We start from the raw sequence: 112,203 nt of genomic DNA on the forward strand, positions 1-112,203 counted from the left end.
CCCGGAAGTTAAGCTTCCCAGCGCCGATGGTACTGCACTCGGGAGGGTGTGGGAGAGTAGGTCACCGCCGGACAATCTTTGATTGCGGAAAAGGGCTCCACGCACACGCGTGGGGCCCTTTTCTGCGTTCCGGGTCGTTCACACCGATACTGGCCCGGCGGACCCGCATGTGCGCCCACGCTGGCAGCGGACCGGCGGACCTGCACGTGCGCTCACGCCGGTACCGGATCGACGGAGTCGTGTGCGCTTACATCGCGACCGCTCTGCGGAGCCGTGCGTACACCTCGATCTCGAAGCGCATGCGGGGATCGGAGAGGCCGCACACGAGCATCGTCGCCGCTGGGCGGATCTCGCCGAAGCAGCGGCGGAGGGTTGGCCAGCACGGCTCGAAGTCCGCCCGATCGGGTAGCAGGTAGCGGACCCGGACGACGTCGGCGAACGTGCAGCCTGCTTCGGTCAGCGCCGTCCCGACGTTGCGCAGGCTCTGCTCGGCCTGTTCGACGACGTCGTCGGAGATCGTCATGGTCGCGTAGTCGAACCCGGTGGTCCCTGAGACGTGGACCCAGTCGCCGTCCACCACGGCCCGGGCATATCCGATCTGCTCCTCGAAGGTGGAGCCGCTGAAGATCGCGCGTCGTGCTTCTGTCAGTTCTTCTGTCACACCCGGAAGGCTAGGCGAGCTGCCGCGATACGTCTAAGACGTTTCACCGGATGATGTGATATCTCTGCGCGTATGGAACGTCCTCAGCTCGCGCTGCATCAGCTCTACGCGTTCGCCGTTCTGGCCGAGGAACTGCACTTCGGGCGGGCCGCCATCCGGCTGGGTGTCGCGCAGCCGCCGCTGAGTCAGCAGATCAGGCGGCTGGAGGAGAGGGTGGGGCATCCGCTGTTCGAGCGAGGGCCCGGTGGGGTCGCCCTGACGTTGGCGGGTCATGAACTGCTGCCTGCCGCTCGGCGTGCGCTCGGCGAGATCGCGGATGGGCTGGAGGCGGCGCGGCGCGTCGGTGAGGGAGAGGCCGGGCGGATCCGGGTCGGGTTCGCGGCGTCGCTGGCGTTGACGATTCTGCCGGGGATGTTGCGGGCCTATCGGGACCGCTATCCAGGGGTCGAGATGGAGATCAGGGAGATGACGACGGCGCCGCAGGTGGCCGCGCTCCTGGAGCGGTCGATCGACGTCGGGCTCCTGCGGGAGCCGCCTGACGATCCGGGGCTGGCCGCCGAGACTGTGTTTTCGGAGGAGTTCGTGGTGGTTCTGCCGGTTGGTCATGTTCTGGCCGGGCAGCGGGTGGTTCCTGTCGCGGCGCTGGCGGAGGAGCCGTTCGTGCTGCTGAACCGGGACGCGGGGCCGACGGTTCACGATCGGATCGTGGGTCTGTGCCGGTCGGTGGGGTTCGAGCCGCGCATCGGTCAGTACGCGGTGGAGTGGGCGACGGTCTCCGCGCTGGTCGAGGCGGGGCTCGGGGTGTCCCTCGCCCCGGCGAGCGTGCGCCGGATCCGGCTCAAGGGGGTGGCCTATCGCCGCATCGAGCCGGACAGCGTGCGCACCACGGTGGCGATGTGCTGGCGGCGAGATGATGCGGATCCGCTGGTCGCTCGTTTTCTGGAGGTGGGTAGGAAGAGCCTCTTTCCGAGAACAAGGGCCAGATCGTGACGTACGGGCAGCTCAGCACTTCCGAGAACAGGGCGTGTATATGGGTGACGTTTCCTTCACGACCGGCTGTTTCGGGAGTGCTCGGTCGTGGACGATGACCGGCTGGCCGGTCGTCGATGTCGCCCATGTCGGGCCTCAGGCGGAGGGAGCGCGCGAGGGTGCTGGAACGTCTGCTCGCGTGCAGCGACCTGGCACTTGAGGCGTACGCCAGCCGGTGGCCGGCGTACGCCTCTGTCAGGGTTGGGCGTCGAGCCACTCCTGGAAGGTGAGGCCGGCGAGCTTGGCATGCGGGCTGGGCAGGAACCCGCCGCGGGCGGCAGTCTCGGCGTCGGGCAGGCCGGAGCCGTCGACGCCGACGACCTTGATGCCCCGACGGGCGCCGAGGAGTGTGGCCGCCTCGGCCATGGTCTCCTTGCGGGGTCCGGCGACCGCCTGATGTGGCCGAGGACGTCGAGCTCGCCGAGAGTGTCTCGATGGCGATGCTAATGGTGCTGGAGACGCTTCAGCCGACCGAGCGGGCGGTGTTCGTGCTGCGCGAGGTGTTCGATCTGGAGTACGACGAGATCGCCGAAGCCGTCGACAAGAGCCCGGCGGCGGTCCGCCAGCTCGCCTACCGGGCGCGGGCACACGTCGCCGCGCGCCGACCACGCGGCATCGCCTCCCCGGCCGAGACCCGAGCCGCGCTTCAGGCCTTCCAACGCGCGATCGAAACCGGCGACCTGCAGAGCCTGCTCGACATCCTCGCGCCGGACATCGTCGCCCTGAGCGATGGCGGCGGGGTCAAACATGCCCTGCTTCGGCCCGTCGTGGGGGTCGGCCAGGTGGCTCGCCTGCTGGCCGTCGGCTGGTGGAAGCGCGACGCCGAAAGGTCGGTCGAGCTGGTACAGATCAATGGTGGCCCGGGGCTGCTCGTCCGAGTCAATGGAGAGATCGACGGCGTGGTGGCGGTGCGGCTCGAGAACGGTTACATCACTGGCGCCTACCATGTGCGCAATCCCGAGAAGCTGTCGCGTGTGGAGCGTGAGACCGCCGTGAGCCGCTGAGGCGCAACGACCCGGCACATCCTCGGCCGACAGCGGCGGGATCACCACCGCGTCGACCTGGTCGAGCCGCGGCCCACTGAGGTCAAGAAGCGGCGACGTTCGGCCGCTGAGGCCTTCATGCCTTGATGCGTACATACGCCATGAGGTATGTTGGCTGGTATGAGCGATGTGATCTGGGCGGCTCTCGTGGATCCCCACCGGCGAGCTGTGCTCGATCTGCTGCGGGAGCGGGATCGGTCGGTCACGGAGCTGGTCGACGAGCTCGGTGTCACCCAGCCCACCGCGTCCAAGCATCTCCGGGTGCTCCGGGCGGCGGGGCTGGTCCGGGTGCGCAAGGACGCCCAGCGTCGCATCTACGCGATCGATCTGGAGACGCTCGTCGAGCTCGATCGGTGGCTGGCTCCGTATCGGCGACTCTGGAACGACCGGCTCGACACCCTCGGACGCCACCTCGACGAGACGGACACCGGCGCACACATCGGTAAGCAGACATAGGCAAGGAGTCATGATGGACCGCGGCACATACGTCGAGATCGACGGCCGTCCGGCCGTACGCTTCCAGCGGACCTACCCCCACCCGATCGAGCGGGTCTGGCGGGCGGTGACCGAGCCGGGTGAGCTGGCTCACTGGTTCCCGCAGGCCGTGACGATGGACGCGCGGGAAGGCGGGAAGATCGAGTTCTCCGACGATCCGCATATGGACGGCATCACCGGCACCATCCTGGTCTGGGATCCGCCGCGGCGCTTCGCCTTCACGTGGGGCGGTGACGAGCTGCGGCTGGAGCTGGCGCCTGACGGTGCTGGTGGGTGTACGTTCACGCTGGTCAACGTGATCCAGGCGCGGGACGCGGCGGCGCGCAACGCGGCAGGATGGGCGGTGTGCCTGGCCGAGCTGGACAAGGTCGTGGCCGGGCAGCCGGCCGGCGGGCCGCACAGCGAGAGCGCCGAGTCGTGGCGTGAGCACTACGACGCCTATGTCGCGGACGGCCTGCCGTCGGGCGCCGAGATTCCCCAGTAGCGTCCTAGCTGGGCCCTTCGTCCGCAGGGAGAGCTTCCCTGTTGCACGAGTGGTCGGCCGTGCCCTCGTCGATGAGGTCCTCGTACACCCCGACCTTGTAGTTGATCAGGTCCATGCACTCGCTGAGGTTCGCCATCTGGGCGATCAGATACTCGCGGTGCCGTCTCAGCACGGCGAGCCGTTCCGCCTCGTTCCCCGCGCCCTCTCTGACCAGCTCGGTGTAGCGGCGGATCGCCGCCAGCGGCATGTCGGAGGCGCGCAGGACCATGCACAAAGTCAGCCACTCGATGTCCTGCTCGCTGTAGACGCGGTTCCCGCCGGCCCCGCGGCGCACCGGACTGTGCAGGATGCCCTCGCGCTCGTAGAAGCGCAGCGTGTGAATGCTCAACCCGGTCCGCTCCGCGACCTGTCCAATGCTCAAAATATCCGGCATGCCGTACAGGTTAGGGCTTGATCTAGAGGCGGCTCTAGATCCTAGGATGCCGCGCATGACCATGCGTTACCGCACTCTCGGCGGCACCGGCATAGACGTAAGCGTCCACTGTCTCGGCGCGATGATGTTCGGTGCTGTCGGCAACAAGGACCACGATGACTGCGTGCGCATCATTCACGCCGCGCTCGACCGGGGGATCAACTTCATCGACACCGCGGACATGTACTCCGCGGGTGAGTCCGAGGAGATCGTCGGCAAGGCGCTCGAGGGACGCCGCGACGATGTCGTACTCGCCACCAAGGTGCACTTTCCCATGGGGGAGGGTCGCAACCGGGGCGGCAATTCGCGGCGCTGGATCGTCAAGGAGGTCGAGGAGAGCCTGCGGCGCCTGCGGACCGACTGGATCGACCTCTACCAGGTACATCGCCCCGACCACACGACCGACATCGAGGAGACGCTCTCCGCGCTGACCGACCTGGTACGCGCGGGCAAGATCCGGGCCTTCGGCTGCTCGACCTTTCCGGCCGACGAGATCGTCGAGGCGTATCACGTCGCCGAGCGGCGGGGCCTCCAGAGGTTCAGGACCGAGCAGCCGCCCTACTCGCTGCTCGCCCGGGGGATCGAAGCCTCGGTGCTGCCGGTCTGCCGGCGCCTCGGGATGGGGGTGCTGACCTGGAGCCCGCTCGCGTCCGGCTTCCTGAGCGGCAGGTACAGGAAGGGGCAGGCCATCGATCTCACCACCGGCCGCGCCTCGCTCACGCCGGCCCGGTTCGATCCCTCGATCCCTGGGAACGCGGCCAAGTTCGACGCGGTGGAGGAGCTGGCGGAGGTCGCGGACGGCCTCGGGTGCTCGTTGCCCGAGCTGGCTGTGGCCTTCTGCGCGGCACATCCGGGCGTCACGTCGGTGATCACTGGGCCCAGGACCATGGAACAGCTGGAGTCGCTGTTGAAGGGGGCTTCACTGACGCTTGACGACGCGGTCCTCGACCGCATCGACGAGATCGTGCCGCCGGGGGCCAACCTCTACCACCCGGACGGTGCCTGGACGCCGCCAGCGCTGTCGGATCCTGCCCGGCGTCGCCGGCCGCTGGTGGAGCGCGCCGCGGGCTGATCGGCCGCATGACGCCCGTCGTGGGTGGGGTTTTGGGGAGTGATGCCCCTTCCGGGGGAGCGGAAGGGGACGGCCCGTCGTGGTTGGGGTCCCTCCGGGGCCCCAACCGGCTACTTCGGCAGGACCAGCAGGGCGTCGCCGACGCCGCGCTCCACCCCGTCGGACGGACGGTTGACCAGCTTGTTGCCCACCACCATCGCGGTGGAGCCGCCGCCGTCCAGGTTGACCGCCTGCTTGGCGCCCAGCCAGCGCATGAACTGTGCCGCCTCGATGAAGTTGGCGCCCACCGACACGCCGGGCTGCCGGCCGTCGATGGTCGCCAGGATCAGGCTGCCGTTGCGGGTGGTGCCCAGCAGCGTGCGGGGGTGGCGGCGGAGGATCATGTTCACGGAGTCGTGGCCGTCGCGCTTGGCGGTGATCTTGACGTGGCCGTTCCTGACCAGGCCGACGTTGCCGCCGATGACGCTCAGGTCGGGGGTCAGCTTGAGGGCCTTGCCCGCCCGTACGTCCACGACCTTGGTGTCGACCTTGACGGTTCCGCCTTCCGCCGCGTGCGCGTTCAGCCATTCGGCGGCGATTCCGGCGGAGCCGTGCAGGACCCGGGAGCCGGCCGGTACCTCGGCGCCCGGTGCGCGTAGTGCCACGACCTTGTCGTTGGCGTCGAGCACGGCGTCGGCGCCGTTGTCCGTGGGCGTCTTGGCGCCGTACTCCGCGGTGTAGAGGATCAGCTCGTCGGCCGCCGCGGCGCGGTTGACGCCGTTGACCACCAGCTTCTGGCCGTCCTGCGCGATCGCGGTCACGGTCGACTTGAGCTCGGTGATGCGGGCCGTACGACCCTTGAGTACGACGGCGGAGCGGCCGGGCACGGCCTCGCTGAGCAGTCTGCCGCCGACCACCGAGATGCCGACCGGCTCTCCGCGCAGGTTCTTGGCGGTGTGGATGTTGAAGAAGCCGCCGTTCACGGCCGCGAGTGCCTTGCCGGCCTTGGCCATCGAGGAGACGGTCTCGCGGGCGGCGACGCTGGTGCCGAGCGTGGAGCTGTACGAGCCGCGGAACTTCCTGGCGTCGATCATGACGACCTTGACGTCCCAGGGCCCGGTGGTCTTCATGCCGTCGTCGCCGACGTAGTCGACCCTGACCTTCAGCCCGGCGTCCTTGAGCTTCTTGGCCGTCTCGGCGGCCTTGTCCTTCTCCTCGAACTTCCAGAGCCCGACCCGCACCATGTAGACGGTCTGGGCGTCGGCGTCGGCGACCTTCGGCCGGACGACCTTCTGCAGGCTGGCGGTCTCGCCTGTGGCCTCGACCTCGGCGACCTTGGCCTCGGCCGTCTGCTGCATGCCGTAGTCGCGGCCGCTCGGCATCAGCACCGTGACGGTGAAGCCGTCGGTCGCCTTGCCCGCCTTCACGTTCCACAGGTCGATGCCCGGCGCCACGCTGGTCATCGTCTTGGCCGGTACGGCCGGGACACCCAGCGGGAACTTGGCCGAGGGGAACGAGACCGAAACCTGCTCGGCGGCCGCGCTGGGTACGGCCGTCGCCGTAAGGACCGTGGCTATCGAAAGGCCGACGGCGAAGGTGCGTCGAGACATGAAAACTCCAGAGGGCGGGCAAAGGAACCGACCCATCCTGGCGAGATCATGGTGGCGGAGGCAGGGAAACACGCTAAACGGTCTGAGAGGTTACAAGATTGACATCCCTCGACGGATTTTCCTGCGCGCACTGTGGGCGCGGCGTTACCGTGCGGTAGGCCGCGACCGAGCGGCGCACCAGTCCGAGAGGCAGCCGTGATGGGGCTGAGCATCCTCCTTGTGATCATCGCGAGCGTGGTTCTGGGGTTCATCCTGGGCGCGTTCGTCACCCGTCCGCGCGGATGGGTGATGTACCCCGACGACCGGACCCGCCCCGACGTGACGCGCGATCCTCACGAGTGACCACGAGCCGGCGCAAGCCGCACAGCTTCTGGGTTCTGTGCGGCTTGCGCCTATCCCTACAAGGCCTATCCCTACAAGTACGCCGACCCATACAATGGGGCGCATGACACGCATCAGCATGTGGTGGCGGCCGACAGACGGCCGCTGATCTCCGCATGCTCGGGCCGTCCTCAGGACGGGCCCGGTGCGTGGGTTCTTCTTCAGGACGGCATGACCTGAAGAAAGGAACCTGTCATGGACCACGTCGTGCTCACCGGAGACCGCCCGACAGGGCCGCTCCACCTGGGCCACTACTTCGGCACGCTGGCCAACCGCGTCGCCTTGCAGGACGTCCACCCGATGTACGTGCTGGTCGCCGACTATCAGGTGATCACCGATCGGGATCTTCCCGGCGCGATCCAGCAGAACATCACCGCCTTGATCCTCGACTACCTGGCCATCGGGCTCGACCCCGCGAAGGTGACGATCTTCCAGCACAGCGCGATCCCCGAGCTCAACCAGCTGCTGCTGCCCTTCCTCAGCCTGGTGTCCGTGGCCGAGCTGAGCCGCAACCCGACCGTCAAGGACGAGATCGCGCACAGTACGCAGCAGGCGGTCAACGGCCTGATGTTCACCTATCCGGTGCATCAGGCGGCCGACATCCTGTTCTGCAAGGGCACGCTGGTGCCGGTCGGCAAGGACCAGTTGCCGCATGTGGAGGTGACCCGGCTGGTGGCGCGGCGCTTCAATGAGCGCTACGGTCCCGTCTTCCCGGTGCCGGAGGCCATGATGGGCGTGCGGCCGCTGCTCAAGGGCCTGGACGGCGGCAAGATGAGCAAGAGCCGGGGCAACGCGATAGCCCTGTCCGCCACCGAGGACGAGACGGCGGCGCTGATCCGGGCGGCCCGTACCGACTCCGAGCGGCTCATCACCTTCGACGAGGCGAACCGGCCGGAGGTGGCGAACCTGCTCACCCTGGCCGGCCTCTGCCTCGGCCGCGCGCCGGAGTCCATCGCCGACGAGATCGGGAACGGCGGGGCCGCCGCGCTGAAACGGCTGGTCACCGAGGCGGTCAACGAGTTCCTGCGCCCGATGAGGAAGCGCCGCCTTGAGCACTCGGCGGCCGATGCCAGGCAGGTGCTGACGGACGGCAACGAGCGCGCCCGTGAGCGGGCGATCGTCACGCTCGGGGAGGTACGAGCGGCGATGGGCTTCTAGCGGGCAAGTACGAAGCGATGGCCAGCTCGGTGGCCGGGGATCTCAGGGGGCGGCGGTGCCGCGGTCTGGTGAAGCCGGCCTCCCTGAGCAGGCGGGCCACTTCCTTGTAGGTACGTATCCGGCCGCCGCCCGCCACCAGGTAGTTGAGGTGGAGCAGGTCGAGCAGGGTACGGCTGGCCCGGCCCGGCATGAGGCTGTCACCGAACTGGTCACCGATCGCGATCGTGCCGCCGGGGTTGAGCGCCTTGGACAGCCGCCCCAGCAGGGTGACCAGCTCCTGGTCGTCGAGACAGTGCATGATGTTGAACAGCAGGATCACGTCGTACCCGCCGCCCAGGTCCGCGTCGAGGAACGAGCCGGCCCGCAGCGTCAGCCGGGGGTGGGCCGCCGCCGATGCGAGGGCCTCGGGCAGGTCGATCACGGTGCCCCGCAGGCCCGGGTGCCGTCGCAGCAGCTCCACGCTGTAGCGGGCATGGCCGCCGCCCACGTCCAGCATGCGCGTGGCGCCCGCGGGGACCGGGATGGCGGCCGCGGTGGCGGGTGCCTGGCGGCCGGCCACGGCGGCGGTCCACGCCTGGAACGAGCGCGACAGTTCGGGGTCGCTCTCCGTCAGCGCGTACAGCGAGGTGATGGGCGACCCGTCACGCACGGTCCGTTCGAGCTGGGGCCAGATCACGCAGGCGGTGCGCTCCCAGAAGTACAGGCCCTCGGCCAGGCAGGCGGGGGAGTCGGCGGTGAGCCAGACCCGCGCCGTGCGGGTCAGCCGGTAGCGGTCACGTCGCGCGCGCAGGTAGCCGAGCCCGGTCAGCCCGCGCAGCAGCACGTCCGTCGCGTGCGGGTCCAAGCCGAGCGATTCCGCGAGGTCGGCGGCGGTCGCGGGGCCGCCGCGCAGGGCGTCGAAGAGGCCGAGCCGCATCCCCGCGATCAGCGCGTGCAGGCCCATGACGCCGAAGTAGTCGAGCATCGGGGGCAGGATCGACAGGCGGTGCGCCGCCGCTTCCAGGGGATTGACGAATAAGGGCACATCGCGACGGTAAGCCGTGAGGCAGAGAAATGTTATCTGCTGTCCCGGCGGAACGACTCCAGCGCCAGCAGCGCCACGTGCAGCGACAGGCACGACTCGACGTCGTCCAGGTCGGTGTCGAGGATGCGTTCGAGGCGGCGCAGCCGGTCGTAGAAGGCGGGCCTGGACAGGTGGGCCTTCTGGGCGGCCACCGCCTTGTTGCGCCCCGCGTCCAGGTAGATGCGCAGGATGCGGGCCAGGTCGCCGCCCCGCTGCGCGTCGTGCGCCAGCAGCGGTCCGAGCTCGCGCTCGGCGAACGTCTGCAGCCTGGCGTCGTCGCGCAGCAGGTGGAGCAGCCCGCGCAGGCGCAGGTCGGGCAGCCGGTAGAAGGCCCGGCCGTCGGGCTGCCGGACGGCCACGTCGGCGACCTGCTCGGCTTCGAGGAAGCTGCGGCGTACGTCCCTGATCGACTCCACCACCGAGCCCGAGGCCAGCACGAACGCGGCGCCGGGCTTCCACAGGACGCGCAGCCGGTCGGCGAGCGCGGTCAGCGCGGGCTCGGCGCCTGAGCGCGGGGGCAGGGGGAGCAGGACGCCGACCCGGTCCTGGTCGAGCGCGCCCACGAGGGCGGGCAGCCGGGCGTCGCGGCAGGCGGCGGCGGTGGCCTCGGCCAGCTCGCCGAGCTGCGCCTGCCCGTCGAGCGCCTGCTCGACGGGGTCGGTCGGCCGGATGACGACGCTGACCAGCTTGCGCCCGGTGAGCGGCACGCCCACGGCGCGGGCACGGGCGGCGGCCTCGTCCGGATCGGCGTAGGCGTGGGTGAGGATGCCGGTGATGATCGTGCCGTGCGCCTGGCGTTCGAGGGACTCCTGGTGGCGTTCGAGCAGGCGGCCCAGGGCGAGCGTGGTGGCGGCGCGCTCGGCGAGCACCAGGTCGCGGGGCGACGGCGGGCTCTCGCAGATCAGGATCAGCCGCCCCCAGTCCTGTCCGCGCGCGCCGACCGTGGTGACCAGCCAGCCGGAGGCGGCGTCGTAGGCGGTCCGCTCGGCCGGTGCGACCGCGCGTGACCTGCTCTCCCAGCCGGCCAGCAGCGCGCCGGCGTCGCGGCCCGCTGACTCGCAGGCCAGCACCTGGTGGGCGAGGTTCTCCAGCAGGACCGGGCGGCTGGACAGCCGGGCCACCTGGACGAGCACCTCGGCGGGTGAGGCGCCCTCCACGGACAGCTCGGTGAAGACCTCGTGCAGTTGCTCGGAGGCGCGCAGCTCCTCCAGCTGGATGTCGATGATCCGCTCGTGCACGGACTCGGTGATCTGCACGAACGGCGTCTCGCGGGTCAGCACGATCAGCGGTAGCCCGTGCTCCTCCGCCGTCTTGACCACCGCGCGGGGCAGCTCGCGGACGAATCGGCGGCCCAGCTCGACGATCAGCCCGGAGGCGCCGACGGCGGACAGCTCACCGATGTAGTCGGCGAGCTTCTCCGGGTCCTCGGGCAGCGCCACTCCGGTGGTGAGCACCAGCTCCCCGCCGCGGAGCAGGTGGGCGATGTCGGCGATCTCGCCGACGTGCACCCACCGCACCTTGGTGTCCAGCCGGTCGCCGCCCGCGACCACGCGCGGGTTACCGCGGCGGACGGTGTCCAGGGCGAGGACGTCGGCGATGGTGGGCAGCACGCGCCCGAGCCTAGCCGATCAGCCTGTAAGATCGGATAGGCACCGATTTACAGAGTGCCGGTCACGAGCCCAGTTCGTCCTCCCTGAACTCCCGGGCGGCCTTCCGCTCCCGCAACTCCACTCGCCGGATCTTGCCGGAGATGGTCTTGGGCAACTCGCCGAACTCCAGCCTGCGCACGCGCTTGTACGGCGCCAGCTCGCGCCGCGCGTGCTCGAAGATGGAGCGGGCCGTCGCCTCGTCCGCCTCGAACCCGGGCGCCAGCGTCACGTAAGCCTTGGGTACGGCCAGGCGCACCGGATCGGGCGCGGGCACCACGGCCGCCTCCGCGACGGCCTCATGCTCCAGGAGTACGCTCTCCAGCTCGAAGGGTGAAATGCGGTAGTCGGAGGCTTTGAAGACGTCGTCGGTCCTGCCGACGTAGGTGATGTAGCCGTCGCCGTCACGGGTCGCGACGTCGCCCGTGTGGTAGTAGCCGCCCCGCATCGCCTCACTAGATCCACCGACATATCCGGACATGAGGCCGAGGGGGCGGTCGGTCAGCGGCAGGCAGATCTCGCCGTCGTCGCCCTCCTCCCCGGTGATCGGGTCGAGCAGCACGACGTCGTAGCCGGGCAGCGGCCGGCCCATCGACCCCGGCTTGACCGGCTCACCGGGTACGTTGCCCACCTGGGCGGTGGTCTCGGTCTGGCCGTAGCCGTCCCTGATCGTCAGCCCCCACGCCTTGGCGACCTGGTCGATGATCTCCGGGTTGAGCGGTTCGCCCGCCGCGACGGCCGTACGCAATGGCAGCCGCCACGCCGCCAGGTCCTCCTGGATGAGCATCCGCCACACGGTCGGCGGCGCGCAGAACGTGGTGACCCGCTCGTCGCGCAGCACCTCCAGCAGGGCGATGGCGGAGAAGCGCTGGTAGTCGTGGATCAGTACGGTGGCGCCCGCGTTCCACGGCGCGAACACGTTGCTCCACGCGTGCTTGGCCCAGCCGGGCGAGGACACGTTGAGGTGCACGTCGCCGGGCCTGAGCCCGATCCAGAACATGGTCGACAGGTGCCCCGCCGGATAGGAGGCGTGCGTGTGCTCGACCAGCTTGGGCTGCGAGGTCGTGCCCGAGGTGAAGTAGAGCAGCAGGGTGTCGCCGGCCCGGGTCGGCCCGTCGGGGGTGAAGTCCGCGGCCGCCTCGCGGGTCTCGGCGTAGGGCAGCCAGCCGTACGCGTCGCCGACCGCGATCCTGGTGTAGCCGCCGTCGCCGAACTTGCCCGCGTCGGAGGCGTTCGCGATCACGTGGGAGACGCCGCCGCGTTCGACGCGCTCGACGATGTCCTTGGCGGTCAGCAGCGTCGTGGCGGGGATGATCACCGCGCCCAGCTTCATGGCCGCCAGCAGCGACTCCCACAGCTCGGCCTGGTTGCCCAGCATGAGCAGGATCCGGTCGCCCCGTCGTACGCCCTGCTCGCGCAGCCAGTTGGCCACCTGGTTGGAGCGGGCGGACAGCTCGGCGAAGGTGTAGGTGACCTTGCCGACGATCTTCAGCGCGACCGCGTCGGGGGTCTCGGCGGCCAGGACGCCGTCGAACCAGTCGAGCGCCCAGTTGAAGTCCGTCAGCTCCGGCCAGCGGAACTCGCGGCGAGCCGTCGGATAGTCGGCTTCGAGGAGGAGGTCACGTGCGGCACGGAAATCGCTCATGTTCGGGATCCTGCTACGTCACCAGCCGCCTCTCAAGGCCGTCGAGCACCGACACGAGACCGAAGTCGAAGCACAGCTCGCGCATCGCGCGTGGATCCTCGTAGTCGGTGGCGATGATCGCCTCCGAGAGGTCGGGGTAATCGGCCGCGGCCTTGGCGACGGTCTGGCGGAGCTCGTCCCCGTCGTAGTCGTAGCCCGCCATCGCGGTGTCCCAGGCGACCTCGGGGATCGTCATGCCGAACACGAAGGCGGTGAGCGCCGCGTTGGCGTAGTCGATGTCCGCCCCCGCGAACCCGGCCAGCTTGAACGTCCTGCGCGTCTGGTCGGAGATCATGAGCGCGTTGGGCCCCAGCGCCGGCAGGCGGCCGATGAGGTCGGCCGACCACCGATGCCGCAGGATCACCTGGCGCATGCTGTGGGCCATGACCGAGGCGGCGTCGCGCCAGCCCACCTCCTCGGGGTCGGGGGCCGTCATCTCGCCCCAGATCTCGTCGTAGACCAGCTCCAGCAGCTCGTCCTTGTTGGCCACGTACCAGTAGAGGCTGGTCGCCCCCGCGCTGAGCTTCGCCCCGAGCTTGCGCATGCTCAGCCCGGCCAGGCCCTCGTCGTCGAGCAGCTCGATGGCGGCCGTGACGATCTCCGCGCGGCTGCGGCCGGGGCCGGGGCTGGCCGGCTTGCGCTGCTCGCGGAACCACACGGAGTTGTACTGCTTGCTGGTCACACCTCCAGGATAATTCCACTCGCACACTGTACGAGGTTTGTCGTACGGTGTGCGAGTGGAATCGAACACTGTGCGAGATCCCCGTCGTTGGTGGATTCTCGGTGTCCTCTGTCTGTCCCTGTTGGTCCTGGTCGTCGACAACACTGTCCTCAACCTGGCCATCCCCAAACTGATCAAGGATCTGGGCGCGAGCCCCGGCGACATCCAGTGGATCATTGACGCCTACGTGCTGGCCTACGCCGGTCTGCTGCTCACCGCGGGCAGCCTGTCCGACCGGTTCGGGCGCCGGCGGTTCCTGATCATCGGCCTGCTGTTCTTCGGCGGCGCGTCGCTGCTGGCGGTGCTGTCGTCCGAGCCGTGGCAGGTGATCGGCTCGCGGGCTCTCATGGGCATCGGCGGGTCGCTCCTGATGCCCTCGACGCTGTCCATCCTGATGACCGTCTTCGACGAGGAGGAGCGGCGCAAGGCCATGGCCGCGTGGAGCGCCGTCGCCATGGTGGGGGTGATCGCCGGCCCCACGCTGGGCGGCTTCCTGCTCGACCACTACTGGTGGGGCTCGGTCTTCCTGCTGAACATCCCCATCGCCCTGGTCGCGGTCGTGGCCGCCGTGACGCTGATGCCGGAGACCCGCAGCGCGGGCCGGAAGATCGACCCGGTGGGCGTGGTGCTGTCGATCATCGGTCTGACCTCGGCCGTCTACGTCATCATCGAGCGCGAGTGGAACCCGGTCGGCATCGCCATCGCCGTGGTCGCGCTCGGCGCGTTCGTGATCTGGGAGCGGCGCTCGGAGCACCCGATGCTGCCGCTCGAACTGTTCAGGAACCGCAACTTCAGCGGGGCGTCGTTCTCGATCCTGCTGATGTCGTTCGGGGCCGGGGCCGTGATGCTGATGCTCACGCAGTATCTGCAGTTCGTGCTCGGCTACGGGCCCATGCAGGCCGGTCTCGCGCTGCTGCCCTACGCCATCGCCGCGACCGTCTTCAACGTGGTCGGCGCCGGACTGGGCCAGAAGGCCAGCAACCGGGTGCTGATCTCCACGGGGCTGGTGGTCATGTGCGGCGGTTTCGTGGTGCTCGCGACGACCACCGGCTACGTCGCGGTGCTCACCGCGCTGCTGATCATGGGCGTCGGTGGCGGCCTGGCCGGGCCCGCGGCCTACGCGTCGCTGATGGGGGCCATCCCCATGGAGCACGCGGGTGTCGGCTCCGCGCTGAACGACACCGTGCAGCAGGTCGGCATGGCCATGAGCATCGCCATCCTGGGCAGCGTGCTGGCCGGGGTGTTCACCTCGGCGATGCCCGCCGACGCGCCCGAGGCGGCCAGGGAGTCGATCGGCGGCGCCTTCAACCTGGGCATCGTGGAGCCCGCCCGCGCGGCCTTCACCGACGCCATGCACTTCGGCTCCTGGGTCGGGGCCGGGTTCTGCGTGGCGGCCGCGCTGCTCGCTCTCGCGGTGCTGCGGCCGGCCGCTCCCGCCGTCACCGCCGACACCACCGAGTCCGCCCCGGTCTAGCGGATGCGGGGCTCGCGCATGGCCTCCAGGCTGTCCAGTTTGTGCGTCCGCTCGTCGTGGCCGACCTGCCGCAGCAGGTCGGCCACCGAGCGGTAGCGGCCGTACTCGGCGGCGTAGGTGCCCGGGTCGGGGACGAAGTCCAGGCCGGGGTTGTCCGCCACGAACGTCATGTACTCGTGCTCCGCGTGGTCCTCGAACTCCGCGTTCAGCCGGTAACTCCAGTCGGGCCGGACCAGGAACAGCACCCACGACACGTGGTAGTAGAAGAACGAGATCAGCCACGGCGCCGCCCGGTGCAGCAGCCAGGTCTGCTTGAACCCGTGCCGCTGGACGAGGTCCTGCATGATCAGCAGGTGCCACTGCTCGTTGTCCTGATCGGTGCGGGCCTCCACGATGCGCTCGAAGACCCGCCTGGCCAGGCCCGAGCGGCCCGCGTGGCGGTGTACGGCCCAGTAGCCCATGCGCTCCCACGCCTGGTACGGCACGCGGGCGATGATCTCCAGCATGGCGAACTTGGTGAACGAGCCCTGCTTGCCGTACATGAGGTCGACGGGCTTGAACATCATCTTGGCCAGCGGGCTGTACTTCATGCGCGGGGTGTCGAGCGTGTCCCGCTGGGCTTGGCGCAGCTGGTCGCGGTCGAGCTTCGGCGGGCCGGGGTGCACGCCGGGCCGGTGGTCCACGGTGATGGTCATGTCCGCTCTCCCTGAGTCTTCTTCGGTGATGACTCGATGGTGGGGGAGCGGGGGGTGGCCGGTCGTCCGCCCCCGGTGGGCAATCGTGGTGCCCCCGCGGGCGTAGCGATCAAGGCGGTCGTACGCCCGCGGGCGGACGGGAGATCCCCTAGGGGATCTGCCCGGGCTTGTCGACGATGCCGGACCTCAGCTCGGCGGACGCCCAGAAACTGCCCGCCTCGAAGGCCGGCTCCGGTGCCTTGCCCGGCAGGGTGATCCACTCGTCGCGGTTCCAGATCGTGCGACGGCCGAGCAGGTGGTAGGTCGCCGGGTCGAGGACGAGGTACTCCGTGGTGACCTGCTGCCCCTTCGGCTCGTAGTAGACGCCGATGCCCAGCCGGTCCTCCGCGTCGGGGACGTCCACGACGATCTTGACGCCGGGGATCCTCGCCATGGCCCGGAAGATCGCGGCCTCCAGCTTCGGCGGCATGACGGCCTGCTGCTCCAGGTAGACCGACAGGACCCGATACGCCCGGTCGTCGGCCGGCTCGCCGGCGCCTGGGTCCTCTTTCGGCAGGTCGCTCCAATGCCTGTCGCGCGAGACCTTCGCGAGCAGCTTGTCGGGCTCGGTCGGCAGGGCCGTCAGCCTGTCGTGGTACTTCTGCGGCGAAAGGTCGTCGTCGTCCGGGTCCGGCGGGACATCGGAGACCTTCAGCTCGCCGTCCAAGAAGTCGGCGCGCTGCTTTCCGTCGTATCTGAACCAGCTCTCTTGGGTGGTCACGCGGCCGTCGCCGGGCTGCACGACCTTGGACTTGGTGTAAACCCACTGGTCGGGGCGCGGAGTCGAGGAGGTCTTGTCCTCGACCGCCGTGGCCGCCTGCTCCAGCAGCAGGAGGCTGCCCGGGCGCATGCTGGGCGCCGGAGGCGTGGGACGGCTCTCGTGGGCGGGCCCGGCGAATGTCAGCGCGACCGCCAGTCCGGCCGCCAGGGTCCCGGCGAGCAGCGCGCGCCTGGCGAGGGGCCGCCACAGCCGGCGCCGCTCAGGAGGCGAGACCGTCGCGGTCGTGGCCGAGGTGAGGCGGTCGCGCAGGGCCGTGAGCCGGGCCGCGTCGGGCTCCGGCGCGTCCGCGCGCAGCCCCTGGAGCAGGTTCAGGTCATCCACGGTCGGCCTCCTCGTCGGTGATCGCAGTGGGGTCGACGCCGCCCAGCGCGGCGCGGGTGCGTTTCCTGGCCCGGTGGAGCCGGGAGCGGACGGTTCCGAGGGGGATGTCGAGCGCCGTGGCGACCTCCTCGTAGCTGAGCTGCGCCCAGGCGATCAGCAGGAGCACCTCCCTGTCGTCGGCGGAGAGCGCGGCCAGTGCCTCGGCCAGCTCCCGGTGTACGGCCGAGGCCGACACGCGGGCCTCCACCCGGTCCGTGTAGCCCTCCGCCACCTCGTCGATCCCGGTTCTGGCCAGCGCCAGGTAGGACCTGACCTCCCGGCGGCGATGGTGGCCGATGAGGTTGGCGGCCATGCCGTACAGCCAGGGGCGGGCGTCGGCGCGCCCGGGGTCGTAGTGTTCGCGCCGCCTGAACGCGGCCAGGAACGTCTCCGCGACGATGTCGTCGGCCAGCGAGTCCCCCAGACGGCGGGTGACGTAGCGATGTAAGGCAGGCGCGTGCCGGTCGAACAGCGCGGCGAAAGCGCCCGGGTCGCTGCGGGAGCGCCGGATCACCTCGGCGTCGTCCATGCCGCTCAACGCTCCGCCGGCGCCCTCGGCCGACTCTGTTTCCACAACCACCCGGTACTCCTGTCGCCGATACTGTCAGCCCCTTTCACCCGATGCCGGGATTTGAGTTCTCGGGAGTTGTAAGTCCTTATGTCCTGACATATGGTCGAAGTTCGTGCAGAAGTATACGTGACATCATGTAAGGGGATTTGGTGTCGTGTGGACATGTTGGAGGTGGGTGTGGCGATGCCGAGCCGGGATACTCGAAGCATGTCGGAGCTTCTCGCCCGCCACCGGGCAGTGATCCCCAACTGGGTGGCACTCAACTACAACGAGCCGATCGAGATCGTCAGTGGCAAGGGCAATCGCGTCGTCGACGCCGATGGCAAGAGCTACCTCGACTTCTTCGCCGGCATCCTCACCAACATGATCGGGTACGACGTGCCCGAGGTGCGCGAGGCCGTCGAGCGTCAGCTCGCCACGGGAGTCGTCCACACCAGTACGGTCTACCTGCTGCGCGGCCAGGTCGAACTGGCGGAGAAGATCGCCAGGCTCTCCGGCATCCCCGATGCCAAGGTCTTCTTCACCAATTCCGGCACCGAGGCGAACGAGACCGCGCTGCTGCTGGCCACCTACGCGCGCAAGAGCGACCAAGTGCTCGCCATGCGGCAGAGCTACCACGGCCGCAGCTTCGGCGCGATCAGCGTCACCTCCAACCGGACGTGGAAGAACAACTCGCTCTCCCCGCTGAACGTGCACTTCCTGCACGGCGCCGACCGGCACCTGACCCAGTTCAAGGGGTTGTCGGACGCCGACTACATCGCGGCCTGCGTCGACGACCTGCGCCACGTGCTGGCCACGGCCGTCTCCAACGACGTGGCCGCGCTGATCGCCGAGCCCATCCAGGGCGTGGGCGGGTTCACGATGGCCCCCGACGGGCTGTTCGCCGCCTACAAGGAGGTTCTGGACGAGCAGGGCATCCTGTTCATCTCCGACGAGGTGCAGACGGGCTGGGGGCGTACCGGCAGCGCGTTCTTCGGCATCCAGAACCACGGCGTGACGCCCGACATGATGACCTTCGCCAAGGGCCTGGGCAACGGGTTCGCGGTCGGCGGCGTCGTGGCTCGCGGTGACCTGATGGACAGCCTGCCCGCCGTGGGCCTGGCCACCTTCGGCGGCAACCCGATCTCCATGGCCGCCGCCAACGCCACGCTCGACTATGTGCTCGACCACGATCTCCAGGCCAACGCCGCCAGGACCGGCAAGATCATCACCGATGGCCTGCGCGCGGCGGCCGAGCGGCTGCCGATCATGAAGGCCGTGCGCGGCAAGGGCCTGATGTTCGCCGTCGAGCTGGAGAATCCCGCGCAGGCCGCGCGGTTCATGGAGGAGACCAAGAAGGCGGGCCTGCTCGCGGGCAAGGGCGGCCTGTACGGCACCGCCATCCGCATGGCCCCGCCGCTCACCCTCACGGTCGACGAGGCCATGGAGGGCTTGAGCATCATCGTGCACGCACTGGAAGTCATCAACGCAGAGGCAGCGACGCAGTGAAGTTCGTCAAGCACTGGATCAACGGAGCTCTGGCCGACGGCGACAGCCGTACCCAGGAGATCTTCGACCCGTCGACCGGCGAGGTCAGCGGGCACGTCGCGCTGGCCTCGGCCGCCGACGTCGACGCGGCCGTGGCCGCCGGCGTGGCGGCCTTCCCCGCCTGGCGGGACGCCTCGCTGACCAAGCGGGCGCAGGTGCTGTTCCGCTTCCGCGAGCTGATGTACGCCCACCGCGACGAACTGGCCGCGCTCATCTCGGCCGAGCACGGGAAGGTGCACTCCGACGCGCTCGGCGAGGTCGCCCGCGGCCTGGAGGTCGTGGAGTTCGCCTGCGGGATCCCGCACCTGCTCAAGGGCGGCTTCTCCGAGGGCGTCTCGACCCGGGTCGACTCCTACTCGCTGCGCCAGCCGCTCGGGGTGGTGGCCGGCATCACGCCGTTCAACTTCCCGGCCATGGTGCCGATGTGGATGTACCCGATCGCGATCGCCTGCGGCAACGCGTTCGTGCTCAAGCCGTCGGAGAAGGACCCGTCCGCGTCGCTGCTCATGGCGCGGCTCTGGCAGGAGGCCGGGCTGCCCGACGGCGTCTTCAACGTCGTCCAGGGGGACAAGGTCGCCGTCGACCGGCTGCTGGAGCACCCCGACGTGCGCGGCGTCTCCTTCGTCGGCTCGACGCCCATCGCCAAGTACGTCTACGAGAGCGGCACCAGCCACGGCAAGCGGGTGCAGGCGCTCGGCGGCGCCAAGAACCACATGCTCGTCCTGCCCGACGCCGACCTCGACCTGGTCGCCGACTCGGCCGTGTCGGCGGGCTTCGGCTCGGCCGGCGAGCGGTGCATGGCGATCTCCGTCGTGCTGGCCGTCGACCCGGTGGGCGACGAGCTCGTCCAGAAGATCGTCGAGCGGGTCGACAAGCTGGTGATCGGCCCGGGCTCCGACCCCAGGTCCGAGATGGGGCCGCTGGTCACCGAGGCGCACCGCGACAAGGTCGCCTCCTACCTCGACCTGGGCGTCGAGGAGGGCGCCAAGCTGGTCGTGGACGGCCGGGACACGCGTGTCGAAGGCGGCGGCAAGGCGTCGGAGACGCCCGGCTTCTGGCTCGGCCCGACCGTGCTCGACCACGTGCCGGCCGGCTCGCGAGTGCACACCGAGGAGATCTTCGGCCCGGTTCTGACGATCGTCCGCGTCGGCTCGTACGAGGAGGGCCTGCAGCTCATCAACGGCGGCGCGTACGGCAACGGCACCGCGATCTTCACCAACGACGGCGGCGCGGCCCGGCGCTTCCAGAACGAGGTCGAGGTCGGCATGATCGGCATCAACGTGCCGATCCCGGTGCCGATGGCGTTCTACAGCTTCGGCGGCTGGAAGGCGTCGCTGTTCGGTGACACGCACGTGCACGGCACCGAGGGCGTGCACTTCTACACCCGCGGCAAGGTCGTCACCTCGCGCTGGCTCGACCCGTCGCACGGCGGCGTGAACCTGGGCTTCCCCACCAACGGGTGATCGATCTCCACCGGGGAGGGACGCGCCAGGCGTCCCTCCCCGTCGTGTGCCCGATAAACTCCAGCACACGGACGAGGGAGGAACGTGGATCGCCGCATACCTGCCATGGCGCTGGCCATGACGGCTCTGATCGCCAGCATGGGGGCGGCGGCCCCGTCGCCGAAGAAGACCCCGACCCCCACGCCGTCGGCCAGTCCGACGCAGGGCGACGGCACGCTGCAGATCCTCACCTACCGCGGCTACGCCGAATACGGCGGCACCAGCCCCAGGGTCAACTGGGTGGGCGACTTCGAGAAGACGACCGGCTGCCGCATCGCCCGCCTCGACACCGTGCAGACCGCCGACGACATGAAGAGGGCCGTCGACCAGCGCTCATACGACGTGATCTCGGCGGGCCCGGTGCTGGCCGCCTCGATGATCGAGGCCAAGCAGGTACAGCCCATCGATCCGGCCAAGGTCACCGGTTACGACGACCTGACCAAGCGCTTTCGCGACATGACCAAGGTGTCGGGCAAGGTCTACGGCGTGCCGTACCTGTGGGGGTACCACGAGTTCCTCTACGACTCGACCAGGGTCAAGGGCGGCGGCCTCAAGCAGGTCTTCCAGTCGGACCGGGTCTCGCTCAAGGAGGGCCCGCTGACCATCGCCGACGCGGCGCTCACCGACAGCAGTGTGGACGACCCCTTCGAGCTGACCAAGAGCCAGCTGGACCGGGCGATGGCGCTGCTGGGCGAGCACAAGGGCCGCACCTACTGGAAGAACCCGCTCGACCTGGTCAAAGGCTTCGCCACGGGCTCGCTCGACTACGCCCAGGCCACGCCGTACTATCGCCTGCTCCTGCAGAAGGCCGGCAAGCCGATCAAGGCGGTCAGCGAGCGCAAGACGACCGGCTGGCTCGACTCCTGGATGCTCGGCGCCAACATCCCCAACCCCGACTGCGCCTACCGCTGGCTGAGCTGGATGGCGGCGGCGTCGGCGCAGCGTGACGCGGCCGCCTGGGTCGGGCTGGCGCCGGCCAACCCCAAGGCGTGCAAAGGGCGGGCCAAGCAGATGTGCGACGCGTACGGGGCCGACAAGCCGAAGTGGCTCGACCGGGTCGCCTTCGCCGCCCGGCCGCCGGGGGGTTGCCGGGGATCTGAGGGGGAATGCACTGATTACGCCACATGGACCGAACAGTGGGGCACACTGGTGAATTGAGCGGGGGCTGCTTTACCCACACATGACTTTTGCCGCAGGCTCGCCCCGTCCCCCCGCTGGGCCGTGCCTGCAGAGACGCCCCGGGCCTCCCCCCGCTCCGGGGCGTCTCGCTTTTCCGGACGGCTGGCCAGAAATTCGACTGAATGACCAGTCAGTGAGTATGTTCTGGTCATGAGAATCCTTCTGGTCGGCGCCGGCGGCGTCGGCTCCGCTGTCGTGCCCATCGCCGCGCGCCGAGATTTCTTCGAACACATCGTGGTCGCCGACTCCCAACAGAGCCGGGCGGCGCGAGCCGTCGCCGGCGTGGACGATCCGCGCTTCAGCGCGATCAGCCTCGACGCCGCCGACCGGGTGGCGGTGGCGGCCGCGCTCCGGGAACATCGGTGCGACGTGCTGTTCAACGCTGTCGATCCGCGGTTCACGATGCCGCTGTTCGAGGCGGCGCTGGCGGCCGGGGCGGACTACCTGGACATGGCGATGTCGCTGTCCAGGCCGCACTCCAGCCGGCCGTACGAGATGCCGGGGGTGAAGCTGGGCGACGAGCAGTTCGCGCGCGACGACGAGTGGCGGGCGCGGGACCGGCTCGCGCTCGTCGGGATGGGCGTGGAGCCGGGGCTGGCCGACGTGTTCGCCCGCTACGCCGCCGACCACCTGTTCGACGGCATCGACGAGATCGGCGTCAGGGACGGCTCGAACCTGGTCGTGGACGGCTACGACTTCGCGCCGACGTTCTCCATCTGGACGACGATCGAGGAGTGCCTCAACCCGCCCGTCGTCTGGGAGGACGGGCGCTGGCACACGACCGAGCCGTTCAGCGAGCCCGAGGTGTTCGACTTCCCCGAGGGCATCGGTCCGGTGGAGTGCGTGAACGTGGAGCACGAGGAGGTGCTGCTCGTGCCCCGCTGGATCTCGGCCAGGCGGGTGACGTTCAAGTACGGGCTGGGCGAGGAGTTCATCGGCGTGCTCAAGACCCTCCACAAGCTCGGGCTGGACAGCGCCGACAAGATCAGGGTGGGCGGTGCCGACGTGGCGCCGCGTGACCTGGTGGCGGCGAGCCTGCCCGACCCGGCCACCCTCGGCGACCGGATGCACGGCAAGACGTGCGCGGGCACCTGGGTGAAGGGCACCGGCAAGGACGGCGGGCCCCGCGAGGTCTACCTCTATCACGTGGTCGACAACGCCTGGTCGATGCGCGAGTACGGCTCGCAGGCCGTCGTCTGGCAGACCGCGGTCCACCCCGTGGTCGCGCTGGAACTGCTGGCTCGCGGCGCCTGGAAGGGCGCGGGCGTGCTGGGGCCGGAGGCGTTCGACGCGGTGCCGTTCCTCGACCTGCTGACCGAGTACGGCTCGCCCTGGCGGATCCGCGAGGCGGCAAGGGCCGGAGCTCGCGAGGGGTGATCCCACGCACCCCATGCGTTCGGCATGCGGCCCGTGGCGAGACTGGAGCCGTTCACTGTTCCTCCTACATCCAGCGGATGCCGAACCATGGAGATGCCATGACAGCGATCATGCCCGAGCACAATCTCGACGAGATCGTCGAGCAGATTCGCGCCGAAGAGGCGGACGCGGACTTCGACACGTCCGAAACCGCGTTCAGCGAGCTGGCCGGGGTCTCCCCGGAGGACCTGCAGCAGTTCCTGGAAGAGAAGGTCGGTCTGTCACCCGACGAGGGCATCCAGGGCAGCTTCACCAGCATTGTCGTCACCGTCGGGGTGCACTGCTAGATGGTCCCGAATCCAGGGGCTGACGAGCTCCTGCGCGCCCGGACGCTGGGTTTCCACACCCCGCGTCCGGGCCGGCGGATCGCACCCCGCCGGACGCAGCAGTTCGATCACCGCAGCGCGGAGCTCGCCCCGGTATTCACGGCGCTGCGCATAGATCCGGATTCCGTGGTTCGGGTCAGTCCGCGCGTCTCACGGCGGCTCGTGCTGATGGTCGAACTCGCCGACGGGAGCGCCCGGCTCTTGAAGTGGCCGGACACCGACACCGAGCACGACAACGACTACGAGTACGTGATGCTGAGCCTGTTCGACCGGCTCGATCTTCCAGCGCGGACCCGGGCCGCGCTGCCGCGCCTGCTCGCCGCGGACCGCCAGACCGGGACCATCGCATTGGACGTGATGCAGGACTGCGTACGCCTCAGCGACGTGATCCGGGACACGCGCGTCGTGGACACCGCGTACCTGGTCCATCTCGCCGCGGCGATGGCAGGACTGCACCGCGCGTCGATCGAAGAAGCGTACGCCGAGTATCCCGACTGGCTACTGCGGCCGCCGGTGCCGAAGTCGACGATCCCCACGCCGCACGAATACGCCCACGGCTGCGGCATCGACTTCGACGTATACCTGCGGACGATGCAGGAGCTCAAGCACGACTTCCTGGAGATTCACGCGGAGTGGAGGCCGGACAGCCTGATCCACTGCGACCTGCGTGATGACAACGTCCTCCTGGCCCGGGACCCGCAGGCGCCCACACCCGTCCGCGTCATCGACTGGGAGGCCGCCGGGTTCGGCGACCCGTATTTCGACCTCGGCACCCTGGTGGGCCAGTTCCTCGCTGCCGCCCTGCGCCGCCACGGTGATCCGGACGGACCTCGCGCGGCGCGGCACAACATCCGCACTTTCCTCATCGCCTACCGCCGGTTGGCCGAGCTCGAGCACTCCCACGAGGAGCAGATCTTCCGCTACGCGGGCGTCCTCCTGCTGGTCCAGGCGGCGAGCCGACTGCAACTCCTGGGCGCTCTCGGCCGGATCGGCCACCTCTGCCTGCTGTACGGAAAGCAGCTGATCCAGAATCCCACCCCGGAGGCGATCCTGCGATGACGGGCGAGACGGACAACCCCTATCTCCGCTTCTTCCGTGAGATCGCGGAAGAGGTGGTGATCGAGGACGCCTTCACCTTCACTCATGCACGATTCGGGACCCTCGAGCCGCCGCGCGACATGGCGGCCAGCGCCGACCACCCGGTCGTCACCTATCTTGCGAAGCTCATCTATCTGTCCTATTACGCGGGGGACGACGCGGCCGCACAGATCCTCATGGACGGCGGCAAGGCCGTAGCCACCATCCCTGACTACGAGGACTACACGTTCAGCGAGCAGCTTCACGGGCACAACACCGGACGCGGCCATCTCACCCCTGGCTGGCGGATCACCGGGCACGACGGGCAGCGCTTCCTGGTGCACGGGGAGGGCATCACGCTCAGCGCCGCCCCGCGGGAGCTGGTCGCGGCCGAACCGGACGGCGAGGTGAAGGTAGGCGCACTGGTGTCGGTGCGTTTCCCGCCGAGCATGCGGTACGCCCTGCTCGGCTGGTACATGGCCATCGGCGACCAGGGTGTAGCCGAACGCGAGGACGGCCTGGTCCGCGTCTATTTCAGCCTGGACGGACACCTCGGGGCCCCGGTCCTGATGAAGGCGGTCACCTCGACGCTCAACGCGCTGGAGGTCCCCTTCCAGTTCAAGATGGCCAACCACCCGGCCGCCTACCACCGGCGCGACGCTGGAGTGCTCTTCCTGAGCGCGGAGGCATGGTCGGACCATCGGACGGCCCTGCTGGAGATGTGCGCGAAGGTACGCGCCGTCCTGCGTGACGACTACCCGCGGCTGGCGCTGCCGCTCGCGTTCGGGGTTTCCTTCGCCGTTGAGCCCCAGGTGCCCGGACGCCTCCTGAGCTTCGGCGAACACCGGTGCCTGCTCGTCGCCGAAGCGCTGGTCCAGGCGCACGAGCAGGGGGTGAGCGACGCCGCCGGCCGCTTGGCCGTCATCCGCGACCGCTACGCGCGGGAGGGACTGAGCATGGAGGCGCCGTACGACGAGCCGGTACTGGTGCCGTGAGCAGGACAACCGACGCCGTCGGCCGGCCGGGCGAACCTGCGGGGAGTGCCACCGGCGTCACGCCCCCGGCCGTCAAAGGTCTCGTACGAAGCATGGACGGGCCGTTTCTGCTCCGGGCTTGCGTGCGCACCCCGGCCGGTTACCGCTGGGCGGAACGGGACAAGCGGCGGAACGCGGGATACCTGGACGCGCGGCAGCTCGAAGCGCTGCGCACCGTGTTGCCCCAGGACGCCGCCGTGCTCGCCGCCGTCCCCACGCTCTCCACCCCCAGCCTGGCCATATGGCCCACGCTGCCCACCCCCGCGCTGCTCTGCGACCGGGCGTACGTCACCGAGCGCGGTAACGTGGAACACGTCTGCCGGGCACTGGGCGGTTTCCTCTCCCGGCTGCACGCCGCGCCGCCGGCCGACCTGCCCCGCCGGGACGGCCCAGCCTGGCTGCCTGAAGGATCGGGGGCGGCCCGGGCGGTCGAGGCCGCACGGCGTCGGCTGAAGGGCGGAGAGCTCGCGCGCGGCGCGGCGGCCGTCGACCCGTTCACTGGTGACCCGGTAGTCGTGCACGGCCGGTTCTCGACGGGCGTGTGCGCCGACACCGACCGGCCGGTGGTGCTTGGCTGGCGGGAAGCGGGGCTCGGCGACTCACAGCGTGACCTGGCCTTCTTCCTGGCTGAGCTGGTCGAAGCGGCTGCGCTCATCGAGCTGGCGGATGACCCGGCGGCAATGGCGTTCCTCGACGGCTATGGCGCGGTGGCCGATGCCGGCCGACTGGTGGGCCTCGTCGCCGACCGTCTGCTGGAGCACTGCGCCCAGAGCACGTTGTGGCGGCCCGCGGGGGGCGACCCGGACGTGGCGCTTCCGCGTCTGGAGGCGCAGTGGCGGCGGTTCGCGGCGGCGGTGACGGCGTGACACGGCCTCGGATCGGGCCCGCTGTCGGCGCCGGCGCCCACGTCGATCTGAGTGAGGTGCGGCTGCTGGTCTGCGTCTCCGGCTCGGTCGCGGCGCTCGCGGTGCCGCACATCCTGCTCTGGCTGACAGGTCGGCTCGGGCTGAAACAGATCAGGGTGTTGCTGACGCCGATGGCGCTGCGGCTGGTCACCAAGGACTCGTTCCGACGCGTTGTCGGCTGCGAGGTGATGTGCGACTGGGACGACCTTCCCCTTGAGGACCGCTCCCACGTGTCCGTCGCCCGGTGGGCGCAGGTGGGTCTGGTGATGCCGGCCACCGCGGACCTGGTCGGCAAGCTCGCCCATGGCATCGCGGACGACCTCGTCAGCTCCACGCTCATGGCCGTGTCATGCCCGACCGTCGTCGTGCCCTCCACCAGCGAGACGACCTGGAACAAGCCCGTCATGCGGCGCAACGTCGCGCAGCTCAGAGCCGACGGTTTCGACGTGGTGGAGCCGCGGACGGGTCACTCGCTCGCCACCGGTGCGGACGAGCAGGGTTCGATGGGCGACTACCGGCCCCCGCTGATCGCCGCTCTGGCCCGCGCCGCGGGACACCTCGAGCCTGTCCCGTCCGCGGAAGACGCATCCACATCCGCCCCCGTCGCGGATGCCGCAAGCAGTGAGATCAGGAGGAAGCTTTGACCCTGACACCCGACGTGACGCTCCGTCGCGTCCCCGAACTGCTGGTCGAGGTGGAGAGCTCCCATCGGGTCCGGGTGCACCACGACCGGCGGATCTGGGAGCTCGGCCCCCACGCGCTGTCTCTCCTGGACGTGTTCTACGAGCCCGTGACCGTCGCCGAGGCCCTCCAGCGTCTTCGCCCGCGGCTCAAGGGCAGGCGAGCCGTCGACGAGCTGCTCACGACGCTCACCACCATGACCGGAGCCGGGCTGCTCACCCCCGACCCGGCTGAGGGCCACTCGGAGCTGATGTTCCCCATCGGCGGGTACGGACAGGCGTATCCGGATATCACGATGCTCGAGGACCCGGTGCGCAAGCCGCTGTTCCTCAAGGCCATCGACGAGGTGGTCGGCCCGGACGACGTGGTCCTGGACCTCGGCACCGGCTGCGGCGTCCTGGCCGTCGCGGCGGCCCGCGCCGGTGCCCGGCACGTGTACGCCGTCGAGCCCGCACGCACCGGCGACATCGCCGCCCGCGTGGTGGAGCGCAACGGCTTCGCCGACCGGGTCACGCTCATACGCGGCTGGTCCAGCGCCACCGAACTGCCCGAGAAGGCGACCGTCCTCACCACCGACATCATCGGTAACGACGGCCTGGACATGGTCATCTGGGAGAACCTGCAGGACGCCCGGCGGCGCCTGCTCACCGACGACGCGCGCCTGATCCCCGGCTCGCTGCGCGGCAAGGTCTACCTCGCCCACATGCCGGACGACTTCCGCTCCCGGCACCGGATCCTGCCCTCGCACATCGCGCGCTGGCAGAGCCGGTACGGGATCGACTTCTCACCGATGCTGGAGGGCAACCTCTCCCGCTCCGCGGGCTTCTACGAACGGCCCGAGCACGTGCGTACCTGGGAGCGGCTCTCGGAGCCGGTACCCCTGTTCACGGTCGACCTGCACCAGGACGTACGGCACTTCGAGAACCGGGTGACCGTGCCCGTCACCCGACCGGGCCTGCTCAACACCGCCCTCGTCTACTTCGAGGCACAGCTCGGTCCTACCACCGTGCTCTCCACCGCTCCCTGGGACGGCGGTGAGAAGAGCCACTGGTACTGCGCCGGCTGGGCCTTCCCCGAGGAGCTCAAGATCGCACCCGGAGACATGATCACGCTGAGCTACCGATACGAGGGCGACGGCCGGGCTCGTGTCGAACTCGTTCAGGAACGGGGGGAATCATGAAGTTGCGCACTCAGGTGCCCAAAGTCAACGGCCGTGGTGCGCACCGAGAGGTCAAGGCTGAGGAGACCTGGTCGCGCGTGGAGCCGCATCTCTTGCGTGCGGGCATCACCCGGGTCGCCGACATCACGTGGCTGGACCGTATCGGCATCCCTGTCTACAACGCGATCTCCCCGCGCTCCAACGACATCATCTCTGTCTACAACGGCAAGGGCATGACCCCGCTGCAGGCCAAGACCTCGGCCGTGATGGAGGCCATGGAGCGCTTCTCCGCGTGGCTGCCACGCATGCCCGCCGCCATCGCCTCCTACGCGGAGTTGCGCGCCGAGGGGCGGAGCGTGATGCACCCCACCGAGTACTTGTTGGAGCTGGCCCCGCACTATTCCGACAACCGGCCCATCTCCTGGGCGCAGGGCCACGACCTGCTCTCGGACGAACCGGTGCTGGTTCCCCAGGACGCGGCCGGCTACGTGGCCAATTACCACGAGGCGCCCTGCTACCGCATCACCACCACCAATGGGCTCGCCTCCGGCAACAGCCTCGAGGAAGCGGTGTGCCACGCGCTGTGCGAGGTGATCGAGCGCGACGCCATTACCATCTCCGAACTGCTGAGCACGAAGCTCGGCCAGGCGCTGCAGCGGGATGACCGCGCGGGGCACGCTGCCGCGATCACCGGCTGGCTCAAGGAGCAGCACCCGCACCTGGACGTCGACACGCTGCCGCCGCGAGCCCAGGACCTGGTCGCCCGTGTCCACGACGCGCGGCTGGAGATGCGGGTGGTCCAGCTGACCAATGACATCGGCGTGCCGACTTTTGTGGCGGCGACCACCGAGGAGATGACGGCCACCTCATCACACAACCACGCCGGCTTCGGCACCCACCCGGACGCCGAGGTCGCGATCGCGCGGGCGATCAGCGAGTGTGCTCAGGGACGTGCGGTGGACATCCAGGCGATGCGCGAGGACATCTCCTTGCCGGGCACGCAGGTGCCCAAGCACATGCTGCACGTGCACCGGTCCGCGACCGTGGACAAGGGCGGCTGGCTCTGGAAGCCGGTGAACAAGGTCCTCGACGCCCGAAAGATCACCTCCTATCAGCACGGCGACGTCATGGACGACGTGCGCTTCATGCTCGACCGCCTTCGGGCGATCGGGATGACCCGGGCCATCGTGGTCGACCTGTCCCCACCGCAGCTCCCGGTCTCCGTGGTCCGGCTGCTGGTGCCCGGGCTGGAGTCCTGGGGCGTCGATCACAGCAGGCTCGGCCACCGGGCCGCCGCCGCGTGGAACCGTGCCGTCCGCACGGCCGCCGAGCTCGACCGCCGTCTGTCCCTCGCCGAGGCGGGCTGACCACCGTGAACGCAGAAAGGAACGCCATGCGCGCAGCGGTCTTTCTCGGACCGAGCCTGTCCCCGGCCCTGGCGCTGAGGGAACTGGAGGCGGAGTACCTGCCGCCGATCCAGCGCGGCGACATCGACGCGCTGCTACGTCGGTCTGAGCCGCCCGAGGTGATCGGTATCGTGGACGGCCGGTTCCTGTCGTCGCTGTCGATCTCGCCGAAGGAGGTCCTCGCCGCCGTCGACCAGGGCGTACGCGTCTATGGGTCCTCCAGCATGGGCGCCCTGCGCGCCGCGGAGTGCGCTCCCTGGGGAATGATCGGCATCGGGAGGATCTACGAGGCGTACGCGTCCGGGGCCGTCGACGCCGACGACGAAGTGGCGATCATCTACGACGAGGAGACCGGGGCTGCCGCGTCCGATCCCATGATCAACCTTCGGTTCGCCGTCGACGCGGCGGTGGAACGCGGGCTGGTCACGGCCGAGACCGGAGCGACCTTCGTCGACGCGGCAAAGAAGTTGTACTTCCCCGAGCGCACCGCGCGCAACACTTTGCGGGTCGTCGAACCCGAGCTGCCCACCGACGAACATGAGGCACTCGCCAGGTTCTTCGCCTTCGAGGCGCCCGACACCAAGGCCGAGGACGCCCTGCTGCTGCTCGCCGCGATCAGGGAGTATCTGGGATGAGGAACCACACCGCGACGCGAGAGGAGCGACGCACCCGCTTCCATGCCGACGGGTTCCTCTTCCCGGTCGAACTGCTGGATCGGGAGCAGGCGCAAGAGTACGCCACCGCGCTCAGGACCTACCGCGAGATCGCCCGGCGGGCCGGTGGGCTGCTGAGGGCACGCTGGAACTACCCCAAGATCCACCTGCTGACGCGATGGGCCGATGCGCTGGTCCACCACGAGGCGGCGTTGGACCTCGCCGAAAGCCTGATCGGCCCCGACCTCCTGGTGTGGTCCACCAACATCTTCGAGCGGTCCGAGCACAGCCCGGACCGCCTCGCCTGGCACCAGGACGCCCCCTATTACGGATGGGAGGGCTTCGAGGGGCGCGCGATACGGATCTGGATCGCTCTCACCCCCACGAGCAGAGCGAACGGAACGATGCTGTACTGCCGCGGTTCGCACGCCGGCGGGCTGGTGCCGCATGGCTTCACCGGCACCTCCATGAGCGATCTCCTGCAAGGCGAGCGTGCCGAATACGAGATCGCGCAAGAGGACATTCTCAGCGTGGACCTCGAACCCGGGCAGTGTGCCGTGCACACCCCCGCCACCATCCACAGCTCAGGACCCAGCAAGGGCGAAGCGGAGCGGCTCTGCTTCGCCGTCGACTACATCACCCCCGCCGTGCGGCCCACCCATGGAGCCGACAGCGCACTGCTGGTGCGCGGCGAGGACCGTCACGGGTACTACGCCTCCGAGCAGCGCCCTATCTCGGACTTCACCCCCGAAGCGCTGCGTGCCTTTCGCGCCGCGGTGACGATGCGGGAGGCCCGGCTGGTCGCGGTCATGCGCGAGGCGCACGCCAGGCGGGCCGGGTGACCGGCTGGCAGATCGCGGTCAAGGACGGCTTCCTCACCACGGGAAGCGTCCTCGCGCCTCCGTGGTCGGCGGGCGGCCCGACGGGAACGGGGCTCCCGCCGGCGACGGATTCCATCGAGCGATGGTTTCCCGCCGTCATCGACCAAGGGGAACAGCCGCTGTGCACCTCAGCGGTGATCACCGCTATGGCCTCCTATTACGCGAGGCGGGCCGAGGGGCGGGAGCTGGAGCCCTCTCTGCTCTTCAACTACCGCCTCTCCCGCAGGCTCGGCGGGGATCCCGACCGCAACGGCTCGCACATCCTCTTCAGCCTTGCCGCATGGACGCGCTACGGCCTGGCCGACGAGGCGAGCTGGCCGCTGGATCTGAACCGCGTCAACGACGACCCACCCGAGGAGGCGTACCCGGCGAGCGCGCCGCGGCTGCAGTTCCGGCGGCTCCCGGGCGACGCGATGCAGCCGGATAGACTCCTCACGCCCCTGAAGACGCCGCTCGCGGTGGGCGTTCCGGTCGTCTTCGAGGTCACGCTGCACCTCTCGACGGCCAGGTCGTTCGCCGACGGGATCTTTCCGGTTCCGCATCTCGGGGAAGCGCTCCTCGGTACACATGTGGTGCTGCTCGTCGGCTACGACGACAACCAGCCATGCGGTCCCGGGCTCACTGGTGCGTTCCGGGTGCGCAACAGTTGGGGGACGAGGTGGGGTGATGCCGGCTACGGGTGGCTGCCGTTCGCGTTCCTCCGTCAAGGGCCGGTCCGCGACAGCTGGCTGGCGATCGAGCCTGGCTGGGTGGCCCCGCGGGGCCGCGGCCCGGCCGATGATCGCGTTCCGGCACCGAGCCGGATCGACTCCCCGGTCGCCGGCGGGTCACGGTCCGTCATCGCACAGCGAGGCGGTCCGACTCCGGCCAGATGACGCCGCGTGCCCTGGCGTCGTCGCGGTCGAGGAGGGCGCGATGCAGCCGGTTCAGCTCGTCCCCCGGCTCCACCCCTAGCTCCTTGTCCAGGATGTCCCGAATCTCATGGTAGGTGCGCAGGGCCTTCCCGACATCCCCGGAGCAGTGGTAGGCGTAGATCAACTGCGCCCAGGCGCCCTCACGGTAGGGGTGGTCGGCCAGCAGCGTCCTCAGCTCGGGAATGACGAGCCGGTGCTCCCCACGCTGAAGCCGGACCGCGATCAGATCCTCCTGCGTGATCAACCGCAGGTCGTTGAACGCGTCAAGCTGGGCGAGCAGCCGGCTGGACCCGGCGATGTCACCACCGCCGGCCGGCCCATGCCAAAGCTCTAAGGCCAGCTTCAGCAGTTGGATGGCCGACTCGTAGTCGTCGTTGCGCCTCAGGGTCTGCGCACGGGCGATCAGCCGAAGGAATACGTCGGCGTCCAGTTCCATCTTCTCGACACGCAGGAGGTACGCGCCGCCCCCGCCGCTCCCTCTCAGCGACTCCAGCCGTACCTTCGAGGGGTCCACGGCGTTGAGACAACGACGCAGACCGGAAGCGTACGTGCGCAGGTTGGAACGGTATCCGGCCGGCGGATCGTCCCAGAGCAGGCCGGCCAGCGTGGTGTGGGCCACGAACCTGTTGGGCCGCAGCAGCAGGGCGGCCAGCAAGCCTCGTACCCGATGTTCAGAAAGCTGCTTGTCGGCCGCCTTCCGCGCGGCGTCCTGCTGTGCCAGCAAACCGACAGGACCCAGTATCGTGAAGATCACGGTGTGACACGCGTAGGCGTCGCCGACTGCCGCGGAAACCCATTGCTCGGCCACGCTGATATTACCGTGCCATGATCAGCTGTCTGGGCATCGCCGATCGATAACGTCTTCGCCGTTACAAGCGTCATCGATGCCGGGAGACGCCTCTCCCTTGTTCTTGGCATGCTGATTTCTCCAGTTCGATGCCCACCGGATCCTCGAAGTGACCCCATTGAGCGTGCGAGTTCACCGTCTCGCAGCGACTGGTCGCGTATCCGTTGATGCGAATATCGTCTACCATCGCGGCCACCAACAGGAAACGGAAGCCGACTTCCTCATTCGGACCTCCGGACTCGGTGTCGAAAGACCCCGCTGGGGTTGCTGGCCGCACGGGACGATAGACGAACTTTTCGTATCGTGACGGATCCTCGGTGCGACCCGGACTCTTATCGACATGAGCCTATCGTCGTTGTACGGGGCGAACTATCCGAATAATGCTCATGCGCATGCGCTCGCTGGACATCTCGCCCGGTTTCCTGCCAAGAACAGTCTTTGGCCGGCGGCACCCTGGTGATGACGCTCGGACTCTCCCGGTTCATGTCCGCCGTGATGATTCCGAGCCGCCAAGGCGGCGACATCTACTCGGGCATGTGGTCGTTGATCCGCGGGATCGGCCGCGTGCCCAAGACCCTCGTCTGGCATCAAGATGCGTCCTGCGCCCCACATGTGGGGTGCGGGACGCAGCCGTTCACCTGGGCGGTACCAGCTAGCAAAGCCACTTTCGCGCGGATTCTCTGTCGCCGACCGGTGTCCTGGCCAGCGTGTAGTAGTTTCCGGAGCCGGTCCTGCTGCAGTAGGCGTATGCGGTGACCGGGCTGACGGATCGAGTGCAGCAGCCTGCTCTTACGTCGGGCCCAGGCACGTCGATCCAGATCTCCACCGTGACGGCTTGGTTGCCGCATCCGCCGATTCCGGAGATCACATCTCCGTTCTGGCCCGGAGGATAGGAGTACGGCTCGTACCCGTTGCAGTCAGCTGCAGCCGAGGCGGTCGATGTATCCGGTGCTGCCGACGCCGCCGAGGCCCATGGTATGAGGAGCCCTAGTGCCACTGCGAGAATCATAATAGTTCGCCGGAACCGCATCCTTTTCTCCCATCTATGGTCTCCTCGTACGATTCTGGTGAGCTGCCGGATCGGCGGCTATCCCGTATCCGCCGATGTTCAGAGGTTCAATGGATCGACGGAATCACCGCAGGCTGCTTACCCAATGCCGTTTAGCTGGCCGCACACAGCGGCCGGCAATATCCGCTGATCCTCTGCGCTTTTTGGATAGCGGGGGCATCACCGGCGACGCTTTAGGGTGCAGCTCCTTCTGAGAGAGTGGCTGAGCTGGGGGTTCGTGATTCGGGCCTGGGTTGTGTGAGGGATCACGTCCTACCGTCCGAGGCAGGGCGGTGGTGGCGGTGGGCTCGTTGCTGGAGGAGCTGGCGTGGTGCCCCGAGCGGCCCGCTCATGACCGGGATCGGGCGTGGTGGTGCGGATCGGCTCGACGCCGAACGCGTCGGCGTGCTGGTCGATGTGCGAGAGGGCGTCTCTAGCGCGATGGGAAGGCGACCACCGTGGCCATCGGCGCCGGGGTGAGTGCTTCGGCGCAGTCGGCGCAGGCCAGCACGGGAGAGTCGTCGGGGAAGCGCCCGACGCGGACGCGCGGCCTGGGCCATCTCTTGTGGCAGACCACGCAGGCTTCGCCCTCGAGCTGTGCCCGGCTCAAACCATCAGGGTCGAACGTCAACATTCTCTGTGCCGTTCCTGTCGGACCCCAGTTCATCATGCTCCCAGCAGCGGTAGGCCACTCGTATACCGGATCCGTTATAAGCCCGGGCGTGCTCCTGATCGTCTAGGGCAGCGTCAAGCCCGGGTGAATTCTCTACCCGGCTCGCACGCCTTACACCTACAAAAACGGGCATCCAGCCACAAGCTGGATGCCCGTTTCGCGCGTTTCCTACAGTTCAGCGAAAGCTTTCTCCAGGATGCCGAGACCCTCCTCAAGGAGGTGCTCGGGCATGACCAGTGGCGGCAGGAAGCGCAGCACGTTGCCGTACGTGCCCGCGGTGAGCACCAGCAGGCCCTCCGCGTGGCAGCGCCGGACGACCTCGGCGAGTGCGGCCGGGTTCGGCTCCTTCGTGCCCGGCTGGACCAGCTCGACGGCGATCATCGCGCCACGGCCGCGCACGTCGCCGATCACGTCGAAGCGCTCACGCAGCGCGTGCAGCCGGGGGAGCATGATCTCGCCGATGCGGCGGGCCTTGGCGACCAGGTCCTCCTCGGCGATGGTCTCCAGCACGCCCAGCGCGGCCGCGCAGGCGACCGGGTTGCCGCCGTACGTGCCACCGAGACCGCCGGAGTGCACCTTGTCCATGATCTCCGCGCGGCCGGTGACGGCGGCGAGCGGGAGGCCGCCCGCGATGCCCTTGGCGGTGGTGATGAGGTCGGGCACGATGCCCTCGTCCTCGCAGGCGAACATCTGCCCGGTACGGGCGAAGCCGGTCTGCACCTCGTCGGCGACGAACACGATGCCGTTGTCCCGGCAGAACTCGGCGATCCTCGGCAGGAAGCCCTTGGCCGGCTCGATGAACCCGCCTTCGCCGGCGATCGGCTCGATCACCACGGCGGCGACGTTCTCCGCGCCGATCTGCTTGACGATCATGTCGATGGCCTGCGCGGCGGCCTCCTCCGCGCAGTTCTCCGGACCCGTCGGCCAGCGGAACGGGTAGGCCAGCGGCACCCGGTACACCTCTGGCGCGAACGGGCCGAAGCCCTGCTTGTAGGGCATGTTCTTGGCCGTCAGCGTCATGGTCAGCAGCGTGCGGCCGTGGTAGCCGTGGTCGAACACGACGACCGCCGGGCGGCCCGTGGCGTGCCTGGCGATCTTGACGGCGTTCTCGACGGCCTCGGCTCCGGTGTTCAGCAGGACCGTGCGCTTGTCGTGGTCGCCGGGGGTCAGCTCGTTGAGCTTCTCGCAGACCTCCACGTACGACTCGTACGGGGTGACCATGAAACAGGTGTGGGTGAAGTCGGCGACCTGCTCCTGGACCCGCTCGACCACCTTGGGCGCGGCATTGCCGACGCTGGTCACGGCGATGCCGGAGCCGAAGTCGATCAGCGAGTTGCCGTCGGCGTCCTGGACGACGCCGCCGCCGGCGCGCGTCACGAAGACCGGCAGCGCGGTGCCGATGCCCGGGGGCACGGCGGCCTGCTTGCGGGCCAGCAACTCCTGCGATTTCGGGCCTGGGATCGCGGTGACGAGACGACGCTCCTGCGGAATGCTCATAGGCCCGACGGTACGCCGGGCGCTCACCTGGCCCGATGCGTCGATATGTCACACTGGGGTGCCCGTCTTTGCCGGAATGGACAACTCGTATGGCGCCTTCGCTGCGGACCGTGGTGCGACGGACCGGGCTGCGGCCGCTGGTCGGCACCTTGGACTCGGTCGTGCGCTGGGTGGCCGTCAGCGAGCTGGAGGATCCCACACCCTACCTGGAGGGCGACGAGCTCCTCCTGACCACGGGTATGCGCCTGGAAGGCGACTTTTCGCCATATGTCGCCCGCCTCGTGGCACGGGGCGTGGCCGGGCTCGCCCTCGGCGTCGGGCTCTCGCACCAAGAGGTGCCGCCCGCCCTCCTGGAGGCGGCCACCGCGGCCGGGCTGCCGCTGCTGGAGGTGCCACGCGAGACGCCGTTCATCGCGATCGGCAAGGCGGTCAGCGACCTGCTCGCCGCCGAGCAGTACGACGAGATCACCCGCGCCTTCGCCGCCCAGGGCCGCCTCACGCGGGCCGCCCTGCGGACCGAGGGCCCGTACGCGGTCATCGACCGGCTGGCCAAGGAGGTCGGCGGCTGGGCCGCGCTGCTGGACGAGCACGGCGAGGTACGCCACGCCACCCGCGCCGCCAAGGCCGAGGCGGCGGCCCGCGAACTGGCCCGGCTGCGCGGCGAGCACGGTGTCTGGCGGGGCGGTGGCGCGAACGGGCGGCCACCCGCGAGCCTGGCGCTCTCCGGGCCGGACGAGCACGTCGTCCTGCAGCCGCTGGGCGGTGGGCCGAGGCCGCGCGGGTTCTTCGTGGTCGGGGCGTCCCGGGCGTTCTCGCCCGTCACGCAGACGGTCATCAACGCGGCCGGATCGCTGCTCACCCTGGCCGTCGAACAGGGCGGCGCGCAGCGGGAGGCCGAGCGGCGGGTGCGCGCGGCCGTACTGGGGCTCCTGCTGGACGGGGGGAAGGGGCAGGGGCGCGCGGAGCGGGCAGGTATGGAGCCGGCATTTGTGGAGCGGGCGCGCGCGGTGCTGGCGCCGCTCGGTGGGCGGCTGCCGGAGGAGCCGGTGGTGGTGCTGGCGGTGGCGGGCGACGCGCTCGACGCGGTGGAGCCGCACGCCTTCACCGCCTGCCTGCCCGAAGCGGCCCCGCTCACCGCTCGCCTGCCCGAAGCGGCCCCGCTCGCTGGCCGCGGCCCTTACGCCGCTCCGCCCGGATCGCCGGTCGTGGTGCTCGTGGCCGCGGCGGAGGCCGAGAAAGTGGCCGCGCTCGCCGAGGGGACCGTCGGGATGAGCGGGCCCAGCGCGTACGCTGAGCTGCCCGGCGCGCTCGACCAGGCCAGGCGGGCCTTCGAGAGCGGCCGTGACGGCCTCGTCAGGTTCGCCGACCTCGCCGGCCAGGGGCTGCTGACCCTGCTCGACCCCGCCGCCGCCCAGGCGTTCGCGTCGGCGCTGCTCGCGCCCCTCAGCAGGTACGGTTCGCGGGCCGACCTGATCGAGTCGCTGCGCGCCTACATCGGCAGCAACGGCCACTGGGACGCGGCGGCCCAGCGGCTCGGCATCCACCGCCACACGCTCCGCTACCGCATGAAGCGGGTCACCGAACTGCTGGGCCGGGACCTGGACGATCCCGGCGTGCGTGCCGAGCTCTGGATCGCGCTGGCGGCTATTTCTTCGGCTTGTCCACCAGATAGCAGCAGATCGTCGCCGTCGTGACCGCCTCGTAGGTGCGGCCGTCACGCAGGTGACCGGCCCGCTCCAGGCTGATCGCGCCCTGGGCGGCGGCCCACAGCGCGTCGGCGATCTTACGTGGCTGGGTCGGGACGAGGTATCCGGCGGAGATGCAGTCGGCGATCACCCGGTCGAGGATGTTGAGCGCCGCGCGGGCCAATGTCCTGGCCCGCTCGCTGGGTTCGAAACCGGGGATCGCCCGCTCGAACATCAAGCTGTAGTAACCGGGCTCGGCCAGACACGCCTGACGGTAGGCGGGGCCGAGCGCGGTGAGGTTCTCGAGGGCGTCCCGCCGCTGCGGGACCGCGTCCAGAAAGCGCCGGAAGCGCTCGAATCCCTCCAGGTAGAGGGCCTCCGCCAGCCCTTCCCTGTTGCCGAACATCGTGTAGATGACGGTCGTCGTGCAACCGGCCTCCGTGGCGATCCTGCGCATGGTCAAGCTCTCGGGGCCGTCGCTGAGCAGCAGATTGACCGCGACGTCGAGAAGCCGGGAACGCAGTTCGTCATGGGTGGCCCGCTCACCGAGCAAGTAGGCGCCTTGGAGCCCGAGAGGCGCCGAGGAGGTCATGGGGCCACGCCTTTCTGCGTCGGGGGCCCGCCGCGCTGAGGACCCGCACACGGTGACTTAGCCAGCCGGGAGAAAGTTCAAACCGCCCTGCATGGTAAACATCCCGAATTAGGTCTACTTCTGTTACATCCTGGGTAGGCAAGGGAGGTTGTACGTAACGGTGAGGTCTGGTGGGGGTCTTGTGCACGGTGGTGTACGTCCCCGATCGTGGGCTTGGCATAACGTCGGGAACATGGACGTGCGTACCTTCTGGCTCGCGGGCCGGCCAGCCACCGGCGACTCCCAGCTCACCGTGACCAACCCCCATGACGGTCGCGACGTCGGCCGCTATTCCGTGCCGACAGAAGCGCAGGTCGAGGAGGCCATCGCGGCCGCCCACGCGGTCGCCGGGCAGGCCGCCGCGCTCCCCGCGCACGTACGCGCCGAAGCGCTGGCCCACGTCTCGCGCCGCATCGCGGAGCGGGCCGACGAGATCGCCCACCTGATCACCGCCGAGAACGGCAAGCCGATCTTCTGGGCCCGGGGCGAGGTCACCCGCGCGATCGCCACCTTCCGCTTCGCCGCCGAGGAGACCCGCCGCTGGTCGGGGGGCGTGCAGCGGCTCGACACCGAGCCCGCCGCCGCCGGGCGCCTGGCGTACGTGTCCCGTCTGCCGTACGGGCCGGTGCTCGCGATCACGCCGTTCAACTTCCCGCTGAACCTGGTCGCCCACAAGGTCGCGCCCGCCATCGCCGTCGGCGCGCCCATCATCGTCAAGCCGGCGCCCGCCACGCCGCTCACCTCGCTGCTGCTCGGCGAGATTCTGGCCGAGACCGACCTGCCCGCCGGGATGTTCTCCGTGCTGCCGGTCGAGAACGAGCGCGCCTCCGTCCTGGTGGACGATCCCCGGCTGCCGGTGGTGTCGTTCACCGGCTCGGCACCGGTCGGCTACGCGATCGCCGACCAGATCCCGCGCAAGCACGTGACGCTCGAACTCGGCGGCAACGCCGCGGCCGTCGTGCTGACCGACGCCGACCTCGACTGGGCGGCCCAGCGCGTCGCCCTGTTCTCCAACTACCAGGCCGGTCAGAGCTGCATCGCCGTGCAGCGGGTGATCGTCGAGCAGCCGGTCTACGACGCGTTCGTCGAGCGCCTGCTCCCGGCCGTCGCCGGGCTCGTCACCGGCGATCCGGCCGACGAGAAGACGCAGGTCGGACCGCTGGTCTCGGTCCACGCCGCCGAACGCGTCGAGCAGTGGGTCCAGGAGGCCGTCGACGGGGGCGCCCGCGTGCTCGCGGGCGGCACCCGTGAGGGGGCCACGTACGCGCCCACCGTCCTGGCCGACGTGCCGGCCGACGCCAAAGTGCTGCGCGAGGAAGTGTTCGGGCCGGTCATGGTCCTGCAGCCCGCCGCGGACATCGACGAGGCGTACGCGATGGTCAACGCCTCCCGGTACGGCCTGCAGGCCGGGGTGTTCACGCGGTCGCTGGACGCGGCCTTCCGGGCCAACCGGGAGCTGGAGGTGGGCGGCGTGATCATCGGCGACGTGCCGTCGTACCGGGCCGACCAGATGCCGTACGGCGGCGTGAAGGACTCCGGCATCGGCCGCGAGGGTCTGCACTCGGCGATGACGGACTACACCTACGAGAAGGTCATGGTGCTGACCGGCCTGTCGCTCTGACTACGCCCGCTGGGCCGTGTCGAACAGGGCCTTGGCGGCGTCGCCGAAGTAGGGGCCGTACATGGTGCGCTGGTCGTCGCTGTACTTGAAGCTGCTCAGCGACGTGATCTCGCCGGTGCCCGTGGCGGGGTCGAAGCCGGACAGCCACGGGCCGCCGCTGGAGCCCGCTGTCATGTCGCAGCCCAGGCCCTGGTCGCGGGTCTGCTTGTAGGGGTCGCCGTGCAGGCGGCCCGCGCAGTAGACCAGGTGCTCGCCGTCGTAGGGCGGGTCGGCCGGGAAGCCGAAGCCGAACGTCTGGCCGCCGCGCGCGGCGTTGAAGGCGATCTGCTGGGCGCCGACCACGTCGGTGACATGCCGGCTCTCCGCGGTCGTCAAAGCCACCATGCCCACGTCGTAGCTGTCGTCGGCGGAGTGCGCCCACGGGCCGGTGACGAACATGCGGCGGGCGGCGTACTGGCCGTAGGGGTGGCCGCCGCCGTCGCGGTAGCCGGGCACGAACTGCCAGTTGGCCGCCCACTCGCCGGTGCCGTCCTTGACGCAGTGGCCGGCCGTGACCACGAGGTCCCTGCTCGCGCTCTTGACCGTGCTGGCGGAGCACACGAAGTCGATCCCGCTGACGGTCAGGAAGACGCGGCCGGTGGTGCGGGTCACCGCGCCGCCGGTCAGCCAGCGGGAGCCGGACGTGGTGGTCAGGGGCCGGGCCGACTGGAGGCGGGGGACGGGGATCCTGGCCTTCTCGCTCTCGCGGGTCACCTTCTCGCCGGTCACTTTCTCGCCGGTCAAGCCGGGTGCGGCGGCGATCCCCGTCTTCTTGGCGAGGCCGCCCAGCAGGCCGTCACGCTTGGTCACGATGCCGAGCATGTCGATCGGCAGGGCGTCGGCCATCCGGGCCGGGGTCCAGTAGTCGAGCACGCGCCGCTGCTCGGCGGGGCTGCGGGCGGCCACGTGCTCGACCACCTCCGTCCGCTTGGCCGGGTGCACGACCCGCTTGGCGATGGTATGGGCGGAGTCGTGGTGCTGGACGGGCATGGCGCCGATGAGCGCGGGGCCCATCAGCCCCGTGACGAGCGGCACGGCTGTCAGCAAGGGGGTGCTCAGGCTCATGACCCCCGAGTGTGCACCACAAGATGTGTTCTTGTGACTACTTTCGGTGAATGGCTTCAGAGGGCGTTGGTGCTCTGGGCGGCTTGGTAGACGGCTTGGGCCTCTGACCCGAAATAAGGGCCGAACATCCATTTAGCGGCGAAGTTGTATTTGAAGCTGTTGACGGAGTTTTGCGTGCCGAGGCCGGTCGTTTCATTGAAATTCTGGAACCATGGACCACCGCTCGAACCACCGGTCATGTCGCAGGTCAGACCCTGATCCTTGGACATCAGGAAATCGTCGAACGCGCGTCCGCCGCAGTAGGTCAGCTTCGAGCCGTCGTACGGGGCCGCCGCCGGGTAGCCGAAGGCGTACATCTGCTGGCGCCGCGCCTGGTTGAACGCCACACCCTGGCCGCCCACGACGTCGGTCAGCGACTTGCCCTGCAGCGGCGCCACCACGGCGGCGGCGACGTCGAAGTCCATGTCCTCGCCGGCGTTCCACTGCGGGGTGGTCAGGAGCTTGGTGGCCGCCCAGGTGCCGTACGGGCGGCTGCCGCTGTCGTAGCCGGGGACGAACACCCAGTTGGTGTGGAAGGCGCCGCCCATCTTGACGCAGTGGCCCGCGGTGAGCACCACGCTCTTGTTGGCGCTGGTGACGGCCGAGCCGGAGCAGGAGGCGTTGCGTCCCTGATAGGTGAAGAAGACGCGGCCGGTCGTCTTCGTGATCGCGCCGCCGCGGGTCCAGGCGGAGCCGCCGCTGTTGGCGGCCTGCGCCGTGTTGCCCGGCGCGCTGGTGGGCGGGACCGCGGTGGGCTCGCCGGGGGCGCCCATGGCCGGTTTGGCCTGCTTCTTGGGCGCGGGGGCGTCGAGTGGCTGGGCCGCCTCCATCTTCTGCGGGGTCCAGTACCGGAGCACGGCCTTCTGTTCGGAGGTGGAGTCGGCGGCCGCCTTCTGGGCGGGCTTGGGCCCCGGTTGGGCCTGCGCGAGCCCGGCCGGGAGCAGGGTGCCCCCGGCGGCGAGGGTGAGGATGGAAAGCAGAGCGACTCTGCGGTGCATTACGTACCTCCCGAAATCCCGGATCTGAGGTCGGAAGGTAGTGGCCCCAATCTCCGGATTTCTCGGGATTTGCTCATACGGATATGGGGAAATTTGGGCATTGATGTAGATGAATATCTGGTGTCACAGGCGTTGCCATATTCAGGGACGGGGGAGCCGCGTGCCGGGTCGCTTCCGGCAGCGGGGACAATGGACGGGTGCACGCAGACACCCTCCGCTCCGTCGTCGTCCTCGGCTCCACCGGCTCGATCGGCACCCAGGCACTCGATGTCATCGGCGCCGACCCGGGCAGGTTCAGGGTCGCCGGGCTCGCGGCCGGTGGCGGGAAGGTCGAGCTGCTGGCCGAGCAGGCGGCCGAGCACGGCGCCGAGGTGGTGGCCGTGGCCGACGCCGACGCCGTGCCGGCGCTGAAGGAGGCGCTCGCGGCGCGCGGCGCGAGCCCGGTGGTGCTCGCGGGCCCAGAAGGGGTCGCGGAGGCGGCGGCCTGGCCGTGCGACACGGTGCTCAACGGCATCACCGGCGCGCTCGGCCTGACCTCCACGCTGGTCGCGCTGGAGGCGGGGCGGACACTCGCCCTGGCCAACAAGGAGTCGCTGATCATCGGCGGGCCGCTGGTCAAGCGGCTGGCCGCGCCGGGGCAGATCCTGCCGGTCGACTCCGAGCACTCGGCCGTCCAGCAGTGCCTGTGGGCCGGCGGCCCCGACGGTCACCGGCCCGAGGCGGTCAAGCGGCTGGTCATCACCGCGAGCGGCGGGCCGTTCAGGGGGCGCAAGCGCGCCGACCTGTTCGACGTCACGCCCGAGATGGCCCTGGCGCACCCCACCTGGTCCATGGGTCCCATGATCACCATCAACTCGGCCACCCTGGTCAACAAGGGGCTGGAGGTGATCGAGGCGCATCTGCTGTTCGACATCGGCTTCGATCGGATCGAGGTCGTGGTGCATCCTCAGTCGATCATCCACTCCATGGTCGAGTACATCGACGGCTCCACCATCGCCCAGGCCAGCCCGCCCGACATGCGGCTGCCCATCGCGCTCGCGCTCGGCCACCCCGAGCGGATCGCGGGCGCCGCGGCCCCCATCGACTGGACCCGGGCCCAGCAGTGGACCTTCGAGCCGCTCGACAACGAGGCTTTCCCCGCCGTCGCGCTGGCCAGGCACGTCGGCACCGAGGGCGGCACCGCGCCCGCCGTCTACAACGCGGCCAACGAGGCGTGCCTGGAGGCGTTCATCGGCGGCGGGCTGCCGTTCCCGGCGATCGTCGACACGGTCGCCAAGGTCGTCGAAGAGCACCGGGTGACCCCCGCGGACTCGGTCGAGGAGGTGCTCGCCGCCGACGCCTGGGCCCGTGCCCGGGCGAGCGAGCTCGTACGGAGCGTGGCCGGCGGATGAGACCTGGGACGGAGCTCACAGCCCGGCAGTCCCACGGGCTACCTACACTGGATACCGTTACCGAAACTCAAGGGTTGAAATGTCTTCTGTAGCACTCGGCATCCCCACGGTCCGTCCCAAGCCGCTCGCCCAACGCCGGCACTCCCGCCAGATCATGGTCGGCGGCGTCCCGGTCGGTGGCGACGCGCCGGTCTCCGTGCAGTCGATGACCACCACGGTGACCGCCGACATCAACGCCACCTTGCAGCAGATCGCCGAGCTGACCGCCTCGGGCTGCCAGATCGTGCGGGTGGCCGTGCCGTCGCAGGACGACGCCGACGCGCTGCCCGTCATCGCCCGCAAGTCGCAGATCCCGGTCATCGCCGACATTCACTTCCAGCCGAAGTACGTGTTCGCGGCCATCGAGGCGGGCTGCGCGGCAGTGCGCGTCAACCCCGGCAACATCAAGAAATTTGACGACAAGGTGGGCGAGATCGCGCGGGCCGCGGCCGATCACGGCGTGCCGATCCGCATCGGCGTCAACGCCGGCTCGCTCGACCCCCGGTTGCTGCAGAAGTACGGCAAGGCGACGCCCGAGGCGCTGACCGAGTCGGCGCTGTGGGAGTGCTCCCTGTTCGAGGAGCACGGGTTCCGCGACATCAAGATCTCGGTCAAGCACAACGACCCCGTCGTCATGATCAACGCGTACCGGCTGCTGGCCGCCCAGTGCGACTACCCGCTGCACCTGGGCGTGACCGAGGCCGGTCCGGCCTTCCAGGGCACGATCAAGTCGGCGGTCGCGTTCGGCGCGCTGCTGGCGGAGGGCATCGGCGACACCATCCGCGTCTCGCTGTCGGCGCCACCGGTCGAGGAGGTCAAGGTCGGCACGCAGATCCTGGAGTCGCTCGGGCTGCGCGAGCGCGGGCTGGAGATCGTCTCGTGCCCGTCGTGCGGGCGGGCGCAGGTCGACGTCTACACGCTGGCGGAGCAGGTGCAGGCGGGGCTCGAGGGCCTGAAGGTGCCCCTGCGGGTGGCCGTGATGGGCTGCGTCGTCAACGGGCCGGGCGAGGCTCGCGAGGCCGACCTGGGCGTGGCGTCGGGCAACGGCAAGGGCCAGATCTTCGTCAAGGGCGAGGTCGTGAAGACGGTCCCCGAGTCGCAGATCGTGGAGACGCTGATCGACGAGGCCCTGCGCATCGCCGACTCGATGGGCATCGAGCTCGACGGCGAGCCTGAGGTTGTCGTCGGCTGATTTAAGACTCATATTTTTTTACGGCTCAGCCCGGTCGGCCCCAGACGCCGACCGGGCTGAGCCCTGTCCAGGGACACGCTCCTCCGGTGGAGGTGGTGCGGCGCCGTGACGTGCGCACTCTTGGCCAGTCGCGGGGCAAACCGGGCACCCTGGCCGCCCGCGACAGCGTTACGGCGGGCAATTGGGCGATTACAGAATGGTAAGCGTTCTTCCATACCCAGCGTCATGACTCGGCTACTCAGAGACCATCGGTCTGCCAATCGAATGGGAGGCCGTGTGAAGCGGGTCGTAAGAGTGATCGTCGGGATGGCGATGCTGGTGCCGGTGCTCGGCGGAGCGAGTAGCGCCGTGGCCGCCGGGAGCGCCGTGGGTTCGGAACTGGACTGGGGGGCCTGCCCGGCGGCGACGCCATCATCATCGAAGACGGAGACGGCCGATTCCGGGACGGTCATCAGTCGGTCCGCGGCCCCGGTGAGCGGTGTGGAGTGCGCTTCCGTGCGAGTGCCGCTCGACTACAACGCGCCGACGGGGCAGTCGATCACGCTGGCGCTCAACCGGATCAAGGCCAAGGTGCCGCGCGACGGCGACTACCTGGGCCCGCTGCTGGTCAACCCCGGCGGGCCGGGCGCCTCGGGCCGGTCGCTGGCCGAGTACGTGTCGGCGACGCTCTCGCAGAAGGCCGCCGACCGTTACGACATCATCGGCTTCGACCCGCGCGGCGTGGGCAACAGCGAGCCCGCCATGCACTGCGTCGATCCCGCCGTCTACTACGCCGCGCCCAGGGCCGACGCGGTGCCGCGCGATGAGGAAGACGAGAAGGTCCTGCTCGGCCGGGCCAGCGAATACGCCAGCCGGTGCGGCGACCAGTACGCGTGGCTGCTGCCCCACCTGACCACCGAGAACACCGCCCGCGACATGGACAGCATCCGCGCCGCCCTCGGCGAGCCGCAGATCAGCTTCCTCGGCTACTCCTACGGCACCTACATCGGCGCCGTCTACGCCACGCTGTTCCCCGACCGGGTCAAGCACCTCGTCCTGGACAGCACGGTCGACCCGGACGGCGTCTGGTACAAGGCCAACCTGGCCCAGGACCGCGCCTTCGAGCGCAGGCACCGCGCCTTCCTGGCCTGGACCGCCAAGAACAACGCCGTCTACAAGCTCGGCGGCTCGCTCACCCAGACCTCGTTCGCCTGGTACGCGATGCGCTCCAGGCTGCACGACCGCCCGGCCGCCGGGGTGGTCGGCCCGAGCGAACTCGATGACACGTTCACCGTGGCCGGCTACACCGACAGGATCTGGCCCGACCTGGCCGCCGCCTGGTCCAGGTACGTGCGGCAGGGCGACGGGAAGGCACTGGTCGACGTCTACAACAAGTACGGCAAGCCGGACGCCGACGAGGAGAACGGCTACGCCATCTACCTGAGCGTGCAGTGCCGCGACGTCCAGTGGCCCAAGTCCTGGGACAAGTGGCGGACGGACATGACCCGGGTGTACCGGCAGGCGCCGTTCCTCACCTGGTCCAACGCCTGGTACAACGCGCCGTGCGCGTTCTGGTCCGTGCCGGGCGGCACTCCGGTCAAGATCAACGCGTCCAAGCGGCTGCCCCCGATCCTGATGATCCAGTCGAAGGACGACGCGGCGACGCCGTACCAAGGTGCCCTGAACATGCGCAAACTGTTCCCGAGCGCCCGCATGGTCGTCGACGCGGGCGGCAACCACGGCTCCTCGCTGTCGGGGAACCAGTGCGTGGACCGCCACCTGGTCGCGTACCTGGTCGACGGCACGGTGCCGCGGCACACCGCCAACTGCGACAAACTGCCGGCGCCCAAGCCAACGGCCCATATGGCGGCCCTTAGCCCTCTAGGTCACGAAAGGCGCACCGAGCTCCTCGCCAGATGAGCTATTCGGTGGTCGTTCGCGTAGTCTGACCATGTGATGCTGCGTACATCGGCGTCGCGTGTGCTCGATGACAGCGACCGGGACGAAGCTCTTGCCTTGCTCGACTTCGATCCGGTCGCGAACGTCTTCGTCTCCTCCCGGGTGCGGACCGTCGGACTCAATCCGGCGCGGCTGGGCGGGCAGATGTGGGGGTTCGGGCCGCGCGGCGGGCTCGTCTCGCTCTGCTACGCGGGGGCGAACATGGTGCCGGTCAACGCCGGCCCCGAAGCCGTGCACGCGTTCGCCGACCGCGCCCGCAAGCAGGGCCGCCGCTGCTCGTCCATCGTGGGTCCCGCCGACGCGGTGTCACTGCTGTGGGAGCGCCTGGAGCCGTACTGGGGCCGGGCCCGCACCATCCGCTGGGCGCAGCCGGTCATGGCCACCTCGCGCAGGTCGCCCGTGCCCGCCGACCCGCTGGTCCGGCGGGTCCGCCCGGACCAGTTCGAGACGCTGTTGCCCGCCTGCGTCTCGATGTTCACCGAGGAGGTGGGGGTCTCACCCAACCTCGGCGATGGTGGCGCCCTCTACCGGACCAGGGTGGCCGAGCTGATCCGCATCGGCAGGTCGTACGCGCGCATCGACGACGGGCGCGTGGTGTTCAAGGCCGAGGTCGGCGCGGTCACTCCCCATGCCTGCCAGATCCAGGGGGTGTGGGTCGACCCCGCGCTGCGCGGCCAGGGACACGCGGTGGCCGGGATGGCCGCGGTGGTGGACGCCGCCCTGGATTGCTTCGCTCCGGTGGTCTCGCTGTACGTCAACGACTTCAACCACTCGGCCCGGGCGGTCTACCGGAAGGTGGGCTTCCACGAGGTCGACACGTTCATGTCCGTGCTGTTCTAGCCATGATCTTGGTGATGGGGATCTGGGAGTCGCTGGTCAAGGTGTGACCGCGGGTGACGGTGACTCGGTCAGTGCAATGGCGCCTTCGCCCTTGCCGCCGCGGGGCTCGGCGGCGGGCTCGACCTGTGACCGCACCTGGTCCGCCGTGACCGCGGCGCGCATGTGGCCAACCAGCTCGCCCGCCGTCTGGTAGTCCCCGCCCGCCCGGCCGGGCGGGGAGCACGTTCGAGTGGTGCGGGTTGGGGCTGCTATCCGCCGATGTGCGGTGCGCGCGCGGCGGCGGAGCCGTCCCGGATCACCTCGCCGGTGAGGTTGCCGTTGGCTCCCGAGCCCAGGAAGACGATGAGGTTGGCCACGTCGTCGGAGTGAGAGAGCCTGCGGGTGGGGGTGGCGGCGGCGAGGGCGTCGGTGACGAAAGCCGGGATGTCGGGGCGGCTGTCGGTCAGGGTGAAGCCCGGTGCCACGACGTTGACCAGGATCCCGTCCGGGCCGCCGTTCCAGGCCAGGCTACGGGCGAGCCCGTACAGGCCCGATTTGGCGGTGCCGTAGGGGCCCGGGCCGGGCAGGCCCTCCTCGGCGACGCTCGAGGAGATCAGCACGATACGGCCCCAGCCCTTGGCGCGCATGCTGGACAGGACCGCGCGGACCGTGGCCGCGGTTCCGATCAGATTGGCGCCGATCATCGCGTCCCACTCCTGCAGCGGGACGTCCTCGAAGCGGAGGCTGGGGTCGGGCGGGCCGTCGCCGCCCCAGCGCACGGCATTGGCGATGAGGACGTCGATGCCTCCCCAGCGCTCTATGACGCTAGCGACGGCTTGGTCGATGGTGGGCAGGTCTTCGAGGTCGAGTCGGACGACGTGCGCCTGCCCGCCGGAGGACTCCACGTCAGCGGCCACCTTCTCGGCGCTGTCGGGGTTGTTGCGGTAGGTGATCGCCACCCGGGCGCCTTCGCGCCCGAAGGCGCGGGCGGTCGCGGCTCCGATGCCGGTCGACGCGCCGGTGATCAGGACCACGCGGCCGTTGAGATCTGTGTTCATGATGCGATTTCCTCTCGAGTCAGGTTGCGGACGGGATCTCGGCGCGGGCTCGGGTCGCCAGGGCGTGCACCGCGTCGAGCGCCGCGGTATGGGAGGCCTCGTGCTGGTCGCGGAACTGGGCGAGGAAGGGCATGACCGTGGCATGCGTGAGCTCGGCATGGACGAACTCCACGTCGTCCAGCCCGAGCACGGAGAAGTAGGCGCGCAGGTAGGGCTCCTGGAAGTCGAACTGCTCGCGGGGCGTGCCCGGGCCGTAGCCCCCGCCGCGCGCGCTCAGCACCACGGCCGACTTGCCCTTGAGCGGCAGCCAGGGCAGGGTCACGCGGTCGATCCACGCCTTGAGCGCGGCGGGCACCGTGAAGTTGTACATCGGCACGCCCAGCAGCAGGACGTCGGCCGCGAGGAGCTGTTCCACCAGCGGACGGGTGGCCGCCCAGCTCCTGGCCAGTTCGGGGGCGGTCGCGGCCACCTTGTCCATGGCCTCGATGTCGCGCACCCCGTTCACGGATGACTGGGTGGCGAGGTGGACCCGGTTCTCGTCGATGGGTGGCACCGGGTCCGCCACGAGGTCGCGGTAGGTGTAGATGCCGTCGGGATGGGTGGCCCGCCAGCCGGTCACGAAGGTCCTGCCGAGCCTGCGCGAGAACGAGTCGCCGCGTCCGCTGGCGTCCAGATGCAGGAGATGCGTCACAAGACTGCCTCACATTCAAGATGGTCTGTAATCGCAATCAATATAAAGCAAGATAGTTGTAAGTCAAGAACATATGGGTTTGGTATCATGCTGGACATGGCCAACGCTCCCGCCCCGGAAGGCTCGCCCGGCAGCTGGTTGCACCAGGACCTGCACTGGCTGTTCGCGCGGCTGAAGCAGGGCCTGGCCACAGCCGAGAGCGCGGCCGTACGTGAGCACGGCATGACCCTGTGGGGCTACACGGTCTTGATGGCCATCGTTGAAGCCCCTGCCAGCTCCCAGCTCGCTCTCGCCCAGGCCGTATCGGTCGACAAGAGCAAGCTGGTCCTTATCCTCGACGAACTGGAAAGCGCTGGCCTGGTGCGCCGCCGGCCGGACCCCGCCGACCGCAGGGCCCGCATCATCGAGGTCACCACCGAAGGCAGCCACGCCCTCAAAGCCGCCCGCGCCGACATAGAGGCGATCGAGGACCGGCTCTTGGCCGACCTCGCCCCCTCGGCGCGGAACTCTCTGCAGAGCGCGCTACAACATCTCGTCGGCGAGCCCATCGCGAGGGTCGAGGACGGACGGCCACACGAAACCGCCTGCGCCCCCGACCCAGCCTGACCGCGGCCGGAGCCCATTCTCGGCGTCCTCGACGCCGCACTCCCGAAATCCGGTGAGGCGCGGATATCGGTCCGGTGTACCTTGCTGGTGCGGCCGTCTGGGGTCAGGGCCGTCTGGGGTCAGGGCCGGACCAGTTTGTCGAAGAGTCTGGCCAGCTCGGTGTCGGGGTCGGCGGTGAGGCCGGCGTGGACCGGGCCGGTCTGCACGATCGTGCTGCGCGGTGCCGTCAGCCAGCGGAACCTTCCGCCGAGCGACTCCTTGCCCAGCGGTCCGGCCTCCTCGCCGCAGGCCAGTTCATAGGCGCTGAGCGCCTGCCGCACACCGTCGATGTCCACCGCCGGGTCGAGGGCGCGCAGCCGGGTCGCGTCGAGATCGACCCGCGCGCAGAGGTAGTCGCGCGGCTGGCAGTAGAGCAGCACGCCCGCGTTGATCAGCTCGCCGCGCTCGACGCGCGGCATCACGCGGATCACCGCGTACTCGTAGACGTCCCTGCTCATCGGTCGCCTCCCCGCCAGAACTCGCCGACGGAGGCCGGCCCCGTGGGTTCGCCGACCGTGGGCTCGGGCGGTCTCAGCCACTCGTACGGTGCCTGCGCGCGCTGGAGCAGGTGGTCGGCATAGGCGTCGCGGACGGCCTGCGCCGAGTCGAAGCCGGGTTCGTCGTCGAGCCATTCGTCGGGTACCAGCGCGGTGACGGTCTCCAGGAGCTCGGGAGTGATCTTCGCGGCCAGCTCGGCCCCCGCGCTCTCGAGGTGGGCGGCGAACGGCGCCAGCACATGGTCTCCCACGTCGAACGGCCGTCGCGGGTCGGCGGTCCGCCAGTTGTGGTGGAACCAGAGCGCCGCGCCATGATCGATCAGCCAGATGTCGCGGTGCCAGACGAGCAGGTTGGGGTTGCGCCAGCTGCGGTCGACGTTGTGGATCAGGCCGTCGAACCAGACCACCCGTGAGGCGAACATCCGGTCGGGCGTCCACGTCAGCGGCTCGAACCCGAGGGAGCCGGGCAGGAAGTCGATCGCCAGGTTGAGGCCGGTGCTCGCCTTGAGCAGGTCCTGCACCTCCTCGTCGGGCTCCCGGATGGCGATCTGCGGGTCGAGGTCGATCAGCTTGATCTCGGGAGTACGGAATCCGAGCCGCCTGGCCAGCTCGCCCGAGATGATCTCCGCCACGAGCACCCGACGGCCCTGGCCCGCTCCCCGGAACTTCACCACGTAGGTGCCGAGATCATCCGCCTCGACAACGCCCGGCAGCGACCCGCCCTCGCGCAACGGCGTCACATAACGGGTCGCCGCGATCTTATCCAGCACGACACGAGGCTATCGCCCTGTGTGAGCGCTTCCGCCCCGCCCACCTCACCGACCGGCGCGCCCGGCCATGGTCGTGCGCGTGTCCTCGCACGGGCGGTCAGGCGCGGGCTCGGTTGGCGGACAGTATGGCGTGGAGTGTCGGGTGCGGGCCCGGATGGCGGAGAGCATGACGTGGTGGGTCAGACGCGGGCCCGGATGGCGGAGAGCATGACGCGGCGGATCAGGCCGCTGCCGAGGCGGATGACGATCCAGTAGCGGCGGAAGGCGCGGCGGGCGTCCGGGCTGGTGGCCAGGACCCTGGTCTCGGTGACCAGGCGGATGCGTCCCGGGCCCGCGTCGTCCAGCAGGAAGCTGAACGTCGCCTTCGCGTACCCGGGCCGGTCGAAGGCGCGGAACGCGGCCACGTCGCCGATCGCCGGGGTGCGCTCGGCGCGGCCCAGGCGCCACCACTGGCCGACCGTCCCGACGACGAGCTCCCGCATCGGGTCCTCGGCCAGCGGGGTGAAGTTGGGCAGGTTCCGCTTCGGCTGGTCAGTGGGGGAGCGGTCGATCAGCCGCCGGAGGGCGATCAGCGGCTTGGCCAGGCGGACGTCCTGCGGGTCCGGGTGCGTGATCGCCTGCCAGACGCGGTCGCGGGAGGCGTTGATCACGATCGAGTGCCGCTCCGCCGCGTCCGGGCGGGGGATGAAGTCGTCTACCAGCGTCGGCATGGGGGCTCCTCGTGTCCGGGGCCTGCTCGCGGCCTCCATACGGTTGCGTATGGAGGCGACTATACGCCGCCGTATGGCAGGCTGTCGGAGCGGAGTGGGGCGGTCCGTGCGGGGCGGTCCGTGCGGCAGGGCAGGTGGTTCCGCGCGCCGGGTGACAGTTCCGTGCGGAGCGGGGGGCGGCGTCCGTCCGACGAGGACGGTTCAGGGCGGCACCGGGACGGCGTCCGTCAGCGGGGCGCGGTTCGAGCGAAGGAGGCGCGGGTGGTTGAGCGAGGAAAGCGCGGAGTGGCGGAGCGGTTGGGGCCGGACGACTGGGCGAGAGCCGCGCTGGCGGCGCTCGCGGAGGGTGGCCTGGGCGCGGTGGCGGTGGAGCCCGTCGCGGTACGGCTCGGGGTCTCGAAGGGCAGCTTCTACTGGCACTTCGCCAACCGCCGAGCCCTGGTCGAGGCGGCCCTGGCGCAGTGGGAGGCCGGGACCGAGCGGGTCATCGCCCGGCTGGAGTCGCTCGACGGGCCGGTGGCGCGTATGCGGACCCTGCTGGACCTGGCCTTCGGTGACGCGGAGAACGCGGCGATCTCGTTCCGGCTGATCAGCGAGGTGGACGATCCGCTGGTCGGCGAGGTGGTGCGGCGGGTGAGCCGGCGTCGCCTGGAATTCATGCAGGAGGTACTGCGGGAGCTCGGCCAGTCGGAGGAGGAGGCGCGCAGGCGGGTGCTGGCGGCCTACGGCGGCTACCTCGGACTGGCCGCCCTGGTACGCATCGGGGCGGTCGACGAGGTGTCGGGCTCCCTGGTCGACCTGGCCATGGCCGAGCTGGGCCTGCCTCCAGCCGCCCCCTCATGACAACGCCTGGAACGCCACCATGGTCATGACGTCGTTGATCGGCCGACGAGATCGTCTTGGTTGTCGGCGGCCCACTGTGCGAGGTGTGCGAGGGGCCCATTGGCGAACGAATCCCCCAGCGTGGAGAGCCGGTAGATCGCGCCTGTGTGCGCTGACGCTGGGTCGGCGCTGCTGACTTTCACGACGAGCCCGCGTGCCTGGAGACGATCCAGCGCCTGAGTCAGCACCTTGTCGCTGACTCCCGCGATCCTTGTGAGCAGGTCCTTGCGTCGCGTCGGCCCCAGGCGCAGCGCCGAGAGCACGACAGGATCCCAAACGTGGCTGATGAGTTCGGCCGCCGCGCGCACCTGGCAGTCGGAGATGAATGTCTGGCAGGACTCTTCGAGCACGAAACCCAGTATCGCCTCGCTCTCCCACCAAACGGTAGGAGCGCCCTTCGTAGCGTCTCAAGGGCACAGCTTCGAGACAGAGGAGATCGCTGTGAACGTAGGAATCTTGGGCACTGGAAACCTCGCCGTGACGCTTGGCCGCGCCTGGGCTCCGGCAGGCCACTCGCTTCTGGTGACAGGGCGCGACCCCCTGCACGCCAAAGCGGCCGCCGACCAGATCGGTCCGGTGGCGAAGGCTGTCGACCCCGCAGGCCTCGCGACTCAGATCGACGTGCTCGTGGTCGCGGTCGCTTGGGAGGGGTTGCGGGCGGCGTTGTCTCTCGTCGGCGCTCCCGAGGGGTCACTGGCCGGCAAGGCCGTGATCGACTGCACCAACCCCGTCGACTACACAACCTGTGAGCTGAAGCCGGCGGCCGGCTCGGCGGCGACACTCGTGGCGGACACGGCTCCCGAGGCGCACGTGGTCAAGGGGCTGCACCTGTTCGCAGGAGCCTCATGGCCTTACGTGGGTCCGCGGGAGTCGGCGCCGGTCGTGGCGATCTGCGGCGACGACTCACGTGCTCTCGATCGCGCTGCGGCGCTTATCCAAGATCTTGGTGCCCGGCCCGCGGTGGTCGGTGGACTCAACTGCGCCCGGCAACTGGAGGAGGCCGCCGGATTCGTCATGAGAGTCGTCGCGGCGGGTCACAACCCGAGGCTCGCCGTTCCCGATGTGGATCCGGCACTCCTTCGAGCAGCACAGACGGTCGGCTAAGCCGGCAGACGCCAGCAGGCCGGGCCGTGCTTTCACAGACAGCCGCCGCGCCGCGGGTCACATCTTCGCGATGACCTCCTCCGCGAAGCGTTCCATGGTGGCGATCTTGAGTTCCAGGGTGCCCTCGCCGTACCGCTGCTTCTCCTCGGGGGTGGCCAGCCACCACGGGGCGGCCATCGTCCCGGTGACGCCCTTGGCGGCGAAGTGCCGGTAGGTGTCGGCGTCCGGTAGCACCGCCAGCGGGGCGATGATCTCGAACGGCCCGGTCCTGCCGTACTCGTCCAGCCACCCCCGTAAGGAGTCGAGCACGGTGTCGAGCTGCTCCTCCGTGTAGATGCGGTTGCCGATCCAGCCGTCGCCCAGTTTGGCCGCCCGGCGCAGCGCCGCGTCGCTGTCGCCGCCCACCATGACCGGGATCGGCTCGGCGGGGGTGGGTGAGATGGACAGCTCGGGCAGGCCGTCGATCGTGACGGCGCCGCCGGTCCAGAGGTCCCGGAGCACCGGGATCATCTCGTTGAGCCGCCGCCCACGCGTGTGGAAGTCCTGGCCGGTGGCGGCGAACTCCTCCGCGCACCACCCGACGCCCACCCCGAACGAAACGCGGTCCCGCGACAGCACCGCCGCCGTGGACACCTGCTTGGCCACGGTGAACAGGTCGCGGGCCGGGGCGATGTAGACGTTGGGGGCGAAGCGCAGCGTGGTGGTCACCGCGGCCATCGCGCCGATCGTCACCCACACGTCCGGCCAGTGCGTCTCGGCGGTCCAGCGGGGCTTGCCGGACTTGGAGTAGGGGTACGGGGTCGCGAAGTCGGCGTAGAAGAGGTGGTCCGACAGGGTGAGCGTGTCGAACCCGCACCTTTCAGCCGTCCTGGCCAGCTCCAGGAACTGGTCGGTGTCCGCGAACGAGGCTCCCAGCCAGAATCTCACTGGAACTCCGGGATGACCTTGGTGGCGAACATCTCCAGGTTCCGCTTGACCGTGTCGAGTGGCAACACGCCCTGCTGTCCCTGCATGTAGAGGCCGAACCATTCCAGGTCGGGCATCCGGTCGAGCATCCGCTGGATGCCGCGCTTGACGTCGTCGGGGGTGCCGAACAGCGCCATCTCCACGTCGTTCATGCGCTTGGCGTCGCCCTTCTCGGGGGAGATGGGCTTGTGTTTCTCATCTTCCTTCTTCCGCAGCACCTCCAGGTAACCGAAGGGGCCGAAGAAGGCGGCGAAGTCCTTGGGGATGCTCCGGCCGAAGGTGTTGATCGCCTCCTCGGTCGTGTCCGCGATGCCGACGATCTTGAGGATGCCGGTGTGCTCGCCCAGCTTGTACTCGCGGCCCTGCCGGGCGGACTCTTCCTGGTAGAGCTTGGCCTTGGCGGCGTGGTCGTCGGGGTTCGGGGTGAACATCCACGGCAGGATGTTCTCCTGCGCGGCCCTGATGACCGAGCGGTCGGAGATCGTGAACGGCTGCCACAGCTCGGGATGCGGGTTCTGGTACGGCCGCGGGCAGACCGAGATGGCCTGCACCTTGTCGTCGTCCGAGATCTCACCGGGGGCGCCGAATGTCTTGGTCCACTCCAAGGCGGGCCAGCCCTCGATGCCGTCGAACGGATAGGGCACCTCGTAGTCCAGTACGTCGGACTTGTAGCGGAGTGTCTCCTGGGTCCAGGCCATCTTCATGATCTTCAGCACCTCGCCGAAGACGTCGAAGTTCCGGGTGTCGGAGGCCGAGCCGTCGGAGCGGGCGGCCGCCGCGTGCCAGCGCTGGCCCAGGACGTTCATCCACCGGTTCTGGTAGCCCCTGGCCACGCCCAGCCGGAGCCGTCCCTTGCAGAACTGGTCGAGCAGCGCCACGTCCTCCGCCGCCCGGATGGGGTCCCAGGCCGGCAGGACCATGCCGAGCGGGGCGAGCAGGATGCGTTCGGTCCTGGCCGCGAGGTCGGTGAGGAACATCAGCGGGTTGACCGAGAACTCCATGCCTTCCGAGTGGAAGTGGTGCTCGGTCATCATCAGCGCGTCGAAGCCGATCTGGTCGGCGTGGACGGCTATCTCCCGTACCTCGTGCAGCAGGTTCTGGTACGACTCCGTGTCACGTCCGATGGGCCGCTTGGCCTTGGCGTTCTCCTCGGCCGCGTATCCGGAGCCTGGAATCTGCGGATTCAGGAAGATGGAAAACTTCACCGGGAGACCTCTTTCCGCGGGGCGCTTCTCTGACCGGCAAGCTACTCTAGAAATCTTAGCCGAGCAATCGCTTGGTTGACGTCAAGGAGAGTCGTATGCGGCTTGGTGTCACCATGTTCACCACCGATCTGGGCATGCCGGTCGTGGATCTGGCCAAGGCAGCCGAGGAGCGTGGCTTCCACTCGCTCTACGTACCGGAGCACACCCATATCCCGGTCTCGCGGCGCACACCGCACCCGATGGGGCTGGACGAACTGCCCGAGGAGTACAAGCGCGTACTGGACCCGCTCATCGCGCTGTCGTTCGCCGCCGCCGCCACCGAGCGGCTGGTCGTCGGCACCGGCATCCTGCTCGCCGCCCAGCGCGACCCCATCGTGACCGCCAAGGCGATCGCCACCCTCGACCACCTCTCCGGCGGGCGTGTGGTGGTCGGCGTCGGCTTCGGCTGGAACGTGGAGGAGATCGAGAACCACGGCGTGCCGTACGACCAGCGACGCGAGGTCGCGCGGGCCAACGTCCTGGCCATGCGGAAGCTGTGGCGGGACGAGGTGGCCGAGTTCGAGGGGTTCGAGCCGTCGTGGTCGTGGCCCAAGCCGATCTCCGAGCCGCCCGTCTACATCGGCGGCGCGGCGGGTCCGAAGCTGTTCGCGCACGTCGCCGAGTGGGCCGACGGCTGGATCCCGATCGGCGGCAAGGGGATCAAGGCCGCCCTGCCCGCCCTGCGCGACGCCTGCGAGAAGGCCGGGCGGCCGATGGCCAAGGTCATCCCCTTCGGGACGTTGCCGACCAGGGAGAAGCTCGACTACTACGCCGAGCTGGGCATCGAGGAGTCGGTGGCCAGTCTGCCCAGCGGAACGGCCGACGAGATCCTGCCGCTGCTCGACCAGTACGCCCAGCTGATCTGAGACTGCCGTACTGTCGGAGGCTTCCCGGATCCCCGGAGGAGGTCGAGGCGATGCGGCGGGCACGGGTACGGGCGTTGCAGGTCATCGTGGCCGGTGTCGGGTTGGCCATGGGTGTGGCCGGGTTCGTGCTCTGGGTGCGGGGGGCACAAAGTCCCGGGCTGGCCGGACAGTGGACGGGGTCGGCCGACACGGGGGCCGGTTTCCCGGTGGTGATGGAGTTGGCGGACGGCGGCTCGGGTCTGCGGTGGGGGGCGGGGTTGCGTTGTTCGGGGCGGCTGAGTCCGATCAGGAGCCGGCTCGTGTTCGCGCTCGATCGGGTCAAGGGTGAGGGGTGCGTTCCGGGGACGCTGCGGGTGTTCCCGACGCCGGAGCCCGACCAGGTGGTCATCAAGATGACACGTCAGGGTGACACGGACATTACCTATTCAGGCACGCTCTCCCGACATTCTTGACGGGATGTGTCACGGTCAGGCGGCATTGCGTCGATCACCGTTGACTGTCCGGCGTCCGTTGCCTTCAGTTGGATGCAGAGTGGATGCAGAAGGTGGGTGGCGGCGAGGGGAGGCAACCCCGTGCCAACGGCACAGCCACTCAGAACGGGGGATCCGCGGCGGCTCGGCGCCTACGAGCTGTCCGGGCGTCTGGGCGAGGGCGGCCAGGGCGTGGTGTACCTCGGGACGAGGGCCGAGGACGTCTACGCGGTCAAGCTGCTGCACGGGCCCGTGGGGGACGAGAAGGTGGCGTTCCTGCGGGAGGTGGAGCTGGCCAAGCACGTGGCGCGGTTCTGCACGGCCCAGGTGATGGACGCCGGGTTCGACGACGGCCGGCCGTACATCGTGAGCGAGTACGTGGACGGGCCGTCGCTGCAGCGCGAGGTGGCGCTCACCGGGCCGCGCCGTGGCGCGGCGCTCGAACGGCTCGCCGTGAGCACGGTCACCGCGCTGGCGGCGATCCACCGGGCGGGCATCGTGCACCGCGACTTCAAGCCCCAGAACGTGCTGCTCGGCTCGGACGGGCCACGGGTGATCGACTTCGGGCTGGCCAGGGCGTTGGACGCGGCGGCCACGGTGAGCGGGCGGGGGGTGGGCACGCCCGCGTACATGGCGCCTGAGCAGATCACCGCGTCGGCGCTCACGGGAGCGGCGGACGTGTTCTCGTGGGCCGCCACGATGTGCTTCGCGGCGAACGCGTCGGCCCCGTTCGGGCAGGACTCGGTGGCGCCGGTGCTGCACCGCATCCTGACCGCGCCGCCGGAGCTCGGGCGGCTGGACGGGTCGTTGCGGGAGCTGGTGGTGGCGTGCCTGGACAAGGACGCCAGGAACCGGCCGACCAGCCGGGAACTGCTGCTGGCGCTGCTGGGCGACGCCGGCTCCGCGCCGCCGGAGGTGCTGCGCTCGCCGCCGTCGCACATCCTGCGGGTGACGCCCGCCCCGTCGGTGCCGCATGGAGGGCCGGACCGGCTGCCGCCGCCCTACCCGATGGCCGCGCCGGAGCCGACGGGGGCGGCCGGTGGCTACCGGTGGCCGGGTTCCTCACCGGAGGGTGTCGCGTCCTGGTCGCCGACGGTCCCGCGGCAGGGCGCCGGGGAGCCGGACGCCCAGCCGAACGCTGCCGGGGAACCTGACGTCCGGCCGCACGGCGTCGCGGAGTCGGACGTCCGGCGGAATGGTGCCGGGGTGGCCGGTCCGTCCCACGACGGCGCCATCTCTCCCGGCGACGGCGCCGTCTCTTCCGGTGGCGGTCCTGTGGGGCTGTCGGGCGAGCGAGGGAAGAGCACTCGTCAGGCGGTGGGACGGGCGGCGCTCGCGGTCACCGCCGCGCTCCTCGTGAGCGGCGCCGTGCTGGTCAGCGTGCTGGTGCCGACGTTCAGGGACGAGAAGGAGGCGCGTCCGCAGGCGGCGGCCGTCCGGCCGTCGGTCGTGACGACCCAGCCGCCCGCGACCACGTCCCCGCCCGATCGGGCCGGGACCAAGCGGGGAGAGCAGCCGGGGCAGAGCCATGTGCCTTCCACCCAGGGACCGTCCGTCGGACTCGCCGGGGTACGGGTGCCGGTGGTGGCCGGGATGGGGCGGTCGGCGGCGGTCGCGGCGATCAAGCGGGCCGGGTTCGTGGTGGGGGAGGTCACGGAGGTCGACTCGCGGCGGAAGATCGGCCAGGTGCTGGGCAGCAGTCCCAGCGGTGGGACCACGGTGGCGCGGGGGAGCACGGTCTCGCTTCAGGTGTCGGCGGGGCTGGCGGTGCCGGCGGTCGTCGGGGTGGAGCTCAAGCAGGCTGAGGCGGCCCTGGCCAAGGCCGGGTTGGTGGTCGGCGCGACGAAGAGCACCTGCTCGGACAAGCCGGAGGGGCAGGTGCTGTCCAGCGAGCCGGGGGCGGGGAGCCGGGTTTCGGGCGGTGCGACGGTGACGCTGGTCGTCGCCCGTAACGGGGCTACGGTGCCGTCCGTCGTCGGGCAGCCCAAGGCGGCGGCTCGGGCGGCGCTGCGGGGCGCCGGGTTCGTCGTGAGCTTCAAGACCCAGGTGGTCACGGACGACGCGCAGGTGGACGTGGCGATCGCGCAGAGCGTCGCGGCCGGGAGTTGCGCCAAGGCTGGGGGCGCCGTGGTCGTGACCGTCGGTGTCGCGGGCCAGGACGGTCCCGATCCGACCGAGCCCACGCCGACGGTCACCGTGGAGACCCCTCCGCCTACGGACTGACGGCCCCGGGTGTGACGTCCGCGATCTCGCCACGCAGGCGGGACCGCTCGGCCGCCCAGGCGATGAGATGGCTGTGCAGGCTCTCGCTCGGAGAGGAGAGGATCGGGGCGCGGTCGCGGGTGCGTACCGCCGTCAGGAACGCCTCCACCAGCGCCTCGTCACCGCCGCCGTGCCCACCGCCGGCGGTGCCGTCGCCCGTGGGGCGGGTGTCGACCGTGTCGGTGCCGCCGGTCAGGAAGTCGGTGACGGTGAGGCGGTCGCCGTCGCCCTCGATCGAGCCGCGGGTGCCGAAGATCCGGGTCTGCCGGTGCGCGGCGGGGGTGAAGGCGGTCATGGTGAACGCGACGGTGACGCCGCCCTCGAACTCCAGGTTCACCACCTGGTGGTCGACCACGTCGTTGTCGCAGGCGTACACGCACCTGCCGTACGGGCCGGTCCTGAGCGCTTCGAGGACGCCGCGCTCGGAGACGTCGTCGGTGACCACGTTCAGCGGCCACGCCTCCTTGCCCGCCAGCGGCAGGTAGATGCGCTTGGCCGAGTAGGGGCAGGTGTCCTCGACGGCGCAGTCGAGGCAGCGGTCGGCCGCGCCCTCGGGCCGGTGCTCCGGCCGGAAGTGCTGGAGGCCGCCGAATGACGACACCTTGGTGACCTGCCGGCCGGTGAGGTGTACGAGCCAGTCGAGGTCGTGGCAGGACTTGGCGAGCAGCATGAACGTCGACTCGTCGGACCTGCGCCAGTTGCCCCGTACGTACGAGTGCGCCTGGTGCCACCAGCCGACCGGCTCCAGGTGCTGGATGCTGACGATCTCGCCGATCCGACCGGCGTCGAGCAGCGCCTTCAGCGCGCGGGTATAGGGCGTGTAGCGCAGCACGTGACAGACCGCGAAGATCGCGTCGGAACGCTCGGCGGCGGCCACGATCGCCCGGCAGTCCTCCTCGGAGACGGCCATCGGCTTCTCCAGCAGGATGTCGTAGCCCAGCTCGGCGAACCGCACCGCGGGCTCGACGTGATCGGCGTCCTGCGTCGCGATGATCACGGCGTCGGCCTGCCGGGGGAGCGCCGCCAGCTCGCGCCAGTCCGCGTACGGCGTCGCGCCGGGGTGCCTGGCCCGGCGGCTCTCGAGCGGATCCGCCACCGCGACCACCCGCGCCCCGCCGGACTCGACGGCATGGCGAGCGTAGGAGGTGCCCCGAGAACCCGCGCCGACGATGGCGAGAGTCACCATGTACGCCTCCACTTATGTAACCAGTTACCGTATGTCGGCTGATGCTAGGATCCGCGGAGTCGGTCGTCAAGAGGAAAGTTATGAGAGAGGGTCACGAAAGTTGACCGAACTCCGGCCGGGAGACGCTTCGCTGTTGCGCAAGGTCAACACCCAGGCGACGCTCAGCGCCCTGCGGCGCGAGGGCGTGTCCACGCTGACCCGGCTCGGCCGGATCACCGGGCTGTCCAGGCAGACCGTCGAGGCGGTGCTCGACGAGCTGAAGGACCGTGGCTGGGTCCGGGAAGTACCGCCCGACGAGGGGGTCATGGGACGGCCCGCCCGCCGGTTCGAGTTCCGGGCGGACGCCGGCTACGTGGTGGGCGTCGACGTGGGCGGCGAGCGGATCGTCGTCTCGGTGGCCGACCTCAACGGCGAGGTCGTCGCCTGTGAGCGGGTCGCCGTCTCCGAGGAGGCCGCCGCGCCCGAGCGGCTGGCGGCGGCCCGCCGCGCCGCGCTGGCCTGCGTCGACGGCGCGGGCGTCTCGCGGGCGCGGGTGCTGGCCGTGTCGGTGGGCACATCGGGCATCGTCGATCGCTCGGGGCGGGTGTCGCTGTCGATCACGCTGCCGGGGTGGACGGGCGTGGACCTGGCGGGGGTGGCCGGGCGGTGGTTCGGCTGTACGGCGCTGGCCGCCAACGACGCGAACCTGGCGGCGCTCGCCGAGCACTGGCGGGGCAGCGCCCAGCACGCCTCCGACGTCGTCTACATCCTGGTCGGCCACCGGCCGGGCGCGGGCATCCTCATCGGCGGGCGCCTGCACCGGGGCCGGTCGGGAGCCGCGGGCGAGATCGGCACGCTGCGCCAGGTCGGCTGGGAGGACGCCGCGAAGGAGCTGGGCGCGAAGGAGCTGGGCGCGAAGGAGTTGGGCGCGAAGGAGTTGGGCGCGAAGGAGTTGGGCAAGGAGGGCGGCGCGGCGGAGGTGTTCGTGGCGGCGGGCGCGGGTGACGCGCTCGCGGCGCGCCGGGTGGACCGGTACGCCGAGAACCTGGCCATCGGCGCCGCGGCGCTCGTGCTGGCCGTGGATCCCGACCTGCTGGTGATCGGCGGCGGCTACTCGCGGGCGGGCGACGTGCTGCTCGGCCCGCTCCGCCGCCACCTGGCCGAGCTCTGCCTGAGCGCGCCCGAGGTGGTCGCCTCGACGTTCGGCGACGAGTCCGTCGCCCTGGGCGGGGTACGGCTGGCGCTCGATCACGTCGAACGCGAGGTGCTGGGCCTCTAGCCGGTGACCCGTCGCTGATCGTCGAACGAGGCATCATGAAATAGCGGGATAACAGCCGACAAAGGAGAGAACCCTTGGCAAATGGATCGCTGGCCATGCTGACCGAGTGCCTGGACCGCGTCAGTGCCGATCAGGACGTCTCCCGCACTCTTGATCCGGCGCTGCTCGAGCACGCCCGCCGCCTGTTCGCGGCCCACGATGACGGACAGCCCGACATCGCGGTTCTCTCAACGGTGGGCTGGTTCCACTGGTTCCGGTTTCTGGCGCTCGACGGGAAGAGCCCGGATGAGAAGGAAATGGCGGTCGAGGCGTTCGCCCGCTGTCAGATCTATGACGACAGCCCCTTGCCGCAGCGGATCCTTCCTCATGTGCTCGACGAGGCCATGGATCTGGCCACCGACCTTTTGCACCGGACAGCGGCCTCTGACGATCCGCTCCTCGCCGACCAGGCCGTGGACGCGTGGCGACGCATCGTGGCCGTCATGGCCGCCGACAACCCCAACCGGGCCTCGGCACTGAACAACCTCAGGGTCGCGCTGTTGATGCGGTTCGGGGACACGCTGGAACTGGCGGATCTGGAGGAGGCGGTCGCCGTCGGAAGGCAGGCGGTGCGGGCCGCGTCCGCAGACGACCCCGACCGGGCCATGTACCTGATCTACCTCAGTGACACGCTGCAGATGTGGTCCCGGCAGGCTGGGGAACCCGCGCACGCGGAGGAAGCGATCGCCGTCAGGGAGCAGGCGGGGCGGGCCGCCGAGGACGCGGCGGGCCGCTAAATGGCCAGGGCGGTGCGGACCAGCAGGTCGCGTACCGTCGCCTCGGGAAGGTCCATCGTCTGCACGACGCCCCACTGCAGGGCGCCGATCACGGCCCAGCCACGGATCCTGGCAGCGGCGTCGGGGTCAGGGCCGGCGAGCCGGGCGAAGATCTCGTCCCTGAACGGCCTGATGGCCTCGCCCCGCGAGCCCGGCAGCGCGTCGTCGGCGCCGACGATGTCCTCCATCAGCAGGCGGATCACTGTGCGGTGACGTACCACGAAGGTCGCCAGCGCCTCGACGAACGCCTGCCTGTCACCCGCGAAGTCGGTGTCCAGCAGGACGAGGACGTCGTCGCCGGCGGGTGCGGTGAGCTCGGCGGCCAGCCGGTCCTTGGGATGGAAGTGGTAGGCCACGGCCGTCTTGGTCAGGCCCACGGCGGCGGCGATGTCGGCCAGCGAGGTGGCCGCGTAGCCATGGGTCGCGAACAGCTCCCTGGCGGCGGCCAGAATCCGGGAACGCGTGTCGTCGGGTGTGTTCATCATCTCATTTCCCCGTGATCTACAGCCTTCCGGATATTTCGTGTTTAACGTAGTCCTGTACGACCGTACAGGACGGCCGTCGAGTTGGGGGATCTGGCGATGACGCGCTTTCTTGGACGACTGGGTGGCTGGTGCGCGCGGCACGGGCGGATCGTGCTGGCGTTATGGGTGATCGCGGCAGTCGGACTGATGGGCGGCAGCCTGGCGCTCGGCCGTCCGGTGAGCAGCGACGTGACGATCCCCGGCACCGACGCGCAGCGGGCGCACGACCTGATGCTCACGGGCTTCGGCCCCGGCCTCGCGCCGGGCGGGACCGTGCAGCTCGTCCTCTATTCGGACAAGGGCACGCTCATCGACCAGCCCAGGAAGCGGGCCGTGGAGCAGGCCGCGGACCGCATTCGTACGATGCCGCACGTGGTGGCGGTCGATACGCCGGGCCGGAGCGGCGGCCTCACCCCGAACCTGCGCATCGGCCTCATCACCGTGCGCATGGAGGGGCACGACAACACCAAGCTCGCCGAGACCACGCAGGCGCTGTCCAAGGCCGCGGACCCGGCTCGGGCCGCCGGGCTGGAGGTCGTGCCCGCGGACGCCTCGACCCCGGCCGACAAGGAGATCAAGACCGGGCCCAGCGAGATCATCGGCGTGGTGTGCGCGCTGCTGGTGCTGGTGTTCGCGTTCGGGACGCTGACGGCGGCGCTGGTGCCGATCTTCACCGCGCTGGTCAGCGTCACGGCGGGACTGGGCGTGATCGGCCTGCTCGGGTACGTCGTGGACGTGCCGAAGCAGGCGGGCATCATGGCCACGATGATCGGGCTGGGCGTGGGCATCGACTACGCGCTGTTCCTGCTGTCGCGCCATCGCCGGCTGCTGGAGACCGGTGTGGGCGTGGCGGAGTCGGTCCGGCGTACCGTGGCGAGCTCGGGCGGCGCGGTCGTGTTCGCGGGCGGCACGGTGATCATCGCGCTGAGCGCGCTGATGTTCGGCGGCTTCCCGCTGCTCAGCACGCTCGGGTGGATCACCGGTGTCTCCGTGGTGAGCGCCGTGCTCACCTCCGTCACGCTGGTGCCCGCCCTGCTGGGACTGCTCGGGCACCGCGTCAACTCGCTGCGGATCCCGTTCCTCGGCAGGAAGCGGCCCGAGGGGTCCGGGTGGGCCGGTCTGGGCTCGTGGGTGGCGCGGCGGCCGTGGCGGGCGCTGCTGTCGAGCGTGCTCGTGCTGGGCGCCCTCGCCGCGCCCGCCCTGGCGCTCAAGCTCGGGCCCCTCGACGCGGGGTACGGCGCGCAGGGGTCGGACTCGCGGCGCGCGTATGAGCTCATGGCCACCGGGTTCGGCCCTGGCGGCAACGGCCCGCTGATCGTCATCGCCACGCTGCCCGGCAAGGTCGCGCAGGCCACCGATCCCGTCGTGGACCGGATCTCGCGGGAGATCGACGCGGTGGACGGCATCGCGCACGTCGCCCCGGCCAAGGTGAACACCTCGGGCCGCTCGGTGATGATTCAGGCCATCCCCGACTACTCTCCGAGCGACACCCGATCCGCCCAGGTGGTGCGGGACGTCCGGGCCATCTCCGTGCCCGGCGTCGAGCTGCACGTGGGTGGGAAGGTGGCCGCCATGGTGGACGCGGGCGACCTCATGGCCGAGCGGACGCCGCTGGTCATCGGGGTGGTCGTGCTGTTCAGCGCGCTGTTGCTGCTGCTGGCCTTCCGCGCTCCGGTGGTCGCGATCAAGGCGGCGCTGATGAACCTCGTCTCCCTGGGGGCCGCCTTCGGCGCGCTGGCGCTGGTCTTCTCCTTCGGCCTGGGGAGCGGGCTGGTCGGCATGGACGCGCCGTCCAACGCCTCGTACCTCCAGACGATCTTCTTCAGTGTGCCGATCGAGAGCTATGTGCCGCTGATGCTGTTCGCGGTGCTGTTCGGGCTCTCGATGGACTATGAGGTCTTTCTGCTGACGTCTGTACGGCAGGCGTACCTCAAGCATGGTGACAACAGCCGCGCGGTCGCCGAGGGGCTGGGTGCGACGGGACGGGTGATCACCTCGGCGGCGCTCATCATGGTGGCGGTGTTCGTCGCGTTCATCGCCTATCCGGATCCGATGGTCAAGACGTTCGGCGTGGGGCTGGCCGTGGCCGTCGCGGTGGACGCCACGATCATCCGTGGCTTCCTCGTCCCGGCCACCATGGTGCTGCTCGGCCGCCTGAACTGGTGGTGCCCCCGCTGGCTGGACCGCCTCCTGCCGAACCTGTCGGTCGAGGGGCATGAGGAGGAGGCTGCCGCCGAGGCGCCGGCCAAGGATCTCGTCACCGCTGGTTAGAGCGTTCGTGGTGGCTGGGGTCCTTTTGGGGGAGAGGGCTAGCGGATCCACAGGCAGAACGGGTGGCCGGCGGGGTCGAGGAAGACGCGGACGTCCTCCTGTGGCTGGTAGTCGGCCAAGGTCGCGCCTGACGCCACCGCGTGGGCGCCGGCCTCGTCCAGGTCGTCCACCTCGAGGTCGAGGTGCATCATCATCTGCTGGTCGCCGGGTCCGGCCGGCCAGACGGGTGGCACGTGCGCCTCGTCGGTGCTGAACGACAGCCCGGCGCCGCCACCGTGCGGAGGGCGGAGGGTCACCCAGCCGGGTTCGTCCTCTCCGATGCGCCAGCCGAGGAGGCGCTGGTAGAAGATCGCCAGGGCCTTGGCGTCCCTGGACTCCAGCACGGTGGCCGAGAGGGTGAAATGCGGCGTCACGGGACCATGTACTGGTCGTGGCGCAGGTACAGGTCCGTCCACTCCTCGTCGGTCAGCTGCCTGCCGGTGCTGACGATGTCGGCCAGCTCCTCGAAGTACGCCTCGCGCGGCGCCCCCGGCGTGAACAGGATCAGCATCGAGACGGGCGCGCCGGACTCGTTGCGGAACCCGTGCACGCCGCCCTCCGGAACGTGCAGGAAGTCCCCGGCGTTGCCCTCCGCCCATTCCTTGCCGTTGTAGAGCTTGACGGTGCCGGACAGGACGTAGAACGACTCGGTGATCGTCCGGTGGAAGTGCGCTGCGGCGCCGCCGGGGCGCGGGCCCATCTCCCAGCGGTACAGGCCGAAGGCGCCGTTGGTCGACGCGCCGGTGCCCAGGTAGTGGACGTCGGTGCCCCGGGGGTCGGCACCGGGGGCGTACATGCGGAGGTCGGGTGGCGTGTCGGCCGGGCGCAGAACGCCGCTGGCCTCACCGGTGTCGGCCAGGTATCGCGCGTCAGGGTATGACATGTCGTGACTCCTCGCTGTTCCTTATGGAATGCGAGGTTAGAAGACGACCACCGTTCTGGCCACCGCGCCCCGCCGTACCTGCTCGACGGCCTCGTTGATCTGCTCCAACGCCACCCGTTCCGTGATCAGCCCATGCAGGTCGAGCCGGCCGCGCAGGAACTGACCGGCCAGCATCGGCAGGTCCCGGTGCGGGGCGGCGTCGCCGCCCTGGGTGCCCATCAGGCGGCGTGAGGAGAACAGCAGAGCCGGGTCGATCTCGACGGGCTGACCGGCGGGCGGGCTGCCGACCATGACCGTGGTGCCGCCCGGCGCGGTCGCCGCGAACGCGCTCGCCAGCACGCCGGGGACGCCGGTGACGTCGAAGGCGTACTCGACGCCGCCCCTGACCAGCTCGCCGACCTGGGCGGGGAGGTCGCCGGGCACCAGGGTGTGGGTGGCGCCGAACCGCTCGGCCAGCTTGAGCTTCTGGTCGGCCACGTCGGCGGCGATGATCGTGGTCGCGCCCGCCAGCACCGCGCCCTGGATGACGTTGAGCCCGACGCCGCCGCAACCCACCACGAGGACGCTGGAGCCGGGCGCGACCTGGGCGACGTTCATGACGGCGCCGACGCCCGTGACCACGCCGCAGGCCAGCAGGCACATGGCGTCGAACGGCGCGTCCTTGGGGATCTTCACGCAGGTGGCCTCGCGGACCACGGCGTACTCGGCGAACGAGCCGATGCCGATGAACCGCCGGGTCTCCTGGCCGTCGAGCGTGATCCGCGGCTCGCCACCCATGATCGCGGTCATCCTGGCCGGGCCGGAGCACAGGGGGAAGCGGCCGGCGCCGCAGTTGCGGCACTTGCCGCAGGGCCCGCTCATGGAAATGATCACATGGTCGCCCGGCTTGACGGCGGTCACGCCGGTGCCGACGCTCTCGACGACGCCGGCGCTCTCGTGGCCGAGGACGAACGGGAGCTTGTGGACGACCGGGCTCTTGCCGTCGATGGCCTTGAGGTCGGAGCCGCAGACGCCGGAGGCCTTGATCTGTACGCGTACCTCTCCGGGGCCGGGATCGGCGATCTCCACCTCGCGGATCTCCATGGGCTGGTGGAAATCGGTCAGTACGGCCGCGCGCATCAGCATGGGGCTCACGCTAGCCGGGCCGTTGATTGTGAGCAAGCGATTGCTCGGCACCGTTGACACCCCTCGCGGGCAAATTTACGCTGACCAAAAACCAAGCGAGCGCTAGGCCAAAGCGGCTGCGCGCCTTGCCGTACAAAGGTGAGAACGATGGTGCGACGACATCAACGGCGGGCCGCGGCGGTGATGCTGGCGGTAGCGCTGCTGGCAGGGTGCGCGGCCCAGCAGAAGAGCGCCGCCGGTGGCACGGCGGGCGTGACCGACACGAGCGTGAAGGTCGGCGGGGTGCTCACGAAGACCAGCGCCAGCGGCTACTCCACCAAGGACGCCGAGATCGGGGCGAAGGCCAGGTTCGAGCGGGCCAACGCCGAAGGCGGCGTCAACGGACGCAAGATCGAGTTCGTCGGCGCGGAGGACGACGGGCAGGACGCGGCCAAGGGCGACGCCGCGGCCAAGAAGCTCGTGCAGAAGGACCAGGTGTTCGCGCTGGTGCCGGTGCACGCGCCCAACTTCGGCGGGGCCGCCTTCCTGGAGCAGCAGGGCGTGCCGTGGTTCGGCTGGGCGACCGGGCCGCAGTGGTGCGGCACGAAGACCGGGTTCGGCTACAGCGGCTGCCTGGCGCCCAAGAAGGGCGCGGGCTCGCAGACCTGGTGGGGCAGCCAGATGGCCGACCTGCTCGGCGGCGCGAGCGGCAAGACCGTGTACGTGCAGACCACCGACTCCAGCGGCAGCAAGTACGGCGGCACCACGATCTCGCAGTCGTTCCAGGCGGCGGGGTTCAAGCTGGTCGGGCTCAACTCCGGCCTGCCCGCCGCGGCGCCGCCGCCCGACTGGCTGCCGTACGTCAACAAGATCATGACGTCCAACGGCGGCAAGGCGCCCGACGTCCTGGTGTCGATCATCGCCGGCACCAAGTTCAACGTGGGCCTCTACTCGGCGCTGAAACGGGCCGGCTACAAGGGCGTGCTGACCGACGCCACCAGCTACGACCCGGCCATCCTGAAGGACCCGGCCAGCGCGCAGGCGCTGGAGGGCGTGGTGGCCGCGCCGATGTTCGAGCCGTTCGAGTCGACCGCGCCGGAGATCGCCGCGTTCAAGGCCGACGTCGAGAAGGTGTCGCCCGGCGCCACGCTGACCCAGCACATGGCCATCGGCTACTGGGCGGCCGACATCTTCCTCGACATGCTGAAGAAGACCGGCAAGGACCTGACCAGGGAGAAGTTCCTGGCCACGGGCAACGGCTCGTACACCTACGAGAACGCCGGCTTCGGCCGGGTCCAGTACCCCAAGGACCACAGTGAGCCGAACGGCTGTGGCGCCCTGGTCAGGCTGGAGGGCGGCGCCTTCCAGGTGGCCAAGAGCATGAAGTGCTTCGACAACGTGCCGCTCAAATGATCCTTGGCTACCTGCTCAGCGGCCTGGTCACCGGGGCGATCTTCGCCGTCATGGGGTCCGGCCTGACGCTGTCGTACGCGGCGACCGGGGTGTTCAACTTCGCCCACGGCGCCGTCGGGTTCCTGACCGCGCTGGTGTTCTACCAGCTCAACCTGGCCGCCGGGCTGCCCGCGTGGCTGGCGGCGCTGCTGGCCGCCGGGGTGTTCGCGCCCGCGCTGGGCTACCTGCTGCACCTGGCCATGTTCAGGGGGCTGGCCCAGGCGGGGGAGACCGCGCAGATCGTCGGCACGATCGGCCTGACGATCGCGCTGCCCGCGCTCGGCCTGTTCGTCGTGGACCTGCTGGGGCTGCCGAGCGCCGACGGCACGACGCTGCCGCGCGGCCTCGGGCCGCATCCGGCGCTCGGCGTCGAGGTGCTCGGCGCGCGGCTCGACACCGACCAGCTCATCACGTTCTGCTTCTCGGCCGTGGCCGCGCTCGGGCTGTGGGCGTTCATGCGGCACACGCCGTACGGGCTGCGCATGCGGGCCTCCGTCGACCGGCGGCGGCTGGCCACGCTGCGTGGCATCGACGTGGACGCCACCTCGGCCCTGGCCTGGATGCTCGGGTCGGCACTGGCGGGGCTCGCCGGGGTGCTGGCCGTACCGATGCTCGGGCTGGACGCCACCGCCTACACCGTGCTGCTGTTCGCCTCGGCGACGGCCGCGGTGTTCGGGCGGCTGCGGTCGATCCCGTGGACGTTCGCCGCCGGGCTGGCACTCGGCGTGGTGCAGAACCTGGTCGCCGGATACACCGACTTCCTCCAGGAGATCACCGGGCTGCGGACGGCGGTGCCGGTCATCCTGCTGTTCGCCGGGCTGGTGCTGCTGAACAGGTCGCGCGAACGGGTGGCCGGGAGCGCTGCTGAGGACGCGCCGCCGCCCGACCACCTGGCGGGCGTGCCGTTGTGGCGACGGCGGCTGCCGTGGGTGATCGGGTTGGTGGCGCTGCTCGGCTTCACCTTCGCCGGTTCCGAGTACTACGTGGGCCTGGCCGCCCAGGGCCTCGTGCTGGCATTGATCTTCTGCTCGTTCGTGGTGGTGACCGGGATCGGCGGCATGGTGAACCTGGCCCAGGCCGCCTTCGCCTCCATGGCGGCGCTGACCTGCGGGTGGGCGTTCTCGGCCGGGTGGCCGCTGATCGTGGCGATCGTGGTCGGGGTGCTGGCGGCCAGCGCGGTGGGCATGCTGGTGGCGCTGCCCGCGCTCCGGCTGGGCGGGCGGGTCCTCACGCTGGCCACGCTGGCGCTGGCCCTGCTGGCCGACCAGGTGCTGTTCCAGGTGGACGCGTTCAGCAACGGGACGATCGGCTGGGCACTCCCGGCGCTCGGCTTCGGGTTCGCCGACACCTCCGATCCACGGGTGCGGGTGGTGCTGCTGCTCGCGCTGATCGGGCTGGTCGGGGTGCTGGTGCGCAACCTGGAAAGATCGGCGTCCGGGCGGGCGATCCTGGCGGTCCGCTCGGCTCCCGCCGCGGCGACCACCTCGGGGCTGTCGGGGCCGCGGGCCAAGATCGTGCTGTTCGCGCTGGCCTCGGCCATCGCGGGGCTGGGCGGGGTGCTGTTCGCCGTGTCCAAGGGGTCCATCACCGCCACCGATCTGCCAGCCTTCTCCGGGTTCGTCTGGCTGGCCGTGGTGGTGTTGCAGGGGGTACGGCGGATCGGCGGGGCCGTGCTGGGCGGGCTGGTGGCCGTGGCTGTGCCCGAGCTGCTGGCCACGTGGGGGGTGTCGGCGCAGGTGGGGGCCATTCTGTTCGGGGCCGGGGGGATGATCCTGGCCAAGCATCCGGACGGGGTGCTGGCCCAGCTCGCCGAGTCCCGTCACCGGCGGCGTCAGGGACGAGCGCGGTCCGCCGTCCCGACACAACCCGTGGCCGCCGCCACCCCGGTACGGGCCACCTCCGCCGTGCCCGTCACCCAGAGCATGCCCGTCACCCCAAGCGTGCCCATCACTCCGAGCGCGTCCGTCACCACGAGTGTGCCCGCCACCTCCGCCGTGCCCGTCGCCCCGAGCGCGTCCGGTGCGCCCGTCGCGGAGGTGTTGTTCCGGCTCGATGGGGTGGTGGCGGGGTACGCCGACTGTACGGTCCTGCGGGGCGTGGATCTCGACGTGCGGCCCGGCGAGGTGGTGGCGCTGCTGGGCGCCATCGGCGCGGGCAAGTCGACCACCTGCGCCGTCGCGGCCGGCGACCGGCCGGTGTCCGCCGGACGGGTGCTGCTCGACGGCATCGACATCACCGCCTGGCCGGCCCACCGCCGGGCCCGGGCGGGTGTGCTGCTGGCTCCCGAGGGGCGCGGGGTGTTCCCGGGTCTCACGGTGGAGGAGAACCTGCGTACCTGGCTGGCCGAGCCCGACGCCGTCTACGAGCGGATGCCGCAGCTCGCGGCCCGTCGTACGGTGCTCGCCGGCGCGCTGTCCGGCGGCGAGCAGCAGCTGCTCACCCTCGCCCCCGCGCTGGCCCGGCCGCCCAGGGTGCTGATCGCCGACGAGCCGTCGCTGGGTCTGGCGCCGCTGATCGTGCGGCAGGTGTTCGAGGTGTTCGCCGAGCTGCGTGCGCGCGGGGTGGCGCTGCTGCTGGTCGAGGAGAAGGCCACCGAGGCGCTGGCGATCGCCGACCGGGTCGCCTTCATGCGGCTCGGCCGCGTCGTGTGGGCCGGGCCGCGCGCCGAGGTGGACAGCGACCGCCTGACCGCCGCCTACCTGGGAGTGACGTGATGTCCGTTTACTTGGGGGTGACGTGATGTCCGTCGTGCGGGACGCCGAGCGTGCCGACGTGATGCTGGCCGTGCGGGACGTGTCCGTGGCGTTCGGCGGGGTCACGGCGCTGGACGCGGTGTCGTTCGAGGTGCCCGAGGGGCAGGTCTGCGGGGTGATCGGGCCGAACGGGGCGGGCAAGACGACATTGTTCGACGTGGTGTCGGGCCTGCGCTGGCCGAGCGGCGGCCGGGTACGCGTGGCGGGCGATGACGTGACCGTGATGCCGCCGGTCAGGCGGGCTCGCGCGGGCGTTCGCCGTACCTTCCAGCGGACGCAGGTCTTCGGGCGGCTCACCGTGGCCGACAACGTGCTGGCGGCGCTCGACTGGCACGGCGGCGGGGGCGGCCTGATGGCCGACCTGACCGGCCTGCCCGCGCGACGGCGGCTCGAACGCGAGCGGCGGGCGCGCGTGGCCGAGGTGCTGGAGCTGTGCGGGCTGGCCGCGCTGCGCGACGCCTACGCCGCCGCGCTGCCCGTCGGCCAGCGCAGGCTGGTCGAGCTGGCCCGCGCCATCGCCGACCGGCCGCGCCTGCTGCTGCTCGACGAGCCGACCTCGGGCCTGGACGCGGACCAGACGGTACGGCTGCGCGCGGTCGTCGCCGCGCTGGACACCACGGTGCTGCTGGTCGAGCACGACATGGGCTTCGTCATGGACACCTGTGACCGGCTCGTCGTCCTGGACCTCGGCCGGGTCATCGCCACCGGCACCCCGGCGGAAGTCCGTGACGACCCCGTGGTGCGGGCCGCCTACCTCGGCTGAAGGGAATCTGTCCGCCGGGAATATTGACAGTTAAACCGTTCAGGTCTGTCGTTCGCCTAGGAAGAAAGGTGACCGGCATGAACCAATGGGACGCCACCTCGTACGAAGGCAAAGACACCATCCTGCGGGTCGTCGGCGACGAGGCCGAGCGGCTGTTCGCGCTCGCCGAGCCGGAGGAGGCATGGGAGGCGCCGACGGCGTGCGTCGGCTGGACGACGCGCGACGTGGTCGCGCACATCGTCGACACGACCGAGGGCTACCTCGCCGCGTTCGACCTCGTACGCTCGGGCGGGAACCCGGACGCCGCCTTCGGGCTGCCCGGCATGGGTGAGCGGGTCAACGAGCAGGCCATGGCGCTGCGCGGGGTCCCGCAGAAGGAACTGCTCGACCGGCTCAAGACGGACTTCGAGCAGATGATGGCGATCCTGCGCGACCTCGGCCCGGACGACTGGGCCGGGCTGACCGTCCCGCACTTCTACATGGGCCCGCTGCCCGCCTACTTCTACGCGGCGGGCCAGCTCATGGACTACGCCGTGCACTCCTGGGACATCCGCCAGGGCACCGGCCGGGCGCACGGACTGTCGGGAGAGGCGGCGGACCTGCTGGTGCCGTTCATGCTCGTGCTCTGGCAGTCGACGGTCAAGGAGGGCGCGGACCTGACGCCGTTCCGGATCGGCGTACGCGTGGGCGGCGTCAACGGGGGCGACTTCCGGGTGGAGGTCGGGCCGCAGGGCATGAGCTACACCCCCGGCGACCTGGGCGACCTGCCCACGCTCATCGAGTTCGACGCCGGGAGTATGGTGCTCACCACGTTCGGCAGGAGCAACGCCGGAACCGTCAGGGGTGACCTGTCCATCGCCGACCGCTACCTGAACTTGTTCTTTCGGATCTGAGGAATCCTCGTAGCGAGCCGCCTTGACCACGGCGCCGCGCCCTGTGGTCAAGGCTCCAGCGTGATTCCCTCCCGCCGGAGGTCTTCGATGATTCCGTCCACCAGCCGCGTACTCACCATGTGGTCCAGCCGCCCGTTCTCGCGCAGCTCCCGTACGGCCGGCACCGGGTCGGGGTCGGCGAACAGGCGCTCGTCCGCGTAGTCGACCGGCCGGCCGGTGGGGTCGATCGTCCACCAGGAGGCTTCCAGCGCGATGCCGTTGGGGTCGCTGAAGTAGATCGACCGCAGGAAGCCGTGGTCGATCACGTCGGTGACCTCGCAGGCGTGCGCCTTGAGCCGGTCACGCAGCCGGACCAGGGCGTCCTCGTCGGGCAGGTGCAGCGACAGGTGGTCGAACTGGGCGGCCTTGGCGTAGGGGACGCCGGCGGGCTTGGCGAAGCTGTCGAGCTCCTGACCGGTGTATTCGAAGAAGGCGACGGTGTTACCCGGCGCCACCTCGAAGAAGTAGTGCTTGAACGCGGGGATCGCCAGCGTGGTGACCAGGCGGGCGTCGAGTACGCCGTGCCAGAAGCGCACAGTGGCGTCCATGTCCGCAGTGACCAGGGCGAGGTGGTGCACACCCCGCCAGTGCACCGTTTCGGGGGTTTCAGCCATACGTTGACCGTACGCCTTTCAACTATCGCTGGCTATGAGGCCTCGTGTCAGTAAGCGGGGGCTGATTTGAGTGCCGCCAGCAGATGCGCGTGCACCCTGGCGACGGCGGCCCTGGCCAGCCCGCCCGAGCGGACCGCGAGGTAGCCGGTGTTGATCGGCGCCAGCTCCGGCTGCGCGAGCGTGACCAGCCGGCCCGCCGCCACATCGGCCCGGCACAGGTACGCGGGCAGGACGGAGACGCCCATCCCGGCCCGCACCGCGTTCAGGACGCCTCGCAGATCGGGGATCACCACCTGCGCGGCCATCGCCGGCCGCTTGCCGAAGACCGTCCGCCAGTAGCGGCGCACGATGGGCAGGTCCTCGGCGTAGGCGATCAGCGGCCTGGTCCCGCAATCCTCCCGCGCGGCCAGTTCGGGACTGGCCACCAGCAGGAACTCCTCGTCGTACGCGGGCTCCGCCTGAACGCCCCGGACGCGCGGCCGGATCGTGGACACCACCAGGTCGAGCCGCCCGGCCGCCAGATCGGCGAGCAGGCCGTCGGACAGCCCGAACGTGGTGCGCAGCCGCAACCCGTCGCGCACCAGCGGCGCGAGCAGCGGGATCACCACCTCCGAGAGGAACTCGGCAGGGCCTCCCAGATGGACCGCCCCGCCGGACGGCAGCTCGCTGTCCACGACCGCGTCCAGCGCGTCCAGCGAGGCGGCCACCCGGCGGGCCAGCTCGTCGGCGGCGGTCGTGGGCGCGACGCCACGCGGCAGCCGGTCGAACAGCGGCCGGTCCAGCGCCGCCTCCAGCGCCTTGACCTGCGCGGTCACCGCTGGCTGCGACAGCCCGAGCGTATGCGCGGCGGCCGTGATGGAGCCGGTCCTGTGGACCGTGAGAAAGGTTCTGAGCAGGTCGAGCGAGAGGGACATATCAATATCTTGATGGTTGCTACGTGCCCGAGGCCGCAGCGGAGGTCCTCTACCAGCTGATTCTGCTGGGCGAGGAAACCTTAATGGCGCTGATTAGCGCATACGAGAAAAACGGCCTTTATGGGATTCCATGCGCCGCCATCGGGCGTTCTTCGCGGGCCCAGCACTCACTTCCGGCACTCAGACAACTCAGTACCCGTAGGGCGCTTGCCCGCCGGGTCGTACACCCACATACTGGCTCACAAACCCAATCCTTTCCTAGGAGGAGGGACGTCATTTGCGAGACCTCTTCACGGGCGCTAATATCCTGACTATCATTTTCGGCATTATCAGCGTCTTGACATCAATAGCCGCAGTGCATTATGCGCGCAGAACTTATCACCTTGAACGGAAGTCCGTCTCCAAGAACTCCGATCGATCGGTGGTGGTGTTCTGGAGCCGGGAAGACATGATCGACTCACTCCTCGAGCAGTACAAGCGCGCCGGCGACGGCGATGATATATGGGCGCAGACCGTCGGCCTGCAGAACTTTCCCGGCCAGGTGCACGATCGGATCATGACGGCGGCGTCCCGTGGCGTGACGTTCCGCTATCTGGTCACGCTGGATCATCCGGCGGTCCCCGAGTTCCTCGCCTTGTTCAAGAATATCGCGTCGGCTTCCGTGGCCGGCTTGCGCGACAATCGCCTGCGCTTGCAGGGGCTGTCGAGAAGAGAGGTCGTCATAGCTTTCCCGACACTGACCACCTACACCGCGATAAAATTCACCGATGCGGTTTTTGTCGGGCTGGTGCGCGATTGGTTCGACCACAGATGGGCGGATGCCGCAAAGACGGCACCGCTGTCGATGAGCAGATCCTTGACCCAAGGAGAAAACATTGCCGAGCCATGAAGAGATCATCGAGTACTATCGTTGGAAACAGGCAGAATACCTCGGCAAGTACGGAGTGAACGGCCGGGTCCACGCGCATGTCGGCTGCCATGATTCGGAAACCGAGCAGAACCTCTTCGCCCCGGGCTGGATCCGCCCGGAAATGGGTGCCGACCGATTACGGGCAACGATGCACGATGGGCAGGAGCGTAACGTTCACGTGCTGTTGAGAAGGGCTCGCCGGTGGCATGGAAACATATCCAAGGCGCTTGACTGTGGAGCCGGGCTCGGCGGAACGTCGTTTCTCCTGGCGGACCAGTACGGAATCGACGTGACGTCGCTCACCATAGTGCCGGAGCAGGTGGACTTCATCGCGGCACAGACCGCGAAACTAGCCCTGCAGGGCAAGGTCGTCCCGGTGGTCGGCGACGCGCACTCTGACACCTGGTGGAACGGCACGGCATATGACCTCGTCATCGCGCTGGACGCGGTTTGTCAGATAGGCGACCCGGCGACCCTCTTCCCTTCGCTTGCGGCCATGCAACCGGCAGGCGGCGTACTCGCGATCGCAGACCACTTCGTCAGCAGTAGTAGTAGCTCGATCGCGCGCTATTACAACACCTACTGGGTGAGCGCGATCGGGGACCTGCAAACCTGTCTGTCGGCGATCGAACAGGCGGGCTACCGGATCAGATTGGTCGTCGACGCATCCGAGAGTCAGCTTCCCTACTGGCAGCTCAGCCTCGCCTATTCATCCCTTGCCGAGAAGGACCGTACCGAGATTCGTCGGCGGGAAACGGCGCACTTTCATTCCGCCATGCTGAGTGCGTACCGAGCGGGGGAGGTCCAGTATTTCCACGTGATCGCGTCGCGTTCGAAAACCGCGGCGCCCCCGAAGCGATGAGGAAGGTACAGCAATGGCACCCGTAGTTCCGCCCGTCCGGCACATCGCCATATCGGCCGACGGTAACGGCAGATGGGCGACGAGTCGCGGACTGCCCAGATCCGCGGGACACGATGCCAGCCGGGAAGCCTTCGCGTCAGTCCTTTCCGCCTGCGTCGAGCTGAACATACCTTATCTCTCGATTCATGTGTTCTCGTCCGAGAATTGGGGACGCCCCGAGCCGGAGGTCCGCAAGCTCATAGAACTGTTCAGCCGCGTGCTTGAGTTGTCACTGCACGACTTCAACGAGCTAGGTGTGCGATTCCGGCTCACCGGGAGCAGGCTGGAGGTTCCCGCTGACCTGCGTCGGACGGTGGAAGCGATCGAGAAGACCACCTCCGCGAACGGCCACGTCACGCTGCAGTTCGGGCTCAATTATGGCGGCCGCAAGGAATTGGTCGATGCCGCGGTCGGCCTGGCGAGAGCCGCGATGGCAGGAGAGATACGTCCTGAAGAGTTCGACGAGGAGACGTTCCGCAGGCACCTCTACTGGCCGGATACTCCCGACGTGGATCTCTTCATCAGGACGGGCGGACATTTCCGCCTGTCGAACTTCTTTCTCTGGCAGACCGCGTACGCGGAGCTGGTATTCACCGACGTACTGTGGCCGGATTTCCGCAAGCCTGACCTAATGAGCGCATTGGAGCTGTACGCCCGAGCGGGGCGGTCATTCGGGAATGTCGAGTAAGCACACCGACGACGACCCGGCTCTGCCGGCCGAACGGGTCGTGGAGCTGCTGAGCCGACCGGTTGGCGGGCAGAGGAGGGGGAAACGCCGCCGCTTGGCGGTTGTCCCCCTGTCGCCGCCCTTCCATCATCGAGACGTACGGTGAGGTCTCGTGGAGGGAAGCGACATGGCGGTTCATCCCAATCTCGACCCGGAGCTGAGGGCGGCACTCGACCAGTTGGTCATGCCGTCGACGGATCTCAGTGACCCGGCCCTCGATCTCAGCGGGCACCGGGCGCAGATCAACGCCATGCTCGCGGCCGCGCCCAGGCCGGACACCGAGGTGGTCATCGAGGACCGGTACGTGCCCGGGCCCGAAGGCGCGCCCGACGTGCGGGTGCGGATCTACCGGAAGCCGGGGACGGACACCGGCCGGCCCGGCCTGTACTGGATCCACGGCGGCGGCATGATCGTCGGCACGCCGGACATGGACGACCTCATGATGATCGGGTTCGTCGAGCAGCTCGGCGTCGTGATCGTCTCCGTGGACTACCGGCTCGCGCCCGACCACCCGCACCCGGCGCCGGTCGAGGACTGCTACGCCGGACTGGTGTGGACCGCCAAGAACACCGGCGACCTCGGCATCGACCCGGCCCGGCTGGCCGTGGGCGGGGCGAGCGCGGGCGGCGGGCTCGCGGGGGCCACCGTGCTGCTGGCCCGTGACCGGGGCGGCCCCGACATCTCGTTCCAGCTGCTGGTCTGCCCGATGCTCGACGACCGCAACATCACGCCGTCCAGCCACGAGTTCGCCGAGGCGGTGGTCTGGAACCGGGCCGCGAACCTGTTCGGGTGGAAGGCCCTGCTCGGTGACAAGGCCGGGACCGAGGACGTCTCTCCCTACGCCGCTCCGGCCCGGGCCACGGACCTGTCCGGGTTGCCGCCGACGTTCGTGGACGTGGGCGAGCTGGAGGTGTTCAGGGACGAGTGCATCGACTATGTGCAGCGGCTGGTGCAGGCCGGGGTGTCAACGGAGTTCCACCTCTATCCGGGTGCCTTCCATGGGTCTGACGGGCTGATCCCGGACACGGAGTTGAGCAGGCGGGCGCGGGCGGCTCGGCTGGCGGCGCTTCAGCGGGCGTACCGGCTGGACGGCTCGCAGAGCAGCTGACCGCGGCGCGGCGTTCGGGTCGGGCGGTTCGCGCGGGTGAGCGCTGGGCGGCTACGGAGTCGGAGTCGGGCGTCGGTGGAGTTTCAGGTCGGAGGGCAGGCCGTGGCGGGCACGGTAGTCCTCCGCGCCGATCTGGTGCTTGGCCTTGGCGTGTGCGGCCAGGCCGCGGGTCCACGTGCCGCACTCCAGGCACACGAGCTGGCCGTCGCGTTCGGGTTGCCGGCCGTACGGCACCGCCGCCAGCTCGGCCGCCGACAGCCGTGGATGGGGGCGCGGCGTCCGGGGCACGAAGCCGACCGGCCGCGCTCCCCTGGGCGGGGTGAAGCCGTGCCGGTGGCGCAGCTCACGGGTCTTGCGCTGGGTGACGCCCAGCAGTTCGGCCAGGTCGGTGCCGTTCCAGTCGGCGGTGGCGGTGAGCAGGTCGGTGAGCGAGGCGTACCCGAGCTCACGGGCCCGTGTCTCATGCGGGTCGATGCCGTGCCGGGCCAGGTAGTCGGCCATCTTGGCCCCGTGCATCACCGACACGTGCTGGACCAGGGTCTTGAACCAGCGCCCGCATTCCAGGCACAGCAGGTGACCGTTGCGGGTGGGCTGCGTGCCGTGCGGCACGGCCGCGAGCTCGTCGGCCGGGATCGCCGGGAGCAGCGCCGGATTTTTCACGACATAGTCTTTGGCCCAGCGGCCGGGCGCCTCGAATCCCAGCCGCCGTCGCATCTTGTCGACCCGGCCCTTCGAGAAGCCCAGCATGGAGGCGATCTCCTGGTTGGTCAGCTCCGGGTGGCGGGTGAAGAGCTGCTCGATGCTGACGTACCCCGCCGCCTGGCACCGCTCGGCGACCTCGGCCGCGAGCTTGGCCTTGCGCGCCGCGGTCCCCAGATGGCCGTACTTGGCCACGGTTCCGCCGGTGCGGCGAGCGGCCCGTACACCCGCGCGAGTCAGAGAGTCCCGCCCGGCCGCCTTCGACAGCTCGGCCAGCTCTTGCCGGGAGCGTTTGGGGCGCAGCGTGGCCCGGAACTCCGGATCGGTGTCCCACTTGGCGCGCTGCGTCTCCCTGCGGACCGCCTTGACCGGGGTGGAGTGCAGGCCGAAGCCGCGCGGCAGTTCGTGGTCGCGCCGGTAGTCATCGGCTGACATGTCGTGTTTCGCCACGACATGTTGGCCGAGCTGCTTGAACCACAAGCCGCATTCCAGGCAGAGGAGCTTGCCTCCGGACTCCGGCTGTACGCCCGGCGGGACATCGGTGGGCTTGCCCGGTGGGATCCAGTGTCCTGGCCGGCCGTTCTGGTTCTCGGTCACCCGATCCCGCTCCTGAGAGTCGCCCGATCCGCTTTTGGAGAGTTACTCGGTCCCTGCCCTGAAGATCATCCAGTATCACCATTGGCGCGCAGCCGTACAAGAGCCAGGGCCAGGTGGGCGCGGAGCCGCCCAGCGGAGTCGGCGAGGGAGAAGCCCAGGGCCGACTCCGCCCGTGCGATCCGTACGGCCATCGAGCTGTGGTGCAGGTGCAGGACGGTGGCGGCCCGGCGTACCGAGCCCTCGGCGCACAGCGCCCGCACGGCCGTGCGACCCTCGTCGCCGAGCCGTTCCATCGACCGCACATCGGCCAGCTCGGCGATCGCCGCGTCCGGTACGTCGGCGTAGAGGGCCAGCGCGCCCAGCTCGGTCCAGCGCACCACGCGGTCCTGCGGGCCGGTGAAGCGCAGCGCCGTACGCGCGCCCGCCCACGACTCGGCCACCCGCGAACCGGGCAGCTCGGGACCGATGCCGACCCGCGCCGAGTCGGGCAGCCATGGCAGCGCGGAGGCCACCAGCACCGCCTCCGTGTCGCCGATCCGGGTCGCGCGTACGTGGTGCCCCATCGTTCGCAGGCCGGGCACCAGGGCGAAGCCCTCGTCCGCGGGGACCGCGATGGCCAGCGCCTGCAGCGGCGTCGCGGGATCGAACCCCAGCAGTCGCAGCGCCCGTGCCCGCTCCGCCTCGCCGGTCTCCGCCGACAGGGCCAGCTCCACCAGCGCCGGGTCCCTGCCCTCCCGGGCCAGCGCGGCAGCGCGCTCCAGCGTGACCTCGGCCGCGGCCGCGAACCGTTCGAGGACGATCTCGTCCAGTCCGTGCGGGGTGCCCTCGCGCTCCACCCAAACCGTGCCGAGACCGGCGGCCAGTTCCCTTACCGTGCCGGGCTGGTCGATGTGGTCGTCGTGGTCGACCTGACCGCCGGGGTGCCTGCGGGTGGCCCTGCCGGTGGCCGCGTCGAGCAGGCCCACCGGGCACTGGGTCAGGTGGGCGGTCGCCGAGAGCAGCACCGGGACGCTCACGTGGTCGCGTACCAGCGAGTCGAAGTAGGCGATGACGCGCACGGCGCTCTCCGCGTCGGTGTCCAGTGTCGACAGGCGGAGCAGCAGTCCTTGCACCGCTTCAGGGTATGTCCGGATACCGCTATCTGGCGACGTGACCAAGCGTGCGCTAGGTTGGTGTCTGTGGATCTCGACTTCTCCGCGGCCGAGCAGGATTTCCGTGCCGAGGTTCGCGACTGGCTGGCCCGGCACGTACCCGGCGGGCTGCCGTCGATGGACACTCCCGAGGGTTTCGAGGCGCATCGCGCGTGGGAGGCGCTGCTCGCCTCCGCCCGGCTGTCCGCCGTCTCCTGGCCGGAGGAGTACGGCGGGCGGAACGCCTCACTGATCGAGTGGCTGATCTTCGAGGAGGAGTACTGGGCCGCGGGCGCCCCCGGCCGGGTCACCCAGAACGGGATCTTCCTGCTGGCCCCGACCCTGATGGCGTACGGCACTGAGGAGCAGCGGCGGCGCTGGCTCCCCGGGATGGCTCGCGCCGACGAGGTCTGGGCACAGGCGTGGTCCGAGCCGGAGGCGGGCAGTGACCTGGCCGCGCTGAAGTCCCGCGCGACGCGGGTGGATGGGGGCTGGCGGCTGTACGGGCAGAAGACGTGGAGTTCCCGCGCGGCCTACGCCTCACATGGGTTCGGCCTCTTCCGTACCTCGGAGGAGGGTCGGCATCGGGGGCTGACGTACTTCATGTTCCCGCTCGACCTCGACGAGGTGACGGTCCGGCCGATCGCGCAGCTCGACGGGCTGCCGGGGTTCGCCGAGCTGTTCTTCGACGGGGCCTTCGTGCCCGACTCGATGGTGCTCGGCGCGCCCGGGGAGGGCTGGCGGATCGCGATGGCCACCACCTCGTCCGAACGCGGTCTGGCCCTGCGCAGCCCCGGCCGCTTCCTGGCCACCGCCGATCGGCTCGTCCACCTGGCCCGTGACGCGGGTCCCGAACTCGCCGACCGGGCAGTTCGCTGCTGGACCGATGCCGAGGCGTACCGCCTGCACACCTTCGCCACCGCCCGCAGGCTCATGTCGGGTGCCGAGATCGGGTCCGCGTCCAGCATGGGCAAGGTCTTCTGGTCCGAGCTGGACCTGCGGATGCACACTCTGGCCATGGAGCTGCTCGGCGAGCGGGCGGGGGAGACGCCGTGGCTCGACGGGTTCCTGTTCGCGCTGGCGGGGCCCATCTACGCGGGCACGAACGAGATCCAGCGCAACATCATCGCCGAACGAGTCCTGGGGCTGCCCCGATGAAGTTCGTGTTCACCGACGAGCAACTGGCCCTGGGGGCGACGGTACGGGATGTGCTGCGCGCCCACTGCCCGCCCGCCGCGCTGCGCTCCGAGCGCCGCCCGGCATGGGAGCAGCTGGCCGAAATCGGATTCTTCGGGCTGCTATTGCCACCGGACGCCGACGGGCTCGGGCTCAGGTTGGTGGACGCGGTGCCCGCGCTGGAGGAGACCGGTCGGGCCTGCCTGCCCGGACCGATCGCGGAGACCGCCGTGGCGGCGCCGTACCTGCTGGAGGACGTCCCGAAGCTCGCCTCCGGGTCGGTCTGCGTGAGCGTGCTGCTGCCCGGCCAGGCGTACGCCCCTGACGCCGACCTGGCCGACCTGCTCGTGGTCGCGCGCGCGGACGGCCTGCACCTGGTCACCAAGGAGTCCGTACGGCTGGCGCCCCGGCCCGGTGTCGACCCGTGCCGGAGGCTGTTCGACGTCTCCTTCGACGACTCCGTACTGTTGGACCGTTCGTACATCCCAGCCCTGCGGCGGGCCACGGTGGCGACGGCGGCGCAGCTCATCGGGGTGGGCAGGCAACTGCTGGCGACCGCCGTGGCGCATGCCCAGGTCAGGACCCAGTTCGGAGCGGCCATCGGGTCGTTTCAGGCGGTCAAGCACCAGCTGGCCGACGTGGCCATCGCACTGGACTTCGCCGCCCCACTCGTCCACCGCGCGGCGCTCTCGGTAGACGAGCCGGTGGTGCCGAGCGTGGATCGGGACGTCAGTGCCGCCAAGGCCGCGGCGGGCGAGGTGGCCGCGCTGGCGGCTCGGGTGGCGCTGCAGGTGCACGGCGCGATCGGCTACACCGACGAGCTGGACCTGCGGTTCTGGCTGGCGCGGGCCTGGTCGCTGTCGGCCGCGTACGGCGGCTCCGCCGTACACCGGGCCCGTGTGCGGGAGTCGGTGATCGGCGGCGATCTGAGGCGGTACCCGTGAGGTACGGCGTCCCGCTCGGCCTCATCCACCCGGCCGCCTGGAAGGACGTCGCGGTGGCCGCCGACGAGTTGGGCTTCGAGTCCGTGTGGCTGCCCGAGCACCTCGTCTTCAGCACCGACCTGTCGCTGGCCCTCTACCCGGGCACCTCGGAGCCGGGCATCAAGCCGGCCACGCCGCTGTTCGACGCACCCGCGTACCTGTGCTGGCTGGCCGCGCTGACCTCCCGGATCAGGCTCGGCACGGCCGTACACCTCTTCGCGCTGCGCCACCCGTTCGTCTCGGCCCGCGCCTTCGCCACGCTCGATGTGGTGTCGTCGGGCCGGGCGATCTGCGGAGTGGGCGCGGGCTGGTACCGGGGGGAGTGGGACGCGGCCGACATCCCCTTCGCCTCGCGCGGGGCTCGGCTGGACGAGGCGATCGAGGTGGCCAGACGGCTGTGGAGTGAGCCGGTGGTCACGCATTCGGGGCGGTTCTACTCCTTTCCCGAGGTGGCGTTCGAGCCCAAGCCCGTACAGCACCAGCTGCCGATCCTGTGCGGCGGCGAATCACCCGCCGCCCTGCGCCGGGCGGCGACCCTGTGTGACGGCTGGATCAGCATGCCGCACACGCTGGAGTCGATCAGGCCGCAACTGTCCCGGCTGGCGGCGCTGCGGGGGGAGCGGCGTTGCTCGGTGACGGCGCACGCGTACTCGCTGGCGTCGCCGGATGAGGTGGCGGACTGGGCGGAGCTGGGGGTGGACCGGCTGATCGTCCGCCCGTGGAAACGCAGCCGCGACGCCGTCGCCGGCCTGGCCACGTTCGCGGCCGAGTACGGCGTCACGTCGCGTTAGCCGTGCATGTCTCAGGGCGTAAGGAACCGATCACGTCGCGTGGCGTCTAACCGAACATGATCGCCATGGATCGAAGCGTGCGGGCGGCCACGGCGCTGATGTGGTCGATACTCCCGTTCGGAGCCATCGTCACGGCCCTGAACATCGCCGTCTGCGCCAGCGTGGAAGCGGTCGCCAGAAAGGCCCTGTCCCAGAGCCGGGACTACCTCGACTACGGCATGGCCCACTTCGACACCGTCGCGTGGGGCAGAACGCAAGGGATCGCGGTCTTCTTTATCCTGGCCGCGCTCGCCATTGGGGCTATCGCCTGGCTGATTCGGCGACAGCGGCGATTCAACCTGGTTGCTCTGCTCGTAGGGCCGTTGAGCCTGACCTATGTGTTCTGGGTGTGGCACGTCCACATGAGCAACCCCGTTGCCGACGACGTCCTGTGGAAGATCCAGGAATTCGACCCCGCCCTTCCCCTCACCAGCGATACGTTGCTCCCCGGCTGGTACCAGCCCACCCTGACCGTGACACTCCTGGCGGCGGCCGCCGCCCAGCTGTCGGCTCTGGCGCTGCTGATCTGGTCGCGGGCGCTGAGACGGAATCCGGCGGAGGGCGGCATGTGGCGTGGCAGGATTCTGGCGCTCACCGGGCCCGCGTGCGCGGCGGCGTATGCGGCGATCAACTTCACCCTCCAGCAGAGAGCGGGCCGCCCGCCCGGTGGTTTGACGGACGCGCCGGATGTCGCAGCCCGGCCCTTGCCGTCGCATCGGCAGAGGGGCAAGAGCCAGGCCGTCTATGGGGATCGCTCGGGCCGCAGATCTGATACGTGCACGATCAGGGCCCTGGCGAGGGTGTATTCCAGCGTGTGGCGGTCGGTCAGTGAGACGTCCTGGAGAGTCGGCGGACCGGAAGGGGGGACGACGATTCCTTTCACTCCCCATGGTTTGTAGTCGGGTGAGGTGTAGACGTGGGCCTGGTGCTGGAGATGCGGGCACGCGTCCAGCGCCTCGGGGATGCACCGGACGCATGTCGGTGGCTTGCTGAGGTGGCCGGACGCGGCGTGCGTCTTGTTGTGGAAAACCCAGGAGAGGCGTCCGGTAGCGGGGTCCAGCGCGGGACCTTCGCACACCTGGCACAGCCGGTGCAGCATGCATGCCCGCTGCCGGAGGGTGTGCATCTCCTTGTAGTTGACCTTGCCACGCCGATCGCACTTCTGCCGGGCCCACAGCACGGACAGGTGCCAATCGTCTGCCCTGGGGTCGGCGTAGGACAGCCGCCGCCCGCTCGGCGCCCACACGTCGTGGATGACGGCCAGGTCGAGCGCGACGGTCTCGACCTCGTAGGCGACGACGTACGGCACCCGGGCGGCAACCGTGGTCATACCGCCTCCCACGCGTCGACCGGCCTCGCCCGTCGGCAGACCTGCTCGTGTTGCCGACGCCGGATCTGCCGGGCGGTCGCGTGGGGGTGTGGACCCGTGACTGTCCATGCCCAGGACGCTACGACTACGGCATACGCACCCTGAAGCATTATGCGCCAAGATGCTTCACTATTCAGAAGGTGGGTCGCGGCGCGCACCTTGGAGCATCAGCCTTACTGACGAGGCTCCAGCCCGTCGGCAATGTTCTCGATCAGGGCGCGAGCTTCCCGGCCGTAGATCGCCACGTCGGCCAGGCGGGCGAAGGTGCGCAGATACGTGCCGACTTCGGGGGCCTGGGTGACAGTGAGCGCCGCGGTGACGGTCTCGACCGACACCCACCGATCGTCGAAGATCCAAAAACCATGCACCGGGGCGACCGGGAAGGCCGCCGTGAAGGGAATGACGCCGAATCGCACAGTGCGCAGCGTGGAGGCGACGGCCAGCTTGTCGAGTTGGCCGGCCAGGACCTCGGGTGGACACAGCTGCAGCCGAAGCACGGATTCGGTGATGACGAAGTGGAAGCGGCGGCCTGGCGCGTAGAGGATCTGCTGGTGCGCCATCCTGGCGGCGACCGACTCATCAAGGTCATCGTGGGCCCCGTCGGAGGTGATCGCCTCCTGGAGGCGGTAACGGGCGTACTCGGGTGTCTGGAGCAGGCCAGGTACGAAGCAGGACTCGAAATTGCGGATGATGGCGGCTTCTGCCTCGGCTTCGGCGAATGTCTGCTGCTGGGCTGCCATGCCACGTCGGAACATGCGGCGGAACTCGACGTACTGGCCTTCAAGGGAGCGCAGCGCGGCGATCAGCTCGGGAGTCTGCTCGGGGACGTGGCAGGTCGCCGCCCACGCCTCCAGGTCGGCGTCCGAGGGCGTCTGCTTTCCCCCTTCGATCTTGTAGATCTTCGTGCGGTGCCAGCCGTGAGCCTCGGCGAGCTGCTGGCCAGTCAGGCGAGCGTCTCGCCGCAGCTCACGTAGGCGGATGCCGAGAGCATCACGGGCCCTCTCGTAGGTGGACATTCTGCTTGGTGTACTCCTGCCACGGGATGGCGTACTGCTGGGCCACGTCCCGGTAGTAGCAGTGCTTCACGACTACAGCGGGATCGGTGACAAGGTCGGCGCCCAGGAGAGCGTCATCGTTCCCGAATCTCAGGATGAGCAGCGTAGTGGAGTCGATCAACCAGAAGTCGTGGTCCGGCAAGTCGAGTCGAGCCGCCCGCGGACGAGACAGATATCGGATGTCCTCGCCCGCCTGGATGTTGAAGCGGGCGAGGGCCAGGCCGAAGCGGGTGTAGTCCGAGTGTGGCTCCGATACGATGCGAACCCGCTCCATGCGCTGGCCGGCCGAGAGCCGGGGTGCCAGTTCGGCGATCCAGTCGTCCATGTAGGACTCATCGATCTCTCCGCTGTCGAGGAAGCGATGGATGATGGGTTCCTCTTCGGGCTCGCTGTAGTTCTCGCGGGTTTCGAGCCGGAACGCGGTGTGCTGGAAGGCGTGAAGGGTCTCGACCCACTCGGATCGCGTCAGGAACCTTCCGCTCACTCCTGCGGTCCTCGCGCGAGCTTCAGCACCTCCGGCGGGACCTCGACATAGAACTCGTCGTCGCGTACGTCGACGAGGTCGGCTATCGCTTCTGGATCATTCAGGAGCTTGCCCTGGACGACGTAGGTGCCACGGTCGGTCTCGTAGAGAGCCGGGCAGCCGGTCTTACCGCTGGACGTGCCGAGGAGTCTGAGCCTCACGATCGCGCCTCTCGGGAGAATCGAAGCCGAATGCACTTGACGCTCAATGATGCGGAGAAGCGCGTCAAGGTGCGCGTGAGGTAGGAGGGTATAACCCCTGGCTCCCATCCGGCACGCCAGGTTCATCGACATCAGGAGCGGTCGGCGGGGTGGCGGCCTCTTCGGGAGTCTGGCTTGCGGGGCCATTTGCGGGCGGCGGCGGCAGGAGTTCCGGCCGCCGCCGCTCGCTAGGTCAGTCGCAGTGGACCGTCGAGGCGGTATATGTTCCGTTTGGACCGGTCACCGTGACGGTCGTGGTGTAGCAGACAACCTCGCTGGCGAGGCTCTTGAGCCTCATCCAGAAATCGGAATCACCGTTCCCGCCACTCCACGGCATGGCTTCGACGCCTCCGGGATATGAGGTCCAGCCGCCGCCACCCCCGTTGGGGACGGGGACATAGCGCGGCATGTCCCTTGGGTCGCACACCGCGCCCTGAGACATCAGCCTCATGCCCTTCTTGGCGCGGTTGCCGACCTGCTTCGCCCATTTCGAGTTCTGCATTTGTATCGAGGCGCCGAGGAAGTTGCCGGACTTCACGGCATTGATCACTCCCGTGAACTGCCCGAAGCGTGTGGGGCCGAGGTTGTACATCATGTCGATCAGTACGACCTGCCTGGCCGACGACAGCGAGTTGAAGTTGTCGATCACCCGGCCGACGTTCGCGACGGCGGCGCGGTAGTCGCCCTTGAACAGGGTGATGATCTGCAGGGGGGTCAGGCCCTGGGTTCCGGCACGCACCGCGGCGTAGTTGGCGCCGACGGCCGTCAGCAGGGCTTCCGCGTCGGAGCGGTCGAGGTTGAAGCCCACACCCACCGTGGGGTGCGGGGGGACGGCGCTGTCCATGTAGACGTGCGTGTCTCCGTACAGTCCGTTTCGGCTCTCGTTCTCCGCTACGTACGCCTCCATCTGCTCGGGCGTCAGCTGCGGCTCCTGACTCGGATCCTGGTCGGGGTCGTCCGGGATGCCGCCGGGGCCGCTGCCGCCGGGGCCGCCACCGGCGCTGGTGGAGCAGGGGCCGTCGGCGAAGGCGGGGGCCGCGGCGACCGTGATCGTGGTGAGGGTGGAGAGGAGGAGGGAGGTGGTGGCGAGGACGGTCGCGAGGAGTTGTCGGCGCGGAACTCTGCGAGGGGTCATGAGACCTCCTGGTCCGGGCGGGGGGTGACCAGCTCATGATCACAGCGCGGTGGAGTTCGTGAATATCCCAGAAATCTGGGATATTCCGGGCGTCCGGTTAGGCTGCCGCCGTGATCTCGCGCAGGGCAGTGGAGCGCCAGGTGATCTCCGATTTACGGGACCTGGCCGGGGCGGAATTGACCGCGGCGCAGGTGTTCCGGCAGGCCGATCCGTTGCTGCGGGACGCGCTCGGATTCGACGCCGTGTGCTGGCACACGACCGATCCCGCGACGGGGCTGGTCAACTCGGTGCTCACCGAGGACCTGAGGCTGGACGATTTCCACCAGGCGGTGCAGTTGGAGATCTGGGGCGATGACACCGCGCGCTTCCCCGAGATCCGGCTCAGCGGCCGTGGCGCCGACACGCTCAGCCGTGCCACCGGCGGGGTCCTGCGGCGCAGCCTGCGCTTCCGGGAGCAGATCGCGCCGGCGGGCTTCGGCGACGAGCTTCGCGCCGTGTTCGACGCCGGAGGCGGGATGTGGGGCTGCGGGGCGTTCATGCGCGCTCCTGACCGGGGTCCGTACCGGCCCGGAGAACTGGCGTTGGCCCAGCGCGCGGCCCGGTACCTGGGTGTCGCCCTGCAGCGCAGCCAGCTGTTGCGGTCACCTGCTCCACCGGCGCCGATGCCGCCCGCCGTGGTGCTGCTCGGGCCGGACAATCACCTGGTCAGCGCCGACGAGAGGGCTGAACGGCTGCTGGGTGAGCTCATCGATGACTCGGGCTCGATCTTCACCGTGCCGACGTCGTTCGTCATGGTGGCCGAGCAGGCCAGGGGAGCGGTGGCAGGCGGCCGGACTCCCCCTCCGCTTCGGGTACGTGGCCGCGACGGCACCTGGTTCGTGCTGCACGCCTCGCTGATGGGCGGCAGGGCGGACGGCGCCTCGGCGGTGGTGATCGCCCCGGCCTCGCCCGCCGACATCATGCCGGTGGTGTTCGCCTCCTACGGACTCACGCCGCGCGAGCGCGAGGTCGCCGTGCGCGTCGTCCAGGGCCGGGCTACCGACGACATCGCCCAGGCTCTGTGCACCACGCCCCTGACCGTGCAGGACCATCTCAAATCAATCTTCACCAAGGCGGGTGTCCGTAGCCGACGCGAGTTCGTCGCCCAGCTTCTCACGGCCCATCCCCCGGAAGTGTGGACCTGACGGGCGTCTCAGGCGCGGTGGCGGCCCCTGCGGGAGCCCGGCTTGCGGGGTTCTCGCGCCTCGGCGACGGCGATGGCTTGCGTGTGTGCGGCCGCCGTTTGCAGACGGTCGTCCCCGGTACGCCTGGCCGCCCGTACGAGGTCGTTCGCCGCGCGCTCGTCGTCGCCTCCCACAGCCAGGGAGGCGGGCGCCAAGCTCTCGTGGCTTCGGTGACGGCGGCCATGGAGGGTGGGGTCGAAAGGCTCGGTGCCGAACAGCTCGAGATGGGAGGGGGCGGCCAGCGGAGAGCGGTGGCGGCGGCCGTGGGACGAGGAGTCCTGGGTGAACCCCTCTGTGGGGTGAGGGGCGGGGGAGCGGTGGCGACGGCCGCGTAGCGGGCTCTCGGATGTGAAGGGGGCCGGTTCCTCGATCGGGTGCCCGCTGCGGCGACGCCGGCCGTAGTAGCCGCCCGTCTGAGAGCTGTGCGTCTCGCCGGGGGCGGGCCAGGGTTCGGTCGCCCTCGTGTACGGCGTGCGCCCGCCGGGGTGCTGCGACGCGGCACCGGAACGAGCCCCGGGGTGCCGTGTGGCGGCACTGGAACGAGCCCCGGAGCGGGACCCGAGGTGGTGTGGGGTGGCGGAGCGGCGGGTGGAAGGGGTGAAAGCGTCGAACGTCGGCGTCGTCTCCCGAACGGGGGAGAAGGCGTCGAAGGCCGTGGTCGCCTCTGGGATGGGGATCGAAGCGAGGGACAGCAACGCGGCGATCGGCTCGGCCGGCTCCAGGTGGACCGCCGTCGGCACCAAAAGCTCGGTCGGCTCGGGGCGGATTGCTGTCGGCACCAAAAGCTCGGACGGCTCGAGGAGGATTGCTGTCGGCACCAAAAGCTCGGCCGGGGCGGGCGTCCCCACCAGCTCCAGAGGAGTCGTCGCCGGGATGGTGACGTCCGTGGACGTACCGGCGCCTACCAGCACAGGGGCCGCGTCGGTGCGGGGCTTGCGGCGGTGGCGGTGGCGGGTGGCCGGGGCCGTGGAGCGGGCGGCCGGGGCGGCGACAGCGGCCGCGCGGGCCGGCCGTACGCGCAGCTGCCTGGTCTTGGCGACGGCGAGGACCGCGAGGGCGGCCACCAGCGCGGAGCCGATCAGCGCGGGAGAGGAGAGGGTGGGCACCGGTGCGCTGGACGACGCGTCGACGATGGTGGGAAGGGGCGCGGGGTTGCTGGTGACCGCGTTGGTGTCGGCGGTGGCCGGCTTGGCGTGCTTGCCCTTCTTGGGCGCCTGCTCGGCGGCCTTCGTGGTGGCCTTGGGCGACGACTTGCGGTCAGCCGTGGGGGCGGGGGAGACGGCCTGTTTGGGGGTGTCCGCGCTCGTGGCCTGCTTGGGGCGGGCGACCAGCGGGGCCCCGCCCTGCCCGATGCGGGGGATCATGTCGACGAGCGGGGTGCCGTCGGGGAGTTGGAGCTTGCCCACGTCGGTCGTGGAGGTGGACGCCTGGTCGTCAGCCCGGTGCTGCGCGTCCCACTCGCCCTCGACCTGGTTCTTGGCGGCCTCGTTCTCCAGGCGGGTCTTGATCTTCTCCGGGTAGCCGTACCCGACGACCTTGCTGGTGTCACGTTCCTTGCGTTTGGCGACGCCGCCGTCGATGTTGCCCTCGATCGTGAAGATCGTGTCGCCCTCGACCTTGGTCACCAGGCCGACGTGGTCGATGGCGTCGATGTCGTTCGAGCCGCTCCAGTCGTAGAAGACCAAGGCGCCGGGCTTGGGCTGGTGGCCCCAGGCGCCCTGCTCCTTGAACCACTCGGCATGGCTCACCGTCCAGGCGAACTGGCCGATCCAGTCCTGGTAGCCGAGCTTGTGAGCGGCCCACGACAGGTACATGTCACACCAAGGGGCGGAGGTGTAGTCGGCGTCGAACTCGACGTTCTTGCCGTACCAGTGGCCGAACTTGGTGTACTCGTCGGCCTTCTCGGAGTAGCCGAGCTGGCTCTCGAGCAGGTCGATGTACTTCTTCATCTCAGGCGTCATTGACGTGCGAGGGAACCTTCCGGGCAAGACCGGGTTTACCCACACAGCCCTGGGTAGAGGGACACATGTGGCAAAACCGGCGGCCTGTCGTCTTCCGTGCTGAAGGAGGCTACCGTGACGTAAGGGCAGGTCAGGTACGGGTCAACGGAGCTCCAAGAGGTCATGCGACCCTAAACCGCAGGTCAAAAGCTTGCCAGAAATGTCCCAAAGAAGACTGGTTGATAGTAAAAGATCTACCTTTGGGTGTCTAGAACGTGTTTTGGTAGAACCTGTTCTAAGATGCGGCCATGACGATCGACGTCGCCGCCGGCGAGTCCCGGACCGCCGCGCTGTGCGCCCTGGCGCAGCAGACCAGAGAACTGATGGACGCGGTGATCGGCACTGGCGTCGAGGAGGACGAGCTGGTGGCCGTGGCCGCCGAGCTCACCGCCCTGACCGAACGGCTCGAAGCGACCGTCCGCGCGTCTCCGCGGCCCTACGACATCGCGCCGGACGGCACCGTACGTCACCTGGGCAACGCCGCCATCGGCGCCGCGAACCCGTTCGCCGTGCCGCTGGTCGTGGAGCGGCTGGCGAGTGGCGGGGTACGGGCGGAGGTGTCGTTCCGGCCGTTGCACGAGGGGCCGCCCGGCGCCGTGCACGGCGGGATCACCGCGATGGCCCTCGACCACCTGCTGGGGCAGGCGGTGGCCGTCGCCGGGCTGGCGGGTATGACGGGCACACTGACCATCCGCTACCGGGCGCCTGTGCCGTACGACCGGCCGGTGGTCGTGACAGCGGAGCACACGCGTACGGAGGGGCGCAAGGCGTGGGCGGACGCCCGCGTGGCGCTGCCGGACGGCACGCTGCTGGCCGAGGCGACAGGCATCTTCATCACCCCGACCGCCTGGCTGAACGGCCCCCCGATACCGACGGCCCCCGACAGCGCTGGTCAGTAGCCCGCGCCGGTCAGCAGCCCGCCGTCCACCGTGAACTCGCTGCCGGTGCAGTAACTGGACCGGTCCGAGGCCAGGAACGCCACCACGTGCGACACCTCCACCGGCTTGGCGAAGCGCTTGATGACCATGCTGCGCAGGAAAGCGTCCGCGTCCACCTCGCTCATGATCTCCGGATCCATGGCCATCGAGGTGTTGATCGCCCCGGGATGCACCGAGTTGACGCGGATCTTGTAGCGGGCGAGCTCACGGGCGGCCGACTTGGTGACCCCCCGGATGGCGAACTTCGAGGCCGCGTACGCCGACATCCCTTCGGCGCCGACGAAGCCCTCGATCGAGGAGATGTTCACGATCGAGCCGCGCCCGGCGGCCCGCATCGGCGCGATGGCGGACTTGACGCCGAGCCAGGTGCCCCTGAGGTTCACGTTGATCACGCGGTCGAACTCCTCGACCGCCATATCGCTGATACGCCGAAATTTCAGGATCCCGGCGTTGTTGACCAGGATGTCTAACCTGTCGTGCAGGTCGGTCACAGTGGCGATCGCCCGGTCCCAGTCCTCTGGAGCGGTGACGTCGTGATGGACGAAGGTCGCGCCCGTCTCCTCAGCCAGCGCCTTGCCCTCTTCATCCAGGACGTCACCGAACACCACGCGCGCCCCCTCCGCCAGGAACAGCCGCACGTGCGCCTCGCCCATGCCGCGCGCCCCGCCGGTGATCAGTGCCACCTTGCCGTCAAGCAGTCCCATTGCGACCTCCCGCCGCGACGGCCATCGCGGCCGCCTCCATAGTTCGGTAGACGGGGATCCCGGCCGCCGCCACGATCGCCCTGACCTCGTCCTCGACCCCAGGGGGCGCGCACTCGCCGTTCCTGGTGACCAGGGTGACCCTGGTCCCCGGGAGGGCGTCCTGTGCGGCCGCCAGCGCCCGCGCGTACTCGAACAGCGGCTCGGCCCGCGTCCCATAGGTGAAGAAGCTCTGTACGTTCACATGCGCCACCACATCCGGGTACGGCCGGTGCCGCACGATCGCCTCGACGGCCCGCTGGACCAGGTCCGGCCCGCTCCGAGGGCCGACGGGCACCTCCAACGGGTTGGCCAGCGAGGACCCGGCCCCCAGCCCCAGCCCGCGCAACTCCCCGAGCACCGAGTCCGGCAGCGGCCCGAGCGGCACCCCGGCCCGGTCGAAGGCGTCGGCGGCCAGCACACTCGCCCCACCACTCGGCCCGATCACCAGCGCCCCGCCACACGACTCGACGTTCCGAGAGCCCTCACCGCCGTCCGGATCTGTCGTCCTGGAGAGCGGATCTGCCAACCGGGCGCCGTGCGCCTGGAAGAAGGCGAGGACGCCGATCAGGTCGTCCTGGGAGGTCACCAGCGTCGCCCCGGTCTGGTCGGCGAGTGCCTGCCAGATCCGCCCGTCGCTCACCAGCCCGCCGGTGTGCGAGGCCGCGGCCCGCTGCCCCTGCGCGCTGCGCCCGCCGACCAGCAGCACCACGGGCACGGGAGCGGCCGCCAGCGCCTCGTACAGCGCCCGTCCGTCACGCGGGTCCTCCAGATAGAGCCCGACGGCCCGTGTCTCGGCGTCGGCCGACAGCCAGCGGAGAAACTCGGCCGGGGTGACGTCGGCCGCGTTCCCCACGGTGACCACCCGGCTGAAGGCCAGCCCGCGGCGCTCGCCGACCTTGATCACCTCGCCGGCCAGCCCGCCGCTCTGCGAGATCAGCGCGACCGTCCCCGCCGGACCGAGCCCGCCGCCGACGAACGTCTGCCGCCCGCGCGGGCAGTACACGCCCATGCAGTTGGGGCCCAGCAGCCGCGTCCCCGCCGCCCGAGCCGCGGCGACGAGCTCCCGCTCCAGTTCCGGCCGTCCCGCCTCGCCGAAGCCGCCGCTCATGACCTGCACGTACGGCACGCCGGACGCCTCACGTACGACCTGGGCACACCGCTCCGCGGGCACCGCCACCAGCGCGTAGTCCACGTCCGCCACGGCCAGGGACGGCACGGCGGGCACGCCGCCCACTTCCCGCGCCTCGGGATGCACCGCGACCAGGGGGATGCCGGCGGCCTTGTAGAACTCAAGGAACATGTTCCCGAAGTTCGGCCGCGTGGTGGAGGCCCCGACCACGGCCACCGCCCTGGGCTCGAAGAGCGGTCCGAAGTCCATGGGCTCGGAGAGCGGTCTGATGTCCGCAGGCTCGGAGAGCGGTCTGACGTCCGTAGGGTCGGAGAGCGGCCCGAGGTCCGCGGGCTCGCCGAGCACGCCGTCCTGACCGCCGTACGAGTCGTCCTGACCACCGTGCGAGACGTCGGCGGCCGGGATATACCGCGCATCCACCGCCACCACGCCCGACTCGGTAGCGATGACCGGATTGATCTCGAACTCGCCCAGTTCGAGCCGCTCCCACAGCCCGCCAGACCCGCCGACCGTCATGAGCAGCTTCACCACCGCGTCCACGTCCACCCCTGGACGCCCGCGCAGCCCGTACAGCACCGGAGACCCGCGCAGCGAGCCCAGCATCCGCCGCGCGTCCCTCTCCGAGATCGGGCAGAGGCCCAGCGCCGTGTCCCGCAGCGTCTCGGTCCACACCCCGCCCAGCCCGGCGAGCAGCACGGGCCCGAAGCCCGGATCGCGGACCAGCCCGACGATCAGCTCCACCCCGCCGGCGGCCTGCTCTTCGACGAGAAACCCCTCGGCCGCCACGCCCGAGGCCAGCATCCTGGCGGCCTCGATCGGGACGTCGACCCGGCTCAGCCCGAGCACCACGGCCCCGGCCTCGGACTTGTGCACGATCTCGGGTCCGTACGCCTTCAGCACCAGCGGCTCGCGTAACTCCGCGACCGGGGCGAAGTCCATATCGCGGACCACCACGCCCCGCGGCACCGGCACCCCGGCCTCGCGCAGCAGTTCCTTGGCCTCGTGCTCGGCGACCACCGCTCAGCTCTCCAGCAGGTGGCCGTGCCGTTCTCTGATCTCCCTGCGTAAGAGCTTGCCGGGCCCGCCGGAGGCGTCCTCGAAGTGCGGCAGCGCGTCGGCCACCAGGATGTGGTCCGGCCGCTGGTGCGGCGCCAGGATGTCGTCCAGAGCCCGCGCGAGCTTGGCCGCGTCGAGCGAATGCCCGGAACGCGCCACCACGGCCAGCAGGATCCGCTGTTCGGCCGCGTCCTGCCCTTCAACGTGCGCGGGCACCCCGACCGCCCCGGCCTCGGCCACGCCGTCGAGCGCGGCCGCGGCCTCCTCGACCGCGACCGGCTGGGTCCAGACGCCGCCCTTGAGAATCGCGTCCTCGCGCCGCCCGAGCACACGCAGCACCCCGTCGGCGGAGACGGAGCCGAGGTCGCCGCCGACGTACCACTCGCCGCGCAGCACCTCCGCCGTCTTGTCCGGCAGGCCGTCGTAGCCGGACATCCGGTGCGGCCCGGACAGATTGATCTCGCCGACCTCGTCCACCACGCGGCGGCCCGACGGGTCGGTCACCCGGACGGCGTTGCCGGTGCGCGCCCGGCCGGACGAGCCGAGCGGCGTGGAGCCGTCGTCCACCCGGCCCATGCAGGTGTAGGGGGCCTCGGTCTGGCCGTAGTAGGAGTAGACGCCCGCGTCGGGCAGCCGGTCCTTGATCCGGCCGAGCATGGTGGCCGTCAGCGGCTCGCCGCCCAGCATGATCACCCGGATGGAGGACAGGTCCACCGTCTCGTGCTCCGACGAGCCCAGCAGCGCCGCGTAGAACGACGGGATCTGCGACACGTGCGTGACCCGCTCGCGCGGCACGACGCGCAGGAAGTTCGCCGGGCCCCAGTCCTGCTCCAGCACCAGCCGCATCCCGGCGTACAGGGCGGGCCCGACGATGGCCGGGAAGCCGATGCCCCAGATGATCGCGCCCGTGCCGAACACCGCGTCTGGCCCGCGCGGCACGTCGAGCCAGATCTGCGCGGTCGCCAGCGACGAGGCGTGCGTGTGGACGACGGGCTTGGGCAGCCCGGTCGTCCCCGAGGTGTAGTAGAGCGCGAGCGGATCGTCGTGGAAGCCCCCGAGCGGCGGCTCCTCCTCCGAACCGTCCGAGAGGTCGGACGCGTTGATCCAGGTGGTGATGGCGGGCAGCGACGGCCTGATCTCCGCGACCACCTCCTCCACGGTCGAGTCGTACACGAACGCCGTGCACCCCGACTGCTCCACCACCGCGCGCAGCGTCTCGACCGGCCAGTACGGGTTCAGCGCCGCCGTCACCGCGCCGATCTTGGCCTGCGCCAGGTACACCTCCGCCACGTGCAGCGTCTCGTTCAGCAGCGCGGCCACCCGCCGGCCCGGGGTGACGCCCGCCGCGAGCAGCGCGTGCGCGCGCCGGTTGACGGTCCTGTTCAGCTCGTCATAGGTGAAGCTCCGCTCGCCGCAGTAGGTGAGCGCCACCCGGTCGGGGGTGCTCATCGCCGCGGCGGTCAGGATCGCGTGGCCATAGTTGCCGTACGGTGATCGCGCCATGAGGAGTGCCTCCGTCGTCAGAGGGGGGAATAGAGCACGAAGACGTTTCCTGAGGGATCGCGCAGCACGGCCCGCGTCTCGTGCGGCCCGTCCTCGGGCTCGCGCACCACTTCGGCGCCGCGCGCCACCAGATCGGGTACGGCCTGCCGTACGCTGTCCACCTTGAACGACGGCGCGGCCGAGGTGGTGACATGCTCGGCGGGCCCGGCCAGCGCCACGGTGACGCCACCGCCGTTCAGCGCGGCGAACCTGTCGCCGTCGCGGAACTTCACCGGCAGCCCGTAGAAGGCGATCGCCTCGTCCAGGTCGGCCACGGGTATGAGCACGTTGCCAACGATCACGCGGGCCTCCAATGCGGTAGGTCGTCCACGAACGTCACCCGCACCGGCATCCCGATGCGGACCTCCTCCGGTGCGCACTCCACGACCTGACCGAACACGCGCGCGCCTTCGGGCAGGTCGACCCAGGCCAGCACGTACGGCTCGCGGCCCCGGTAACCGGGCGCGAACGAGCGGTGCACCACGGTGTACGTGTGCACCACGCCCGCGCCGGAGACCGGCTCGAAGACGAGGTCGCCACCGCACCGGGGACAGTCGGCCTCGGGGAGGTGGACCCGCCGATCGCAGGCCGTACAGCGCTGGACGACCAGCTCGCCGCGCCTGCAGGCGGCCCAGTAGGCGGAGGTGTCACAGGTCATCGCTAGCCAAGCTAGCGCACGCTTGGTTGCTCGACAACCCTAGTCGGCGAGTTCCTCGGCGAGCGAGGCCACGGGCTCCTCCGAGGTCAGCGAATCGTTCGGCGCAGCCGAATCGGCGCTCGGCGAGGCGAAGGCCGGGGCGTCGGCGGTGTGCGGCGGGTCGGAGGGCAGTGCGAAGGGCGGCTGGGACGGCGTCGGAGTCGGAGTGGCGTGCTCCTGGGTGGGAGTGGACGACGTCGAGGGCGAGGGGCTGGGCGCCGGGCAGGGCGGCCCGTCCACGGTCACCTCACTGACCTGCGGGCCGTTGGCCGCCGCCGGCTCGGTCGACAGCAGGAGGCCGAAGTGCGCCTGCTTGCCGCACCCGACGGCGCCCAGGTCGCGGCCCACGGCGCCGGTGTAGGCGGTCCGGCCGGTGAGCGTGCGGGTCTCCTGATGCACCGTGCGGGCCTGGCCGTCGCCGTCGCGCCGCGTGTACGTGATGCGCAGCCGCACCGGCCCCCGCCCGTCGGCGGCCACGCGCACCGCGCCCGCCGAGCCGGTCCACTGGACGATGTCCGCCGACCGCACGGCCGGACTGGGCAGCGCCCGGGAGGGTTGCCGTGAGGCGGTGGGAGGAGGGGCCGAGGGGGTGGCCGACGGTACGGGAACGGCCGTCGACGTCCTGGCCGTCGGGCGGCTGGTCTCCGAGGTCCGGCGGACCGGGGTCTTGTCGTCGACCGGGGTGGGATCCAGCTGCTCGGACGTCTTCGGCTGCGGCATGAGTACGGTGCCCGCCGGGCCGGGGGCCAGCCGCCCGTCCGAGAGCACCACCGCGATCAGCACGGCGACGGCCGTCGCGCCCGCGATCCACAGGTGCGGCGGCAGCTTGGGCACGGTGATCCGCCGGCCGCGGACCGCTCCCAGGGTGGCGGTCGGCGTGTCGGTCTTGGCCAGGGGAAAGCGGAGCGCGAGGAGCGTGGCCAGCTCGCCGAGGTGGCGGCGCCCGCGCTTCTCCCAGTCGGGCCCGTAGCCGGCGACCGCGTCCTCCTCCAGCTCCGCCGCGAACTGCCGGGCGGAGGCGTACCTGACCACCGGATCCTTGGCCAGCCCGCGCCGGAGCAGGTCGCGCAGCGAGTCGGGGGCGACCTCCAGCGGCACCGGCTCGACCAGGTGCTTGTCGCGGAGCGAGGGGATGTCCTCGGCCTTGTACGGCGGGCGCCCCTTGACGGTCTCGAACAGCAGGCACGCCGCCGCGTAGAGATCCGCGGGCGGCCCCGCGTCCCCCTGCGTCCACAGCTCGGGCGACATGTACGGCGGGCTGCCCGCCGGCACCCCCGGCTCCTCGGCGTGCACCACCACCCCGAAGTCGGTCAGTTTGCCCGTGCCGTCCGCCTGGATCAGCAGGTTCTCCGGTTTGACGTCCCGATGGGGTACGCCCTTGTCGTGGGCCGCGGCCAGGGCCAGGAGCGTGCTCTTCAACACCGCCAGCGCCGCCTCCGGGCTGGTCCTGCCGTGCTCGGCCAGGATCGTCCGCAGCGACACCCCGTCGACCAGCTCCATCACCACCGCGGCCCTGGTCGGGGTCTCCACGAACTCATAGAGCTGGACCACGTTCGGGTCGTCGAGCTCGACGAGCGAGGGGGCGTCCACCCTGAAGCGGTCCATGAACTCGGTGTCCCGGCGCAGGGTCGCGTTCAGGTATTTGATCGCGACGTAGGCTCCGGTGGCCTGGTAGGTGGCGAGGAACACGCGGCCCGTGTGCCCCGCGCCGAGCTGGCGTACTTCTCGGTAACCAGGGACCAAGGTGAACCCCCATAGCGCAGCCGTCTCTCGTTCGACGGTCTCATCCGGGGTTCCGGTTGTCACGACTCCAGATATTTCGCCAGATGTCAGGGGATTATGGCTCCGAGGCCCGGGTGATATGTTCGAAGCCAAGCAAGCGCTCGGCTAAGTGGAGGCTTCGCATGGATCGTACGGCCGTGCTGGTCATGGAGATGCAGCGGGGCGTCGTCGGCGATCTAACGAAATTTCCGGACCTGGTGGTCGCGTGCCAGCAGCGTGGCGTCGTACGCAACGCCGTCTCCGTACTCCAGGCGGCCAGGGCGGCCGGCCTCCCCGTGATCCACTGCACCGCCGCCTTCCGCGCCGACCGGGCCGGCTCCCACACTCACAACAGCCCGTTCATCACCGCCCTGCTCAAGGACCCCGGCCACATGCTGGAGGGCACGCCGGCCGTGGAGGTGCTGCCCGAGCTGCTGGCCGACGCGGATCTGGAGAGCCGGCGCCACCACGGGTTCTCCCCGTTCACCGGGACCTCGCTCGACATGACACTGCGCTCGCTGGACATCACGCACGTGGTGGCCGTCGGGCTCTCGCTCAACCTGGGCATCCCCGGGCTGGCCCTGGAGGCGGTGAACCTCGGCTACCGGGTCACCGTGGTGACCGACGCCGTCGCGGGCGTACCGGACGGGTACGCGCTGGCCGTACTGAAACACACGATCCCCCTCCTGGCCGCCCGCACCACCGCGGCCGAGCTGGTCGAGGAGTGGAAGGCGGGCGGCGAGCGGTGATGGAGGGGATGCGGCTCGACGGGCGAGTGGCCGTCGTGACCGGGGGAGCGGGCGCGATCGGCGCGGCGATCGCCGCGGACCTCGCCGCACTGGGCGCCCGGGTGGTGGTCGCGGACGTGGACCTGCCGGGGGCCGAGAAAGTCGCCGCGGGGCTGCGGGGGGCCGAGACCGCAGGGCTGCCGGGGGCCACCGCCCTTGCCGTCGACCTCGCCTCGCCCTCCTCCATCGAGCGGTTCTGTGACGCGGCTGGGCCGGTCGACATCCTCGTGCACAACGCCGGGGTGTCGATCGTCGAGCCGTTCATCGCCGGTGACCCGGCGAACTGGGATCTCATGTGGCAGGTCAACCTGCGCGGCCCGATGCTGCTGACCAAGCTGATGCTGCCGGGCATGATCGAGCGCGGGTGGGGGCGGCTGGTGTTCATCTCGTCGGACGGCGCCAGGGCGGGCTCCGGCGGCGAGGGCGCCTACGCGGCCACCAAGGCGGGGCTGTTCGGCCTGGCCAAGACGCTCGCCCGCGAGGCGGCCAGGGCGCACGTCACCGCCAACGTGGTCTGCCCGGGACCCACCGACACCCCGATGCTCCGGCGCGTCTCGGCGGCCGAGCCCGGACTGGTCGACAAGATCGTCAGGACCGTCCCGCTCCGCCGCCTCGGCACGCCCGCCGACGTGGCGGGCCTGGTCGCCTACCTGTGTACGGAACGCGCCGCCTACATCACCGGCCAGACGCTGTCGGTCAGCGGCGGCGTGACGATGCAGTGACGACCCGACGCATGACGCGAAGCACGACCCCGATGAAGCCGAGGCGATCACAGGGATCGGTAGACGGCCTCCATGAGGCGGATCGCCCGCTGGTTGCCGGCGAAGACGTCGGCCATCTTGTTCATGACATATCCGGCGGCCACGCCGTACTTGGGGTCGGCCAGGCCGATGGACCCGCCCACACCGGTATGCCCGAACGCGGTCACGGACGGCACGAAGAACGACATGGCGGGCCGCATGAAGCCCAGCCCGAACGCGCTCTCCAGCAACAGGACCTGATCGGGCCCCGACGCCCGGGGACGGATCGCGTCCGCCAGCGTCTCCGGCCGCAGCAGGTCGCCGCCGAGCAGCGAGCGGTAGAACGCCGCCAGGGACCTGGCCGTCGCGACGAGCCCCACGGCGGGCCACCCGGCACGCAGCATCACCGGGTTGTTGGCCCCGCCCGGCAGGTCCTGCATGCGCGGGTTGCCCATGGTGCGGTTCATCAGGCTGTTCGGGTCCGCGGCGGCCATGGCGATCGCGGCGATCGGATCCTTCGGCGGCCCGATGGGCGTACGGGGCGGGGTCTCGGCCGTGGGCACGCGCTGGCCGCTCTCGCTGCCGGGCGGGGGCTCCGCCGTCAGCCGGGCGGCCCTGGTGATCACGTCGTCGGGCGCGCCGACCCACAGGTCGAGGCCGAGCGGCCCGGAGATCTCCGCCGCCACCAGCTCACCCACCGACTTGCCCGTCACCCGGCGCACGACCTCGCCCACCAGGAAGCCGTACGTCAGAGCGTGATACCCGTGCGCCGACCCGGGCCGCCAGATCGGCCGCTGCCCGGCCAGGCGCGCCGCGATCGCGGGCTGGTCCTCGAACTCCGCCACCGGCACCCGCTCGTCCAGCGCGGGCAGCCCCGCCTGGTGACTGAGCAGGTGTTCGACGGTGACGCGCTGCTTGGCCCGCACGCCGAACTCCGGCCAGACCTCCGCCACCGGCGCGGCCACGTCCACCTGTCCCCGCTCGGCCAGCTGGAGCAGCACGGTCGCGGTGATCGCCTTGGTGCACGAGTAGGCGAAGGCGGGGGTGTCCTCCTCCCACGGCCGTTCCGTGCGGCGGTCGGCCACGCCGTCCCACAGGTCCACGACCAGCTCGCCGTCGAGGTAGACGGCGAAGGCGGCCCCCAGCTCGAGGCCATCGGCGAAATGGCGGTCGAACGCCTCGCGCACGCGGGAGAACCGGGGATCGCAGTGCATCAAGACCTCCGACAGGAAGGGAGCACGTACTTGGCTGCCGAGCCTAACAATTGGGGACGTTTCGGCCCAGAGGATCAACGGGGCACGCTCAATCTGCTCACTGGCAACTTGGTACTGGCCGGATTGGCCACTGCGCGGACCGGCCAAGTTCTCAGCCTGTCCATGCCGATCAGGGGTGCCACCTCCTCGCCCGCGCCCGGCACCGTGCCCCACCTGAAGGGCCGCCCGCTGCCGCAGCACTTCATGTCGGTCGACGGTGGCGACTACGCGGCCGGCGCCCGGCCGGTGGGCCCCGGGCTGCGGATGGCCGATGACGCGCTGATCGTCACCCACCACGGCACGACCACGCACATGGACGCGCTCTGCCACATGTGGTCGGGCGAGGAGCTCTACAACGGCCACCCCGCCGCGCGCGTACGCTCCTACGGCGCCACCCGGTGCGGCATCGAGCAGGTGGGCGGGGTCGTCGCGCGGGGAGTCCTGTTCGACGTGCCCCGCCACCTGGGGCTCGACCACCTGCCCGCCGACTTCCGTATCTCGGCGGAGCTGCTGGCGGAGATCGCCGTGCCGCGCGCGGGTGACGTCGCGGTGATCCGTACCGGCTGGCCCGCCGTGTGGCAGCGCTCGCGTGAGGAGTACTGGTCGGGACAGCCGGGACTGTCGGCCGAGGCCGGGCGCTGGCTGGCCGAGCGGGACGTCTCGGTGGTGGCCGCCGACAACGCCGCGATCGGCGGGCTGAACGCCCACCAGCTCGCCGACGAGGCGCTCGACGACGATCTCCACCTCATCCTGCTCCACCGCCACGGCATCCACCTGATCGAGCTGCTCTGGCTGGAGGAGCTGAGCGCGGCGGGCCGTACGGAGTTCGTGTTCGTCGCGGCCCCGCTCAAGATCGAGGGTGGGACCGGGAGCCCGCTCAACCCGCTGGCGATCCTCTGAGCCCGGTCACCACGTGACAGGCAGAGCCTCGACGCCGTAGACCGCCGCGCGCTCCTTCAGCGGCACCTCGGAGGCGGGCACGGCCAGCCGCAGGCCGGGGAAGCGTTCGAAGAGCCGGCGGTAGCCGATCCGCATCTCGATCCTGGCCAGCTGCTGCCCCAGGCACTGGTGCACGCCGTGCCCGAAGGCCAGGTGCCGCCGCGCGTCCGCCCGGCCGAGCCGCAGCTCGTCCGGATCGGTGAACTGGCTCGGGTCCCGGTTGATCGCCGGCAGCGACAGCGCGACCGTCTCGCCCTTCCTGACCAGCTCGCCCGCCACCTCCACGTCCTCCAGCGCGACACGGCTCGGCCCGCCCGCGTGCAGGATCGACAGCCAGCGCATCAGCTCCTCGACCGCACCCTCGACCGCGCCCGTGCCTTCGCCCTCACCTCCGCCCGCGCCATCGACCGAGCCTGCGCCCGTGCTCTCGCCGCTGAACAGGGCTCGCTGCTCCGGGTGTTCCAGCAGCGCGAAGACGCCCAGGCCCAGCATGTTCGCGGTGGTCTCGTGGCCGGCGACGAGCAGGACGAGCGCGAGGTTCGCCAGCTCCTCGTCGTCGAGGTCGCCGGTCAGGCCGCTGATCAGGTCGTCGCCGGGCTCGGCGCGCTTGCGTCGTACCAGCTCGCCCAGATAGCCGGCGAGCGCCGCCAGCTCCGATGCGCCCTCCTCGTCGATCGCGACCAGCCGCGCGGTCTGCTCCTGGAAGAAGTCGTGGTCCTCGTACGGCACGCCGAGCAGCTCGCAGATGACCAGGGACGGGATCGGCAGCGCGTACGCCCGCACCAGGTCCACGGGCGGCCCCGCCGCGGCCATGGCGTCGAGGTGGTCGGCGGTGATCTGCTCGATCCGCGGTTCGAGCAGCCGCATCCTGCGGACCGTGAACTGGCCGGTGAGCAGGCGGCGGTAGCGGGTGTGCACGGGCGGGTCGGTCGTCACGAACATGCCGGGCGGAGCGGGCCGGTCCTGGCCGAACTGCGAGGTCAGGCGCACCGGGCTGTGCTTGAGCTCCTGGCGGGCGCTGAATCGGGGATCGCTCAGCACGGCCCGCGCGGCCTCGTAGCCCGTCGCGAGCCAGCCCGCGTGCCCGTCCGGGTAGTCCAGACGCGCCATCGGCGGCAGCTTCGCCAGCTCGGGAGGGGGGTCGAAGGGGCAGCCGGACGTTCTCTCCATGGGAAGTCGCATATTTTGAGAGTAGACTCCGATTTGAGAGTTGTATAGCGAAATTTGGGATCTTGTGAGTGGACGGGCCTGTGCCGCAACCCCGACAATCGACGACATGAGCGATCGACCGGCCCAGGGACTGCGCGAGCGGAAGAAGGCCAAGACGCGGGCGCTGATCCAGAAGGAGGCGCTGCGGCTGTTCCGCGAGCAGGGCTACAGCGCGACCACGGTCGAGCAGATCGCCGAGGCGGCGGAGGTCGCGCCCAGCACGGTGTTCCGCTACTTCGCCTCGAAGGAGGAGCTGGTGTTCGTCGACCAGTTCCCGGCCTTCGCCGAAGCCCTGGACGCCGCTCCGGCCGATCTGCACCCGATACGCGCGGTCCGCGTCGCCCTGCGGGAGGTGACGGCGGCTCAGACGGCCGAGGAGCTCGCCGAAGGGGTGGAGCGGGAGAAGCTCATGTTCACCGTGCCCGAGCTGTGGGCGGCGAGTCTGACGAACGTCTCCGGGACGCTCAGGTCCATGCAGGAGATCCTGGCCAGGCGGGCGGGGCGGGACGCGTCCGATCCGGAGATCCGCAACATCACGGGGGCGATCACCGGCGTGATGTTCGCGGTCTGGTTCGACTGGGTGAAGGACCCCGAGATGGACGGGCCCGCCGAGATCGACAAGGCCCTCGCCCATCTGGAAGAGGGCCTGCGCCTGTGAACCGTCAGGTGCCCGGATAGTTGCCGCCGCCATGAGCGGCGTCCAGGGCGTCGTAGTCCGGGGTGAAACCGCGCTTGGGGATCGCGTCGACGAACGCCACCTCGCGCGGCTTCTTGTAGGAGGCGAGAGCGCTCTTGACGTGCTCGATGAGGTCGTCGGCCGTGGCTGCGGCGCCCTCCTTGAGCGCCACCACCGCCTTGACCGCCTGGTGCCAGGTGGCGTCCGGCACGCCGATCACCGCGGCGTCGGCGACGGCCGGGTGGGCCTTGAGCGCGCGTTCGACCTCGGCCGGGTAGACGTTCTCGGCGCCGGACTTGATCATGCGCAGCCGGGGGCCGATGAAGGTGATCGTGCCGTCGGGCTCGCGACGGCCGAGGTCGCCGGTGTGATGCCAGCCGTACGCCGACTTAGACGCATTTAAGTCGGGACGGGCGAAATATCCGGAAAAGAGGGTCTTGCCGCGGGCGCAGATCTCGCCCACCTCACCCGTCGGCAGCTCGGCGCCGTCGGGGGCCAGGATGCGGACCTGGACCAGCGGCGACGGGCGACCGGCGAAGCCGGCGGCGCCCGGAGCCAGGCCCAGGAAGGTGAGCATGCCGCCGACCTCCGTCTGCCCGTATCCGCCCATCTTGGACCGGCACCAGGGGGAGTCGTCCACGGTGATCATCGCGTCCCACTCCGCGGAGTGCGAGACGAACCTCAGGGACGACAGGTCGTACTTGCCGCCGGTGTTCGCCTTCGTCACGGCGTCGATCATCGGGCCGAACAGGAACGCCTGCGTGACCCGCTCGGCGTCGATCAGGCGGCAGACCTCCTCGGCGTCGAAGGCGGGGGTGAAGACGTTCGTGCCGCCGATCTGGAGGGTGGCCAGGCAGAACATCATCGTGCCGACGTGGAAGAGCGGCCCGTTGTTGAGGAAGGTGAAGCCGGGCTCCATCTGGCGCACCATGAGCAGGGACGCGCCGTGGGCCAGCAGGGCCGCGCTGCTGAGGAGCGCCGCGTTGGGGCGGCCGTCGAAGGCGGCGGTATAGAGGGCCAGCGCCGGCTCGGTGTCCTCGACGGGCGGGAAGTCCCTGGCGGTGCCACTCTCGACCAGCCGCTCGTAGCCGGGCCCGGCCTCCACCCAGAGCGCCGTGCCCTCGCTCAGGGCCATGGTGGAGTCGGACGCCTCCCGTACGATCACGCGCGGCGTCAGATCCTCGACCACGAAGCGCAGCTCGTCCGCCGACTGCCGCCAGTTGGCCGGGCAGAAGATCGCCCCCAGCCGCGAGCAGGCCAGCAGCAGCTCCAGCACCGCGTGCGCGTTCTGGCCGAGCCAGAGCACGCGTTCGCCGGCCGTCACGCCCGCGCCGGCGAGGGCGTCCGCGAGGCGGCTGACCCGGTCGTCCAGCTCGGGGTAGGTGAGCCGCACCTCCCCGTCCACCACCGCCGTCACCTGGGGGCGGCTGCGCGCGTGCTCGGCGAGTACGTCGGACAGCGACAGGCTGTGGATCATCGCAGCTCCTGGGAACGTCAGTGGAACGCGGGCATGACCTCGGCGGCGAAGAACCGCATGACCTTCTTCATCTCCTCCAGCGGCATCGGCCGGGTGCTGCCGAAGTCGCAGAGCAGGTTGGCGAACCCGGCGTCCCGCAGCAGCGAGATCTGGTCGATGACCCGCGCCGGGTCGCCGATCACCTCCAGCTGCTCCCAGCGGAAGTCGGCCGACACGGAGCCGCCCTTGAGGTAGCGGTCCTGGTAGAACTCGAAGCCCTGCGCGGCCTTGCCCGTCTTCGGGTCGATCGGCGCGCTGCGCTCGTTGAAGATCCGCGACCGGTCGAACGACGCCTCGAACCTGGCCTGGTCCTCGCGGGCCTGTTCGACCGTCGGCGCCACGTAGACGCTGCGCGCCACCACCAGCTCGGTCCCGTTCGCGTGCCCCGCCTGGGCGGCCGTCTCCTGCCAGGTCTCGGCCGCCTTGACGACCTTGCGGAACGTCGCCGCCGGGTCGGCCAGGATGGGCAGCCCGCGCTCGCCGTACATGGTGACGGTCTCGGGGGAGACGGCGGCCACGTGGATCGGCGGGTGCGGCGCCTGGAGGGGGCGCGGCGTCAGCGAGACCTCGGCGCCGGTCTTGTAGAACTTGCCCTCGTGCTGGTACGTCTCCTGGGTCCACAGGCCCAGGATCACCTCCAGCGCCTCGTTGAACCGGTCGCGGGCCTCGGCCAGGTCGATGCCGAAGCCCTCGAACTCGAAGCTCTGGTAGCCGCGTCCGATCCCGAGATCCAGCCGGCCGCCCGAGAGCACGTCCACCAGCGCGGCCTCCTCGGCCACGTGGATCGGGTTGTGCAGGGGCAGCACCACGATGCCCGTGCCCAGGCGGATGCGCGAGGTGCGGGCGGCCGCGTGGGCGAGCATGGTGAACAGGTTCGGCGCGACGCCGTAGTCGCGGAAGTGGTGCTCGGCCAGCCGTACCCCGTCGAACCCCAGTTCCTCGGCCAGCTCGATGAGCTCCAGGTGGTAGTCGTAGACGTCCTTGAAGCTCTGCCCGTCGAACCGGTGGAAGAGGTGGAAGGTCGAGAACTTCATGCGGCGGCCCCTCAATGGTAAACCAAGCGCTCGCTTGGGAGAGTACCACGGGCCCCGTTTCCTAGGCGAGGGCGGTGAGCAGCCCCATCGTCAGGGCGGTCCGCTCGGGAATGTGCTCGATCAGCACGTGCTCGTGCCGCGCGTGCGCGCCGCCGCCGACCGCGCCCATGCCGTCGAGCACCGGCCGGCCCAGCGCGGAGACGAAGTTGCCGTCACTGGCCCCGCCGACCGCCGCCTCCTTCAGCTCCAAGCCGAACCCGGCCGCGACCGCCCGCGCCTCCTTGAACAGCCGGCGCGACGGCGGGTTGGGCGTCATCGGCGGCCGGTTCCAGTCGCCGGTGACCGTGACCGTCACGCGCGGGTCGGAGGCGCGCAGGCCGGCGAACACCTCGTTCATGCGCTCCATCTCCGGCGCCCGCGCGACCCGGACGTCGATACCGCAGGTGGCCCGGCCCGCCGCGACGTTGCGCCCGGTGCCGCCGCTGATCAGCCCGACGTTCAGGGTGGTCCCGAGCTCCCGCGCGTCGGATCCGGCGAGGTGGGTGACGAGCTCGGCCAGCGCGTGGATGGCGCTCGCGCCGGAGTCGGGGTCGAGCCCGGCATGCGCCTCGACGCCCTTGACCGCCACCTCGAACTTCCCGACGCCCTTGCGGGCCGTCTTGAGCAGGCCGTCCAGCGACGCCTCGAAGACCAGACTGGCCAGCGCGTCCGCACTGGCGGCCTCGATGTGCCGCCGGGAGAACGGGCTGCCGACCTCCTCGTCACCGTTGAACAGGTAGGTCAGGCTCGGATGCGGCAGACCGAGCTCGCGCAGGCCCCTGAGCGCCCAGACCGACTGCACGAGCCCGGTCTTCATGTCGAACACGCCCGGCCCGGTGATCCTTCCGTCCGCCATGGTGAACGGCCAATCCGCGAGCGTCCCCGTCGGCCAGACGGTGTCGTAGTGGCAGAGCATGAGCACGGTGCCGGGGGCGGTGCCCCGATAGGTCAGCTCCAGGACGTCGCCGTACTGGCCGCCGTCGTGCGCGACCGCCTGGTCCGGCACGCCGAGCCGCTCCTCCACCAGGGCGCGGACGGCGCTCAGCCCTCGGGTGAGCATGGCCTTGTCGTAGCTGTGGGTCTCCAGCTCGACGACCGTCCTGAGGTCGTCGAGCATCGCGGGCAGGACTTGGCTGGTCCAGCGTGTGATGGGCACATGAATCCCTTTTCCAGGAGACATGACCCTGACACGAGACGCGAATGTGACAGTTCCCACGCCTTTGGTGCCAAGCCTGTGGCACCTTGTGCGGTTTCCTTACGCGGCCGGAGACGCGGCGGCCGAGGCCTCGCGCAGCGGCAGCCGTACCTCGAACCACGTGTCGCCGGGCGTCGACCGCGCCTTGAGCTCGCCGCCGTGCCGGCCGGCCACGATCCGGTAGGAGATGTCCAGCCCGAGGCCGGTGCCCTGGCCGACGGTCTTCGTGGTGAAGAACGGCTCGAAGATCCGGTCCTTGATCGCGTCCGGTACCCCGGGGCCAGTGTCGCCGATCTCGATGATCGCCTCGTCCTCGTCGTACGCGGTGCGGATGGTCAGCGTGCCCTCCCCGTCCATCGCGTCGAGCGCGTTGTGAATGAGGTTCGTCCACACCTGGTTGAGCTCGCCCGCGTAGGCGGGTATGGGCGGCAGCGTCCGATCGTAGTCGGTGACCACGGTGATGCCGGGCGGGATCTTGCCGCGGAAGATGGCGATCGTACTGTCGAGCAGGTCGTGCACGTCGCAGACCTGGAACGGCGCGCGGTCCATCTGGGAGTACTGCTTGGCCGAGGCGAGCAGCGAGGTGATCCGCTCGGTCGCCTCGGTCACCTCACCGAGCATCTGCGAGATCTCGACCGCCTCGGCCAGCCAGTGCACCGCGGCGCCCGCGTGCTCCTGGCCCACCTTCTTATGCACCTTCTCCAGGTGTACGCGGCTGAATCCGGCGTTGACCAGCGCCGGGGCCAGCTCCCACGCGTCGTCCACGCCGAGCTCCTCCAGAGCCTCGCCCAGGTCGTCCTCCGCGTCGGAGATCTCCATCGGCGAGCGCGGCGGCAGGTTGCCGACGGCGGCGGTGCACTGCTCCTGCATGTCGATCAGGGCCCGCAGCCGCTCCGGCGGGATGCCGTCCTCGGCGAGCTGGGCCAGCTGCACGCGGGAGGTCCTGATGAGCTTGCGCAGCTCGCTCACCGCCCGTACGGCCGCCGCCGACGGGTTGTTCAGCTCGTGGGTGAGCCCGGCGGTGATCGTGCCGAGCGCGGTCAGCCGCTGGCGCCGGTCGATGACCTCCCGCTGCATGCGACCGCCCGACATCATGCCGTCGAGCAGGTGCATCGCCATCGGGAACCACTCGGCCACGATGTGCGCGAACTTCCTGGCCGGCAGCAGGAACATCCGGGAGGGCGCCGTGGCCCGCAGGCTGTGCTGGTAGCGCTCCGGGGCCCGGGCGCCGAGATAGGCGCTGGTGGCCCCGCCGTAGACACCCGGCTGGGCGCTGCGCGGCATGGCGACTGTCCCGGCCGTGACCGTCTCCTGGATCATCTGGATCTCGCCCTCGACCAGCACGGCGAAGCACTCCGCCGGGTCGCCCTGCTGGATGATGATCTCGTCCTGGGCGTAGTTGCGCATCTGGCCGCTGAGGGCCAGCTTGGTGAGCTGGTGGTCCGTCAGGCGCTCGAACAGGAAGAGCTTGCGGAGTTCGTCGATGTCGATCGTCATTGCTTCTCCAGGTAACGATGCACGAGCGCGACTGCCATCGCGCCTTCGCCGACGGCGGAGGCCACCCGCTTGATCGACTCGGCCCGCACGTCGCCCGCCGCGAGCACTCCCGGCACGTTCGTCTCCAGGAAGTACGGCTCGCGCCTGAGCGTCCAGTTGCGTGGCCGCTTGCCGCCCTGCACCAGGTCCGGCCCGGTCAGCACGAACCCCTTGCCGTCGCGTTCGATCGTGTCGCCGAGCCAGGAGGTGAAGGGCTCGGCGCCGATGAACACGAACAGCCACTGCGTCTCGGCCACCGACTCCTCGCCCTTCGTCGAGAGCGTGAGGCGCTCCAGGTGCCCGTCACCGGCGGCGCTGGTGATCTGCGTCTGGTAGTGCACCTCGATGTTCGGGAGCGCGTTGATCTGCTCGATGAGGTAGTGCGACATGGACTTCTCCAAACCGTCACCTCTCACCAACAAATGAACCTTGCTCGCAAATCCCGCCAGGTAGACCGCCGCCTGACCGGCCGAGTTGGCCGCGCCGACGATGTAGACCTCGTTGTCCTTGCAGGAGGGCGCCTCGGTCAGCGCCGCGCCGTAGAAGACGCCCCGGCCGACGAAGTCGTCCAGGCCGGGCGCCTCCAGGCGGCGATAGGTGACGCCGGTCGCCAGGATCACCGCGTGCGCGGCGATCTCGCCGCCCTCCTTGAACCCGACCACCCTGGCCTGGCCGCGCGGCTCCAGATGGCTGACCTTCTGCGCGCTCAGCAACTCGGCCCCGAACTTCAGGGCCTGCCTGCGCGCCCGGTCGGTCAGCTGCTGGCCGGAGACGCCGTCGGGGAAGCCCAGGTAGTTCTCGATCCTGGAGCTCTGACCCGCCTGCCCGCCGGAGGCGTGCGCCTCGATGAGCACGGTGTTGAGCCCCTCGGAGGCGCCGTAGACCGCCGCGCCCAGCCCGGCCGGGCCGCCGCCGATCACGATCAGGTCGTAGAAGTCGGTCGCCGGCGTGGTCGACAGGCCCACGGCCGAGGCGAGCGAGGCCTGGTCGGGCGACTGCATCGACACGCCGTCGGCGGTGACCACCAGCGGCAGGCGGCAGTCCGCGCCGACCGCCGCGACGAGCTCCGCGCCCTCCGGGTCCTCGGCCAGCAGCCACTGGTACGGCACGTGGCTGCGGGCCAGGAACTCCCGCACCTTGTACGACGGCGCCGACCAGCGGTCGCCCACCACGCGCAGCTCGGCCACCTCGATGCGCTCGGTACGGTGCCAGGCGTCCAGCTGACCGTCGATCACCGGATAGAACTTCTCCTCCGGCGGATCCCACGGCTTGAGCAGATAGTGGTCGAGGTCCACCACATTGATCGCCTGGATCGCGGCGTCCGTGTCCGCGTAGGCGGTCAGCAGCACCCGGCGGGCATATGGATACATGTCCATCGCCGCCTCAAGGAACTGCACCCCGTTCATCTGCGGCATCCGGTAGTCCGCCAAGATCGCGGCCACGTCGTCGCCGCGCAGCCGCATCTCCTTCACCGCCTCCATGCCCTGGTCGGCGGCCTCCGCCCGGACGATCCTGTACTGCTGGCCGTACCGGCGCCTCAGGTCGCGCGCGACCGCCCGCGAAACACCCGGGT

General features: G+C 70.0%; 107 protein-coding genes and 1 pseudogene (1 of these 108 only partly in view). 56 read left to right on the forward strand and 52 right to left on the reverse strand.

The features are described from left to right. Positions 1-247: 247 nt before the first annotated feature. Positions 248-661 carry a RidA family protein gene (locus AB0B61_RS37380; RefSeq protein ID WP_358442386.1) on the reverse strand — a complete coding sequence of 138 codons (414 nt, stop codon included), beginning with the start codon at positions 659-661 and terminating at the stop codon, positions 248-250. A 72-nt stretch (positions 662-733) separates the two neighbouring features. Here AB0B61_RS37380 and AB0B61_RS37385 point away from each other — a divergent pair, with 72 nt between their 5' ends. Then, positions 734-1,651: a LysR family transcriptional regulator gene (locus AB0B61_RS37385; RefSeq protein ID WP_358442388.1), complete on the forward strand. Its 918-nt coding sequence runs from the start codon at positions 734-736 to the stop codon at positions 1,649-1,651. Positions 1,652-1,885: 234 nt separating this feature from the next. On the opposite strand, the gene AB0B61_RS37390 is transcribed toward AB0B61_RS37385, so the two are convergent. Further along, the gene (locus AB0B61_RS37390; RefSeq protein ID WP_358442391.1) at positions 1,886-2,056 is read right to left on the reverse strand and encodes a hypothetical protein; all 171 of its coding nucleotides are present in this window, start codon (positions 2,054-2,056) and stop codon (positions 1,886-1,888) included. A gap of 32 nt (positions 2,057-2,088) precedes the next feature. On the opposite strand from AB0B61_RS37390, the gene AB0B61_RS37395 reads away from it, so the two are divergent. The 3 genes from AB0B61_RS37395 (at position 2,089) to AB0B61_RS37405 (ending at position 3,712) form a co-directional block, all read left to right on the forward strand. Continuing rightward, the gene (locus tag AB0B61_RS37395) at positions 2,089-2,694 is read left to right on the forward strand and encodes a sigma factor-like helix-turn-helix DNA-binding protein (RefSeq protein WP_358442394.1); all 606 of its coding nucleotides are present in this window, start codon (positions 2,089-2,091) and stop codon (positions 2,692-2,694) included. Positions 2,695-2,853: 159 nt separating this feature from the next. Further along, the gene (locus AB0B61_RS37400) at positions 2,854-3,189 is read left to right on the forward strand and encodes a metalloregulator ArsR/SmtB family transcription factor (RefSeq protein ID WP_358442397.1); all 336 of its coding nucleotides are present in this window, start codon (positions 2,854-2,856) and stop codon (positions 3,187-3,189) included. 13 nt (positions 3,190-3,202) lie between these two features. After that, the gene (locus tag AB0B61_RS37405) at positions 3,203-3,712 is read left to right on the forward strand and encodes an SRPBCC family protein (RefSeq protein ID WP_358442400.1); all 510 of its coding nucleotides are present in this window, start codon (positions 3,203-3,205) and stop codon (positions 3,710-3,712) included. Positions 3,713-3,716: 4 nt separating this feature from the next. Here AB0B61_RS37405 and AB0B61_RS37410 read toward each other — a convergent pair whose 3' ends face one another. Then, positions 3,717-4,145, reverse strand: coding sequence for a MerR family transcriptional regulator (locus AB0B61_RS37410; RefSeq protein WP_358442402.1), 429 nt, complete (start codon positions 4,143-4,145; stop codon positions 3,717-3,719). 55 nt (positions 4,146-4,200) lie between these two features. Here AB0B61_RS37410 and AB0B61_RS37415 point away from each other — a divergent pair, with 55 nt between their 5' ends. Continuing rightward, positions 4,201-5,256 carry an aldo/keto reductase gene (locus tag AB0B61_RS37415; RefSeq protein WP_358442404.1) on the forward strand — a complete coding sequence of 352 codons (1,056 nt, stop codon included), beginning with the start codon at positions 4,201-4,203 and terminating at the stop codon, positions 5,254-5,256. A 110-nt stretch (positions 5,257-5,366) separates the two neighbouring features. Here the strand turns inward: AB0B61_RS37415 and AB0B61_RS37420 are convergent, their stop codons facing one another. Further along, a complete protein-coding gene (locus AB0B61_RS37420) occupies positions 5,367-6,845 on the reverse strand; it encodes a phosphodiester glycosidase family protein (RefSeq protein WP_358442407.1) in 1,479 nt (492 codons plus the stop codon). 219 nt (positions 6,846-7,064) lie between these two features. Here AB0B61_RS37420 and AB0B61_RS37425 point away from each other — a divergent pair, with 219 nt between their 5' ends. Then, positions 7,065-7,187 carry a hypothetical protein gene (locus tag AB0B61_RS37425; protein WP_358442409.1) on the forward strand — a complete coding sequence of 41 codons (123 nt, stop codon included), beginning with the start codon at positions 7,065-7,067 and terminating at the stop codon, positions 7,185-7,187. A 234-nt stretch (positions 7,188-7,421) separates the two neighbouring features. Continuing rightward, positions 7,422-8,384, forward strand: coding sequence for a tryptophan--tRNA ligase (gene trpS, locus AB0B61_RS37430; protein WP_358442412.1), 963 nt, complete (start codon positions 7,422-7,424; stop codon positions 8,382-8,384). Here the strand turns inward: trpS and AB0B61_RS37435 are convergent. From AB0B61_RS37435 to AB0B61_RS37450, 4 genes are all read right to left on the reverse strand, one after another. Next, positions 8,347-9,408 carry a methyltransferase gene (locus tag AB0B61_RS37435; protein ID WP_358442414.1) on the reverse strand — a complete coding sequence of 354 codons (1,062 nt, stop codon included), beginning with the start codon at positions 9,406-9,408 and terminating at the stop codon, positions 8,347-8,349. The genes trpS and AB0B61_RS37435 overlap by 38 nt on opposite strands. Before the next feature lie 32 nt (positions 9,409-9,440). Further along, entirely contained in the window at positions 9,441-11,057 is a 1,617-nt protein-coding gene (locus tag AB0B61_RS37440; protein WP_358442417.1) for a PucR family transcriptional regulator ligand-binding domain-containing protein, read from the reverse strand. Between the two features lie 61 nt (positions 11,058-11,118). Continuing rightward, the gene (locus AB0B61_RS37445) at positions 11,119-12,738 is read right to left on the reverse strand and encodes an AMP-binding protein (protein WP_358442420.1); all 1,620 of its coding nucleotides are present in this window, start codon (positions 12,736-12,738) and stop codon (positions 11,119-11,121) included. A gap of 13 nt (positions 12,739-12,751) precedes the next feature. Further along, a complete protein-coding gene (locus AB0B61_RS37450; RefSeq protein WP_358442423.1) occupies positions 12,752-13,459 on the reverse strand; it encodes a TetR/AcrR family transcriptional regulator in 708 nt (235 codons plus the stop codon). A 55-nt stretch (positions 13,460-13,514) separates the two neighbouring features. Here AB0B61_RS37450 and AB0B61_RS37455 point away from each other — a divergent pair, with 55 nt between their 5' ends. Then, on the forward strand, positions 13,515-14,972 hold the full coding sequence (locus tag AB0B61_RS37455; RefSeq protein WP_358442426.1) for an MFS transporter: 1,458 nt from the start codon (positions 13,515-13,517) through the stop codon (positions 14,970-14,972). On the opposite strand, the gene AB0B61_RS37460 is transcribed toward AB0B61_RS37455, so the two are convergent. The 3 genes from AB0B61_RS37460 to AB0B61_RS37470 form a co-directional block, all read right to left on the reverse strand. Beyond that, on the reverse strand, positions 14,969-15,667 hold the full coding sequence (locus AB0B61_RS37460) for an alternative oxidase (RefSeq protein ID WP_358442428.1): 699 nt from the start codon (positions 15,665-15,667) through the stop codon (positions 14,969-14,971). The two genes, AB0B61_RS37455 and AB0B61_RS37460, sit on opposite strands and share 4 nt — an antisense overlap. A gap of 148 nt (positions 15,668-15,815) precedes the next feature. After that, entirely contained in the window at positions 15,816-16,808 is a 993-nt protein-coding gene (locus AB0B61_RS37465) for a CU044_5270 family protein (protein ID WP_358442431.1), read from the reverse strand. Beyond that, positions 16,801-17,427, reverse strand: a complete 627-nt coding sequence (locus tag AB0B61_RS37470) for an RNA polymerase sigma factor (RefSeq protein ID WP_358442434.1) — start codon at positions 17,425-17,427, stop codon at positions 16,801-16,803. The genes AB0B61_RS37465 and AB0B61_RS37470 overlap by 8 nt, the downstream gene beginning before the upstream one ends. Before the next feature lie 198 nt (positions 17,428-17,625). Between AB0B61_RS37470 and AB0B61_RS37475 the strand changes: the two genes are divergently transcribed. The 14 genes from AB0B61_RS37475 (at position 17,626) to AB0B61_RS37540 (ending at position 32,039) form a co-directional block, all read left to right on the forward strand. Then, on the forward strand, positions 17,626-18,906 hold the full coding sequence (locus tag AB0B61_RS37475; protein WP_358442437.1) for an aspartate aminotransferase family protein: 1,281 nt from the start codon (positions 17,626-17,628) through the stop codon (positions 18,904-18,906). Continuing rightward, positions 18,903-20,408 carry a CoA-acylating methylmalonate-semialdehyde dehydrogenase gene (locus tag AB0B61_RS37480; RefSeq protein ID WP_358442440.1) on the forward strand — a complete coding sequence of 502 codons (1,506 nt, stop codon included), beginning with the start codon at positions 18,903-18,905 and terminating at the stop codon, positions 20,406-20,408. Before AB0B61_RS37475 ends, AB0B61_RS37480 begins: the two co-directional genes overlap by 4 nt. Positions 20,409-20,492: 84 nt before the next feature. Beyond that, positions 20,493-21,605 (forward strand): extracellular solute-binding protein, encoded by a 1,113-nt coding sequence (locus AB0B61_RS37485; RefSeq protein ID WP_358442443.1) that lies wholly within the window; start codon positions 20,493-20,495, stop codon positions 21,603-21,605. 171 nt (positions 21,606-21,776) lie between these two features. After that, positions 21,777-23,003, forward strand: a complete 1,227-nt coding sequence (locus tag AB0B61_RS37490; RefSeq protein WP_358442446.1) for a saccharopine dehydrogenase C-terminal domain-containing protein — start codon at positions 21,777-21,779, stop codon at positions 23,001-23,003. 98 nt (positions 23,004-23,101) lie between these two features. Further along, complete coding sequence (gene tvaA / locus AB0B61_RS37495; RefSeq protein WP_358442449.1) at positions 23,102-23,329, forward strand: thioviridamide family RiPP peptide; 228 nt, start codon at positions 23,102-23,104, stop codon at positions 23,327-23,329. Further along, a complete protein-coding gene (locus AB0B61_RS37500; RefSeq protein WP_358442452.1) occupies positions 23,330-24,427 on the forward strand; it encodes a phosphotransferase in 1,098 nt (365 codons plus the stop codon). Beyond that, positions 24,424-25,440 (forward strand): T3SS effector HopA1 family protein, encoded by a 1,017-nt coding sequence (locus AB0B61_RS37505; protein ID WP_358442455.1) that lies wholly within the window; start codon positions 24,424-24,426, stop codon positions 25,438-25,440. The genes AB0B61_RS37500 and AB0B61_RS37505 overlap by 4 nt, the downstream gene beginning before the upstream one ends. Further along, on the forward strand, positions 25,437-26,345 hold the full coding sequence (locus AB0B61_RS37510) for a phosphotransferase (protein ID WP_358442458.1): 909 nt from the start codon (positions 25,437-25,439) through the stop codon (positions 26,343-26,345). Before AB0B61_RS37505 ends, AB0B61_RS37510 begins: the two co-directional genes overlap by 4 nt. Further along, complete coding sequence (locus AB0B61_RS37515) at positions 26,342-27,028, forward strand: phosphopantothenate--cysteine ligase family flavoprotein (RefSeq protein WP_358442460.1); 687 nt, start codon at positions 26,342-26,344, stop codon at positions 27,026-27,028. The genes AB0B61_RS37510 and AB0B61_RS37515 overlap by 4 nt, the downstream gene beginning before the upstream one ends. Continuing rightward, complete coding sequence (locus tag AB0B61_RS37520; RefSeq protein ID WP_358442463.1) at positions 27,025-28,245, forward strand: 50S ribosomal protein L11 methyltransferase; 1,221 nt, start codon at positions 27,025-27,027, stop codon at positions 28,243-28,245. The genes AB0B61_RS37515 and AB0B61_RS37520 overlap by 4 nt, the downstream gene beginning before the upstream one ends. Then, complete coding sequence (locus AB0B61_RS37525; protein WP_358442465.1) at positions 28,242-29,591, forward strand: YcaO-like family protein; 1,350 nt, start codon at positions 28,242-28,244, stop codon at positions 29,589-29,591. The genes AB0B61_RS37520 and AB0B61_RS37525 overlap by 4 nt, the downstream gene beginning before the upstream one ends. Before the next feature lie 26 nt (positions 29,592-29,617). Next, positions 29,618-30,265, forward strand: a complete 648-nt coding sequence (locus tag AB0B61_RS37530; protein ID WP_358442468.1) for a TfuA-like protein — start codon at positions 29,618-29,620, stop codon at positions 30,263-30,265. Further along, the gene (locus AB0B61_RS37535) at positions 30,262-31,125 is read left to right on the forward strand and encodes a phytanoyl-CoA dioxygenase family protein (RefSeq protein WP_358442470.1); all 864 of its coding nucleotides are present in this window, start codon (positions 30,262-30,264) and stop codon (positions 31,123-31,125) included. Before AB0B61_RS37530 ends, AB0B61_RS37535 begins: the two co-directional genes overlap by 4 nt. Continuing rightward, positions 31,122-32,039 carry a C1 family peptidase gene (locus AB0B61_RS37540; protein WP_358442473.1) on the forward strand — a complete coding sequence of 306 codons (918 nt, stop codon included), beginning with the start codon at positions 31,122-31,124 and terminating at the stop codon, positions 32,037-32,039. The genes AB0B61_RS37535 and AB0B61_RS37540 overlap by 4 nt, the downstream gene beginning before the upstream one ends. On the opposite strand, the gene AB0B61_RS37545 is transcribed toward AB0B61_RS37540, so the two are convergent. Beyond that, entirely contained in the window at positions 32,002-32,886 is an 885-nt protein-coding gene (locus AB0B61_RS37545) for an AfsR/SARP family transcriptional regulator (protein WP_358442475.1), read from the reverse strand. The genes AB0B61_RS37540 and AB0B61_RS37545 overlap by 38 nt on opposite strands. Positions 32,887-33,378: 492 nt before the next feature. On the opposite strand from AB0B61_RS37545, the pseudogene AB0B61_RS37550 reads away from it, so the two are divergent. After that, positions 33,379-33,525 (forward strand): annotated as a pseudogene (locus AB0B61_RS37550) (IS21 family transposase); the annotation flags it as partial. An 881-nt stretch (positions 33,526-34,406) separates the two neighbouring features. Here the strand turns inward: AB0B61_RS37550 and AB0B61_RS37555 are convergent. Then, positions 34,407-34,583: a hypothetical protein gene (locus tag AB0B61_RS37555; protein WP_358442478.1), complete on the reverse strand. Its 177-nt coding sequence runs from the start codon at positions 34,581-34,583 to the stop codon at positions 34,407-34,409. A 231-nt stretch (positions 34,584-34,814) separates the two neighbouring features. Continuing rightward, positions 34,815-36,143, reverse strand: coding sequence for a 4-aminobutyrate--2-oxoglutarate transaminase (gene gabT / locus AB0B61_RS37560; RefSeq protein ID WP_358442481.1), 1,329 nt, complete (start codon positions 36,141-36,143; stop codon positions 34,815-34,817). A gap of 89 nt (positions 36,144-36,232) precedes the next feature. Between gabT and AB0B61_RS37565 the strand changes: the two genes are divergently transcribed. Next, the gene (locus tag AB0B61_RS37565) at positions 36,233-37,837 is read left to right on the forward strand and encodes a PucR family transcriptional regulator (protein WP_358442484.1); all 1,605 of its coding nucleotides are present in this window, start codon (positions 36,233-36,235) and stop codon (positions 37,835-37,837) included. On the opposite strand, the gene AB0B61_RS37570 is transcribed toward AB0B61_RS37565, so the two are convergent. Continuing rightward, complete coding sequence (locus AB0B61_RS37570; RefSeq protein ID WP_357654602.1) at positions 37,788-38,420, reverse strand: TetR/AcrR family transcriptional regulator; 633 nt, start codon at positions 38,418-38,420, stop codon at positions 37,788-37,790. The genes AB0B61_RS37565 and AB0B61_RS37570 overlap by 50 nt on opposite strands. Positions 38,421-38,652: 232 nt before the next feature. On the opposite strand from AB0B61_RS37570, the gene AB0B61_RS37575 reads away from it, so the two are divergent. Then, a complete protein-coding gene (locus AB0B61_RS37575; protein WP_358442487.1) occupies positions 38,653-40,080 on the forward strand; it encodes an aldehyde dehydrogenase family protein in 1,428 nt (475 codons plus the stop codon). Here AB0B61_RS37575 and AB0B61_RS37580 read toward each other — a convergent pair whose 3' ends face one another. Together AB0B61_RS37580 and AB0B61_RS37585 are read right to left on the reverse strand one after the other, a co-directional pair. Further along, a complete protein-coding gene (locus tag AB0B61_RS37580; protein ID WP_358442490.1) occupies positions 40,081-41,184 on the reverse strand; it encodes a hypothetical protein in 1,104 nt (367 codons plus the stop codon). Between the two features lie 56 nt (positions 41,185-41,240). Further along, positions 41,241-42,221: a peptidase gene (locus tag AB0B61_RS37585; protein ID WP_358442493.1), complete on the reverse strand. Its 981-nt coding sequence runs from the start codon at positions 42,219-42,221 to the stop codon at positions 41,241-41,243. Between the two features lie 197 nt (positions 42,222-42,418). Here AB0B61_RS37585 and dxr point away from each other — a divergent pair, with 197 nt between their 5' ends. The 4 genes from dxr (at position 42,419) to AB0B61_RS37605 (ending at position 47,621) form a co-directional block, all read left to right on the forward strand. Continuing rightward, positions 42,419-43,612: a 1-deoxy-D-xylulose-5-phosphate reductoisomerase gene (gene dxr, locus AB0B61_RS37590; protein ID WP_358442495.1), complete on the forward strand. Its 1,194-nt coding sequence runs from the start codon at positions 42,419-42,421 to the stop codon at positions 43,610-43,612. 79 nt (positions 43,613-43,691) lie between these two features. After that, positions 43,692-44,843, forward strand: coding sequence for a flavodoxin-dependent (E)-4-hydroxy-3-methylbut-2-enyl-diphosphate synthase (ispG, locus tag AB0B61_RS37595; protein WP_358442498.1), 1,152 nt, complete (start codon positions 43,692-43,694; stop codon positions 44,841-44,843). A gap of 276 nt (positions 44,844-45,119) precedes the next feature. Next, positions 45,120-46,742 carry an alpha/beta hydrolase gene (locus AB0B61_RS37600; protein ID WP_358442501.1) on the forward strand — a complete coding sequence of 541 codons (1,623 nt, stop codon included), beginning with the start codon at positions 45,120-45,122 and terminating at the stop codon, positions 46,740-46,742. 36 nt (positions 46,743-46,778) lie between these two features. Continuing rightward, on the forward strand, positions 46,779-47,621 hold the full coding sequence (locus AB0B61_RS37605) for a GNAT family N-acetyltransferase (RefSeq protein WP_357948106.1): 843 nt from the start codon (positions 46,779-46,781) through the stop codon (positions 47,619-47,621). A 248-nt stretch (positions 47,622-47,869) separates the two neighbouring features. Here AB0B61_RS37605 and AB0B61_RS37610 read toward each other — a convergent pair whose 3' ends face one another. Both AB0B61_RS37610 and AB0B61_RS37615 read right to left on the reverse strand, forming a co-directional pair. Beyond that, on the reverse strand, positions 47,870-48,658 hold the full coding sequence (locus AB0B61_RS37610) for an SDR family oxidoreductase (protein WP_357946456.1): 789 nt from the start codon (positions 48,656-48,658) through the stop codon (positions 47,870-47,872). Positions 48,659-48,677: 19 nt separating this feature from the next. Then, positions 48,678-49,349: an NAD(P)H-dependent oxidoreductase gene (locus AB0B61_RS37615; RefSeq protein WP_358442504.1), complete on the reverse strand. Its 672-nt coding sequence runs from the start codon at positions 49,347-49,349 to the stop codon at positions 48,678-48,680. A 96-nt stretch (positions 49,350-49,445) separates the two neighbouring features. Between AB0B61_RS37615 and AB0B61_RS37620 the strand changes: the two genes are divergently transcribed. Further along, positions 49,446-49,955 (forward strand): MarR family winged helix-turn-helix transcriptional regulator, encoded by a 510-nt coding sequence (locus AB0B61_RS37620; protein WP_357946461.1) that lies wholly within the window; start codon positions 49,446-49,448, stop codon positions 49,953-49,955. A 119-nt stretch (positions 49,956-50,074) separates the two neighbouring features. Here the strand turns inward: AB0B61_RS37620 and AB0B61_RS37625 are convergent, their stop codons facing one another. The 3 genes from AB0B61_RS37625 to AB0B61_RS37635 form a co-directional block, all read right to left on the reverse strand. Continuing rightward, positions 50,075-50,452, reverse strand: a complete 378-nt coding sequence (locus tag AB0B61_RS37625; protein ID WP_358442507.1) for a DUF3037 domain-containing protein — start codon at positions 50,450-50,452, stop codon at positions 50,075-50,077. Then, positions 50,449-51,261 carry a HipA family kinase gene (locus tag AB0B61_RS37630; RefSeq protein ID WP_358442510.1) on the reverse strand — a complete coding sequence of 271 codons (813 nt, stop codon included), beginning with the start codon at positions 51,259-51,261 and terminating at the stop codon, positions 50,449-50,451. The genes AB0B61_RS37625 and AB0B61_RS37630 overlap by 4 nt, the downstream gene beginning before the upstream one ends. A gap of 179 nt (positions 51,262-51,440) precedes the next feature. Next, a complete protein-coding gene (locus AB0B61_RS37635) occupies positions 51,441-51,971 on the reverse strand; it encodes a hypothetical protein (RefSeq protein ID WP_358442512.1) in 531 nt (176 codons plus the stop codon). A 261-nt stretch (positions 51,972-52,232) separates the two neighbouring features. On the opposite strand from AB0B61_RS37635, the gene AB0B61_RS37640 reads away from it, so the two are divergent. Next, positions 52,233-52,814 carry a TetR/AcrR family transcriptional regulator gene (locus AB0B61_RS37640; RefSeq protein ID WP_358442515.1) on the forward strand — a complete coding sequence of 194 codons (582 nt, stop codon included), beginning with the start codon at positions 52,233-52,235 and terminating at the stop codon, positions 52,812-52,814. Positions 52,815-52,837: 23 nt separating this feature from the next. On the opposite strand, the gene AB0B61_RS37645 is transcribed toward AB0B61_RS37640, so the two are convergent. Further along, positions 52,838-53,203 (reverse strand): helix-turn-helix domain-containing protein, encoded by a 366-nt coding sequence (locus tag AB0B61_RS37645; RefSeq protein WP_358442518.1) that lies wholly within the window; start codon positions 53,201-53,203, stop codon positions 52,838-52,840. 91 nt (positions 53,204-53,294) lie between these two features. Between AB0B61_RS37645 and AB0B61_RS37650 the strand changes: the two genes are divergently transcribed. Beyond that, positions 53,295-53,957, forward strand: a complete 663-nt coding sequence (locus tag AB0B61_RS37650) for an NAD(P)-binding domain-containing protein (protein WP_358442520.1) — start codon at positions 53,295-53,297, stop codon at positions 53,955-53,957. 57 nt (positions 53,958-54,014) lie between these two features. Here AB0B61_RS37650 and AB0B61_RS37655 read toward each other — a convergent pair whose 3' ends face one another. Both AB0B61_RS37655 and AB0B61_RS37660 read right to left on the reverse strand, forming a co-directional pair. After that, the gene (locus AB0B61_RS37655) at positions 54,015-54,884 is read right to left on the reverse strand and encodes a TIGR03619 family F420-dependent LLM class oxidoreductase (RefSeq protein ID WP_358442523.1); all 870 of its coding nucleotides are present in this window, start codon (positions 54,882-54,884) and stop codon (positions 54,015-54,017) included. Next, positions 54,881-56,128, reverse strand: a complete 1,248-nt coding sequence (locus tag AB0B61_RS37660; protein WP_358442525.1) for an LLM class flavin-dependent oxidoreductase — start codon at positions 56,126-56,128, stop codon at positions 54,881-54,883. The genes AB0B61_RS37655 and AB0B61_RS37660 overlap by 4 nt, the downstream gene beginning before the upstream one ends. A gap of 95 nt (positions 56,129-56,223) precedes the next feature. Here AB0B61_RS37660 and AB0B61_RS37665 point away from each other — a divergent pair, with 95 nt between their 5' ends. The 3 genes from AB0B61_RS37665 to AB0B61_RS37675 all read left to right on the forward strand — a co-directional run bounded on the left by AB0B61_RS37665 (position 56,224) and on the right by AB0B61_RS37675 (position 59,726). After that, complete coding sequence (locus AB0B61_RS37665; protein ID WP_358442528.1) at positions 56,224-57,033, forward strand: TIGR03619 family F420-dependent LLM class oxidoreductase; 810 nt, start codon at positions 56,224-56,226, stop codon at positions 57,031-57,033. A 50-nt stretch (positions 57,034-57,083) separates the two neighbouring features. Next, positions 57,084-57,485, forward strand: a complete 402-nt coding sequence (locus AB0B61_RS37670) for a hypothetical protein (RefSeq protein WP_358442531.1) — start codon at positions 57,084-57,086, stop codon at positions 57,483-57,485. Positions 57,486-57,605: 120 nt separating this feature from the next. Next, a complete protein-coding gene (locus AB0B61_RS37675) occupies positions 57,606-59,726 on the forward strand; it encodes a PASTA domain-containing protein (RefSeq protein ID WP_358442534.1) in 2,121 nt (706 codons plus the stop codon). On the opposite strand, the gene AB0B61_RS37680 is transcribed toward AB0B61_RS37675, so the two are convergent. Further along, positions 59,716-60,951: a Gfo/Idh/MocA family oxidoreductase gene (locus tag AB0B61_RS37680; RefSeq protein ID WP_358442537.1), complete on the reverse strand. Its 1,236-nt coding sequence runs from the start codon at positions 60,949-60,951 to the stop codon at positions 59,716-59,718. The two genes, AB0B61_RS37675 and AB0B61_RS37680, sit on opposite strands and share 11 nt — an antisense overlap. A 100-nt stretch (positions 60,952-61,051) precedes the next feature. Between AB0B61_RS37680 and AB0B61_RS37685 the strand changes: the two genes are divergently transcribed. Both AB0B61_RS37685 and AB0B61_RS37690 read left to right on the forward strand, forming a co-directional pair. Next, positions 61,052-62,209: an ROK family transcriptional regulator gene (locus AB0B61_RS37685; RefSeq protein WP_358442539.1), complete on the forward strand. Its 1,158-nt coding sequence runs from the start codon at positions 61,052-61,054 to the stop codon at positions 62,207-62,209. 74 nt (positions 62,210-62,283) lie between these two features. Further along, the gene (locus AB0B61_RS37690) at positions 62,284-62,985 is read left to right on the forward strand and encodes a hypothetical protein (RefSeq protein ID WP_358442542.1); all 702 of its coding nucleotides are present in this window, start codon (positions 62,284-62,286) and stop codon (positions 62,983-62,985) included. Here AB0B61_RS37690 and AB0B61_RS37695 read toward each other — a convergent pair. Then, entirely contained in the window at positions 62,982-63,509 is a 528-nt protein-coding gene (locus AB0B61_RS37695; protein WP_358442545.1) for a TetR family transcriptional regulator, read from the reverse strand. The two genes, AB0B61_RS37690 and AB0B61_RS37695, sit on opposite strands and share 4 nt — an antisense overlap. Before the next feature lie 96 nt (positions 63,510-63,605). Here AB0B61_RS37695 and AB0B61_RS37700 point away from each other — a divergent pair, with 96 nt between their 5' ends. Continuing rightward, positions 63,606-65,819, forward strand: coding sequence for an MMPL family transporter (locus AB0B61_RS37700; protein ID WP_358442548.1), 2,214 nt, complete (start codon positions 63,606-63,608; stop codon positions 65,817-65,819). A gap of 38 nt (positions 65,820-65,857) precedes the next feature. On the opposite strand, the gene AB0B61_RS37705 is transcribed toward AB0B61_RS37700, so the two are convergent. Genes AB0B61_RS37705 through AB0B61_RS37715 form a run of 3 tightly spaced genes read right to left on the reverse strand, consistent with a single transcriptional unit; the run spans position 65,858 to position 67,866 of the window. Next, on the reverse strand, positions 65,858-66,232 hold the full coding sequence (locus AB0B61_RS37705) for a VOC family protein (RefSeq protein ID WP_358442551.1): 375 nt from the start codon (positions 66,230-66,232) through the stop codon (positions 65,858-65,860). After that, entirely contained in the window at positions 66,229-66,741 is a 513-nt protein-coding gene (locus AB0B61_RS37710) for a cupin domain-containing protein (RefSeq protein WP_358442553.1), read from the reverse strand. Before AB0B61_RS37710 ends, AB0B61_RS37705 begins: the two co-directional genes overlap by 4 nt. A gap of 36 nt (positions 66,742-66,777) precedes the next feature. Next, positions 66,778-67,866 (reverse strand): alcohol dehydrogenase catalytic domain-containing protein, encoded by a 1,089-nt coding sequence (locus AB0B61_RS37715; RefSeq protein WP_358442556.1) that lies wholly within the window; start codon positions 67,864-67,866, stop codon positions 66,778-66,780. A gap of 147 nt (positions 67,867-68,013) precedes the next feature. Between AB0B61_RS37715 and AB0B61_RS37720 the strand changes: the two genes are divergently transcribed. The 4 genes from AB0B61_RS37720 to AB0B61_RS37735 all read left to right on the forward strand — a co-directional run bounded on the left by AB0B61_RS37720 (position 68,014) and on the right by AB0B61_RS37735 (position 73,706). Next, a complete protein-coding gene (locus AB0B61_RS37720) occupies positions 68,014-69,258 on the forward strand; it encodes an ABC transporter substrate-binding protein (RefSeq protein WP_358442558.1) in 1,245 nt (414 codons plus the stop codon). Beyond that, positions 69,255-72,011, forward strand: a complete 2,757-nt coding sequence (locus AB0B61_RS37725) for an ATP-binding cassette domain-containing protein (protein WP_358442561.1) — start codon at positions 69,255-69,257, stop codon at positions 72,009-72,011. Before AB0B61_RS37720 ends, AB0B61_RS37725 begins: the two co-directional genes overlap by 4 nt. A gap of 25 nt (positions 72,012-72,036) precedes the next feature. Further along, a complete protein-coding gene (locus tag AB0B61_RS37730) occupies positions 72,037-72,813 on the forward strand; it encodes an ATP-binding cassette domain-containing protein (protein ID WP_358442564.1) in 777 nt (258 codons plus the stop codon). 77 nt (positions 72,814-72,890) lie between these two features. Beyond that, the gene (locus AB0B61_RS37735) at positions 72,891-73,706 is read left to right on the forward strand and encodes a maleylpyruvate isomerase family mycothiol-dependent enzyme (RefSeq protein WP_358442566.1); all 816 of its coding nucleotides are present in this window, start codon (positions 72,891-72,893) and stop codon (positions 73,704-73,706) included. Between the two features lie 47 nt (positions 73,707-73,753). Here the strand turns inward: AB0B61_RS37735 and AB0B61_RS37740 are convergent, their stop codons facing one another. Together AB0B61_RS37740 and AB0B61_RS37745 are read right to left on the reverse strand one after the other, a co-directional pair. Then, positions 73,754-74,359: a VOC family protein gene (locus AB0B61_RS37740; RefSeq protein ID WP_358442568.1), complete on the reverse strand. Its 606-nt coding sequence runs from the start codon at positions 74,357-74,359 to the stop codon at positions 73,754-73,756. Between the two features lie 47 nt (positions 74,360-74,406). Continuing rightward, positions 74,407-75,273 carry a LysR family transcriptional regulator gene (locus AB0B61_RS37745; protein ID WP_358442570.1) on the reverse strand — a complete coding sequence of 289 codons (867 nt, stop codon included), beginning with the start codon at positions 75,271-75,273 and terminating at the stop codon, positions 74,407-74,409. A 277-nt stretch (positions 75,274-75,550) separates the two neighbouring features. On the opposite strand from AB0B61_RS37745, the gene AB0B61_RS37750 reads away from it, so the two are divergent. The 4 genes from AB0B61_RS37750 to AB0B61_RS37765 all read left to right on the forward strand — a co-directional run bounded on the left by AB0B61_RS37750 (position 75,551) and on the right by AB0B61_RS37765 (position 78,919). Then, complete coding sequence (locus AB0B61_RS37750) at positions 75,551-76,162, forward strand: hypothetical protein (protein ID WP_358442572.1); 612 nt, start codon at positions 75,551-75,553, stop codon at positions 76,160-76,162. Further along, positions 76,149-77,045: a class I SAM-dependent methyltransferase gene (locus AB0B61_RS37755; protein ID WP_358442575.1), complete on the forward strand. Its 897-nt coding sequence runs from the start codon at positions 76,149-76,151 to the stop codon at positions 77,043-77,045. The genes AB0B61_RS37750 and AB0B61_RS37755 overlap by 14 nt, the downstream gene beginning before the upstream one ends. A gap of 13 nt (positions 77,046-77,058) precedes the next feature. Then, positions 77,059-77,772 carry a polyprenyl diphosphate synthase gene (gene uppS, locus AB0B61_RS37760; protein WP_358442577.1) on the forward strand — a complete coding sequence of 238 codons (714 nt, stop codon included), beginning with the start codon at positions 77,059-77,061 and terminating at the stop codon, positions 77,770-77,772. Between the two features lie 166 nt (positions 77,773-77,938). Further along, positions 77,939-78,919 carry an alpha/beta hydrolase gene (locus tag AB0B61_RS37765; RefSeq protein ID WP_358442580.1) on the forward strand — a complete coding sequence of 327 codons (981 nt, stop codon included), beginning with the start codon at positions 77,939-77,941 and terminating at the stop codon, positions 78,917-78,919. Between the two features lie 51 nt (positions 78,920-78,970). Here AB0B61_RS37765 and AB0B61_RS37770 read toward each other — a convergent pair whose 3' ends face one another. Both AB0B61_RS37770 and AB0B61_RS37775 read right to left on the reverse strand, forming a co-directional pair. Next, positions 78,971-80,215 carry a MucR family transcriptional regulator gene (locus tag AB0B61_RS37770; protein WP_358442583.1) on the reverse strand — a complete coding sequence of 415 codons (1,245 nt, stop codon included), beginning with the start codon at positions 80,213-80,215 and terminating at the stop codon, positions 78,971-78,973. A 65-nt stretch (positions 80,216-80,280) separates the two neighbouring features. Further along, the gene (locus tag AB0B61_RS37775) at positions 80,281-81,327 is read right to left on the reverse strand and encodes a helix-turn-helix domain-containing protein (protein WP_358442586.1); all 1,047 of its coding nucleotides are present in this window, start codon (positions 81,325-81,327) and stop codon (positions 80,281-80,283) included. Positions 81,328-81,393: 66 nt separating this feature from the next. On the opposite strand from AB0B61_RS37775, the gene AB0B61_RS37780 reads away from it, so the two are divergent. The 4 genes from AB0B61_RS37780 to AB0B61_RS37795 all read left to right on the forward strand — a co-directional run bounded on the left by AB0B61_RS37780 (position 81,394) and on the right by AB0B61_RS37795 (position 85,233). Further along, complete coding sequence (locus AB0B61_RS37780; RefSeq protein ID WP_358442588.1) at positions 81,394-82,503, forward strand: acyl-CoA dehydrogenase family protein; 1,110 nt, start codon at positions 81,394-81,396, stop codon at positions 82,501-82,503. After that, positions 82,500-83,465, forward strand: coding sequence for an acyl-CoA dehydrogenase family protein (locus tag AB0B61_RS37785; protein ID WP_358442591.1), 966 nt, complete (start codon positions 82,500-82,502; stop codon positions 83,463-83,465). Before AB0B61_RS37780 ends, AB0B61_RS37785 begins: the two co-directional genes overlap by 4 nt. Continuing rightward, a complete protein-coding gene (locus tag AB0B61_RS37790) occupies positions 83,462-84,295 on the forward strand; it encodes a TIGR03619 family F420-dependent LLM class oxidoreductase (protein WP_358442593.1) in 834 nt (277 codons plus the stop codon). Before AB0B61_RS37785 ends, AB0B61_RS37790 begins: the two co-directional genes overlap by 4 nt. A gap of 65 nt (positions 84,296-84,360) precedes the next feature. Continuing rightward, positions 84,361-85,233, forward strand: coding sequence for a hypothetical protein (locus AB0B61_RS37795; RefSeq protein WP_358442596.1), 873 nt, complete (start codon positions 84,361-84,363; stop codon positions 85,231-85,233). Positions 85,234-85,876: 643 nt separating this feature from the next. Here the strand turns inward: AB0B61_RS37795 and AB0B61_RS37800 are convergent. From AB0B61_RS37800 to AB0B61_RS37815, 4 genes are all read right to left on the reverse strand, one after another. Continuing rightward, complete coding sequence (locus AB0B61_RS37800) at positions 85,877-86,719, reverse strand: helix-turn-helix transcriptional regulator (protein WP_358442599.1); 843 nt, start codon at positions 86,717-86,719, stop codon at positions 85,877-85,879. Continuing rightward, positions 86,694-87,242, reverse strand: coding sequence for a DUF6879 family protein (locus AB0B61_RS37805; RefSeq protein WP_358442602.1), 549 nt, complete (start codon positions 87,240-87,242; stop codon positions 86,694-86,696). Before AB0B61_RS37805 ends, AB0B61_RS37800 begins: the two co-directional genes overlap by 26 nt. After that, positions 87,239-87,442 (reverse strand): hypothetical protein, encoded by a 204-nt coding sequence (locus tag AB0B61_RS37810; protein ID WP_358442605.1) that lies wholly within the window; start codon positions 87,440-87,442, stop codon positions 87,239-87,241. Before AB0B61_RS37810 ends, AB0B61_RS37805 begins: the two co-directional genes overlap by 4 nt. 232 nt (positions 87,443-87,674) lie before the next feature. Next, on the reverse strand, positions 87,675-88,616 hold the full coding sequence (locus tag AB0B61_RS37815) for a hypothetical protein (RefSeq protein ID WP_358442608.1): 942 nt from the start codon (positions 88,614-88,616) through the stop codon (positions 87,675-87,677). Between the two features lie 110 nt (positions 88,617-88,726). Here AB0B61_RS37815 and AB0B61_RS37820 point away from each other — a divergent pair, with 110 nt between their 5' ends. After that, complete coding sequence (locus tag AB0B61_RS37820) at positions 88,727-89,800, forward strand: helix-turn-helix transcriptional regulator (protein WP_358442611.1); 1,074 nt, start codon at positions 88,727-88,729, stop codon at positions 89,798-89,800. Positions 89,801-89,808: 8 nt separating this feature from the next. Here AB0B61_RS37820 and AB0B61_RS37825 read toward each other — a convergent pair whose 3' ends face one another. Further along, positions 89,809-91,800, reverse strand: a complete 1,992-nt coding sequence (locus AB0B61_RS37825) for a CHAP domain-containing protein (protein ID WP_358442614.1) — start codon at positions 91,798-91,800, stop codon at positions 89,809-89,811. A 287-nt stretch (positions 91,801-92,087) separates the two neighbouring features. On the opposite strand from AB0B61_RS37825, the gene AB0B61_RS37830 reads away from it, so the two are divergent. Continuing rightward, positions 92,088-92,738 (forward strand): PaaI family thioesterase, encoded by a 651-nt coding sequence (locus AB0B61_RS37830; protein WP_358442617.1) that lies wholly within the window; start codon positions 92,088-92,090, stop codon positions 92,736-92,738. Here the strand turns inward: AB0B61_RS37830 and AB0B61_RS37835 are convergent. The 6 genes from AB0B61_RS37835 to AB0B61_RS37860 are packed head-to-tail and all read right to left on the reverse strand — an operon-like array spanning position 92,732 to position 99,687. Beyond that, complete coding sequence (locus AB0B61_RS37835) at positions 92,732-93,481, reverse strand: glucose 1-dehydrogenase (protein WP_358442620.1); 750 nt, start codon at positions 93,479-93,481, stop codon at positions 92,732-92,734. The two genes, AB0B61_RS37830 and AB0B61_RS37835, sit on opposite strands and share 7 nt — an antisense overlap. Further along, complete coding sequence (locus tag AB0B61_RS37840) at positions 93,468-95,666, reverse strand: acetate--CoA ligase family protein (RefSeq protein WP_358442623.1); 2,199 nt, start codon at positions 95,664-95,666, stop codon at positions 93,468-93,470. Before AB0B61_RS37840 ends, AB0B61_RS37835 begins: the two co-directional genes overlap by 14 nt. Before the next feature lie 3 nt (positions 95,667-95,669). Then, positions 95,670-97,208: a class I adenylate-forming enzyme family protein gene (locus AB0B61_RS37845; RefSeq protein WP_358442626.1), complete on the reverse strand. Its 1,539-nt coding sequence runs from the start codon at positions 97,206-97,208 to the stop codon at positions 95,670-95,672. 17 nt (positions 97,209-97,225) lie between these two features. After that, entirely contained in the window at positions 97,226-97,549 is a 324-nt protein-coding gene (locus AB0B61_RS37850) for a VOC family protein (RefSeq protein WP_358442629.1), read from the reverse strand. Continuing rightward, positions 97,546-97,905, reverse strand: coding sequence for a Zn-ribbon domain-containing OB-fold protein (locus tag AB0B61_RS37855; protein WP_225299262.1), 360 nt, complete (start codon positions 97,903-97,905; stop codon positions 97,546-97,548). Before AB0B61_RS37855 ends, AB0B61_RS37850 begins: the two co-directional genes overlap by 4 nt. 39 nt (positions 97,906-97,944) lie before the next feature. Continuing rightward, positions 97,945-99,687, reverse strand: a complete 1,743-nt coding sequence (locus tag AB0B61_RS37860; RefSeq protein ID WP_358442632.1) for a serine/threonine-protein kinase — start codon at positions 99,685-99,687, stop codon at positions 97,945-97,947. Between the two features lie 161 nt (positions 99,688-99,848). Between AB0B61_RS37860 and AB0B61_RS37865 the strand changes: the two genes are divergently transcribed. Further along, positions 99,849-100,454 (forward strand): isochorismatase family cysteine hydrolase, encoded by a 606-nt coding sequence (locus tag AB0B61_RS37865; protein WP_358442635.1) that lies wholly within the window; start codon positions 99,849-99,851, stop codon positions 100,452-100,454. After that, positions 100,454-101,215: an SDR family NAD(P)-dependent oxidoreductase gene (locus tag AB0B61_RS37870; RefSeq protein WP_358442817.1), complete on the forward strand. Its 762-nt coding sequence runs from the start codon at positions 100,454-100,456 to the stop codon at positions 101,213-101,215. The genes AB0B61_RS37865 and AB0B61_RS37870 overlap by 1 nt, the downstream gene beginning before the upstream one ends. A 47-nt stretch (positions 101,216-101,262) precedes the next feature. Here the strand turns inward: AB0B61_RS37870 and AB0B61_RS37875 are convergent, their stop codons facing one another. Then, a complete protein-coding gene (locus tag AB0B61_RS37875; RefSeq protein WP_358442638.1) occupies positions 101,263-102,447 on the reverse strand; it encodes a serine hydrolase domain-containing protein in 1,185 nt (394 codons plus the stop codon). Between the two features lie 30 nt (positions 102,448-102,477). Between AB0B61_RS37875 and AB0B61_RS37880 the strand changes: the two genes are divergently transcribed. Further along, a complete protein-coding gene (locus AB0B61_RS37880; RefSeq protein ID WP_358442641.1) occupies positions 102,478-103,386 on the forward strand; it encodes a cyclase family protein in 909 nt (302 codons plus the stop codon). 6 nt (positions 103,387-103,392) lie between these two features. Here AB0B61_RS37880 and AB0B61_RS37885 read toward each other — a convergent pair whose 3' ends face one another. Next, positions 103,393-104,595, reverse strand: coding sequence for a cytochrome P450 (locus tag AB0B61_RS37885; protein ID WP_358442643.1), 1,203 nt, complete (start codon positions 104,593-104,595; stop codon positions 103,393-103,395). Positions 104,596-104,701: 106 nt separating this feature from the next. Here AB0B61_RS37885 and AB0B61_RS37890 point away from each other — a divergent pair, with 106 nt between their 5' ends. Beyond that, a complete protein-coding gene (locus AB0B61_RS37890; RefSeq protein WP_358442646.1) occupies positions 104,702-105,292 on the forward strand; it encodes a TetR family transcriptional regulator in 591 nt (196 codons plus the stop codon). Positions 105,293-105,296: 4 nt separating this feature from the next. Here the strand turns inward: AB0B61_RS37890 and AB0B61_RS37895 are convergent, their stop codons facing one another. The 5 genes from AB0B61_RS37895 to AB0B61_RS37915 form a co-directional block, all read right to left on the reverse strand. Further along, the gene (locus AB0B61_RS37895; protein WP_358442649.1) at positions 105,297-106,787 is read right to left on the reverse strand and encodes an AMP-binding protein; all 1,491 of its coding nucleotides are present in this window, start codon (positions 106,785-106,787) and stop codon (positions 105,297-105,299) included. Positions 106,788-106,804: 17 nt separating this feature from the next. Next, positions 106,805-107,860, reverse strand: a complete 1,056-nt coding sequence (locus AB0B61_RS37900; protein WP_358442651.1) for an LLM class flavin-dependent oxidoreductase — start codon at positions 107,858-107,860, stop codon at positions 106,805-106,807. Positions 107,861-107,921: 61 nt separating this feature from the next. After that, complete coding sequence (locus tag AB0B61_RS37905) at positions 107,922-109,055, reverse strand: M20 family metallopeptidase (RefSeq protein ID WP_358442654.1); 1,134 nt, start codon at positions 109,053-109,055, stop codon at positions 107,922-107,924. A 99-nt stretch (positions 109,056-109,154) separates the two neighbouring features. Continuing rightward, positions 109,155-110,591 carry an ATP-binding protein gene (locus AB0B61_RS37910; protein WP_358442657.1) on the reverse strand — a complete coding sequence of 479 codons (1,437 nt, stop codon included), beginning with the start codon at positions 110,589-110,591 and terminating at the stop codon, positions 109,155-109,157. Beyond that, positions 110,588-112,203: the 3' portion of an FAD-dependent oxidoreductase gene (locus tag AB0B61_RS37915; RefSeq protein ID WP_358442660.1), read on the reverse strand. Its footprint extends 34 nt past the window's final position; only the last 1,616 of its 1,650 coding nucleotides appear in the window; its start codon lies off the right edge, out of view — the gene reads right to left on this strand; the stop codon is at positions 110,588-110,590. The genes AB0B61_RS37910 and AB0B61_RS37915 overlap by 4 nt, the downstream gene beginning before the upstream one ends.

Source organism: Nonomuraea sp. NPDC049158, assembly GCF_040648335.1.
Taxonomy (GTDB): domain Bacteria; phylum Actinomycetota; class Actinomycetes; order Streptosporangiales; family Streptosporangiaceae; genus Nonomuraea.

Excerpts from the sequence above, each read along its gene's own strand:
- AB0B61_RS37670 (WP_358442531.1), top strand. The coding sequence starts at position 57,084 with ATGCGGCGGGCACGGGTACGGGCGTTGCAGGTCATCGTGGCCGGTGTC.
- AB0B61_RS37830 (WP_358442617.1), top strand. The coding sequence starts at position 92,088 with ATGACGATCGACGTCGCCGCCGGCGAGTCCCGGACCGCCGCGCTGTGC.
- AB0B61_RS37680 (WP_358442537.1), bottom strand. The coding sequence starts at position 60,951 with ATGGTGACTCTCGCCATCGTCGGCGCGGGTTCTCGGGGCACCTCCTAC.
- AB0B61_RS37725 (WP_358442561.1), top strand. The coding sequence starts at position 69,255 with ATGATCCTTGGCTACCTGCTCAGCGGCCTGGTCACCGGGGCGATCTTC.
- AB0B61_RS37415 (WP_358442404.1), top strand. The coding sequence starts at position 4,201 with ATGACCATGCGTTACCGCACTCTCGGCGGCACCGGCATAGACGTAAGC.
- AB0B61_RS37620 (WP_357946461.1), top strand. The coding sequence starts at position 49,446 with ATGGCCAACGCTCCCGCCCCGGAAGGCTCGCCCGGCAGCTGGTTGCAC.
- AB0B61_RS37740 (WP_358442568.1), bottom strand. The coding sequence starts at position 74,359 with ATGGCTGAAACCCCCGAAACGGTGCACTGGCGGGGTGTGCACCACCTC.
- AB0B61_RS37900 (WP_358442651.1), bottom strand. The coding sequence starts at position 107,860 with ATGAAGTTCTCGACCTTCCACCTCTTCCACCGGTTCGACGGGCAGAGC.
- AB0B61_RS37870 (WP_358442817.1), top strand. The coding sequence starts at position 100,454 with ATGGAGGGGATGCGGCTCGACGGGCGAGTGGCCGTCGTGACCGGGGGA.
- AB0B61_RS37745 (WP_358442570.1), bottom strand. The coding sequence starts at position 75,273 with ATGTCCCTCTCGCTCGACCTGCTCAGAACCTTTCTCACGGTCCACAGG.
- AB0B61_RS37855 (WP_225299262.1), bottom strand. The coding sequence starts at position 97,905 with ATGACCTGTGACACCTCCGCCTACTGGGCCGCCTGCAGGCGCGGCGAG.
- AB0B61_RS37405 (WP_358442400.1), top strand. The coding sequence starts at position 3,203 with ATGGACCGCGGCACATACGTCGAGATCGACGGCCGTCCGGCCGTACGC.
- AB0B61_RS37795 (WP_358442596.1), top strand. The coding sequence starts at position 84,361 with ATGGATCGAAGCGTGCGGGCGGCCACGGCGCTGATGTGGTCGATACTC.
- AB0B61_RS37890 (WP_358442646.1), top strand. The coding sequence starts at position 104,702 with ATGAGCGATCGACCGGCCCAGGGACTGCGCGAGCGGAAGAAGGCCAAG.
- AB0B61_RS37875 (WP_358442638.1), bottom strand. The coding sequence starts at position 102,447 with ATGCACTGCGATCCCCGGTTCTCCCGCGTGCGCGAGGCGTTCGACCGC.
- AB0B61_RS37490 (WP_358442446.1), top strand. The coding sequence starts at position 21,777 with ATGAGAATCCTTCTGGTCGGCGCCGGCGGCGTCGGCTCCGCTGTCGTG.
- AB0B61_RS37605 (WP_357948106.1), top strand. The coding sequence starts at position 46,779 with ATGCTGCGTACATCGGCGTCGCGTGTGCTCGATGACAGCGACCGGGAC.
- tvaA (WP_358442449.1), top strand. The coding sequence starts at position 23,102 with ATGACAGCGATCATGCCCGAGCACAATCTCGACGAGATCGTCGAGCAG.
- AB0B61_RS37895 (WP_358442649.1), bottom strand. The coding sequence starts at position 106,787 with ATGATCCACAGCCTGTCGCTGTCCGACGTACTCGCCGAGCACGCGCGC.
- uppS (WP_358442577.1), top strand. The coding sequence starts at position 77,059 with ATGGCACCCGTAGTTCCGCCCGTCCGGCACATCGCCATATCGGCCGAC.
- AB0B61_RS37525 (WP_358442465.1), top strand. The coding sequence starts at position 28,242 with ATGAAGTTGCGCACTCAGGTGCCCAAAGTCAACGGCCGTGGTGCGCAC.
- AB0B61_RS37570 (WP_357654602.1), bottom strand. The coding sequence starts at position 38,420 with ATGACCTCCTCGGCGCCTCTCGGGCTCCAAGGCGCCTACTTGCTCGGT.
- AB0B61_RS37735 (WP_358442566.1), top strand. The coding sequence starts at position 72,891 with ATGAACCAATGGGACGCCACCTCGTACGAAGGCAAAGACACCATCCTG.
- AB0B61_RS37910 (WP_358442657.1), bottom strand. The coding sequence starts at position 110,591 with ATGACGATCGACATCGACGAACTCCGCAAGCTCTTCCTGTTCGAGCGC.
- AB0B61_RS37720 (WP_358442558.1), top strand. The coding sequence starts at position 68,014 with ATGGTGCGACGACATCAACGGCGGGCCGCGGCGGTGATGCTGGCGGTA.
- AB0B61_RS37665 (WP_358442528.1), top strand. The coding sequence starts at position 56,224 with ATGCGGCTTGGTGTCACCATGTTCACCACCGATCTGGGCATGCCGGTC.
- AB0B61_RS37800 (WP_358442599.1), bottom strand. The coding sequence starts at position 86,719 with ATGTCCACCTACGAGAGGGCCCGTGATGCTCTCGGCATCCGCCTACGT.
- AB0B61_RS37785 (WP_358442591.1), top strand. The coding sequence starts at position 82,500 with ATGAAGTTCGTGTTCACCGACGAGCAACTGGCCCTGGGGGCGACGGTA.
- AB0B61_RS37825 (WP_358442614.1), bottom strand. The coding sequence starts at position 91,800 with ATGACGCCTGAGATGAAGAAGTACATCGACCTGCTCGAGAGCCAGCTC.
- AB0B61_RS37535 (WP_358442470.1), top strand. The coding sequence starts at position 30,262 with ATGAGGAACCACACCGCGACGCGAGAGGAGCGACGCACCCGCTTCCAT.
- AB0B61_RS37530 (WP_358442468.1), top strand. The coding sequence starts at position 29,618 with ATGCGCGCAGCGGTCTTTCTCGGACCGAGCCTGTCCCCGGCCCTGGCG.
- AB0B61_RS37835 (WP_358442620.1), bottom strand. The coding sequence starts at position 93,481 with ATGGGACTGCTTGACGGCAAGGTGGCACTGATCACCGGCGGGGCGCGC.
- AB0B61_RS37610 (WP_357946456.1), bottom strand. The coding sequence starts at position 48,658 with ATGAACACAGATCTCAACGGCCGCGTGGTCCTGATCACCGGCGCGTCG.
- AB0B61_RS37695 (WP_358442545.1), bottom strand. The coding sequence starts at position 63,509 with ATGATGAACACACCCGACGACACGCGTTCCCGGATTCTGGCCGCCGCC.
- AB0B61_RS37475 (WP_358442437.1), top strand. The coding sequence starts at position 17,626 with ATGTCGGAGCTTCTCGCCCGCCACCGGGCAGTGATCCCCAACTGGGTG.
- AB0B61_RS37845 (WP_358442626.1), bottom strand. The coding sequence starts at position 97,208 with ATGGCGCGATCACCGTACGGCAACTATGGCCACGCGATCCTGACCGCC.
- AB0B61_RS37505 (WP_358442455.1), top strand. The coding sequence starts at position 24,424 with ATGACGGGCGAGACGGACAACCCCTATCTCCGCTTCTTCCGTGAGATC.
- gabT (WP_358442481.1), bottom strand. The coding sequence starts at position 36,143 with ATGAGCATTCCGCAGGAGCGTCGTCTCGTCACCGCGATCCCAGGCCCG.
- AB0B61_RS37445 (WP_358442420.1), bottom strand. The coding sequence starts at position 12,738 with ATGAGCGATTTCCGTGCCGCACGTGACCTCCTCCTCGAAGCCGACTAT.
- AB0B61_RS37575 (WP_358442487.1), top strand. The coding sequence starts at position 38,653 with ATGGACGTGCGTACCTTCTGGCTCGCGGGCCGGCCAGCCACCGGCGAC.
- AB0B61_RS37400 (WP_358442397.1), top strand. The coding sequence starts at position 2,854 with ATGAGCGATGTGATCTGGGCGGCTCTCGTGGATCCCCACCGGCGAGCT.
- AB0B61_RS37420 (WP_358442407.1), bottom strand. The coding sequence starts at position 6,845 with ATGTCTCGACGCACCTTCGCCGTCGGCCTTTCGATAGCCACGGTCCTT.
- AB0B61_RS37710 (WP_358442553.1), bottom strand. The coding sequence starts at position 66,741 with ATGTCATACCCTGACGCGCGATACCTGGCCGACACCGGTGAGGCCAGC.
- AB0B61_RS37500 (WP_358442452.1), top strand. The coding sequence starts at position 23,330 with ATGGTCCCGAATCCAGGGGCTGACGAGCTCCTGCGCGCCCGGACGCTG.
- ispG (WP_358442498.1), top strand. The coding sequence starts at position 43,692 with ATGTCTTCTGTAGCACTCGGCATCCCCACGGTCCGTCCCAAGCCGCTC.
- AB0B61_RS37410 (WP_358442402.1), bottom strand. The coding sequence starts at position 4,145 with ATGCCGGATATTTTGAGCATTGGACAGGTCGCGGAGCGGACCGGGTTG.
- AB0B61_RS37565 (WP_358442484.1), top strand. The coding sequence starts at position 36,233 with ATGGCGCCTTCGCTGCGGACCGTGGTGCGACGGACCGGGCTGCGGCCG.
- AB0B61_RS37715 (WP_358442556.1), bottom strand. The coding sequence starts at position 67,866 with ATGCTGATGCGCGCGGCCGTACTGACCGATTTCCACCAGCCCATGGAG.
- AB0B61_RS37460 (WP_358442428.1), bottom strand. The coding sequence starts at position 15,667 with ATGACCATCACCGTGGACCACCGGCCCGGCGTGCACCCCGGCCCGCCG.
- AB0B61_RS37580 (WP_358442490.1), bottom strand. The coding sequence starts at position 41,184 with ATGAGCCTGAGCACCCCCTTGCTGACAGCCGTGCCGCTCGTCACGGGG.
- AB0B61_RS37765 (WP_358442580.1), top strand. The coding sequence starts at position 77,939 with ATGGCGGTTCATCCCAATCTCGACCCGGAGCTGAGGGCGGCACTCGAC.
- AB0B61_RS37390 (WP_358442391.1), bottom strand. The coding sequence starts at position 2,056 with ATGGCCGAGGCGGCCACACTCCTCGGCGCCCGTCGGGGCATCAAGGTC.
- AB0B61_RS37585 (WP_358442493.1), bottom strand. The coding sequence starts at position 42,221 with ATGCACCGCAGAGTCGCTCTGCTTTCCATCCTCACCCTCGCCGCCGGG.
- AB0B61_RS37700 (WP_358442548.1), top strand. The coding sequence starts at position 63,606 with ATGACGCGCTTTCTTGGACGACTGGGTGGCTGGTGCGCGCGGCACGGG.
- AB0B61_RS37885 (WP_358442643.1), bottom strand. The coding sequence starts at position 104,595 with ATGGAGAGAACGTCCGGCTGCCCCTTCGACCCCCCTCCCGAGCTGGCG.
- AB0B61_RS37815 (WP_358442608.1), bottom strand. The coding sequence starts at position 88,616 with ATGACCCCTCGCAGAGTTCCGCGCCGACAACTCCTCGCGACCGTCCTC.
- AB0B61_RS37625 (WP_358442507.1), bottom strand. The coding sequence starts at position 50,452 with ATGAGCAGGGACGTCTACGAGTACGCGGTGATCCGCGTGATGCCGCGC.
- AB0B61_RS37730 (WP_358442564.1), top strand. The coding sequence starts at position 72,037 with ATGTCCGTCGTGCGGGACGCCGAGCGTGCCGACGTGATGCTGGCCGTG.
- AB0B61_RS37865 (WP_358442635.1), top strand. The coding sequence starts at position 99,849 with ATGGATCGTACGGCCGTGCTGGTCATGGAGATGCAGCGGGGCGTCGTC.
- AB0B61_RS37635 (WP_358442512.1), bottom strand. The coding sequence starts at position 51,971 with ATGCCGACGCTGGTAGACGACTTCATCCCCCGCCCGGACGCGGCGGAG.
- trpS (WP_358442412.1), top strand. The coding sequence starts at position 7,422 with ATGGACCACGTCGTGCTCACCGGAGACCGCCCGACAGGGCCGCTCCAC.
- AB0B61_RS37385 (WP_358442388.1), top strand. The coding sequence starts at position 734 with ATGGAACGTCCTCAGCTCGCGCTGCATCAGCTCTACGCGTTCGCCGTT.